The sequence below is a fragment of the Bradyrhizobium sp. 1 genome, from assembly GCF_023073315.1.
Taxonomy (GTDB): domain Bacteria; phylum Pseudomonadota; class Alphaproteobacteria; order Rhizobiales; family Xanthobacteraceae; genus Bradyrhizobium.
The window spans coordinates 194,132-305,549 of sequence record NZ_JADPJH010000033.1; the positions used below are offsets into that span (position 1 = coordinate 194,132).

Consider the following 111,418-nt stretch of genomic DNA (forward strand, 5'->3'; position numbering starts at 1 on the left):
ATCCGCACGCGAAGCGCGGAGACAAGGGGATGAGGGCGCAGCAATGCGCAGCGTCGCCTCAGTTCAGCACCTCTACCGTCGCCGATCGCCCCGCGACCAGCGACACTGCGTCGGGCACCGGATCCAGCGCGATACGCACCGGCACGCGCTGCGCCAGCCGCACCCAACTAAAAGTCGGGTTGACGTTGGCAAGCATGCTGGCGCCTTCGGCGCGGTCGCGGTCCTCGATGCCGGCGGCGATGCTTTCGACGCGGCCTGGCAGCGTGACCGTCTCGCCCATCAGACGGACCTGCACCTTGTCGCCGACGCGGATGCGCGCGAGTTTTGTTTCCTCGAAATAGCCTTCGACATGCAGCGTGTCGGTGTCGACCAGGGCCATCACGCCCTTCCCCGCCGAGACGTAAGCGCCGGGGCGCAGATCCATGTTGGTGATCACGCCATTCACGGAGGCATGGACCTCGCTGCGGTCGAGGTTGAGCTGCGCGACTGCACGGTCGGCAACCGCTGCATCGAAGGACGCCTTGGCCTGCAGCTGCGTGGCCAGCACCTGCTCCTGCTTCTGCTGCGACACCGCGTCGGTCGTCAGCGCGCTGTAGCGCTTCAGATCGGCATTGGCCTGATCGAGCGTGGCCTGATGGCCGGCGACTGACGCATCGGCCTGCCGCAGCGCCAGCGCAAAGCGCTCGCGATCAATCCGGAACAGCACGTCGCCACGATGGACCTTCTGGTTGTCCTTGACCAGCACCTCGGTGACGAACCCCGAGACGTCAGGCGCAACCTGCACCACGTCGGCGCGGACGCGGCCGTCGCGGGTCCAGGGCTGCTCCATATAGTAGACCCAGAGCGCGCGGCCGACGGCAAGCGCCGCGATGACAGCGAGCGCGGTCAGCGCAAAACGGCCAAGCCAGGCGAAATTCCCCTTCATGACAAAAACTCCGAGAGATAGACGACGGCGCCGAGAAGGCAGACGAACATCGAAAAGTCGAACAGCGCGCGGTGCCAGACCAGCCGGTAGAGGTCGAAGCGCTGCATCAGCCGGCGCAGAAGCGCGCTCAGGATATAGGCGACGATGATCCACAGCAGCAGCGCCGGCACGAGCACGCCGTAGATGTCAATCACATATTTCATGCCGCAACACTCTCGCCTGCACGCGACCGGTAGGCCGGCGCGTCCGGGAAAAGGCCGCGGCGGATGCCGACGAGGCCGATCAAGGCGTCTTCGCGCGCGTTGTCATTGGGATCTTTCACCGCCTGGGCCAACGCCCGGTCGACGCTTGTCAGCAACGCTTCCGGCATTCCCTCGCCCGCATAGCCGCGGCAGGCGATGGCGAGCCGATCGAGCATGTCGTCGATGACGGCAATGGTCGACGCCGCGAGCCCATAACGTGCGCGGCGCAGGTCGATGATGTTGATGCCGATACGGAGCTGGACCAGGCTGTCGGTGTCGCGGCGGTCGCTCTCCGAGAGATAGGCGATGCGTTGCACCAGAAGCCCGAGACGGTGCAGCATCAGGCCTGCGAACTCCGCGCGGTCGCGCTTGCCGCGGCGTTCGGCGGCGACCGCGATCGTGATCCAGCTCGACAGCACCAGGCGATGGGCGATCCACTCGGCGCCGACGCCGCGCGCGATCCGCGTCACGAGCTCGGCGATGACGACGCCGACGAAGAAGGCGACAGCCGAATTGGCGTAGGACGCGAAGTCCGCGCTGTAGGTCGACTGGATCGCGAGCAACGTCGCAGTGTTGGCCGCGAGCGCCATGCCGGTGCCCGCCGTGGCGGGACGACCGATCAGGAAGCCATAGAGCAGGAAGGTCGGCGCCAGCGCGACGATCAGGACCTCGAGATGGGAAATCGCAGGCACCACCGCAAACAGATAGATCGCGACGACGACGATGGCGACCAGCGACCACAGGCCAAAGCTGCGGATGAAGCGCGCGGGCTCGTCCTGCGCGGCGAAGAAGGAGCAGGCAACCGCCGCCATCATCGGCGCCGATGCGCCGTCCGGCCAGCCAGTGCCGATCCAGAATGCGCAGCAGATCAAGATGGCCGTCGCAGCACCTGCCGCCGACCACAGCGCAAGGCCGCGGTCGCGATGGCGCACCGGCGCAGCGCCGGCTTCGGAATGAAAGGCGAGATCGAGCGTTGAAACATCGCGGCCGTCGGCAATCGCTTCCGTCAGCGCGCGGCAATCGCGCGAGAGGTCAACCAGCTCCCGCAGCCGCGACAACAGGCTGGTGGTGATGATGCGCTCCCAATCCGCGCTGTCGTCGAGCCCCGCCTGCTGCTCCGCGATCATGGCGCGGATGCGCTCGGCCGGCTGCCTTGCGCTGACATCGCTCGTGATCCATTGCGCGAGATCTTCAAGAAGATTTTTCAGCTCGGGTTGCCGCCGCAGCGCCTCCTCCCCTAACGCCGCCAGCCGATCCTCCAGCGAGGCGATCACCGGCAGCAGCATTAGCATGCGCAGCCGGATTTCACCGAGGCCGGTCACCGCATTGCGGTCGGTCAGGCGGTCATAGGCGAGATGGGTGGAGAGCGTGTCGATCTCGACAATGTCGGTCGCGAGCTTGAGACGCCGGGGGCGGCGGGATTCGCTGGTGCCCTCGCGCAACAGCACGGCCTGGCTGAGGCGGCGCGCATCGGCCAGCCAAAGATCGACGCGGTTCGCGACCGCGGGCGCGACGCTGCGGGGAAAGACGATGGTCGAGACGAGACTGGCGCAGATGATACCGAGGCAAATCTCCTCGACCCGCGATACCGCGGTATCGAAGATGGCGCCAGGCGCGGACACCGCGGGAAAGCCGATCAGCGCCACCGTATATCCGGCCAGCATGAACACGTAGCTGCGCGGCGTGCCGTCGAGCAGCGACAGATAGAGGCAGAGCCCGACCCAGAGCGCGATCGCAAGGCACAGAAGCTCAGGCGCATTGATCAGGTTCGGCACCAGCGCCACCGTCATGCTCGCGCCGGCCAGCGTGCCCATCACGCGGAAGAAGGCCTTCGAGCTGGTTGCCCCCGCCAGCGGCTGCGAAGTGATGTAGACGGTCGCCATCGCCCAATAGGGCCGCGGCAGATCCATGGCCAGTGCAATGACGAGCGCCAGCATCGACGCGGCAAACGTCTTCAACGCAAAAATGAGGTCCGCGTGGCGGACCAGGAACGGCTCATCTGCGCGCATGACTATTTCGCCTCGGGAACCGCTCTGGCTTCGTGCAGGCGACTGGCCCGCTGTTCGATGCGCTGAAGAGTCTCGAAGGTTATCGCAAGTTCCTCGGGCCCGATATCTCTCAGGAGGCTGGTCCGGACACGCCGCAAGATCCGGTTGGTTTCCTCGATCTTGGCCAGCCCCGCCCTTGTGAGGTGGAGCGTTTTGGCACGCCGGTCGGTCGGGTCTTCCCGGCGCTCGACGAGGCCTTCTTCCTGGAGCAGGTCAATCAGCCGCACCAGCGACGGCCCCTCGATGCCGAGTTCGTCGGCGAGCACGCCCTGACGCACGTTCTCGCCCTGGCGCGACAGCACCAGCAGGGGAATCGCGGTCGCATAGGACAGGCCGTGATCGGACAGCGCCTGATCCGACTCGCGTCGCCAGATTCGGGCCAGGCGCGCGATGAGCCGGCCGAGTTCGGCGTGGATGAAGCCTTGCGAGGGTGCCATGCAAATTAGATAGGACGCGAACTATTAGTCTGCAACTATATAATCCAGCGTTTCGCGATGATCACGCAAAAGCGAACGAGGACAATTCAGATGGGACCGGGTTCCACGGCCGGGGCACGAGAGGTGATAGCGGGCGAAAACGCGCTGACGCTGATCCCGACCTTTGTCGTCGTGGCCGTCGATGCGACCGGCATGGGGATCATCCTGCCGCTCCTCCCCTTCTATTCGCAGCGTCTCGGCGCCACGCCCTTCCTGCTCGGCGCTTTGATCTCGGCCTATGCGGTCTGTCAGCTCATTGCCGGCCCCGTGGTCGGCATGCTCTCGGACCGCTACGGGCGGCGGAAGGTTTTGGTCGTCAGCCAGATCGGAACGCTGATCGGGTTCGTGCTGCTCGCACTTGCAGGGAACCTCACGCTGGTGTTCCTGGCGCGCATCATCGACGGCCTGACATCAGGCAACATCTCGGTGGCGCACGCCTACGCCGCCGAGCACAGTGCGCCCGCGACTCGCAAGCAGGCGCTCGGCATGACCAGCGGCGCGATCGGGACCGGGCTGCTGCTCGGCCCTGCGCTCTCGAGCTTCCTCGTGCATTATGGGCAGACCGCGCCGGTATGGGCCGCGGCCGCGCTCTCGCTGATCAGCATCTTTGCGACGATTGCCCTGCTCCCGCCGGATCACCCCGCGTCCGAGCCGCTCTACCAGCACCGCGTGCCGGAGCCGACGCTGATGCGCAGCCTCTTCGGCATGCGCTACGCCTGGCGCCTGCTCGGCCTGCTGATCGTGTTCTTCTTCGTCAATTCGATGTTCCTGTCGCAGATCGGTCTGTTCCTGTCGGCGCGGTTTTCATGGGAAGGGCACCCCTTCGGCGCGCGCGAACTCGGCTGGATGTTCGCCTATGCCGGCTTCATCAACATGATCGTCCAGGGACTGCTCATCACCCGCGCGAACCTGACCGCGTCAGACCGCGGCATCGTCGTAGTAGCATTCGCCTGCATGGGTCTCGGGTTTGCCGGGCTTGCGGCCGGCAACACGATCAGCCTGCTCGCGGTCAATTTGACGCTGATCATCGTCGGCACCATATTCGCGCGGAGCACGCTGACGGCGGAGCTGTCGCGAAGCACCGCGATCAACCGCCAGGGCATGATCATGGGTCTCAACCAGTCGCTGATGTCGGGTGCGAATATCAGCGCGCCCTTGATAAGCGGCGCGCTGATCGGTCATCGCCTGTTCGTGCCGTGGGCGCTGGCGATGGCCGTGATCGCGGCGGTCGGCGCGGCGCTCGCTGACCAACTGCTCGATACGCCGCGGGCGCGGTAAGAAGCTTGCCCGTGGCGCATCCTTCGAGACGCCCGCTCGGACCTCTCCTCAGTTCACCACGTACACGTCGGGATCGGCGCTCGAGCTCGGCTTCTTGAAGGCGTTGCGCAAGGCCGGCGAGATCGGGACGTTGTAGTTGAGGCCGTTCGGCGGCGTCGGCGATTCCAGCCACCTCTTGTAGAACACCTCGATCTCCGGGCTCGCGTAGAGCTCCGCCGTGGCGCGATCGGCCAGCGCCTTGAACGGCGCGTCCTCCCGGCGCAGCATGATGCCGAAGGGCTCGGCTTTCGAGAACGTCTCCTCGCTGATCATGAACAACGCGGGCTCCTTCGAGCGCGCGATCGCGACCGCAAGCTGGACGTCGTCGAGCGCGTAAGCCTGGGCGCGGTCGGTCTCCAGCAGCAGGAAGGCCTCGGCCTGGTCCACGGCCGGCATGATCTTGATGCCGAGATTGCGCTCGGTGTTGACCTTGGCGAGCTGGGTCAGATTGACCGATCCCGCCACCGCGGTGACTGCCTTGCCTTTGAGATCGTCGATGGTGTTGATCTTCGCCGCCTTCTTGGCTGCGAACCGGGTTGCGCTGAGGAAATGCGTGTTGGTGAAGGCGACCTGCTTCTGGCGATCGGCATTGTTGGTGGTCGCCGAGCAATGCAGGTCGAGCGTGCCGTTGACCATCAGCGGAATGCGGTTCGACGACGTCACCGCGAGATAGTCGACGGCGATGTCGGGCATGCCGAGCTGCTTCTTCACGGCGTCCACGATCTTGAGGCAGATATCCATGGCAAAGCCGACCGGCTTCTGGTTGCCGTCGAGATAGCTGAAAGGAACGGAGGCTTCCTGATAGCCGAGCGTGATCTTCTTCGTCTCCTTCACCTTCTGGAGCGTGCCCGTGAGATCTTCGGCAGACGCTGCGCCGGCAAGACATGTGACGGCCAGGAGAATAGTGGGAAGACGCATCGAGGGCTCCTCAGAGGATCAAGGGCTTGCGCCGGCGCGCAGCCGGGCACGGTGTAACCCAGACCCGAACCGATCGCCAGATGAGGTTCCGCCTATCAGCTATCGCGGTTTTATATCGGCCGGGACAATTGGGGACGCCGTGTCCCGAACTATTCGCAGGTGAGCTGCTGCTCGAACCAGCCGCCCAGCCGCTCCGATAGCTGTGGCCATATCCGCCGGAAGCTTTCGAATTTGCCGACATTGGCGCGGTACATCGCCCGCAATTCCTGTTCGATGGCCGGCAGGTCAACGCCTGCGGGGACGCCGTCCCTGACGATCGTCTTGCCGGCGACGACGACCTCCTTCACCAGCGACGCGTTGCCACGCGCAAACAGCAGCGCCATGGGATCCACCGGCATGATCCGGTCGCGGTCGAGCTTGTCGAGATCGATCACGACGTAGTCCGCGGGATTGCCGACAGCCAACTCCCCGCTCCCGGGCGCGCCAGTGGCGCGGCGTCCGTTGCGAATGGCGAGCGCGAACATTTCCGCCGGTGTCCACGTCGGCTTGAAGCCGAGGCCGCCATGGACCATCTGCACCAGCCGCATCTCGCGCATAATGTCGTCGTCCTCATCGAGCGCCAGCCCGTCGACGCCGACCGCGATGGCGCAACCGCATTTATGCGCGGTGGCGATCGGGGCGAGCCCCGAGCGCAGATGCATGTTCGAGCTGAAATTGGTGACGATGCCCGCGCCGGAGGCGGCGATCATCTCGAGCTCATCCGGGCGGGCGTGGGTGCAATGTGCCAGCGTCAGCCGCTCCGAGAGGAAGCCGATGTCGCGCAGCCAGCGTACCATGTCCGGAAAGTTCTGGTCGGCCCAGGCACGCTGATACACGGTCTCCAGCAGGTGCATGTGGATGCGCCGGCCGGTCCGCGCCGAGTTTTCCGCCACGGCTTCCAGCAGGGGCTTCGAGCACCATTGCACGCCCGCCGGCCCAAGCTGCACGTCAACCATCGGACCGGCGATAGCGGCCGCAATGGCGTCCGTCAATTCGATATACGCCTTAGGCGACATCGGCGCGCGAACGAAGAGGTCTTCGACGGTCCTGCGGTCGTCGCTGGGGAGGCCACCGAGCATGGGTTCGGCATCGCCATAGACGATCGGATTCTGGTCGCGGACCGCGAGTGCAAAGGCGATCCGGATACCGACGTCGGATACTGCCCTCGCAATCGCTTTGGCTTCATCGAGCAAGGGCATCGTCCCGCTCGGGCGGGTGTAGTGCACCATCATGGCAGCGCAGCCAGCCTTGGCGGATCTGGCCAACGCCGATGCTGCGGTCAGATATGGATCGACCGGCGTGCCGAGCGCCGTGCGCAGGATCCAGCTCTCCAGGGGCACGCCCATCGCGCCGAAGGACGATGCGGTCGCGCGGGCATGGTCGTGGGCGTTAACGAAGGCTGGAATGACGAAGGAGCGTGATCCGAGCCCCGCTCCTTCCGAAATATCGGTGATGACACCATCGTCGTGCCGCAGCACGACGCTATCACTGATGCCGCGATCACGGCCACGGAACAGGCAGGTCGCTGACATCTCCGTGGCCATCAGCGTCTCCCCGAACTCAGTTGGCGGTATACACCAACTCCCGCTCCGGTCGCGGTGGCAGGAACTCGCGCGAGAACACCTCTGCCGGCGTCGGCGCGCGGGTGAGCTGGTAGCCTTCGACGATAATCCCGATCGCCCGCATCATGCGGTCGTCCTTGATGTCGCCGATGCCGATCTCCTTCATCTCGGGCGAGACGATCAGCTTGTCGAAGGAATATTGCAGCCGGCGCTTCTCGACCGCGACGTCGATCAGATTGTCGTAGTTCAGCGCGGCCTTCATCCCCGCGTTCTGGTCCTTGGCGACCGCAATCGCCCCCTTATTGATGGCGCGCACAAGGCCGGCGATCGCCTTCGGGTTGGATGCGATCAGCTTTTTCGAGACCATCACGCCGTTGGAATAAAGATCGAGACCGTACTCACCGAATGAGAACCATTTGAAGTCCTTGTCGGGGTCCTGGCGGTTGAGCACGAGGTTGAAATAGCTGGTGATGTTGAAGACGAGGGCAGCGTCGATGTCGCCCTTGATCAGCATCGGCTCCTGGAGGTTCGGGGCCATGTTGGAGATCTTGATCTTCTCGCCGTCGAGCCCGTTCTTGCGGGTGAACACCGGCAGGAGGCGCGTCGTCGGGGTGCCCTGCGCGCCGCCGAGGGTGTGACCCTCAAAGTCCTTGATGGTGTTGATGCCGCTGGTCTTTTTGGCGACGATCGCGAAGGGCGGCTGGTTCCACATCATGTAGACCATGACCGGCGCCTCCTGCGGCTTGGTCGAGGCGTTCTGGATGATGGCGTTGACGTCGCCGAAGCCGGCGTCATAGGCGCCTGACATCACGCGCGTGACTGTGGCACCAGAACCCTCGCCCTGGTCGATGACGACGTTAAGGCCTTCCTCTTTGAAATAGCCGTTGTCCTTGGCGTAGAAGAACGCGGCGTCGCTGCCTTGCGTCTTCCAGCCCAGCGTGAACTTGATCGTGGTTTCTTCGGCGGTAGCGACACCCGCGGACAGGGCCAATCCCAGCAGTGCGGCAGTTACTTTTCTCAACATCGAGACCTCCTCAAGCTTCGTTGCGTGACGGTTTGAAAAATCAGGTGGCGATCACGTCGTTCTTGCGCGTGGCCCAGCCGGTAACGCGCCCTTCGATCAGCGAGAAAACAACGTAGAGCGCGACGCCGAGACCAGCGAGCACGAACAGGCTGGCGAACACCAGCGGCACGTTGAAATTCGAGGAGGCAGACATCATGACGTTGCCGAGGCCGCGGTTGGAGGCGACCGTTTCCGACAGCACCGCGCCGACGAAAGCGTAGGAGATCGCAACCTTCAGCGAGGCGAAGAAGAACGGCATGGTCCTGGGCAGGCCGACATTCCAGAGGATGTCGAGCTTGCTGGCGCCGAGCGCCTTCAGCACGTCCTCGAGCTCGGGCTCGGTGGTCGCAAGGCCCGTGGCGATATTCACGACGATCGGGAAGAAGCAGATCGACAGCGCAGTCAGCACCGCCGGCACCGTGCCGGAGCCGAACCACAGCACGAAGATCGGGACGACCGCGACCTTGGGAATCGAGGAGAAGCCGATCAGCAGCGGATAACAGGTGTCATATGCGGTCTTGGAAACGCCGATGATGGCGCCGAGAGCGACACCGAGCGCAACGCCAAGGACGAAGCCGAGCATCGTGGTGGCCAGCGTCTGCACAATGTGCGGCCACAGCACCGGGAAGCGCTGCCACAGCGTCACAAACACTTGCGAGGGCCGCGGCAGCACGAGATCGGACATGCCCGTCATCAGGCAGAACAATTCCCAGGCAACGAAGAACAGCACGATCAGCCCCGCCGACCACGCCTTCTGCCTGACATTGATCCCGAACATCATCAGCCTGTCCCCTCTTGGGCCGTGCTGCGTGCATCCTCGATGAAAGCGCGCAGCTTCTGGTTCAGGGTGACGAAATCCGGCTCGAAGGTCATGGCGACGGTGCGCGGCCGCGCGAAGTCAACGCGACTATCGTCGAGGATGCGGCCGGGACGCGCGCTCATCACGCAGATACGGCTGGCGAGGAATCCGGCCTCGCGCAAATCGTGCGTGACCAGCAGCACCGTCGGCTTGTGCGTCATCCAGAGATTTTGCAGGATCGCCCACAGCTCCTCGCGCGTGAACTGGTCGAGCGCGCCGAAGGGTTCATCGAGCAGCAGCATGCGCGGTTCGTGGATCAGCGCGCGGCAGAGATTGGCGCGCTGGAGCATGCCGCCGGAGAGCTGCCAGGGATAATTACCGCCGAATCCTTTGAGGCCAACCTGCTCCAGCAGCGTGTTGGCCTTGTCGCGAAACTCGGTCTTGCGCAGCTTGCGGAAATTCGAGCGGAACGGCTCGACGATCTTCAGCGGCAGCATGATGTTCCGCTCGATCGTCATCCACGGCAGCATCGTCGGATTCTGGAACGCCATGCCGACCCGCAGCGCGCGCGCCGCGACTTCGCGGCCGCCGACGATGACGACGCCGCTGGTCGGTTGCACCAGGCCGCTAACGAGACGTAAAATGGTCGATTTGCCGCATCCTGATGGCCCGACCAAGGCGACAAACTCGCCGTCGGCGATCCGTAGGCTCGTCTTCGACAAAGCAGGCACGGCGCGGTCACCGCGCCCGAAGGTCACGAAGGTCTCGGACAGCTCGATGGCAACAGGGCCGGAGCTTTCGGGAACGGGCTGGCCGTCAAATTGGGCGTTGGGCTGCATGCGCATCACAGCCAAAGTGCATGCAAGCTGGATGCCAGCCATCGTCGCCCGCGGAATTAACCGGTTCGCCGAACCGCGCGCCAAACCGCCGGATTGATTTTGGGCAATCCGGCCATCAAACTGCATGCAATTGCGGCGCCGGGTCGCCGCAGGGCTGTGTTATGGAGAGGCTTCGTCCCTACCCGCGAGGATTCGCCGATGCCGGCGCGCGCCACCAGCAAGACTTCTGAATCATCAGACAAGGTCAGCGTGATCTGCCGCGCGTTGCGGCGCGCGATCATCGAGCAGGCGCTGGAGCCCGGCGCCAAGCTGCCCGAGGATTCGCTCGGCGAACGTTTCGGCGTCAGCCGCACCATCGCCCGCCACGCACTGGGACAACTCGCCGCCGAGGGCCTGGTCGAACTCCGCCGCAACCGGATCGCGGTTGTGGCGACACCAAGCTGGAAGGAGGCGCGCGATGCCTTCGATATCCGCATCCAGCTCGAGGGCCTCGTCGTCCGCCAGCTCGCGGGCAAGCTGACCGGGAGCCAGATCTCCGAGCTGAACGACCATGTCGACGCCGAGGACCGCGCGCGCGGCGGCACGGATGCGGTCTCGATCCGCCTCGCCACCGAATTCCACATCCTGCTCGCGCAGATGACGAGCAGCCCGATCCTGGTGCGCTATGTCAGCGAGGTCGCCTATCGCTGCTGCCTGACGCTGTCGCTCTATAGCCGGCCACATTCGACCGAATGCGCCATCAACGAGCACCGGGCCATCATCGCAGCGCTGGCCAAGGGCGACGAGGCCAAGGTGATGGAATTGATGCACCATCATCTGGATTCCGTGGCCAATCGCGCGCTGGTCGCCCCCACCCCGCAGCGCGGTCGCGACCTGCTCGATATTCTCGCGCCCTATGCCGACGAGGTGACCAGCGATCGCGTCGTCAAGCTGCCGAAAGTCGCACGCAGAGGTTAGGCGTCGATGCCACGCTGGACCAGAATGCGCTCCGCGCTGTCGTTCCAGACGTCCATCTTCACGATCTGCCCGCCGCGGACGACGAAGCGGTCGACATAGCGATTGCCTTCGAACGGCGTGCCGTCGATCCACTCGCCATAGAGCGTGCCGACGCTATAGACGACGGTCTCGTCCGCGCCGGGGCAGACGTCGAACCGGTCCATCTTCTTCTTGACCCAGCTATAGCGTTTGGCGTTGAAGCCGGTCGGCCCGCGCGGATGATCGAACTCGCGCCCGCCGGTGAACGTGATCACCGTGCCCGGCTTCATATAGGCCGCGGCGGCATCGGGATCGGGTATCATCGAGGCCGTGAGATAGGCCTCCACGATCTCGGCGTGGGTCATCGGGCGTTCGGCTTTGGCGGGGGCGGACATGGCGGGTTCTCCGGGTGTCGGCATTCTACAATCCTCGCCCCAAACTGCATGCATATTTTTTGAACAATTTGGTGGCAGAACTGCACACAATCTGGAGCTGCCCGCCGCCAGACCTTCCGCTAGGCTACCACAGTTGAATCCGACACCATGACCAGCCAGACAGCCTTCGACCTGATCTTCCGCAACGCGTTGTTGCGCTCATCCGCCGCACCCGTCGATATCGGCGTGAAGGGCGGACGGGTCGTCGCGATCGAGCCCAGCAGCGAAAAGCTCGCCTGCGAGGCCGTCGAAGTCGACCTCGGCAGGCACCTCGCCCTGCCCGGCTTCGTCGACACCCACATCCATCTCGACAAAGCCTGCCTGCTCGGCCGCTGCGGGCATAATCATGGCAGCGTCTCGGAAGCGATCCGCGCCGTCGCCGGGATGAAGAAGGATTTTACCGTCGAGGACGTCTATGGCCGCGGCGCGCGGGTGCTCGAACGCGCCATCGTGCACGGCACGACGCGGATGCGCACGCATGTCGAGATCGACCCGCGCATTGGCTTACGCGGCTTCGAGGCAGTTAAGGCACTCAAGCGCGACTATGCCTGGGCGATCGACCTCTCGCTCTGCGTCTTCCCACAGGAAGGCCTGACCAACGATCCCGGAGCTGAGGAGTTGCTGGTCCAAGCGCTGCGCGACGGCGGCGAGGCGATCGGCGGCTGTCCCTACATGGACACCGACCCGAACGCCCATCTCGAACGCATCTTCGATCTCGCCCAGCAATTCAACATCGATGTCGATCTCCATCTCGATTTCGATCTCGATCCCTCCTGGTGGCATCTCGACGAAGTCTGCCGGCAGACCGAGCGTCGCAACTACGGGGGGCGCGTGGCGATCGGCCACGCCACAAAACTCTCGGCATTGCCGCCGGAGCGGATGAAGGCCGCCACCGCGCAACTGGCGCGAGCCGGCGTCGCTGTCACTGTGCTGCCGGCGACCGATCTCTATCTGATGGGCCGCGAAGCTACCCACAACGCCCCGCGCGGATTGACGCTCGCCCACAAGCTTGCCGGCGACGGCGTGCTGTGCTCGGTCGCCACCAACAACGTGCTCAATCCCTTCACACCCTTCGGCGATGCCTCGCTGCTGCGGATGGCGAACTTTTACGCCAACGTCGCGCACGCCTCCGTCAGCGATTTCGACACCTGCCTCGATCTCGTGACCGAGCTGCCGGCGCGGCTTATGAACCTTGGCGATTACGGCATCAAAATCGGCAACCCCGCCGATCTCATCGTGCTCGACACCGGGGACAGCCGTTTTGCGATCGCGGAACTGCCGGATATCCTGATGGGATTCAAGGCTGGCCGGAAAACGTTTGAGCGGCAGCGGCCCACGCTATTCCGCCCGTGGAGCTAGCCAGCAACGGAGGAACCAAAATGGCCTTCGATACAATCTTCCTCAACGCGCGTTTCGATGGCGGGTCTCGCCATCACATCGCGGTCAAAGACGGCCGCATTGCCGCGATCACACCCGTCGATGAGCGTCCCGCTGCGAACGAGACCATCGACCTCGACAGCGCCCTCGTCGTTCCCGGCTTCGTCGAAGGCCACATCCATCTCGACACCAGTTTTTACGGCGATGCTTGGCGTCCGCACAAACCATGCCCCAACGGGTTCAACGTGCATGAGCGCGTCGCTTTCCAGGCAGAGAACATGGCCGTGTCAGCGTCGATGGATGTGCGGGCGCGCAACCAGCTTGATCTCTGCATTGCCCACGGCACCTCGCAGATGCGCAGCCATGTCATGGTCGACGGCTCGGTCGGCCTCAAATCGCTCGAGACGATTTTGCGCGTGCGCGAAGAATACAAGGGCTTGATCGACATCCAGCTCGTCGCCTTCCCCCAAAGCGGAATCCTCGCGAGCCCGGGCACACCGCAACTGCTCGACGAGGCCATCGGGCTCGGCGCCGATCTCGTCGGCGGGCTCGATCCCGCCAGCTTCGACCGCGACATCGAAAAGCATCTCGAAATCGTGTTTGGCGTCGCCAGCAAGCACGGCGTCGATGTCGACATCCATCTGCACGACATGGGTACGCTCGGCGCCTTCGAGATCGAGCAGATCGCAGCGCGCACGCGCGCGCTTGGCATGGAGGGCCGCGTCGCCATCAGCGATGCCTACGGGCTCGGCGACATCCCGACTGACTACCTCAAGAAGATCGCCGAAGTGCTGGCCCGTTCGGGCGTCGCGATCATGACCAATGCACCGGGCGCGCGGCCCTTCCCGCCGATCCTCGCTTTGCGCGCTGCCGGTGTCACCGTCTTCAGCGGCAACGACAACATCCGCGATTCCTGGTGGCCCTATGGCGACGGCGACATGCTGCGCCGGGCCACCACGCTCGGCTATCGCTCCGGCTTCAACATCGACGCGGAACTGCGCACCGCCTTCGATGTCGTCACGGCATCAGGCGCAAAAGCGCTGCGGCTCGAGGGCTACGGCCTGCGGGTGGGGGCGAAGGCTGATTTCGTGACGCTGAATGCGGAACACGTTCCCGAGGCCGTCGTCGCGGTTCCGCAAGGGCGCGCTGTCTACAAGGGAGCCAGGCTGGTCGCCTCCAACGGTAAGATTGTGGGGAAGCGCAACTGAAGCTTCCGTCCGATTTTACCGCTGATCTCGGCCCCACCCGAGTCCGGTAGAATCCCGGTCCGTAGCTCAACGCGTTGCGAGTCGGTCCCCGCTGGCCATAATCAGGACCTGCACTGATCATCAGCGTTCAATGCGGAGTATGGGTATGTTCAGCGCATTCAGCAGCATCGATTATCATTCCATGCGGGCCAGCACACCCGCCGACGCCGCCGCCAATCGGCTCGACGGCATCGGCCAGGTTCTGTCGGATCTGGATCTGTCGGCGATCCAGACGCAGGGCGACATGACCCGCGCGCTCTGGACCCTCGACGCCGCGGCCAAATGCATCCGGGCGGTGCTCGCCGAATTTCGCGTGCAACCGGCTACGGACCACCTCGTCCGCAAATCCAGGTCCCTGATCGAGCTGATCGAGGAGGCCCGTGGTGAAGTCTTGAACTATCGCGGCACGGTCCTGACCTGAAGCCGTGCGCTACCTCTCACGATTGATCTTCGCGAGAATCCGATCTGCCTCGGTGCGCCAATCGGCGCTGCGGGCGAACTCCTTCGTACCCTTCGTTCCGAACAGGCCTTCGTCGGCGAGATCAGCAACCCAGGCCTGACGCTCGGCCGTGCCCTGCGCGGACCACGGCGTCAGCCCCGCCTCGCGCACGGTCTCTGCGACCTCGCGGACTTCCTCGGCACGGCGGCGGCCGTGCTCGATCACGCGCTGGAAGAAATAGGCGCCCTGCTTTTCCCAATTTATCGTGGGAAACGTCTCCGTCAGCGAAGCCAGCACCGCGTCCTCGACGCCATAGGCGCGCGCGGTGGTGAAGCTTTCGATGACCATGGCCTCCAGGCCCTTGATCATGATGCTGCGGCACATTTTTACGGCCGAGGACACACCGAGCTTGTCGCTCGCAACCTTCGCCGCAAAGCCGATCGCGTTGAGCAGCGGCTCCAACTCCCTGGCGCCGGGGCCGCCGAGCAGCAGCGGCACCTTGATGCGATAAGGCGGCACCGAGGTCATCACCGCGCCCTCGACATAGCGGCCGGCAGCGCCATCGATCAACTTGGCGGCGCGCTGCTTGGCACCGGGAGAGGCCGAGTTGAAATCGAGGAACCAGGTGCCCTGGTTGATCGCGCCCGCGCAGGCCTTTGCGACAGAAACGGCTTGGCTCGCTGTGACGGCGGAGACGATCAAGTCGGATTTCGCGGTCAGCTCGGCGTGAGACGCCGCAAGCGGCACGCCAAACTTCGCCGCATGCTCCTTCAGCGCGGCGCCCTGCTCGCCTCCGAGCTTGATGTCGAAGGCCGAGACCTTGATGTCCAGCTGGCGCAAATCCTCGGCCAGGATCCGGCCGACCTCACCATAGCCAACCAGCCCGATCTGCCATCGCTTCGGATCCGCCATCAATTCAATCCTCGTGTCGTCTCGTCGAAGAGATCCTCGACGGCATAGCGGCGCGGGATCAGCGCCTGCTGGAATGCGTAGTCGACGATCAGCTCCAATGGCTTTCTGTTCGCCTCGATCCCGAACGGAACGAGGTCGAGCGTCGCAGCAGCGCCCATCTGTTCCTTGTTCCGCTTGAGCAGATCATAAACGCCCGCGACCACGTCAGGGCGCGATTTCGCGAGCTGCCCGGTCACGACCACGAGATGATTGACCGGCACGACGCCGCGCAACGAATACCATTTGGCGGCTTCTGCGGCGGGATCAGGGAAGAGCGACTTCAGCTGGGGATCGTTAGACGTCTCGCCGAGCACGGCGTCGAGCTCGCCATCGATCAGCATCTGCAACACCTTCTTGTCCTTCGGCGCGCGCTCGGTGGTGTCGACATATTCGGCGACGTGCGGATCCTCGAACGTCACCCATTTGATCTTGTCGAGATTGACGCCGTAATCGTTGGCGAGGATGCCCCTGATCCAGGCGCCTGTGGTCGTCGTGAAGGAGCGGATGCCGACGCGCTTGCCTTCGAGATCGCTGGGCCCGAGCGCTCCATGCGCCGGATTATACAGCGCGTAGGAATGCTGGAAGCGGCCCATCATCGTCGCCGGCAGCAGCACCAGCGGCTTGCCATGCGCCTTCGCCATCAGATAGGTGACGATCGCCATCTCGCAGACGTCAAACGCCTGTTCGCGCACCATCGGCTTGAACGCCGTGTTGGTCGGCGTGTACTCGATGAAGTCGAGATCGAAAAGGTCGGAGCCGAGCGCGCCGCCCTTCACCGCCTGGACATGCGGGTGATTGCCGAGGACGGCCTTCAGCTTGAGACGATCCATCCGCCCGCTCCGCTTCTCACGAGCATGATCCGGAAAAGTGCGTAGCGGTTTTCCAAAGAGATCATGCTCAAACAAGATTGCAACTTAGACGTCCTCGGGATTGTCGACATAGACGAGCCCCGCCTTCGCCAGCGCCTCGCGCATGCTGTATATGTCGAGGCCGAGCTCGCCCGAGGAGAGACGCGTCCGCTTGCCGCCCTCGTCGGAATTGCGCTTCTTCGCCTTCTCGGCGACTTCGGCGGCATAACGATTCGGCACCACCACGATTCCGTCGTCATCGGCGACGACGATGTCACCGGGATCGACGTTGACGCCGGCGCAGACCACGGGAATGTTGACCGAGCCGAGCGTCGCCTTGACAGTCCCCTTGGCCGAGATCGCGCGCGACCACACCGGAAACTTCATCTCATGCAGCGCTTTGACGTCGCGGCAGCCGGCATCGATGATCAGCCCCTGCACGCCGCGCGCCTGCAGTGAGGTCGCGAGCAGTTCGCCGAACATGCCATCGGTATTGTCGGTGGTGCAGCCGACGACGAGGATGTCGCCCTTTTTGCACTGCTCGACCGCGACATGGATCATCCAGTTGTCGCCGGGCTGCGCCAGCACGGTCACCGCGGGGCCCGCGATCGACGCACCCGCCCAGACCGGCCGCAAATAAGGCTTCATCAAGCCGATGCGGCCATAGGCCTCGTGCACGGTCGAGACGCCGTACTCCGCCATTCCGGCGGGATCGGCACGCCAGATGTTGCGAACGACGACCGGCTTCATGCCAGTTCCTCCGCAACGGTCGGGAACAGGCGCTGATAGGCCTCGCCATAGGTCATGGGCACGCCGGTGTTGCGGCTGCCCTGGATGCCGCGGTTGAGCGCGACACGCTCGTAATAGCCCCAGAGATGCTTTTGCGCGGCGAGGATTTGGAACGCCTCGTACTTCTCCTTCCAGACCTCGTCGATCTTGAGGAGCAGGTCCGGCTTGTAATTGCACTGCTCGGGCTGGTGCGGCTCGAACAAAAACACCGGCGGCGCCGAATATTGGTACTGCGCGCCGGGCTTGTGGCCCATGGCCTGCGCAACGACGCGCGTCTCCTGCGCGAAATGCGCCGCATTGGGGTGGTCGAAATTGTAGGGATCTTCCAGCGCGTGCGTCAGCACGAAACTCGGATTGAGCTCGCGGTAGATGTCGACCATGCGGTCGAAATGCGCCTCTGTCAGCTTGAGCGGATAGTCGCCGCAGTCGAAGAATTCGATCTCGGCGCCCAACAGCTTTGCCGCCCGCTCCGCCTCGTCCTTGCGGCCGGCCTTCACCGATTCCAGCGTCGCGCCCTTTTCCTTCCAGGCAAACTGGCTTTCGCCGCGCTCGCCGAAGGACATGCAGACGATCTTCATGCGATAGCCCTTTTTCGCATGCAGCGCGATGGCGCCGCCGGCGCGCCAGACGAAATCGCCTGGATGTGCCGTGACCACGAGACCTGTTTTCATGGGACTACTCCCCTCTTTCGTTCGTCAACATCATAGACCGCCCGCGTCATGCCGGCAGCCAATTCATCAGGCGGCAGTAGCCGCGGGTTCCTCGCCGTCGAGCACGCGCTTCAAGCGTTCGCTGTCGAGCGCACCTTCCCATTTGGCGATCGCAATGGTCGCGACCGCGTTCCCGATCAGATTGGTTGGCGTCAGCCCCTGCGACATCAGGCGGTGAATGCCGAGCACCAGCGCGACGCTGATCACGGGAATGGTACCGGTCGCAGACAATGTCGCCGCCAGCACGACAAAGGCGGCGCCCGCGATTCCCGCCGCGCCCTTGGAGGTCACGAGCAGGATCAGCAGCAATTCTATTTGCTCGGCGAGCCCGAACGGCGTGTTGGTCGCCTGCGCCAGGAACACCGAGGCAGCGGCAAGATAGAGACAGGTGCCGTCGAGATTGAAGGAGTAGCCAGTCGGGATCACCAGCCCGACCACGCTCTTCTCGCAGCCGGCCTTCTCCAGCTTGGTCAGCATCCGCGGCAGCACCGTCTCGGACGATGTGGTGGCGATGCAGATCAGCAACTCTTCCCAGATGTAGCGGATCAGCTTGAGCAGCGAGAAGCCGCAGAACCGCGCGACCGGGCCGAGCGCCACGACGATGAAGATCACGCAAGTGAGATAAAACCCGCCCAGCAGCTTGCCGAGCGAGGCCAGCGAGCCGACGCCGAACTTGCCGACAGTAAAGGCAATCGCGCCGAACGCGCCGATCGGCGCCGCCCACATCACGAAGCCGACGACGGCGAACACCATCTTGGCGGCGATGTCGACCAGATGGACCAGCGGCGCACCGCGCTCGCCGAGCTGGACCAGCGCGAAGCCGCACATGACCGAGATGAACAGGACCTGGAGGATGTTGCCCTCGGCAAAGGCGCCGATGAATGTCGCCGGCACGATGTTGAGGAGAAACGGCACGAAGCCGATCACAGCGGTCTGCTTGACATAAGGCTCGACCGCGCTGGCATTGATGCTGGCGGGATCGATGTTCATGCCGGCGCCTGGCTTGAGCACATTCACCGCAACGAGACCGATGATCAGCGCGATCGTCGTCATGATCTCGAAATAGACGATCGCTTTCACCGCGACGCGTCCCACTCGCGCCATGTCGGCCATGTGCGCGATGCCATGGACGACAGTGCAGAAGATGATCGGCGCGATCAGCATCCGGATCGCTTTGATGAAGGCGTCCCCAAGCGGCTGCATCTTGGCGCCCGCCTCGGGGTTGACGATCCCAAGCGCGATGCCGGCCGCCATGGCGATCAGCACCTGGATCCAGAGCTCCTTCCACCAGGCGCGCCCGCGCGGCTTGTCGATCGCGAGCGACGTCATTGGTCGAACTCGAACAGGCGTGCGGGATTGTCGACGAGTATCTTTTGCTGAAACTCCGGCTCCGGCGCGAACAGCGGAATCAGATCGACGAGGTCGCCGTCATTCGGCATCACCTTGACATTGGGATGCGGCCAGTCGGTGCCCCAGATAATACGGTCGGGCGCGGTCTCGACGATCTTTCGCGCGAACGGCACGGCGTCGGCAAAGGGCGGACCAGCCGAGGAGACACGTTCGGAGCCGCAGATCTTGACCCAGCATTTCTCGTCGCGCTGCATCAGCTCGATCAGAATCCTGAACGGAAGCTGGTCGAGCCCCTCCGACGCCTTCACCCGTCCCATGTGGTCGATGGTGTAGCTCAGCGGCAGCTTTGTCAGCATGTCGGCATATTCAGGCAGGTCGATCGCATCGAAATGCAGATCGATGTGCCAGCCGAGCGGCGCGACCATCGCGACGATGCGGTCGAACGCGCGCTTGTCGGGGACGCCGCCGAGATGGCGGACGAAATTGAACCGGCAGCCGCGGAAGCCACCCTCGTGCAGCACACGAAGCTCGCGCTCGGTGATGCTGTCGTCGAAATTGGCGACCGCGCGGTAAGCCCCATGACTCTCAGCGATGGCATGAAGCGCCACGGTGTTATCGGTGCCGTGCACGCTCGCATTGACAATGACGGCGCGCTCCACCCCGAGCTTGGCATGCAGGATGCGAAAGTCCTCCAGCGGCGCATCAGGCGGCGTGTATGAGCGATCCGGCGCGTAAGGGTATTTGGCGCCAGGACCGAAGATGTGGCAATGCGCGTCGCAGGACAGTTTTGGCAGCCTGAACTTCGGCGTACGCGTGTTCGGATCGGGCGGCGGAATGGTCGGCGTGTACATCATGCTCATCATGTGAACTTGAACAGGCGCGCGGGATTATCGACCAGCAGTTTTTGCCGGACCTTCTCATCTGGCGCGTACAGGGGAATGAGATCGACGAGATCGCCGTCATTCGGCATGATCTTGACGTTGGGATGCGGCCAGTCGGTACCCCAGATGACGCGGCCGGGCGCGTTGTCGATCAGCGCCTTCGCGAACGGCACGGCATCGTGGAACGGCTTGCCGGCGGCGGAGGCACGTTCGAGACCGGTGATCTTGACCCAGCACTTCTCGTCCTTCTTCTGAAGGTCGAGCAGCGCGGTGAAGCCGGGATCGTCGAGGCCTTTCGCGGCCTGCACCGTACCCATGTGATCGATCACGTAAGGCGCGGGCAGCGCGGTCAGGATGGGTGCGAATTCGGCGATCGTGCCGGGCTCGAAATAGACGTCGATGTGCCAGCCGAGCTCGGCGACGCGATGCACGATGCGCTGGAATTTTGTCATGTCGCCGACGCCGCCGAGGCGCTTGAGGAAGGCGAAGCGGCAGCCGCAGATGCCGCCTTTGTCTAGCGCCGCGAGCTCCTTCTCGCTCATCTCGTCATTGACGTTGGCGATGCCCTTGTAGGCGCCCTCGCTTTGGGCAATGGCATCGGTGACGACACGGTTGTCGGTGCCGTGCACCGTGGCATTCACGATCACGCAGCGCTCGACGCCGATCTTTTCGTGGACGCTGCGGAACGCCTCCAGGGGCGCATCGGCCGTGTTGTAGGGGCGCTTTTCCGAGAAGGGGTAACGGGACGCCGGCCCGAAGATGTGGGTGTGGCTGTCGCAGGATTTCGGCGGCAGCTTGAACGACGGCACTTTCGGATTCGGATCCGGCGGCGCGATCGTCGGGATCGCCGTCGGATCGACGCCTTGCGTGCGCGCTTCGCTCGCAAGCGTCGCGCCAGCCAAGCCGGTCAAGCCGGTCAAGAGATGCAAGCATTCCCGCCTGTTCATTTCCCAAAGCACCCTGTCACATGGTCCGCTTGCGAGCGGAAGCGCTGTTACGCGCCTCCGCTCGGGCGGTTTCTTTCAAGTCTTGCTGCTGACGACCGGCCGCCGCCGCGCCGGCGCAGCCTGATCGAGCGCCGGCGCCTGGAACGCGGCAACACTGGCCTGCACCAATTGCTCGATGGCGCTGGCGGCATCGCTGCCGTCGGCCTCGCCGCGCGACAGGCGCGAGACGCGATCCGGCGTCACCAGCGAATAATAGAGTGCGCCGAGCAGGAAATGGCTGCGCCAGACGATGTCGGTGCGGGGAACATGCGGCAGGCTGTCGTGGATCGCGTCGATGAAGGCGTGGCTGGTGTCGTCAAAGGTCTGCGCGATGATTTTTCGCGCGACCTCGTTGCCTTCGGCGGACATCACCGCGCGAAGCCGCGTGAAGCGTGCCCCGCCGCCGGCGAGATCGCTGCCCGAGGTGAAAGCCGGTGCCACATAGGCCCGCACCACGGCTTCGAGCCGGTCCTGGAGATCGCGCACGCGCTTGGCGGCGGCGAGCAGCTCGGAACGGCGCAAATTCATCGGCCCGCAATGCCGCCGGTAGATTTCCAGCAGCAGGCCGTCCTTGGTCTTGAAATGATAGGTCACGCTGCCGGGATTGGCTCCGGCCGCCTGTGCGATGTCGCGCACCGAGACGGCGTTGAAGCCGTTGGTGGCGAACAGCTCCTCGGCCGCGGCGAGAATCGCCTCGCGCATATTCGGCTTGCGTGCCGTTTCCTTGCTGGTGGGCTTGCGTACCATGTGATTTGTACTATCGTACAAAAGATCAGGTCTCGTCAACAAAAACCACGGGCAATGTCCGGGAGCGGCTCGGAAGACCACCGCGCGGACGCGAATGCCCCAAGGAGTGCTGAATAATGCTGGGTTTGAACAAGACGATCGGCGCTTGCATGCTGGGCGCCGGTCTGCTGCTGGCGGGCGCCGCCGCGCAGGCTGCCGACAATTATCCGAGCAAGCCGGTCCACATCCTCGTGCCCTACGCGGCCGGCGGCGCGGTCGACGTGCTCGCGCGCACGCTCGCCCAGGCGCTGGCGAAGAATTGGGGCCAGCAGCCGGTGATCGACAACCGTCCCGGCGCCGGCGGCATCGTTGCCTCGCAGGCGCTGACGCAGGCCGCGCCCGACGGCTACACGCTGATCCTGGTCGCGAGCGGCCACCCCCTCAACCAGTTCATCTATCCGAGCGTGCCCTACGATACGTTCAAGGATTTTACCGCGATCAGTGAAGTTGCCTCCTCGCCGCTCGCGATCGTGGTGGCCAAGGACAGCCCGTACAAGACGCTCGGTGATCTCCTCACTGCTGCCAAGAAGGAGCCGGACAAGCTCTCCTACGGCATGTCCGGCAACGGCACCTCGGCGCATCTCGCCGGCGAGCTCTTGAAATACATGTCCGGCACCAAGATCGTCGCGATCCCCTACAAGGGCGGCGCACCGGCGCTGACCGCCGTGATCGCCGGCGACATCCCGCTCAGCATCAACCCGCTCGCGGAAGCGATCAGCCAGCTCGAAGGCGGCCCGGTGCGCGCACTCGCAGTGACCTCGGCCGAACGCTCCAAGGCGCTGCCTGATGTTCCGACCATCGCGGAGGCAGGCGTCGCAGGCTACGACGTCTCGGTCTGGTGGGGCGTCCTCGGTCCGGCAAAGATGCCGCCAGAGATCGTGGCGAAGATCGAGACAGATCTGAAGGCCGCGCTACAGGATCCGAACGTGCTGTCGACGCTCGGCAAGATCGGCGCGGCCCCGGTCGGCTCCTCCGCCAAGGACTTTGACGCCTACATGCATGCCGAGGCGACCAAATGGGAGCCGGTGCTGAAGGCCGCCGACATCCGCGCGCAGTGAGGGCTCTTCACATGAGGATTTCTTCTGAGCGTCTCGCGCGCACCGCCCTTCTCGCCGTCGCTCTCACCAGCCTGCTCGGCGCGCCCGTGCGCGCCGATGGGGAAGCAAAGCTGCTGGCGCCGAGCGGCACTCTTTGCGTCGGCATCTATCCGGGTAGCCCGACCTCGATGGTGTCAGATGCGGCCGGCAAGCCGCACGGCCTCGCCTACGATCTCGGCGGCGAGCTGGCAAAGCGGCTCGGCGTCGGCATCGACTATGTCAGGTTTCAGCGCGTCGCCGACATCGTCACCGCGATCCACGACGGCCAGATCGACTTCACCGTGACCAATGCCACGCCGGCCCGCGCCAATGAAGTCAGCTTCAGCCAGCCCGTGCTAGCCATCGAGCTCGGCTATCTCGTCCCGGTGAATTCCCCGATCGGCAAGATCGAGGACATCGACAAGCCCGGCGTGAAGATTGGCGTCACCAAAGGATCGACCTCCGAACGCACACTGCCGGCGAAATTCAAGAACGCGTCCATCGTTCCCGCCGAAAGCGTCAAGATCGCCATCGCCATGTTCGGGAGCGGTGAGATCGATCTCTACGCGACCAACAAGCCGACCCTGTTCGAGATGTCCGACCAGATGACGGGCGCAAAGATCCTCGACGGCAATTGGGGCGCCGAGCATATGGCGATCGCGATCCCCAAGGGGCGCGAGGACGCGCTCCCCCTGCTCAACCGTTTCGTGGCGGACGAGCAGTCCTCCGGCGCGCTGGACACGATCCAGCAGCAGGCAGGCCTCCGCGGCACGACCAAGGAATAGCACTGCTCAATTGCGCGCGCTCGCCCGCATCTTGTCCGGTGCGGCGGATCGCTGCAGAAATTCGGTATCGTCGCTTCCACCCTGCGGGATCAGGATCGCCCGCTCGCGCGGCAGCGCTTCCGGCATCTCGTCGCGGATGAAGGCGATCAGCTTCTCCCGCATCTCGCAGCGTAAATCCCAGGATTGCGGCGCATTGCGCGCGCTGACCAGCGCGCGCAGCTCGACGGTGCGCGCATCCGCGTCGATCACCTGGAGATTGACCACCGCGCCGTCCCAAAGCTCCGACTCCTTCACCGCCTCCGCCAGCCAGCGCCGGATGCGGGGCACGTCGGCGCGGTAGTCGACATGGAACGCGATCACGCCGATCAGGGACGCCGTGTCGCGTGTCCAGTTCTGGAACGGCTTTTCGATGAAATAGGACAGCGGCACCACCATGCGGCGCCAGTCCCACAGCCGGATCACCACATAGGTCGCGGCGATGTCCTCGACCCAGCCCCACTCGTTCTCGATGATGACGGCATCCTCGATGCGGATCGGCTGGGTGATCGCGATCTGCAAACCCGCGATCAGGTTGCTGAGCAGCGGCCGCGCGGCAAGACCGACGATGATACCGGCCGCACCGGCGGAGGCGAACAGGCTGACGCCATATTGCCTGACCGAATCGAACGTCATCAGCGCGGTCGAGACCGTGATGATGACGATGATCGTGTCGGTCACGCGCTTGAACACGCGCACTTGCGTGACGTGCTTGCGCGCCACGAAATTCTCGGCGACATCACGAAAGTTCTGCAAGTAGCGCGCCGCGCTCATGTCGACGATCCGGATCGAGATCCAGCCGATCAGGGCGATGACGGCGACGACAAACAGACGCATCAGCGGCGTGCGGAATGCGTCGTCCAGTGGCGCGAGCGGGAGGACCAGCGCGACCGCGGCCAGACACAGCGCCAGCTGGGCCGGGCCGGAGGTGCGCTCGACGAACACGCCCAGAAGCGGAAGACGAGTTCCGAAGGTGCGATTCAGTAGCCAAACGGCGAACCGATAGAGGGACAGCGCAAGTATCATCGCCCCGGTGACCAGGACGAGACCGAGAAACCACGACGGTATCCATCCGAACATCTTGTCGATGTCGGCCATAAGGGCCTGCCAATTCATTTAAGTCCCCCGGAATTGCATTCGCTGCTGCGCCAACGCGTTCCGGCGGGCTTCGCTCCCCCGCTCAATGCAACGCAGCATCCCTCTGGTGCAATCGTCGCTGAATTGCGCTATTTCTGTGCAATCATGACTCGACGGACCGGCAGCGCCGATCTTCCTCTCCACAACGGGCGGGTTCCGCCGTGGCTTGCGAGCCGTATGGCGTCGCTCGGCGCGATCGTCACGCAGGCGATCGTGCACCATTACGGCCGCGATGCGTTTCTCCAGCGTCTCTCGCATCCATTCTGGTTCCAGTCGTTCGGCGCCGTGATGGGGATGGACTGGCACTCCTCCGGCATCACCACCTCCGTGATCGGCGCGCTGAAGCGAGGGCTCGGCCCGCTCCAGGATGAGCTCGGCATCTATGTCTGCGGCGGCCGCGGCCAGCACTCGCGCAAGACGCCGGACGAATTGATGCAGCTCGGTGACCGCGTCGGCTTCGACGGTGTAGCGCTCACGCGCGCCAGCCGCCTGGTCGCAAAGGTTGACAGCGCGGCCGTGCAGGACGGCTTTGATCTCTACCTGCACGGCTTCTTCGTCACCGCCGATGCCAAATGGACTGTGGTGCAGCAGGGCATGAACGGCGATAAGCGGCAGGCCCGCCGCTATCACTGGCATTCCGAATCGCTCAGGAGTTTTGTCGATACGCCGCACAGCGCGATCGACGGCCCGCAGCAGGGCGAGATCGTCAATCTCACCGACCACCGCGCCGATGTCTCGCGCTCCGCGCAGCTCGAGCTGTTGAGCGATCTCGGCCCCGATCGCATCCTCACCGAATTCGAGCGGCTCACCGGGACTGCGCCCGAGCCGGCACAGGGGATGCTGCCGCACCTGATCATGCCCGCGCATCACGATGTCCGGCCCAAGGATGTGTTCGCGCGGCGCCTGCACGGCACGCTGGCCGCGGCCGCCGAGCGCGGGCCCGTCGACTTCCCAGAGTTGCTGCTGACGCCCGGCGTCGGCGCGCGCACCGTGCGCTCGCTGGCCATGGTCGCCGAGGTCGTGCACGGCGCGCCCTATCGCTTCAACGACCCCGCACGCTTCTCGCTCGCCCATGGCGGCAAGGACCGGCATCCCTACCCCGTCCCGATCAAGGTCTATGACGAGACCATCCGCGTGCTGAAGGGCGCGATTCAGAACGCCAAGCTCGGCCGCGACGAAGAGATGCAGGCGATCAGGCGCCTCGACGACCAGGCGCGGCGGCTGGAGCGCACCGCAGATGGGCCGTCTGTCGAGACCTACATCGCTGGCGAGCGCGCCGCCTCACCCGGTCTCGATGGTCGCTCCGTGTTCGGTTGGGAGCGCGATCTTGTGCCGGCAAAAAAGCGGACCGGCTGAACACCGGTCCGCAAGTTGGCGGGAGGAACGTCCCCTCAGGTCTCGTCAGTCCCTAGCTCGTCGTCGAGCCGGTTGGCTGAATGATCCTGATACTGGTCGGTCTGGATGGATTTGCCATCCATACCGCGAATCTCCGAATGCTGTTTCTTGTCGCGGTTGGACAGAACCATGTTGTCGCCGATCATCTCCTTCGGCACGTCGGTCAGTCCGCCGGTGCCGTCGCCCTTGCCGTGCATGCCCGACCTGAAATGCGTCTTGCTGCCATGACCACCTGGCATCCTGTTCTCCTCTTGCTTTGATTCCCGTGAAGCTCAGTGCTTCTGCTGTGCCGGCGTCGGCTTCGGCGGCTTGTGGCCGCTCTGGCCAGAATCGTTGTGCTTGTTATGGTCGCTTTCCTGGTTCAGGCCGCCACGGCTCACCGGGAATTCACTTTGTCGCGCCTCAGGTCGCGCTCCATGGACGGCTGTGTCCTCCGGATTGTGGCCGAGGGCCCGGTCAAGCTCTCGCGCGTCCGGAACATCCGGCTTGCGCTCGAGGATGCGAACCTGTTGCTCGTGAGTCTTCTTGCCTTGCATTTACGGTCTCCGGCCTCGTCGGGGGGCTCCGCTGTGAGCGACGTCCTTGTCGATGCCGCCGGCGGCGTTCACGTCGTTCTCGACGTCGCCTTCGATCGTGTTCTCGCCCAAGGTATCCTCAAGGTCCTCAGGCGAGATGCCGGCCATCGTTGCCCCTTTCGATCCGCCGATCACTGGGTTTTCGCGTAGATCCTTTTCCGTCGGTGCGTACAGCTTCGGTTGCTTGTTGGTCATGTCTCACCTGCCTCCGCCTTTACCGGCTTCGTGATGCCTGTGATGTGAATCGTGCTCGCCGCCCCCGCCGGAGACGCGGCTGTGGTTGCGCTGCGGGTCGTCCGCCGGTGGCTTCTTCACTTCGAGCGGTGCCTTCGCATTCTCATGAGAGGCGCCCGGTCCGCCCTGGCGAATACTGTTCGGCGTCTTGGTGGAAGTCGACATGAAGATGCCCTCCTCGGCGATCTTGTCAGCGATCTTGCTGATAGCCTTGGTTGGTGGTGTTCTGCTTGATGTTGCCCTGCTCCCCCTGCTGGTCCGGATTCTGCGCGCGCTGCTGGCCATGCACGGTCTGGTCTGCGCGCGCCTGCTTGCTGTCGCCGGTTCCCTTCGGGCTTTGGTTCTCGGCGGGAACAGGTGGCATCTTGCCGGTCATGATGCTGTCTCCTGTTGTTGATCTGCGACATGGAGCGCAGGAACTGATCGCGGCTTCCGATGTCGCGATGACAACAAGAGCAACGACACGCCGTTCCTAACGCTCGGGCGCCGTGAAAATTTTTAGAAGTGTAAGTCTCAGCGGGCTGCTGTCCGGGAACGTACAATCATCGATCCAGCTGACGCTGTCGCCCGTGTTCCGTGGGTCGTCCGGCACGACAGGGAGTTTCGCAATCGCACGCCTTCGAGCTCGGCATCACGGCGCACATAACGTGGCTTCGAGAACTGCACTGGCGAGACGAAACGCAAAATTCCTCGACGGCAAGCGCGCCACGGCACGCAGGGGCCGGAACCGGCACGATCAGATGAGTGCCTATCCGCGCCCCGGCGAGCGATGGCCGGGCTTGCGCTGCTGCTGTGTGTAGGCATCCCAATGGCTCCAGCTGCCATTGCTGAGACTTTGCAAGTCGGTGCCGAGCGGACGGCGTGTGCGCTTGTCGTAATCGGCAATCACACGCTCGGACTGCGAGATCTTGCGCTTGAGGTCCCCGATCGTCTTCTGGGTCTGGCCGTCGCGCTTCGAGGACGCGATCTCGCCCATCGTGAAGCGCGCGGTCTCCAGCGCCTTCAACTCGGCGCGGTTCTTCTTCAACTGGACCCGGTGCCAGGCGATGTTGCTGTCGCTGTCCGCAACCATGTGGGAACTCCGCTGATTCGCTCCCACAGTGTATCAAGCGCCGAATCGACGCCGCAACGCCCGCGCGGCGGCGAAAATACGGTCTTGTTGGGCAGGAATGCGCGGTTAGCGCTCGGCAAAAGCCTTTTCGACCACGAACTGGGCCGGCTCGCCGTGATTGCCCTCGACAAAGCCGCGCTCGCCCAAGAGCGAGCGGGTGTCCGCAACCAGCGCCGGGCTGCCGCAGATCATGACGCGGTCGTGCGCCGCTTCCAGCCCCGGCAGGCCGATATCGGAGAACAGCTTGCCCGAGGTGATGAGGTCGGTGATGCGCCCGCGGTTGCGGAAGGGGTCGCGGGTCACGGTCGGGTAGTAGATCAGCTGGTTGCTGATGTACTCGCCGAGCAACTCGTCCTTGGGCAAATGCTCGGTGATCATCTCGCCATAGGCGAGCTCCTTCACATGACGGCAGCCGTGCAGCAGCACGATTTTCTCGAACCGCTCATAGGTCTCGGGGTCCTTGATCACGCTCAGGAACGGCGCGAGGCCGGTGCCGGTGCCGATGAGGTAGAGGTTGCGCCCCTCCTCCAGATTGTCGATCACCAGCGTGCCGGTGGCCTTGCGGCTGACGATGATCTCGTCGCCTTGCTTCAAATGCTGGAGGCGTGAGGTCAGCGGGCCATCGGGCACCTTGATCGAGAAGAATTCGAGGGTGTCCTCGTAATTGGCGCTGGCGACGCTGTAGGCCCGCAGCAGCGGCTTCTCGCCGACCTTGAGCCCGATCATGGTGAACTCGCCGTTGCGGAAACGGAAGGTCGGGCTGCGGGTGGTCTTGAAGGAGAACAGCGTGTCGGTCCAGTGGTGGACGCTCAAAACGCTTTCCTGATTGAAATTGCTCATGTCACCTTCCCTGTCGCGTCAATTGCGGTTCGAGGCGGGCAGCTATGCGTCGTTTGTATACGATCATTCGTATACTAATGAATAATCCCGCTTGCTCCCGCGGTCAAGGCTGCCCAAGATCGCGAGCGTTGCAGTTCAGGATAAGGACCCCTTCCATGGCGCATGACGCACCCCAGGCCACCGGACCCTCGAAGCTCGTGATCCGGAATATCGGCCTGATCCTGTCCGGCGCGCTGGAAAAGCCGATCCTGGACGGCGACACCATCGTCGCCGAGAACGGCAAGATCACCGCGATCGGCCGCTTCAAAGACCTCGACACCGAAGGCGCGACCACCATCGTCGAAGCCAACGGCACCACCGTCGCGCCGGGCCTGATCGACAGCCACGTCCACCCCGTTGCCGGCGACTGGACGCCCCGCCAGAACCAGATCGGCTGGATCGACAGCAACCTTCATGGCGGCGTCACCACCATGATCTCCGCCGGCGAGGTCCACATGCCCGGCCGTCCCCGCGACGTCGTCGGTCTCAAGGCGATGGCGATCTTCGCGCAGCGCGCATTCTGGAATCTGCGGCCCGGCGGCGTAAAAGTTCACGCCGGCGCGCCGGTGATCGAATGCGAGATGGTCGAGGAGGATTTCAAGGAATTGGCCGCAGCCGGCGTCAAGCTGCTCGGCGAAGTGGGCTTGGGCGGCGTCAAGGACGGCCCGACCGCGCGCAAGATGGTGGGCTGGGCGCGCAAATACGGCATCCAGAGCACGATCCACACCGGTGGCCCCTCGATCCCCGGCTCGGGCCTGATCGACAAGGACGTGGTGCTGGAGGCCGACACCGACGTGATCGGCCACATCAACGGCGGCCACACCGCGCTTCCCGACGACCAGATCCGCTGCATCTGCGAGGGCTGCAAGCGCGGCCTCGAGCTCGTGCACAACGGCAATGAACGCTCCGCCCTGTTCACGCTACGCATCGCGCGCGAGATGGGCGATCTGCACCGGGTGATACTGGGCACCGACGCACCCGCCGGCTCCGGCGTGCAGCCGCTCGGCATTCTGCGCATGGTCTCGATGCTGTCCGCACTCGGCGATCTGCCAGCGGAGCTCGCGTTTTGCCTTGCCACCGGCAACACCGCGCGGATGCGCGAGCTCGATTGCGGCCTCATTGAAATGGGCCGCTCCGCCGATTTCGTCATCATGGACAAGGCGCAGCACTCGGCCGGCAAAAACATTCTGGAGAGCGTCCAACTCGGCGACCTCCCCGGCATCGGCATGACCATCATCGACGGCATCGTGCGCACCCAGCGCAGCCGCAATACGCCGCCGGCCGGCAAGGTGCCGGAGGTGGTGGCAAAGTGACGCAGCCGGAGCGGCTGCCCGCTCCGAATGTCTCCCTAGACGCATTGAACAAGTCTGCTGCCTGCTGCGTCTAACGCAGGCAGCCCTCGGCGGCGGCAGTTCATTGCTGGACCATCGAGGAAGACATGAAGAATTCGTCGCGGATTGCCGCCGGCGTCGCTGGCGCGGTGGCGGGCTATATCGCGACCTTTGTGCTGTTCTCCCTGTTCGATTTCGGCAACCGCGCCGACCCGATCACGTCGGGTCTGTTGGCACTGTTCGTCTACTCGCCCATCGGCGCGATCGCCGGCGTGGTCTTTGCCAGCTGGCTGGTGACGCGTTCAGGCAAGGATGCAAGCAATAGCGGCGTCACACGCAACAGCCTGAAGTCACTCGGCATCGTCGCGCTGCTCTGCGTTGCCGCCGCCGCCACTTACATCGGCGTCGCGTACATGACGGCCACGCCTTGGCTCAACCGGAACGGCGCCACTCCCCTGCTCGTATTCGAGGTTCGCTTTCCGGCCGGCGTAGCCGTGCCGACATCAGCGCAAGGCATCACCATCGAATTGCAGACCGACCTCAACACCATGCCGGGCGAAGTGACCCCGGCCGCCTTCTATCGGGATGGCGACCAGCCCGTCATTGCCGGCGAGGTCGAGCTGGCGTTTCGTACCTCGCACCGGCAGCTCGCCGTCACCATTCAGGGCCAGCCGAGCCGGATCTATTCGATCGGACTATCGGCCTGGGCTCCGCACACACCGGAGTTCGGAACGTGGCGGCGACTCAGCGACGGCAGCGAAATCCGCTATCGCGCCAAATGGCTGGGAAAGACGTGAGGAATCAACGCGACTTGGGTATCTCACAGCGCACATAGGCCTGGCGCTTGGCCTGACCGACCGGACCGTTGTCCATCACCAGCCTGCCGTCCGCCGCGATGGACACCCGGGGATTGGAGCGAAACTTCTCGCCCTCGCCTTCGCAGGCAAGCTTCATTTTCCAACCGAGCTTCCCGTCCGCGGTGATCTCGCTGGCCCGGCACCGGGTCTCGTACCAATAGAGACGATTGCCGCCTTCGATGCTCATGCGGTTGGCGCTGTCCTGGTCGCGGCAATCCTTCTTGGTCGACGCCCAGAAGCCCTCATAGCGCTGCGCGGCCCAAGCGGGAACGCCCTCGCCCGCCAGCACCGCACCAAGACCCAAAACAATCGGAAATCGCGTTACCGCTCTCATGCCGGAAACCTCGACAAAACCTTCATCGAGGTTAGTCGCCGGTCACCGCAGCTTGTTCAACAGCGCCATCAGCATCTCGCGCTCCTTGGCGTCGAGCGGCGACAGCGTCTCGCGGGTGATCGCGAGCGCGCTCGGCGCGACCTTCTCCGCAAGCTGCTGGCCGGCGCGCGTCAGGCTGACCAGCAGCCGCCGCCCGTCATCGGGGTCCTGACTGGTCTCGGTCAGGCCTCGCGCCGTCAGCCGGTCGATCACGCCCTTGATGGTCGCGACATCCATCGCCGTGAGGCGTCCGAGCTGGTTCTGCGAACACGCGCCGGTTTCAGCGAGCTTGGACAAGGCCGCCCACTGCGTCGGCGTGATGTTGGTGCCGATGTCGCGGGAGAAGATCGAGCTGTGGCGCTGCCAGACCTGGCGCAGGATGAAGCCGACCTGCTCGTCGAGCACGTAAAGCGGTTTTCCCGGTTTAACGCTCTTCTTCGCCGCAACGCTTCTCGCCATCCGCTCGCTGCCCTTCCCTTTGCCTTCACAACGACAGATGCGCATCGCGGATGTCCGGGCGCGCATCGAGTTCGGCCATGGTGCCGCCGAAGCAGATGCGGCCGCGCTCGATGATATAGGCGCGATCGGAGATCAACCGCGCAAAGTGCAGATTCTGTTCGGAGACGACGATGCTGACGCCCTCCTTCTTCATGGTCAGGATGGCATCGACCATCTGCTCCACGATTTTTGGCGACAGGCCTTCCGAAGGCTCGTCGAGCAGCACCAGCGACGGATTGCCCATCAGCGTGCGCGCGATGGTGAGCATCTGTTGCTCGCCGCCGCTCATGCGGCCGCCCGGGCGGTTCTTCATCTCGCCGAGATTTGGAAACAGCGCGAACAGCTTTTCGCGGGTCCAGTGCGGCGCGTTCGGACGCTTCGGCTGGCGGCCGACTTCGAGATTTTCTTCCACCGTCAAATCAGTGAAGATGCGCCGTTCCTCCGGCACATAGCCGAGCCCATCGCGCACGATCTCGTGCGTCGGACTGGCCGAGACGTCCTTGCCCTCGAACATGATGCGGCCGGAGCGTTGAGCAACAAGACCGACGACCGAGCGGAACGTCGTCGACTTGCCGGCGCCGTTACGGCCCAGAAGCGCCACCACCTCGCCCTCACCGACCTCGAAGCCGATGTCGAACAGGATATGGGCCGGGCCGTAATGACTGTTGAGGTCCTGCACCGTGAGCTTCATGTCGAGGCCCCCTCGCGATGTTCGGCATCGTAAAGCAGGCCCTCGCCGAGATAGACCGCCTGCACTTGCGGATTGCTGCGCACTTCGGCCGGCGAGCCCTCGGCGATCAGCGTTCCCCGATTCAGCACGATGATGCGGTCGGCGTGTTCGAACACGACGTCCATGTCGTGCTCGGTGAAGAGCACGCCGATCGACTTTTCGCGCGCGATGCCCGCGGTCAGCCGCATCAGGTCGACGCGCTCGCGCGGCGCCATGCCAGCGGTCGGCTCGTCCATCAGCAAGAGCTTCGGCTGGTTGGCGAGCGCCACAGCAAGCTCGAGCCGCTTGAGGTCGCCATAGGCGAGCTCGCCGCAGGGGCGGTCCGCATAGCCGCTCATGCCGACCAGCTCGAGCAGACGCCCGGCTTCGCCGCGATTGAAATTCGGTGCCGAGCCGAAGAGATTGAACAGCTGCTTGCCGTGCGAGATCAATGCGACCTGCACATTCTCGCGCACCGTCATGGTGGCGAAGGTCGCCGTGATCTGAAACGTGCGCCCCACTCCCATGCGCCAAATGTCGCGCGGCTTCTTGCCCGTGGTCTCCTCGCCGAGGAGGCGGACATGGCCGGTATCAGGCTTGTTCTGGCCGTTGAGCATGTCGAAGCAGGTGCTCTTGCCCGCGCCGTTCGGACCAATCAGCGCAAGAATCTCGCCGGCGCGCAGCGAGAACGAGACGCCGCGCACGGCATGAATGCCGCCGTAGGATTTGGTCAGGCCTTCAACCGCGAGAAGTGGGGGTGCGACGCTCATTCGGCGGACTCAATCGGCTTGGCAATAAGAGGCGATCCTGGCGGCGATGCCTTCCTGCGCCGCTGCGCCAGCATCTCCAGCATGCCGACGATGCCCTTGGGGAAGACGACGACGATCAACACGATGAAACCGCCGAGCACGAGCTTCGACAAATCGGTCTGGCTGACCAGCCAGATGTTGAGAGCCTTGTAGACGATGGCGCCGATCACTCCGCCCGACACCGTCTCGACACCGCCGAGCAGCACCATGACCAGCGCATCGACCGACAGCGAGATGCCGAGATTGTCGGGGAAGACGCTGCCCTTGAGATAAGCGAACAGCGCGCCGCCGATGCCGGCGGTTGTGCCCGCGATCACGAAGGCCGTCCACTGGATGCGCTTGGCATTGATGCCGACCGCTTCAGTGCGCAGGAGCGAGTCGCGCGTCGCCCGAAGTGCGTAGCCGAACGGCGAGAACACCATGACCCGCAGCGCAATGGTGACCAGCGCTGCGACGCCGAGCGCCAGCCAGTAGAAATGCGACGGGCTCGCCGCCCATTTCTCCGGCCAGACACCGAGTATGCCGTTGTCGCCACCTGTCACGCTCACCCACTGGAACGCGATCGACCAGACGATCTGCGCGAAAGCAAGCGTCAGCATGGCAAAATAGACGCCGGAGAGCTGCACGGCAAAGAAGCCGAACACCGCAGCGCCCATGCAGCCGAGCAGCGGCCCGAGCAGGAGACAGACGATCATCGGCAGCCCCGCCATCTTGGCGAGGAAGGCGACGCCATAGGCGCCGAGCCCGAAATAGGCGGCGTGGCCGAAGGACGCGAGCCCGCCCACCGACATCAGGAAATGCAGGCTGACGGCGAAGATGACGAAGATCGCGATCTCCGAGCCGACGGTCAGCGCGTAATTGCCGGCGAACAGCGGCAGCGTCGCTGCGACGACCAACGCTGCCAGCGCGGCCAGCCGCTCATTCGACGTCAGCGGCCGCCAGGGATTGACGGTGAGACCCGGCGTCTTGCGCGCGGCCGCCTCCGGTTTGCCGAACAGGCCCCAGGGCCGCACGATCAGCACGGCCGCCATCACCAGGAAGACGAGGATGATGGAGATTTTCGGAAAGATGAGAATGCCGAACGCGTTCAGCTCCGAGACCAGCACGGCCGCGACGAAGGCGCCGACGATGCTGCCGAGGCCGCCGATCACGACGACGACGAAGACCTCGACGATGATGCGCAAATCCATGGCGTGATGCACGGCATCGCGCGGGATCTGGAGCGCGCCGCCGAGGGCTGCGAGGAAGACGCCGACCGCGAACACGCTCGTGAACAGCCATTTCTGATTGACGCCGAGCGCTGCGACCATGTCGCGGTCCTGCGTCGCCGCGCGCACCAGCACGCCCCAGCGCGTGCGCTGGAACAGCAGCCAGAGAATGCCGAGCACGACGGGGCTGAGCACGATCAGGAACAGATCATAGCTCGGGATGTTCTGGCCGAAGAAATCGACCGCACCCTTGAAGCCCGGCGCGCGGCGGCCGACGAGATCGTCAGGGCCCCAGATCAGCACCACGAGATCCTCGACCATCAAGGTCAGGCCAAAGGTGCCGAGCAGCTGAAACAATTCGGGGGCGTGATAGATGCGCCGGAGCAGCACCATCTCGACGAGCACGCCAATCAGCGCCACGGCAAGGGCTGCGACAACGACGCCGCCCCAGAAGCCGAACGCGCCGGAGAAACGCTCCGTCAGCGTGAAAGCGATGTAGGCGCCGATCATGTAGAAGGCGCCATGCGCGAAATTCACGATCCGCGTCACGCCGAAGATGATCGACAGGCCCGAGGCCACCAGGAACAGCGACGCTGCGCTGGCGAGACCGGTCAGAAACTGTACGACATAAAAGGCCATCGGCGGTCCGGGTTGGTGTTTGAGTCACCTCGCCCCGCTTGCGGGGAGAGGTCGAATTGCGAAGCAATTCGGGTGAGGGGGAGCCTCCGCGAGTCGTCTCTCACCTCCCTCGGGGAGGCTCCCCCTCACCCCAACCCTCTCCCCGCAAGCGGGGAGAGGGAGAAGCAAGAGGTCAATCCTTCGGACGCAGCTTCTCGACTTCGGCGTCGCTGGGCAGATAGTCCGAGCCCTTCTTGTAAACTGCATCCACCATCACGCCTTTGCCGTCTTTCTGCGCGGTCTTGCCGACATAGGCGCCGAGCGTCGACTGGTGGTCGATCTTGCGGAAGGTAATCTCGCCGAACGGCGACGGCATGGAGATGCCTTCGGCCGCCGCGATCATCTTGTCGGTATCGGTCGAGCCGGCCTTGGCGATGATCGCCGCCGCCGACTTGATGGTCTGGTAGCCGACGATCGAGCCGAGGCGCGGATAGTCGTTGTACTTGGCCTGATAGGCCTTCAGGAACGCATCATGCTCGGGCGTTTTGATCGAGTACCAGGGATAACCGGTGACGATCCAGCCCTCGGGCGTCTCGTCCTTGAGCGGATCGAGATATTCGGGCTCGCCGGTCAGGAAGGACACGACCTCGCGCCCCTTGAACACGCCGCGGGTGTTGCCTTCGCGTACGAGCTTGACGAGGTCAGGACCGAACGTGACGTTGAGGATCGCTTCGGGATTGGCGGCGGCAACCGCCTGCACCACCGGGCCCGCATCGATCTTGCCCTGCGGCGGCCACTGCTCGTCGACCCACTGGATGTCGGGGCGCTTCTCCGACATCAGTTTCTTGAACACGGCAACTGCCGACTGGCCGTATTCATAGTTCGGCGCGATCGTCGCCCAGCGCTTGGCCGGCAGCTTGCTGGCGGCTTCCACCAACATCGCGGCCTGCATGTAGTTGGAGGGGCGCAGGCGGAACGTATACTTGTTGCCCTTCGACCAGGTCACGGCGTCCGTCAGCGGCTCGGCCGCGAGGAAAAACACCTTCTTCTGGTTGGCGAAGTCGCTGACGGCGAGACCGATGTTCGACAGGAACGTGCCGGTCAGCATCGCAACGCCTTCGCTGGAGACCAGCTCATTGGCCGCGGTCTGCGCATCCGCCGGCTTGCCGCCGTCGTCCTTGGAGACGACCACGAGCTTCTTGCCGTTGATGCCGCCGGCCGCGTTGATCTCTTCGACCGCGAGCTGCCAGCCCTTTCGATAAGGCTCGGTGAACGCCGGCAGCAGCGAATAGCTGTTGATCTCGCCGATCTTGATCTCCTGCGCCACGGCCGAATGAGCCATGCCGCCCGCCAGAAGCGCAAAGGCCGCGCCGATGAAATAATTTCTTGCTCGCATCCCAACCTCCAGTTTTGAACTCGCCAAGTCTTCTATTCTCGCCAAGTCTTCTATTCTCTCCAAGTCTTCTATTTCAAACCGTCTTCGCCCTTGATCTCGGCAACCGTGAGCCCCCCGACGCGCGGCAGCGGACGGCCGCTGTCGGTGACGGCGACCGCGACCATGATCTCGTTGGCGCGCGGCGCATCGTTGATCTGCACTTCCATGCCGTCGAAATGGCTACGCACGAAGGCGGCGTCCTTGTGCCCGAGCGGAATATCGAGCGACGTGCCGGGGCCGCTGCGCTTCTTCGACGACGGGATCAGCGCCGCGCCCTTGCCCAGAACCTTGCGCACCGGCGCACCCATCTTGGGATGAAGGATCGCGGCCGCGTGCTCCAGCTCGCCGTTCTCGCCGACGGCCGCCGCCTTGCCATAGCTCTGCGCCTTCGCGCCATCGATGCCGAGCGCCGCCACTGCGCGCTTCGACAGCAGCTCGCCAAGCTCCTCGCCGATCGCGATCAGCGGCGAGAGATCCTCGACATATTTTCCGGCAAAGGGATTTTCGATGACGGCGATCGCAGCCGCGCGCCGGGTCGGCGGCGAAACCTGGCGCCCCATCTCCATCTGCGTCTCTTCGACGACGGTGACGATCTTGCGAATGATCGCGCTCATATTTCGCTTCCCTGCTCAGACATGAACCGCATTCTCCAGCACAGCCGGGCGCGGTCGTTGCCGTTCGATATCTTTCGGTCCAACGACGAGCATATCACCACAAAGCTGCAACACGGCACCCTCGATCAATCCACGATCGAACAATTGCAGTGCACATTCCGCGCCAGATTCCAGCGCGGCGGCGATCTCGTTCTGCGACAATTCACCGACATCACGCGTAACAAGGCGCGCGCCGAGATCGCTGTCGGGTTGAAGCTCGTTTGCGGGTTGGCGGATGATGGCGGGGTGTCCGGGCAGATCGACGGCGTTGGCGATCACAGTCGCCGCCGCATCGGCCTGCGAGGCCGTTGCCGCGAGCACCGTCACGGCGTCCGCAATCCCGAGCGAAAAGCTGCGGCCATGGCGGCCGCTGGTCGCGATGCCGCGCGTGGGATCGTTGGCATCAACCTTCATCGTCCGCATCACACCGTCACGATCGGGCCGATCCATCAGACCGACCGAAAAATGCTGGCCCTTACCGAGATGAAGCGCAATATCGCCGCCATTGTTCACATAGACGCGGTCGAGCGACGCGGCGTCGAGCATCGCGCCAAGAACTTCCTCGGCCACACTGCCGGCGACCGCGGCCATCGGCGTAATGAAGCCATCGGTGGCATAGGGCGCGACGGCGGCGTGCATCCGACGCGCAACCACACCCTTCAACGACGACCGCTCCTTGGCGGCGGTCCGCAGTTGCGGCAGCTCCGCGCAGAGTTCGTCGAGCAGTCCGGTGAAACGGCGGGCCGCTGCTGCATAGGCTGCTCGCACTTCGTGTGCACGCCCCCTCGCCTCGACAATCAGATCGATCGGTCCATCCTGCAAATGCAGCCGCCGGCCATCAGACAGCAACGCGATCTGCGGGAGCCTCGTCATGCCCGAGGTCCGGGAATCGGGTTCTGCCAGGGCAATTGGCGGACGTCGTCGCCGTTCTGCACTTCGGACAGCGGCTTCACGTAATCCATATGACCGCCGAGCGCCGCATAATCCGACAGCTTCATCGTAAACTCGATCGGCGCGACCAGCGCCGGTGTCGGCACATAGCCGAACGCGCCTGATGGCATCTGCGTCACGTCGACCATGTAGGTGATGCCGCCGCCCGGCCAGACATAGACCGGCGCACCGCCGCTGGTGACGCGCGTGAGTGCGTCCTTCACCGAACGCGTCAATCGCACCGGATTGTCAGTGACACCCGCGCGCAGCGAGCCGCCGGCGCCAGCCATGAACAGCACCGTGCACAGCGCCGGCTCGCAATTCTCCTGGATACGCTCGACCGAAAACCTCAGGTCGGCGGGCATCTCGGTCTCGACCGGCTTCAAGGCCTCGTCGAGCACGTAATACGACGAATGCTCGCCGGTCGTGGAGACCATCAGCATCGAGAGGCCGACCCTGGCCTCCTTCGCGTCGAACGGTCCAAGGATCGCGAGCGGATCGGAGATGTTGGTGCCGCCCCAGCCCGTGCCGGGATCGGCAACCTGGAAATAGCGGCCGGGCGTCGAACGCCGGCCCTTCATCTTGATGCCGGTGTCGGCGATGTCGAGCAGTTTTCCGGCCTGGTGCTCGCTGAGCACGCCGGTGATGTGGTCATCGACCACCACGACCTCATCGACCTTGCCATGCCACTGCTTGGCGAACATGCCGATCGTCGCCGAGCCGCAGCCGACGCGCATGCGCTCTTCTTTCACGCCGTTGACGACCGGCGGCTGGCCGGCCTGCACCATCACGCTCGCGCCGCCGTCGATGGTCAGCTCCACCGCCTTGCAATTGGCGAGGTCCATCAGCGTGTCGCAGGTGACGCGGCCCTCCTTCTTGGAGCCGCCGGTCAGATGGTGCACGCCGCCAAGCGACAGCATCTGCGAGCCGTATTCGCTGGTGGTGACGTGACCCACCGCCTCGCCCTGCGCGCGCACGGTCGCGGTTTCCGGGCCGAGATAGCGGTCGGTGTCGATCTTCACCTTGATTCCGCAATAGGAGAAGATGCCCTCGGTGACGACGGTCACCATGTCGACACCGTCGATCTCGGACGACACGATGAAGGGCGCCGGCTTGTAATCGGGATAAGTCGTGCCCGCACCGATCGCGGTGACGAAAGTCGAGGGCTCGTGGACGATCTTGCCGTCCCAGTCTTCCGTGCGGCTGAATGGCACCAGCTTGCCGCCATGCGACACCGTGCGCTCCAGGATTACATGCGGATCGACGCGGACCAGCTTGCCGTCGTGATTGGCATAGCGGTCGCAGGCACCCGCCGCGCCCGGCTTGATGTAGCACATCACCGGACAGGCATCGCAACGGATCTTGTCGATGGCAGAGCTCGTTGTTTCCATCACCATGCCAGAGCCAGCGGACACCGCGGTTATCGTTCGTATACGAACAATGTTGCGCGCGGTCCCGGAGACTGTCAAGCGGCGGTGCGGCGCAAAAGATGCGGCTGCCGCATAAAGCCTCATTTGCCTATCCGCTTTGTCCACAAAGCGGGCAGTCGCGTTGCAGTGCGGCATGCACGGCTTGCACGTTTGTGTACAAACGGTATCGTCGCGACGTAGATTTTGAGATGAGTTGATCGAGCGCTTGGGAAAGAGGATGATTCAGACACCGATCCGCCTCACCGTAAACGGCAGGATCCACGAGGTCATGGCGGCGCGCGAGACGCCGCTGCTCTACGTGCTGCGCAACGACCTCGCGCTCAACGGCCCGAAATACGGATGCGGCCTGGGTGAATGCGGCACCTGCACTGTCCTGATTGACGGCATGGCGGCGCGCGCCTGCGTCGTTCCGATCAGCGGCTGCGCCGGGCGCGACATCGTGACGCTCGAAGGGCTCGGCACCCGCGACAAGCCTGATGTGGTGCAGCAGGCCTTCATCGCGGAGCAGGCCGCGCAATGCGGCTATTGCCTCAACGGCATGATCATGACCACCAAGGCGCTGCTCGCGATCAACCCGCAGCCTTCAGAGCAGGAGGCGCTCGCTGCGCTGCGCTACAATCTCTGCCGCTGCGGCACGCATGTCGAAATCCTTCGCGCGGTGATGCGCGCATCGGGTCAACTCGCCGGGGCCAGTGATTGATGGCCTCCCCTGTTTCGAACGGAGCTGAGCGGGGCTCGCTCGTCGTCGTCCGCACCGTGGACGAGGTCACATCTGAAACATTCGTCCGCATTACCGCGGACGGCACGGTGAACGCCTATAACGGTCATGTCGATCTCGGCACCGGCATCCGCACGGCACTCGGCCAGATCGTCGCCGAAGAGCTCGACGTGTCCTTTGCGCGCGTCGTTGTCGTACTCGGCGACACCTCCGTGGTGCCGAACCAGGGCGCGACCATCGCGAGCGAAACCATCCAGATCACCGCCGTTCCCCTGCGCAAGGCCGCAGCCCAGGCGCGGCACTTCCTGATCGCGCGTGCGGCCGAGCGGCTTGAGCTGCCGGCCGACGAGCTCACAATCGAAGACGGGCTTGTCCGGAGCCATAATCGCAGCGTCAGCTATGGCGAGCTGATCGGCGGCGAGACCATCCGCCTCGAGCTTGCTGACGACGTGCAGGTCAAGGCCGTCGGCGATTACGCCATCGTCGGCCAATCGATGCCGCGCGTTGACCTGCCCGCCAAGGCCACGGGCGAATTGACCTTCGTGCACGACGTCCGGCTATCAGGCATGCTGCACGGCCGCGTGGTGCGTCCGCCCTATGCCGGCGTCGATGCCGGCCCATTCGTCGGCACCAGCCTGATCGCGGTCGACGAATCCTCGGTGCGCGACATTCCCGGCATGGTTGCCGTCGTGCGGATCGGCGATTTCGTCGGCGTGGTCGCCGAGCGCGAAGAGAATGCAATCCGGGCGGCGGAGCAGCTCGCAGTGAGCTGGAAACCGACGCCCACGCTCGCCGATCTCGCCGATGTCGAGAAAGCACTGCGCGCCCATCCGTCGACGCCGCGCACGCTGATCGACAAGGGCGATGTCGATGCCGCGATATCAGGTGCGGCCCAGCCGATGCAGCGCACGTATGTCTGGCCTTACCAGATGCACGCCTCGATCGGCCCGTCCTGCGCCGTCGCCGATTTCCAGGACGGCAACGTCCGCGTCTGGTCGGGCACGCAGAACCCGCATGTGCTGCGCAGCGATCTCGCGCTGCTGATCGAGCGTCCCGAGAGCGAAGTCGAGGTCATCAGGCTGGAGGCCGCCGGCTGCTACGGCCGCAACTGCGCCGACGACGTCAGCGCGGATGCGCTGCTGCTGTCCCGCGCGGTCGGCCGGCCCGTGCGGGTGCAGCTGACGCGCGAGCAGGAGCACGCCTGGGAGCCCAAGGGCGCGGCGCAGCTCATCGACGTCAATGGCGGCCTTGATGCCGATGGCGGCATTGCCGGTTACGATCTCGCCACGCGCTATCCGTCGAATGCCGCACCGACGCTCGCGCTGTTGCTCACCGGGCGCATTTCGTCCGAGCCCGACGTGCTCCAGATGGGCGACCGCACCGCGATCCCGCCCTACGATTACGACCACATGCGCGTCGTCGCCCATGACATGGCGCCGATCGTGCGCGCGTCATGGTTTCGCGGCGTCTCGGCGCTGCCGAACACCTTTGCGCATGAATCCTATATCGACGAGGCCGCGACCGAGGCCGGCGTCGATCCCATCGCATATCGCCTGCGTTACCTGAAGGACCAGCGCGCAATCGACCTCGTCAACGCAGTCGCCGAACGCGCCGGCTGGACCCCGCGGCCGGTGCGCGAGGAGAAGGACGACGACATCGTGCACGGGCGCGGCTTTGCCTATGCGCTCTACGTACACAGCAAATTCCCGGGCTACGGCGCAGCATGGTCAGCCTGGGTCGCCGATGTCGCGGTGAACAAGACCACCGGCGATGTCAGCGTAACGCGTGTCGTCGCGGGGCAGGATTCCGGATTGATGATCAATCCTGACGGCGTGCGCCATCAGATCCAGGGCAACGTCATCCAGTCCACCAGCCGCGCGCTGATGGAGGAGGTCTCGTTCGAGCGCGGCGCGGTGGCCGCGCGCGAATGGGGCGCCTATCCCATCATCCCCTTCGCCGATGTGCCCAAGATCGACGTCTTGCTGCTGCCGCGGCCGGACCAGCCGCCGCTCGGCGTCGGCGAGTCCGCCTCGGTGCCGAGCGCAGCCGCAATTGCCAATGCGATCTTCGATGCCACCGGTGTGCGCTTCCGCGAGCCGCCGTTCACGCCCGAGCGCATCCTCAAGGGCTTGCACGGCGAAGCGTCGCCCGTGCCGCAGGCCCTGCCCGCACCCGCGAAGCGGCCTGCGGTCCGCATCTGGGAGAATCCCTTCGCCAAACGCGCCGGCATTGTCGCGACAATCGCGGCCATCTGCACCGCAGCGGTCGGGATCGGCGCAGCGCTCATGCCCGGGCGCGCCATCGCGCCGATCGCGCGGCCCGATGCATCGGTCTATTCCGCGGCGACAATCGCGCGCGGAGAGCTGCTCGCGGCGCTCGGCAATTGCGCGGAGTGCCACACCAGCCTCAGGGGCGTGCTCAACGCCGGCGGCCGGGCGCTCGAAACACCGTTCGGCACGATCTATTCGACCAACATCACGCCTGACGTCGAGACCGGCATCGGCGCCTGGTCCTATCCCGCCTTCGAGCGCGCGATGCGCGACGGACTGCATCGCGACGGACGGCAGCTCTATCCCGCCTTCCCCTACACGCATTTTGCGAAGACTGACGATGCGGACATGCAGGCGCTGTACGCCTACCTGATGGCGCAGCCCGCGGTGCGCGCAACGACGCCCGCGAACACGCTCGCCTTCCCGTTCAACATCCGCCCGCTGCTCGCCGGCTGGAATGCGCTGTTCCACCAGACGAGAGAGTTCAAGCCAGATCCGGCAAAGTCGGAGCTTTGGAACCGCGGCGCCTATCTGGTCGAAGGGCTCGGCCATTGCAGCGGCTGCCATTCGCCGCGCAATGCGCTCGGCGCCGAGCAGCGCCAGGCCTATCTGGCCGGCGGCTTTGCCGAAGGCTGGGAGGCGCCGCCGCTGACCTCGCGCTCGCATGCGCCGGTCCCTTGGAGCGAGGACGAACTGTTTGCTTATTTGCGCACCGGCCATTCGCGCTATCACGGCGTCGCCGCCGGCCCGATGGCGCCTGTTGTCAGGGATCTCGCGGCGCTCCCCGATCACGACATCCGCGCGATGGCCGTCTATCTCAACTCGTTCAACGACGATGCGGCCGATGCGCCCTCGCTGGCCGCGAAGCTCGAAGCTGCGACCCAAGTCACCGTCGCCTCGTCGACCGGCGCGCGGCTCTATCAGGGCGCCTGCGCCGTCTGCCACGAGGTTGGCGGTCTGCCGCTGTTCGGCAGCCGCCCCTCCCTCGCGCTCAACAGCAATCTGCATAGCGCGACGTCGGACAATCTCGTGCAGGTGATCCTGCACGGCATCACTGATCCCGTGTCGAGCGACCTCGGCTACATGCCCGCATTCAGGAACAGCATGAGCGACACGCAGGTCGAGGAACTCGTCGGCTTCCTGCGCAAGCAGTTCGCACCGGACAAGCCGGCATGGACCGGCGTGCGCGAGACAGTCGCGCGCGCACGCCACTCAACCCGCTGATTTTTGGAGCATGACCTAATCGGAAAACCGCTTCACACTTTTCCCGGTCATGCTCTAGCCGTGCGTCTTCGCCTCCACCGGAGGCGTGCCGTGGGTGTGGAAGGACTCGATCGTCTTCAACCCCCAGGCCTGGCCCCTCTTGCGTTCCTCCTCGGTCCACACGATCGGCTTCCAGTCGGGTGCAAGGATGAGGCGCGCGCCGGCATTGGCGACCTCGACGCGGTTGCCGCCGGGCTCGTAGACATAGAGGAAGAAGGTCTGCTGGATTGCGTGCTTGTGCGGCCCGGTCTCGATGTGGATGCCGTTCTCCAGGAAGATGTCGGCGGCGCGCAAGATCTCCTCGCGGCTGTCGAGCGCGTAGGTGACGTGGTGGAAGCGGCCGGGCGTGCCGGAATGGTCGAGCGAATAGGCGAAGTCGTAGCTCTTGTTCGACATCGTCAGCCACATCGCGGCCTCGCGGCCGTCATTGAGCACGATCTGCTCGGTGAGGCGGCATCCCAGATAATTCTCGAAGAACTCGCGGTTGGCCTTGATATCGACGGCGAGGCAGTTGAGGTGATCGAGCCGGCGGACATTGACGCCGCGCGCGGGAAAGCGCTGCGCCTGGTTCTTCAACGCGGGCTTCAGCTCCGGCGGGGCCTGATACCATTCGGTCTCGTAATAGAGCTCGACGATGTGGCCATCGGGATCCCTGCAGCGGAAGGTCGGCCCCTGCCCCATGTCGCCGTCGATCCAGCCGATGTCGAAGCCCGAGCCTTTCAGCGCGGCGACGCGGCGCTCCAGCGCCTGCTGGCTGCGCGCGCGCAGCGCCATGTGCTCCATGCCTGAGGTCTTCGACGCCGTGAGCTTGAGCGAATAGCGTTCGTAATCGTCCCAGCCGCGCAAATAGACCGACTCGCCCTTCTGCCCGCTGACGGTCATGCCCATGACGTCGACGAAGAATTTCAGGCTCTCGTCCGGCTTCGGCGTCAGCAGTTCCATGTGGCCGAGATGGGCGAGATCGAAGATCGGTTCGGGCTGCATGGTTCCCTCCTGGGCATGGCAGGCGCAGGGCCCGCCTAATCATTTGTACTAATGTACAAATGATTAGGTCCCGTCAACAAAATGGCCCCCTCAGTCGGGAGAAGCATGCCGGCGACGATCCTCCGAACGGACGGGACCGGATGCTCGAATGGTAAAATCTTCCTTAAGCGCTTTCCGGCCCATTGGCCTAGAAAAGCAGCATTTTCCGGCTGATTTCGCCGACAAGTATGCATTGCGAACAACTCTATTAGCCGAATTGTCGCGGATTTAACAAAGCTCCCGCCCCTGCCGCTTAACAGTTTGTGCAGCCCGGGCTCGCATAGTCAGGGTTAAACTCCTCGCTCTTGCCAGGTTCATTCATTGTGACATCCTTTGGACGCGTGATTTCGGTTCGCGGATCGCTCGCCCGGGTCGGGCTTCTGGCGGAAAGCCAGATGCCGGTCTCGGAAGTCCGGGCCACCGTCGGCCGGTTCGTCAGCATCCGCTGCGCCAGCTCGATCATCGTCGCCATGATCACCGAGGTGTCCTGCGAAAACCTCTCGCGCAGCGACAATTTGATCGCGATCGCCTCGGTCGATCTGCTCGGCGAAATCCTCAATGCCGCCGGCAAGGCCAAATTCCAGCGCGGCGTTACCAACTATCCGACCATCGGCGATTCCGTCGACCTGATCACCAGCCAGGAGCTGCGCACGATCTACGCGCCGACGGGATCCGACCAGATCAATGTCGGCTTCCTGCAGCAGGACAGCTCCGTCGTCGCTTATGTCGATATCGAGGAAATGCTGTCCAAGCATTTTGCGGTGCTGGGATCGACCGGCGTCGGCAAATCGACCGGCGTGTCGCTGCTGCTCAACGAGATCCTGAAAGCGCGCCCGAACCTGCGCATTTTCCTGCTCGACGTGCACAACGAATATGGCCGCTGCTTCGGCGACCGCGCGCTGGTGCTCAACCCTCGGAACCTGAAGCTGCCGTTCTGGCTGTTCAATTTCGAGGAAATCGTCGACGTGCTGTTCGGCGGCCGCGCCGGCGTGCCCGAGGAGCTCGATGTGCTCGCCGAGGTGATCCCGATCGCCAAGGGCATCTACACGCAGTACCAGAACGCCGATCGCCTCGGCCTCAAGCGCATCGATCCCAAGCAGATCGGCTTCACCGTCGATACGCCGGTGCCGTACCGCCTGGTTGATTTGATCTCGCTGATCGACGAGCGCATGGGCAAGCTGGAAAACCGCTCCTCGCGCATCATCTATCACAAGCTGATCTCGCGCATCGAAGCGGTCCGCAACGACCCGCGCTACGCCTTCATGTTCGACAACGCCAATGTCGGCGGCGACACCATGGCCGAGGTGATCAGCCATCTGTTCCGCCTGCCCGCCAACGGCAAGCCGATGACGGTGATGCAGCTCGCGGGCTTCCCGGCCGAGGTCATCGATTCCGTCGTCTCGGTGCTGTGCCGCATGGCCTTCGACTTCGGCCTGTGGAGCGACGGCGTCTCGCCGATGCTGTTCGTTTGCGAAGAAGCCCACCGTTACGCCTCCGCCGACCGCAATGTCGGCTTCGGACCGACCCGCAAGGCGGTGTCGCGGATCGCCAAGGAAGGCCGCAAATACGGCGTCTATCTCGGCCTCATCACCCAACGCCCGGCCGAGCTCGACGCCACCATCATCTCCCAGTGCAACACGCTGTTCACGATGCGTCTTGCCAACGAACGCGACCAGGCGCTGCTGCGCGCCGCGGTCTCGGATGCTGCCGCGAATTTGCTGTCCTTCGTGCCCTCGCTCGGCACCCGCGAGGTGCTGGCGTTCGGCGAAGGCGTCGCGCTGCCGACCCGTCTGCGATTCAAGGAGGTGCCGCCGCATCAATTGCCGCGCGGCGAGGCCACCATCTCGAGCGTGCCGTCGGTTACGTCAGGCCACGACATGCATTTCGTCGGCGCGGTGCTCGAACGCTGGCGCGGTGCCACCTCGCAGCGCGACACGCCGAACGACCCGGTGTTCTCCGCGCCGCCGGCCAAGACGCTCGCCCCCGCCGAGACGCCGATGCTGCAGCCCTCGATGGGGCTCGACCCCGATCGCTTCTCGCTGTTGAAGAAGCCGCTGCGGTAAAATGCTCTCGTGTCCCGGACGCGCTGCAGTGTGCAACGCTGCTGCGCAAAGCCGGGACCCACGCTACGCGCACCACACTGTCGGAAACATGGGCCCCGGCTCTGCAGCGCACCGCCGAAGAGGCGCTGCGCCGCGGCCGGGCACGAGAGCGGCAGATTGAGCCCGCCGCTCGCATCGACTATGGTTCCCGCCCCCAAGCCGGAATCCATGCCCATGACAAAACCCGCCGCGCAACGCTTCGCCGCTCCCGCCCTCGATACGCTGCCCGACGACATCCGCACCCGCCTCCTGGCCGTGCAGGAAAAAAGCGGCTTCGTGCCGAACGTGTTCCTGACGCTGGCCTACCGCCCAGACGAGTTCCGCGCGTTCTTCGCCTATCACGACGCGCTGATGGAGAAGGACGGCGGCCTCAGCAAGGCCGAGCGCGAGATGATCGTGGTGGCGACCTCGGCGGCCAACCAGTGCCAGTATTGCGTGATCGCGCATGGCGCGATCCTGCGCATCCGCGCCAAGAACCCGCTGATTGCCGACCAGATCGCGGTGAACTATCGCAAGGCCGACATCACGCCGCGGCAAAAGGCGATGCTCGATTTCGCGATGAAGGTCTCGGCCGATGCGCAGCGCGTCTCGGAGGAGGATTTCACGGCGCTTGCGCCGCACGGCTTCAGCGACGACGACATCTGGGACATCGCCGCGATCTCCGCCTTCTTCGCGCTGTCGAACCGCCTCGCCAATTTCACGGGCATGCGGCCGAACGAGGAGTTCTATTTGATGGGACGCCTGCCCAAGAAGTGATCGGCGCCACCAGCGGGGGTCGGGCTCGTCCGCGCTCGAAGATTGGCCGTGACCGGCTGCTTACGTCTTTCGCCGCTGGCTCCAGAAACTTCCCACGCCAACGATGGCGGTGACGAGCAGAACGGCGACGAACGTCTGGATGATGGTGAAGTTCAGGGCATCACGCGCAACGAACAGCGCGGTGATGGCGCCCGCAGCGAGAAAGAGAATACGAAAGATCGCGCTCACGGTGAGGTCTCCGGGTGAGCATGACCCGAAGAGCCTGACGACTGACACACGCCGGTTCGGCAATCATGCCGGCGGACCTTAGCAGTCCGCATCCAAGCGGGTTTGCGGCAGATCAAGCCTCTCCGCGCCGGCGAAGTGACTTGACGCTGCCCGCGGCCGCGAAGCGCTCTGCAGCTACTGCTTACCCATCAACTCGAGCGCCGGGGCAAAACGCTCCGAGAATGTCAGCGTCTTGGCGTGATGAACCGCGGCGAACGATGCCGAGATTCCCACTGAAGCGACCGCGAGCAAGGCAATCACGAAAACCAGACGGCGCATGTCCGCCTCCTGTGTAAGCTCCACCACCCAATACAGATGGGACGGCTTTGTTTCAGGACAGTGTCGTCGGTGCGCAAAATGATTTCGCTCAAGCGCCTGTGATGAGATCCGGCTTATCAGGCCGCGCGCCGTAACCAACTAATACTGGTGTCGCCGTTGTTTTGCAGCGGGCGCGAGCCGCACCGGGAATCCAAGGCGCGCCATCACGATCGTAAATCGCAAGACGACCGCGACAAACGGCATCTGCTGAAGTGCGGAGTGATCAAGGACAGCTCAAATGAAAATCATCATCCGGAAGCTCAATGGTCTGTGGCACCTGATCGTCGGGGCAAGCCAGATCCGAACGCCGTTCCTGGAAACCCAGGACCGCGCGCTGGTCGTGACTTACGCCCGTCGCGCTTATCCCGGCGCCAAAATCTTCCAGCGCGACTGATGCGAGCGTTGCGCGCCTAATCGTCCTCCGCCGGGCCGCACCAGCCGGGCAGATAGATCGCATCCTTGCTCTTGGCCGCGGCCAAAGCCTTTTCGAGCGCCTTGTCGAAATTGGCATCCACTGCCTTGCGCGTCAGTTTTCGGCGCAGAAAGTCGGCCCACAGGAATTCGGAGAACGGCGTGGTGTCCTTGGCGAAGCCGCCCATGCGGCGAAGCTCGCCGGCGAGGCTCCGGAACGGATCGTCCTTGAGATCGACGACCGACTTCGGCAGATCGCGGAACGGACGCCGCTCGCCCTTGGCGTCGTAGGGATAGACCCAGCGCTTGTTGTCCATCACGCCCCAGAACGCCTCGCGCTCGACCATCCTGAGATCGCCGACGACGCTCACCAGCACCTGCTTGATGCCCTCGTCATGCAGCGCGCGACCGAGATGATGATGGTCGATTACGTAATAGCGCCCGTCAGGTCCGTAGACGACGGGGATCATGTGAGTGCCGAGCAGGTCGGATTGCTTCTTTTTGTCGTGCTCGCGCCAGCGCTTGCGCTTCTCCTTGACCTCGCGCATGCCGACCGTCATCTGCGTCGGCCGAAGCGACAGGATCGGAACCGGGTGCACTCTCGGTTCGCGCGCGTTGGTGGTGGTCATGGTCGAAGATCCCTCGCATCGTTGCACCGGCGGACCCGGTTCCCCAGACTAAGCCACGAGCACCGCGGCGGCAAAACGCGTTCGGTCGGGCGCGGATCACAAGCCGCTGTTCAGGGGTTCAGGGCGATGTCGATTGCTGCAACGCAACCCGCGAATTCCTGACGCCGGGGTGACGGCCGCGCACCGCGACCGTCAGCCCCCGTGAAAGATAGTGCCAAGGCGCAATGCACGTGCGCGTTGAGAAGATTTCCTGCAACGCTTTCACCACATATGCTATCTAAAAATCGCTGCTTCGGAGTGATCCTCACGCCATGAAAATCCAGCGGCCCATAAGCTCGGACGACGAGCATCGGGTGCTCCAGTTCAGGCCGCGCACCTCGCCTTCCCCGGCGGTCCACCGGGGCAGCGGCACTGTGCAGCCGTTGCGCATCGCACCCGAGCCCGAGCCGCTCGATCTGTCGCGCTACGAGCAGCCTCGCACCGAGCCGGACGAATTCCGCCACCGCATGCTCGCCAACATTGCTGCGCTCGCCTTCACCGTGGCGCTGACTGCGGTTGGAATCTGGCTCGCGGTCAGCATCGCCGACCTCAGGCGGACCCAGGATTGCGTGCTGATGGGCCGGCGCGACTGCGTGAAGATCGTGACGCCCCAGATCTAGGCCCGCCCTGCCCCGGTCCCCGTTCGAAGGCCCTGCCGGTGGCATCCCCAGCCCTGTCCTCCAGCCCGTCCGGCTCCATTGAACTCAGGGCGGCGCTCCGTTATACGGGCTCTCGACCCGGCCAGAGGGGGGTTTGAGGGCGTCATCCGGGCGCGATGCCCACCCACCGTTCTACTCTGGAAAATCTGACAAATACCCGCAATCTATCAAAGGCTTAGTGATGTCCACCACATTCGATCAGGTCGCTACGATCATCGCTGAAACCTGCGACATCCCGCGCGACACGATCACGCCGGATAGCCACGCCATCGATGACCTCGGCATCGACAGCCTCGATTTCCTCGATATCGCCTTTGCCATCGACAAGCAGTTCGGCATCAAGCTGCCGCTGGAAAAGTGGACCCAGGAGGTCAACGACGGCAAGGCGACCACGGAACAGTATTTCGTGCTGAAGAACCTGTGCGCGCGCATCGACGAACTGGTTGCCGCCAAGGGCGCGAGCGCCTGATCGGGCGATCATGCAACTCGAATACTTCCACATGATCGATCGCATCGTCGACCTCAAGGTCGACGAGAAGACGATCGTCGTCGAGGCCCTGGTCCCCAAGGAGAGCACCGTCTTCGAGGGGCACTTCCCGGGCTATCCGCTCATGCCTGGCGTGCTCCTGATCGAATCGATGGCGCAGGCCTCGGGCTTCCTCCTGCTTGGCGTCCTGAAGTTCGAGCGCATGCCGATTCTCGCCGCCGTGAAGGAAGCCAAGGTGCGCGGCTCGGTGTTTCCGGGCGACCTGATGACCCTTGAGGCCAGCGTGGCCCATGAGGGCTCGGGCTACGCCATGACAGAGGCCAAGATCCGGGTCGGCGGCAAGCTGCGCGCCAATTCGGCGCTCACCTTCACGCTGATTCCCTTCCCCAATGCGGATATGCGCGGATACATGACGAAAGTCGCCGAGCGCGTCGGCTTTCCGCTACAGGCCGTATCGCCATGACCGACACCCCTGCGAAGCCCGGCCAGACGGAAGTCTGGATCACCGGCATTGGTCTCGCCACATCGCTTGGCGAAGGCCTCGACGCCAACTGGGCGGCGCTTCAGGAGAAGCGCATCAATGTCGATGAGAAGGGCTTTGCGCCCTTCGTCGTGCATCCCCTGATGCCTGTGACCTTCGACAGCCAGATCCCGAAGAAGGGCGACCAGCGCCAGATGGAAGCCTGGCAGCGCATCGGCGTCTATGCCGCGGGCCTCGCGCTCGACTCGGCCGGCATCAAGGGCAACAAGGACATCCTGTCGAAGATCGACATGGTGGTGGCCGCCGGCGGCGGCGAGCGCGATCTCAACGTCGATACCGGCGTGCTCACCGCCGAGGCCAAGGGCGCCAATGCGCCGGGCTTCCTCAACGAGCGGCTGATGAGCGATCTCAGGCCGACGCTGTTCCTGGCCCAGCTCTCCAATCTGCTCGCCGGCAACATCGCCATCGTCAACGGCCTGGGCGGCACCTCGCGCACCTTCATGGGCGAAGAGGTTGCCGGTGCCGATGCCGCGCGCATCGCGCTGTCGCGCATCGCCTCGGGCGAGAGCGACATCGCGCTGGTCGGCGGCTCGCATAATGGCGAGCGCAAGGACCTCATGGTCCTCTACGAATTCGGCGACTTCAACCTCAAGGACAAGTTTGCACCCGTCTGGGCGCGCAAGGACCACGCCGGCTTCGCGCTCGGTTCGGCCGGCGCCTTCCTGGTGCTGGAATCAAAGGCCCACGCAGAAGCGCGCGGCGCCAAGCCTTACGCAAAGCTGTCGAGCGTGGTGACTGATCTCGCCCGACGCAAGCAGTCCGGCGACATGGAAGCGACGCTGGAGAAGCTTTGGGCGAAACTGCCCAAGCGCGAGGGCAAGGGCGCAATCATCTCGGGCGCGACTGGCGCCGAGCCCGCGACCTCGGAAGAGCACGGCTTCCTGAAGGGCCATGCCGACTTTCCGGTGCGCGCGACCGGCACGATGTTCGGCCACACCATGGAAACGCAATTTCCGCTCGGCCTTGCGCTGGCCGCGCTGTCGATCTCGCGCGGCGCGCTGTTCCCGCCGAACGATTCGACCGGGACCGAGATTGAAATGCAGGGAGCGCCCACCCAGATTGTGGTGGTGGGGGCCGGACACTGGCGCGGCGAAGGCATGGCGCTGGTCGAGGCTGTGAAGTAGTTCAAGCGGGGGATCGACATGACTGCACCACGCGACAAACTCGGGCGTCCCGTCGTCGTCGTCACCGGCATGGGCATCATGACCTCGCTCGGCAACGGCAAGGCCGACAATTGGGCGAAGCTCGTCGCCGGCGAATCCGGTATCCGCACCATCACGCGCTTTCCGGTCGATGGCCTGAGGACGACGATGGCCGGCACCGTTGATTTCGTCAGCGTCGATCCGTTCTCCTCCACCGGCCTGTCCGAGCGGATGGCCGAGCTGGTCACGGAGGAAGCGCTCGCGCAGGCCGGTATCGGCGCCAAGGCCGATTTCCCGGGCCCGCTCTTCCTGGCGGTCGCGCCGGTGGAAGTCGAATGGCCGCAGCGCCGCGAGCTCGGCCGCGCCGTCGGCGCGCAGGATTTCACCTATGACGATTTGCTGCGCATCTCCGGCGGCGGCAAATACAGCGCCTATCACCACCGCTTCATGTTCGGCTCGGTGGCAGCCCATCTCGCCGAGACCTTCGGCACCAAGGGCTCGCCGATCTCGCTGTCGACGGCCTGCGCCTCGGGCGCGACCTCGATCCAGCTCGGAGTCGAGGCGATCCGCCGCGGCGAGACTGACGCTGCGCTGTGCGTCGCGACCGACGGCACCGTGAATCCGGAAGCGCTGGTGCGCTTCTCGCTGCTCTCGGCGTTGTCGACCCAGAACGATCCGCCGCAGGCGGCCTCCCGCCCCTTCTCCAAGAACCGCGACGGCTTTGTCATGGCCGAAGGTGCCGGCGCGCTGGTGCTGGAAAGCTATGAAGCGGCAACCGCGCGCGGCGCAAAGATCCTCGGCGTCATCGCCGGCTGCGGCGAGCTCACCGATTCCTTCCATCGCACCCGCTCCTCGCCCGACGGCAAGCCGATCATCGGCTGCATGAACAAGACGCTGGCCGATGCCGGCATGACGCCGGACCAGATCGACCATATCAACGCGCACGGTACCGCCACGCCCGAGAACGACAAGATGGAGTACAACACGACATCGGCGGTGTTCGGCGATCTCGTCACGAAGATTCCGGTCACCTCCAACAAGTCGATGGTCGGCCACACCATCTCGGCCGCAGGCGCAGTCGAGGCGATCTTCTCGCTGCTCACGCTGGAGCATCAACGCATCCCGCCGACCATCAACTACGACAATCCGGATCCCACGATCCTGTTCGACGTCGTCGGCAACAAGGCGCGCGACGCCCGCGTCACCGCCGTGATGTCGAACTCGTTCGGCTTCGGCGGCCAGAACGCCTCGCTGATCCTGACCCGCGAACCGGCCTGACCGGACGCATGGCGCTGCTTCCTGCGAGCACGAAGGCCCGCGCGCGGGAGGCCGCCAAATCGATCGGGGGCGGCCTGATCGGTGCCGCCACCGTTGGCATGCTGCGCACCACGCGCTATTTCGATCCCGCCAAGACCGCCGATTTCTTCGCGCGCGTCACCAGGACGATCGGCCCGCGCCTGCGCGAGCACCGCATCGGCCGCGCCAATCTCACCGCGGCATTTCCCGAGAAGTCGCCGGAAGAGATCGAAGCCATCCTGATGGGCGTGTGGGACAATCTCGGCCGCGTCGGCGCCGAATTCGCCCATATGGACCACGTCTGGGATTACGACCGCGCGCATCCGGAGAACAGCCGGATCGAACTCCCGGCGCGCAGCATCGAGCTGTTCGACCACATCCGCGACGACGGCAAGCCGGCGCTGATCTTCGCCTCGCATCTCGCCAATTGGGAATTACCGGCGCTGGCTGCCGTCGCGCACGGGCTGGATGCCGCGATCCTCTACCGCCGGCCGAACATTGCGTCTGCCGACCGCATCATCCAGGAGATGCGCCAGGTCAACATGGGCACGCTGATCCCGGCGGGCCGCGATGCGCCGCTGCGGCTCGCGCAGGCGCTGAAGGACGGCAAGCACGTCGCCATGCTGGTCGACCAATATCTGACCGGCGGTGTCGAGGTCACCTTCTTCGGCCGCAAGACCCGCGCCAATCCGATGCTGGCGCGCCTCTTGCGCCAGGTCGATTGCCCCATCCACGGCGTCCGCATCATCCGCAAGCCCGGCGGCCGCTTCGCCGCGGAGCTGACCGAAGAGGTCCCGCCGGTGCGCGATGCCGACGGCAAGATCGACATCCAGGGCACGACGCAAGCGATCACCAACGTGGTGGAAGGCTGGGTACGCGAGCATCCCGAGCAGTGGCTCTGGCTGCACCGCAGGTGGCGGTAGCTCCCGCCGTCATTGCGAGCGCAGCGAAGCAATCCAGAATGCTTCCGCGGAAGCAGCCTGGATTGCTTCGTCGCTTCGCCCCTCGCAATGACGAGCGTCGGAAGCGGTTGTCACCGCCCCGTCTTCACCTTGGTCCAAAGCCGATTGATGACGCGCTGCGTCGCCGGCTCGCGGGCCGTGATGACGAACAGCTTTGCGAGCGTCGCCTCGTCCGGATAGATGTTCTTGTCGTTCAGGATCTTCGGATCGACCAGCTTCTGGCTGGCGAGGTTGCCGTTGGCATAGGACAGGAAGTCCGAGTTCTTGGCGGCAACATCAGGGCGGTAGAGATAGTTGATCAGCTCGTAGGCCTCTTTGACATTCTTCGCATCGGCGGGGATCGCAAGATTGTCGAAGAACATCTGCGCGCCCTCCTTCGGAATAGTGTAGCCGATCTCGATGCCGCTCTTGGCTTCGGCCGCACGGGCGCGGGCCTGCATGATGTCGCCGGACCAGCCGACCACGAAGCAGATCTCGCCGGTCGCGAGCGCGCTGAGATATTCGGACGAGTGAAATTTTCGCACGGACGGGCGGACCTTGGCGACGATGTCGGCGGCCTTCTCGAGGTCGGCCTGCTTGGTCGAGTTCGGATCGAGCCCGAGCCAGCTCAGCGCCGCCGGGAAGATGTCGTCGGCGGAATCAAGCATGTGCACGCCGCAATCCCTGAACTTGGCGAGGTTCTCCGGCTTGAAGACGATGTCCCAGCTGTCGATCTTGGCGTCCGGCCCGAGGATCTGCTTCACCTTGGCGACGTTGTAGCCGATGCCCGTCGTGCCCCACATGTAGTTCGCGGCGTAGACGTTGCCGGGATCGTAGGTCGCGAGGCGCTGCGTCACCACGGGCCACGCATTGCCAAGGTTCGGCAGCTTCGCCTTGTCGAGCTTCTGGAAGATGTTGGCTTTGATCTGGCGCTGGAGGAAATAGGCGGTGGGCACGACGACGTCGTAGCCGGACTTGCCGGCCATCAGACGCGTCTCCAGCGTCTCGTTGGCGTCAAAGGTGTCGTAGACCACCTTGATGCCGGTCTCCTTGGTGAAGGCCTCAAGGACGTCCGGCGCCATATAGTTGGACCAGTTGTAGAAGTTGACGACCCGCTCCTCGGCCCCTGCGGAGGCAGAGAGCAACGTCAGCGCCGCGGCAATTGCAGGACCGAGGCAAGACCTCGCGCGGCTGACGTTCGTCATCTCTGTCTACCTCTTGCGCCCGCGTACCGCGTCCGACAGCCGCTCCAGCGCGGTGTCGAGCGTCTCGTCCTTCTTGTTGAAGCAGAAGCGCACCACCGAGGTCACGGGGTCCTGCTCGTAGAAGGCCGAGACCGGGATCGCCGCGACCTTGTAGTCCTTCACGATCCGCCAGCAGAACTCGGTGTCGCTCTCGTTGAGCCCGAGCGGCGACAGGTCGACGGTGAGGAAGTAGGTGCCCTGCGACTTCAGCACGGGGAAGCCGAGGCTTTCGAGGCCCTTGGTCAGGCGGTCCCTGCTCCGCACCAGATCCTTGCGCATCGACAGGAAGTACTCGTCGGGCTTGCCGAGGCCGTAGGCGACGGCGGCCTGGAGGTTTGGCGCGGTGGTGAAGGTCAGGAACTGGTGCACCTTGGCGGCGACCCGCAGCAGCGACGGCGCGGCGCAGACGAAGCCGATCTTCCAGCCGGTCAGCGAGAAAATCTTGCCGGCCGAGCCGACTTTGATGGTGCGGTCACGCATGCCGGGAATGGTAATCAGCGGAATGTGCTTGTGCTCGTCGAACGTGACGTGCTCCCACACTTCGTCTGTGATCGCGATGACGTCGAACTCCTGGCAGTAGCGCGCCAGGAGCTCGAGATCCTCGCGCGGATAGACCACCGCGGAGGGATTCAGGGGATTGTTAAAGAGCACCGCCTTGGTCTTTGAATTGAAGACGCTTTTCAGCATGTCCTCATTCAGCCGCCAGTGCGGCGGCTCGAGCCGGACGAGACGCGGAATGCCGCCGGCCTGGCGGATGATCGGCAGATAGGAATCATAGACCGGCTGAAAACACACCACTTCGTCGCCGGGCTGGACCACCGCGAGGATCGCCGAGGTCAGCGCCTCGGTGCCGCCGGAGGTCACCATCACCTCGCTCATCGGATCGAGCTTGAGCCCGTGCCAGTGGCCGTAATGGGTCGCGATTGCCTGACGCAGTTCCGGGATGCCCATCATCGACGGATACTGGTTGTAGCCGTTCAGCGAGGCGTCAGCCGCAGCGCGGCGGATGTCCTCCGGGCCGGGATCGTCGGGAAAACCCTGCCCTAGATTGATGGCGTTGTTGTCGCGCGCGGCCTGCGACATCGCCTCGAAGATGGTGACGGGAAGGTCGGCGAAGACCTGGTTCAGGGACGAGCTTTTGGACATCGGGTGGATCAGCCGACCTTGCTGGGAAGACCCGCCGCCTTCCAGCCGAGCATGCCGCCGGCCAGATGCTTGTCGTACGGAAGCCCCGCCGCCTGCGCCGCGAGCGAGGCGGTCACCGAGCGTTTTCCGGAGCGGCAGGCGAAGACGACCTCTTTGCCCTGGGGATCGGGGATCGCCTTGGGATCGAAGGTCGAGAGCGGCACGACGACACCGTAGGGATAGGCCTCGGCCTCGACCTCGTTCGGCTCGCGCACGTCGACGAGCAGATAGCGACCTTCCGCGACGCCCTTGGAGACCTCGTCCGGGGTCAGATCCTGTACTCGATTTGCCACATCATCCTCCAACGTCGCGGGCCGCATGCCGGTACGATCCCGGCGGGCGGCAACCTCGCCTCTCAGCCAACGAAAATCAAGCGCTACAAAGGCTTGAGCTGGCTTGCGCAAGTTAAAGCTAAATCGCAGCGACTTGAAGTGGGGCTTTGGTTTCCCGGCCTAGATCGTGACCTGGGTGCCGACCTCGACCACGCGTCCACTGGGGATCTGGAAATAGTCGGTGGCGTCGTTGGCGGAGCGGCTGAGCGAGATGAACAGGCGGTCCTGCCAGCGCGGCATGCCGGAATGGGCGGCGGGTTTCAGCGCCCTTCGTGACAGGAAGAACGAGGTCGACATGATGTCGAACTGCCAGCCGAGCTTGCGGGCGATGGCGAGAGCCTTCGGCACGTTGGGCGATTCCATGAAGCCGAACTTCAGAGTCACCTTGGAGAAGGTCGGCGAGATCTGCTCCAGCTTCACCCGCTCGGCCGGATCGATGCGCGGGGTCTGCGCGGTCTCGATGGTGAGAATGACGTTCTTCTCGTGGAGCACTTTGTAGTGCTTCAGACTATGCATCAGCGCGGTCGGGGCGCTGAGCGGGTCCGAGGTCAGGAACACGGCGGTGCCGGGCACGCGCTGCGGCGGTCGCTTCTCCAGCATGGCCACGAGGTCGGCGAGCGGGAACTCGAGCTTGCGCGACTTCTCGAACAGCAGCCGGCTGCCGCGCCGCCACGTGTACATCAGCATGATCATGAGCGCGCCGAGCGCCAGCGGCACCCAGCCGCCCTCGAACACCTTGAGCAGATTGGCGGCGAGGAACGTCAGGTCGAGGCACAGGAACGGAATGATCAGGGCAGCCGCGGCGAACGGCGACCACCGCCACACCTTCCAGATCACGACAAAGCCCATCATCGCCGTGACCACCATGGTGCCGGTGACCGAGATGCCGTAGGCCGACGCGAGCGCGCTGGAGGAGCGGAACAGCAGCACCAACAGCACCACCGCGACCAGCAGCAGCTGGTTGATACGCGGGATGAAGATCTGGCCGGAATGGGCTTCGGAGGTATGACGAATTTCGAAGCGCGGCAGCAGCCCGAGCTGGATCGCCTGGCGCGTCAGCGAATAGGCGCCGGTGATGACGGCCTGGCTCGCGATCACGGTTGCGGCGGTCGCCAGCACGACCATGCAGCCGCGGAAAAAGCCTTGCGGGAAGAGCTGGAAGAACGGGCTGACGATCGCGCCGGGATCGCCGAGCACCAGCGCCCCCTGCCCCAGATAGTTCAGCGCCAGCGACGGCAGCACGATGAACAGCCAGGCGGTCTGGATCGGCCGCTTGCCGAAATGGCCGAGGTCGGCATAGAGCGCCTCGGCGCCGGTGACCGCCAGGAACACGGCGCCCAGCGTCACGAAGCCGATGATACCGTGATGGAACATGAAGGAGACGGCGTAGAGCGGGTTCAGCGCGTACAGCACCTGCGGCTGCTCGATGATCGGGTGGATCGCAGCGATCGCGATCACCGCGAACCAGACGCACATCACGGGACCGAAGAAGGCGGCGACGCGGGCGGTGCCGCGCGACTGCACCGCGAACAGGAAGACCAGGATGATCACGGTCAGCGGTACGACGTAGGGCTCGAAGTGCAGCGTGACGTCCTTCATGCCTTCGATCGCCGACAGCACCGAGAGCGCCGGGGTGATCACGGCATCGCCGTAGAACAAGGCGCCGGAGATGATGCCGAGCAGGACGATGGTCGCCCCGCCGGTGCCGACCGCGCGCTGCGCCAGCGCCATCAGCGCCAGCGTGCCGCCCTCGCCATTGTTGTCGGCGCGGAGCAGGATCACGACGTATTTGAGCGTCACCACGACGATGAGCGCCCACAGGATCAGCGAGACCACGCCGAGCACGGCCGCCGGCGTCGGCACCCCCTCCGCGCCCGAGGCGGCCATCACCGCCTCGCGGAACGCGTAGAGCGGGCTGGTACCGATATCGCCGTAGACGACGCCGATGCTGCCGAGCGTCAGCGCACCGAAACCGGCGGTGGTATGGGCATCGCCATGGCCATTGGCCGCCACCGTTTCCGGGACGGGAACTGCTATGTCACTTGTCATGGGAGAGCCTGATGGCCTCTAAAAATGCTTCACTGCACAACGGCGGAAGCGCGCGCGGCTTATAGGCCTGCGTTGCTGGCATAGCCTAGCCCGATTCTGGGCCATCGCTATGCAAAATTCGCATGGGTCCGCTGATTGCGTTCAAATGGTGACTTGGGTGCCGACTTCAACCACCCGGCCGGTCGGAATCTGGAAATAGTCGGTGGCATCATTGGCGGACCGGCTCAGCGCGATGAACAGATGGTCCTGCCACAGCGGCATGCCCGACTGCGCCGAGGCCTTCAGCGACCTTCGTGACACGAAGAACGACGTCGACATGATGTCGAACTGCCAGCCCTGCTTGCGCGCGATCGCGAGCGCCTTGGGCACATTCGGCTGCTCCATGTAGCCGAAGCGCAGCCGGACTTTTGAGAACTTTTCGCTGATCTTCTCCATGCGGAACCGCTCGGAGAGATCGACCCGCGGCGTATGCGCGGTCTCGATGGTCAGGACCACGTTGTGCTCGTGCAGTACCTTGTTGTGCTTGAGATTATGCAGCAGCGCGGTCGGCACGAAGGCGGGATCGCTGGTCAGGAACACCGCGGTGCCCTTGACGATGTGCGGCGGGCGCTTCTCGAGACTGCGGATCAGGTCGTCGAGCGGCACCTCGATCCGGCGCGTCTTCTGGAGCAGGATGCCGGTCCCCTTGCGCCAGGTCCAGATCGTCCCGGCCATGCCCGCGCCGAACAGCAGCGGCACCCAGGCGCCCTCGAGCAGCTTCAGGAGATTGGCGCTGAAGAAGCTCAGGTCGACGACGACGAAAGGCACGATCACGGCCGCGGCCGTCGCGGCGCGCCAATTCCACAACTTCCAGATCACGATGAAGCCCATGATGCCGTCGGCGACCATGGTGGTGGAAACCGCGATGCCGTAGGCCGACGCCAGGTTGCTGGGGGTGTGGAACAGCAGCACCAGCAGCATCACGCCGATCAGAAGCAACCGGTTGACGCGCGGCAGATAGATCTGGCCGGCATGAGTTTCAGAGGTGAAGCGCACCTCGAAGCGCGGCAACAGGCCGAGCTGCACCGCCTGATAGACCAGCGAATAGGCGCCGGTGATCACCGCCTGGCTCGCGATCACGGTCGCCGCGGTCGCAAGTCCGACCAGCGGCAGCACCAGATATTCGGGCACCATCCGGTAGAACGAATGCTCGATCGCGCTGGGATCGGACAGCACCAGCGCCCCTTGCCCGAAATAGTTGATCAGAAGCGAGGGCAGCACGAAGAACATCCAGGCGGACTGGATCGGTTTGCGGCCGAAATGACCGAGATCGGCATAGAGCGCCTCGCCGCCGGTCACCGCCAGGAACACGGCGCCCAGCGTCACCAGGCCGATGGTGCCGTGCGACAGCAGGAATTGCACCGCGTAATAGGGATTGATCGCAGCCAGCACCGACGGATCGTCGGCGATGTGAACGATGCCCGTCACCGCAAGAACGGTGAACCAGACCACCATCACCGGCCCGAAGGCCGTGGCCACCAGCGCCGTGCCCTTGCTCTGGACTGCGAACAGCAGCGCCAGGATGATGACGGTGAGCGGTACGACGTAGTGCTCGAAGGCGGGCGTCGCGAGCTTGAGGCCCTCGACCGCCGACAGCACCGAAATCGCCGGCGTGATCATGGAATCGCCGATGAACATGGAGGCGCCGACGACACCGAGCGCGAGCAGGAACCAGCTTCGCCGCCCGAGCGCGCGCTGGCCGAGCGCCATCAGCGAGAGCGTGCCGCCCTCCCCGTTATTGTCGGCGCGCAGCAGCAGCAGGACGTATTTGGCGGTGACGACGATAAGGAGCGCCCACAGGATCAGCGAGAGCACGCCGAGCACCATGACCCGCGAGACCGGCTGGCCATGGGCCGCGCCCCTGACAGCCTCGTGGAATGCGTAGAGCGGTGAGGTACCGATGTCGCCAAAGACGACGCCGATGCTCCCGAGCGTCAGGCCCCAGAAACCCGAGGTGGCCGGACCTTGCCCATCCTGAGCGTCGGTCGATGTGATGCTCGCCGTCATGTGAGATGAGAAACGCTTCTTCCCGAGAATTGATCCGGCGCCTTTTGACGGTTCCGGCGCGCCTGTCAATCGGCACGCCACCATAGCAGGCGGCGAGCCAGATGCTGTGACGGCGCAGCAACGGTCGTCGCCTGCGCGACGACATGCCTCAGGTAAGATGGTAGCGCAAGTGGCCTATTGCCTACGGCTTCAAATTCGGCGGCAGCGGCGGGTCTTCGCGCATCAGGGTGATGGTCACGCGCCGGTTGGCGGCAAGCGAGGGATCGTCCGGAAACAGCGGCTGGGTGTCCGACTTGCCGGAGACGGCGAAGATGTGGGAGGCCGGCAGGCCCTCCCGCTCGAGGATCTGGCGCACGGCGTTGGCCCGGTCGGCCGACAGATCGAAGGCGCCGTAGTCGCTGCGGGTCGGAACAAAGCCGGCCGCGGTATGGCCGGCGATGGAGACGCGCAGCGGCGTTGCCTTGAGCGGGATAGCGAGCTTCTCGATCAGGCGGCGGGTGCGATCGAACGGCACCTTGGAGCCGTCGGCGAACATCGAGCGGCCGTCCTGGTCGACGATCTCCAGGTTGAGGCCCTGCTTGGTCTCCTCGAACATGATGTGCTTGGACATCTCGGTCAGTTCGGGCATGTCCTGCAAGGCTTGGCGCAGCGAGGCGGCGGCGAGCGCAAAATTACGGTCGACCTTGATCCTGGCACCGGACGTCTTGTCGTGATCCTCCTGATCCGGCGTCGGCGTGTTGGAGGCATCCTCAGGCTGGATGTGATCGACGTTCTTCAGCCGCGCGCGCGTCGGCAGGCCGTCCGACTCGACGATGCCGGCATAGCGCGCTTCGCTCTGGACGCCGAAGGCGTCGCGCATCGAGCCTGCGACGATCTTCAACTTGTTGGCGTCCTGGGTAGAGAACGCGACCAGCATCACGAAAAACGCCAGCAGCAACGCCATCAGATCGGCAAACGTCACGAACCAGCCATGGCCGCCATGTGCTTCTTCGCGTTTCTTCTTTGCCATCGGTCAGATCCCGGCGTCCGGCGTTACGCCGGAACCGGCTCGCCTTCGGCGTGGCGGTGCTTCTCGGGCAGATAGGCCAGCAGCATTTCGCGCACCAAAGTCGGGCTCTTGGAGTCGCGGATCATCAGGATGCCGTCGATGATCAGCGTGCGGTTGGTTTCCTCGTCGATCAGCTTGCCGTGCAGCTTGTCGGCGATCGGCAGGCAGAGCAGGTTCGCGACCAGCGCACCGTAGAGAGTTGCCAGTAGCGCGGTCGCCATGAACGGGCCGAGCTTCGAGGGATCCGACATGTTCGAAAACATCTGCACCATGCCGATCAGGGTTCCGATCATGCCGAACGCAGGCGCGCAGTCGCCGACGGCGCGGTAGATCTTGCTGCCTTCGTTGAGGTGCATCAGGAAATTGTCGCGGTCGCGTTCCAGATTGTCCCTGATAAAATCGAGGTCGTAGCCGTCGGCGACGTAGCGAATGCCCTTGGCGAGGAACGGCTCGTCGGTCTCGACCTTTTCGAGGCCGACCGGGCCCTGCTTGCGGGCGATCTCGGCGATGCGGGCGAGTTCGTCGACGAGATCGTGTGCCGACAGCCGGCTCATCGTGAAGGCGAACTTCATGCCCAGCGGCACGCCGTGCGCAAGCACGGAGAGCGGAAAGCGGATCATGGTCGCTGCAGCCGAGCCGCCGAAGATGATGATCATCGCATGCTCGCTGATGAACATGTGCAGATCGCCGCCCAGCAGCACCATAGTCGTAACAACGGCCAAGCCGGCCAGAAGCCCGACGGTCGTCATGATGTCCATGGGAGACTCCAACGCGTAAGCAACAACGGCCGTCCTGGCCGATGGTGCGGCCCAACCCCGAACCGCATCGAAAACCCTAGAGCGCCGCCCTTAAAGCCGCGTAAAGGTTAAGTTGAGCCGGCGCGCCAGACCGACGCAGCGCGCGGAAAGAACGCCGGCTTTGCCGGCTGCCGACAGGAATCTCAACACTTCGCTAACCATGATTGCGGCGCGCTGAAGTCTCAGCGCAATATCCAGAGGAGCCATTGAAGATGCGACGGTCGTTTACCCAAGACTCCCTTCGCGGCTTGTTGGGCAGCATTGGCTTGGTGGCACCCACTCATCATCGGCGGGTTCGTAACGCATGATTCCGGCTCCCGGTTCGAGAATTTGAATCACGGGCATCCGACAAAATTGCATGCTCCCGGCCTTGGTGCCAAGCGGACATCGAACAGCTCACACCGCCGGAGCATCTGTCGAAAATGAACCATTGCCGCCTTCAACGGAAATCGCCATGCTCCGAGCCGATCACCGCAATGCAAGGTCATCAACTCCGTGAACGATTCTATCCCCGCGATTCTTCCACGCGGCAAAGGGCACCAGTTTGTCTTGTATGGCGACTCCTGTTCCGGCGTGCCGGGCGCATTGCACGAAAAGACCTTTGCCTCGGTCAACGCAGTCGTTCAACGCCTGAAACCACAGCCTGAATTTATTCTCTTTCCGGGCGATGAAATCATTGGCCTAACTCCGGATGCCGACGCTCTGCGCGCGCAGTGGCGATATTGGTTCGACACGGAAATGGCGTGGCTTGATCGTACCGCCATCCCCGTCTGGCACACGACCGGCAATCATACGACCTACGATCTGATGAGCGAGGCGGTATTCCGCACCCTGCTCGACTTGCCGAAGAACGGACCGCCAGGGCAAGCCGGTCTCTCCTACTTTGTGCGGCGCGAAGACCTTTTGATGGTATTCGTCAACACGCTCTGGAGCGGCCTCGGAGGTGAGGGCCATGTCGAGATCGACTGGCTAGAGGCAACGCTCAGGGCTCATGGCGACGCCCGACACAAGCTCGTCCTTGGCCATCATCCGGTGTTTCCCGTCAATGGCTTTACCGGCACTTATCAGCGCGAGATCGGCCACGAATACGCGCGTCCGTTCTGGGACGTTCTTGTGAACGAAAATGTCCTTGCTTACCTCTGCAGCCACATCCTTGCTTTCGATGTGCAGGCGCACAGCGGTGTCCTGCAGATCTGTACAGCAGGCGCTGGAACGGCTCACAGAATGCCGGAAGGCGTCGAATATCTGCATTGCGTGCAGGCCGCGCTTGACGAGCAAGGCCTGCGTTGTCAGGTGCTCGACATCGACGGCGCCGTAAGGGAGAGCCTGGAATGATCCCGATCCCACCCGGTGGATGCAACTGCCATGCGGAGCAGCGGAAGCGACGTTCCGTGGCCAAGTGCGGAGCGGATGTAGGATTGAGCTGCGACTGACGGGACAGAGCGCCACGACCGACGTCGCATCGGCGCAGACGATTTTTACGGCTTTCGCGCCCGGCTCGATCGCACCGTTCTGGCTGGGACTTCGGGGGCCGAAGCAGACTCTGACAATTATCGTCGGTCGTGATCCCGGGCGCAGCCCCTCTTATTGGTTTGGACCTGACCTTCCGGAAGGTGAGAGTTTCGACATCCACATCCTTATATATCCGGACCTTGGTCCTGGCGGTCTACTGTATCGCCACTACAACACTCCGCGTTGGTCGTCCTTCGACTCTGCGACTGCGCGAGGATTAGACCAGCTCTCCTGGCCCCGGCATTGGGCTATCGGTCATGGACAGGACGGCGGTGAAGACCGTCCGTTCAGAGGTGCAGCGCTGAATTTCCAGATCGCGCAAACAGAGGCTTGATGATCCCGAGTTCCGGCACGAGAGCGAACAGGACCGCCGCGTCTAGTTCAGGCCGACCTTGGGAATGGTCGCCTGCTTGAGCGGCTGCATGCCGGGAAGACTGAACAGCTGCGAGAAGGTCTGCTTGTCCTTCAGATAAAGCACCAGCGCCTTGTCCTCAGCGACCTGCTGGACGGAATAGACCTGCTCGATACGCTCGATCAGCTTCCTGTAGCCGGCCCCGTCGGCTGCGCTCGCCGCAAGAACGACAGCGTCGCGTTCGCTCAGCCGCTGGTCGCCATTCGTATCCTTGTCGACGATGACATAGAACGTGCCCACGGGCGTGCGCGCATCATCCGGCGAGGTCTTCATTCTGTTGAACATCGAATGGCTCTCGATGATCAACTGCCCCGCACCTTCAAACAGCCATCGGGACTCGCTTGTAGAGATGTTCAGAAACAGGAGGTTGACGACGTTGCGGTCCGAACGCTTCAGATACAGCGACCCCGATCCATAGGATTGCCCACGCATCAACGACACCTGGACGTAGGGCGTGCCGGAAATCACGCCAGGTGTTCCCAGCGAAACTCGTTCGAGACGGCTTCCTGTGCACCGACGTTGACCACGTTGGTGACTTGGCGCGGCCGCGCCTGATCGTAGATGAACGACGCGGCCACAAAGAGAATCAGCCCGATGAAGAAAACGGTTGCGCCCGCGATTGCGAACGCATTGAACCGCCACAGCCTCCTGAAGAAGCGATCACTGCTTCTCATGATTGCTTCTTCATTCGCCGATGCGCGCTCCTTTGACGTTTCGCCTAGTGAATCTCCGCCGAACGCTTCAGCGCGGCCTTGAGCTTCTCCAGGGAGAAGTCGGGGCTGCGGGCGATCTCCAAAATTGGCGTCTCGCGGCGGCCGCAGAGCTCGGCAGCCTCGGGCAGCTTTGCCGCGATGTCGAGCGGGATCACGATGGCGCCGTGCTGGTCGGCGTGGATCAGATCATCGGACTTCACGGTCATGCCGGCGACGCGCACCTCGCCGCCAAAGCTCTCCGCATGCACCCAGGCATGCGAGGGGCCGACCGAGCCGGCCAGCGCCTGGAAGCCAGGCGCCCATTGCGGGATGTCGCGGATCGAGCCGTCGGTGATGACGCCGAGGCAGCCGAGCGCCTTGTGCACATTGCTCTGCACCTCGCCCCAGAACGCGCCGTAGCCGACGTCAGGGCCATCGATGTCCTGGATCACCGAGATGCGCGGACCGTGACCGGTGCCGACATATTCGTAATATTCGATGCGGCGCTTGGACTGCTCTTCCGCCGGCAACGAGTTTTTCAGCACCGAGCGGATCGCCACCGTGCGGGCATAGCCGACGATCGGCGGCAAATCGGGGAACGGGCAGACCAGCTGCTTGGTGGTGTAGCCGATCAGGCGGCGCTCGGGCGCCACGATCTCCATGGCGTTGCAGATCGTCGGCGTATCATAGCGGCCCAGCGCTTCGAGGACGGAAGCGGGCAGCGGCCCGGTCGCGGAATTGGTCAAGGCGTTCTCTCCCAGATTGGCGGCCGCTGTTGGCGCGGTGCCGCCGGCACAGGGCGATATAGCCGAGATCGGGCCTCAACCCAACTCAGCGCGCCTCATGGCAGATATCCGCGAAAATCTCTCAATGCAGCCGTCCGGGCCGGTCGTCGTCTTGCGGCGGCTCCGACAAATTGGCCATCGTCGGCGCCGAAGGTGGCGACGGGACTTCGCCTCCCGACGGCGCGGCGGCGCCTCCCATCGCGCGCGCCTGGTCGCGGTAGGATTTGTAGCCGAGCGGCAAAGCGAGGAGATACAGCACCGTGCCGATCGACAGCACGTACCAGGGATAGCTGATCAGAAGTGCGATGAAGAAGACCACCGCGACGAACGCCGGCAGCACCAGCTCCGGCGGCACCCGCATGCGCATGCTCTTGCCGGAGAACACAGGCAGGCGCGACACCATCAGGAAAGCAATCAGCAGCGTGTAGCCGGCCGTCAGGGCCGCGGGCCAGCGCCCCAGATCCAGGAACGCCGCGTAGATCGGCAACATCACGGTGATGGCGCCGGCCGGCGCCGGAACGCCGGTGAAGAAATTGGCGGCGAAGGCCGGCTTGTTCGGATCGTCGAGCGTGGCGTTGAAGCGCGCGAGCCGGAGGCACATGGAGATCGCAAACACCATGGCCGCGATCCAGCCGGCATTGCCGAGCTCGTGCAGCTGCCAGAAATACAGCATCAAGCCGGGCGCCACGCCGAAATTGACGAAGTCGGCGAGGCTGTCGAGCTCGGCGCCGAACTTCGACTGCCCCTTGATCAGCCGCGCGACGCGGCCATCGATGCCGTCGAGCGCGGCTGCGAACACGATGGCATAGACCGCGAGCGTCATCCGTCCCTCGATCGACAGCCGGATCGCGGTCAGGCCGGCGCAGATCGCCAGCAGCGTGATGACGTTGGGCACCAGCATCCGCACCGGGATCGGGCGGAACCGCCGGCGGCGCACGTCGGGATCTCTCAAATCATAGGGCTGCATGGCTCGTCCTTATCTCAAGCGAGATATAGCAAGCCGCGTTCCCCTCCGCCATCGCGGCGGAAGGCCCCAGTGGACCCGACTAATGGTTAATTGGCGCGATAGGCGCGGCTTGGGTCGTCCCCGGCGAGGTCGGCCAAAATCGTCTCGCCGGCAATCGCGGTCTGCCCTTCCGACACCAGCGCCTTGGTGCCGACAGGCAAATAGACGTCGAGCCGGGAGCCGAAGCGGATCAGACCAAAACGCTCGCCGGCGCTGATCGCCTGTCCCTCCTTGACGAAGCAGACGATGCGCTTGGCGACGAGCCCTGCGATCTGGACCACGCCGATCCGCGCCGACGGCGTCGTGATCACCAGCGAGTTGCGCTCATTGTCCTCGCTCGCCTTGTCGAGCTCGGCATTGATGAACAGGCCGGGCCGATAGGCGATGCGGTCCACCCTGCCCGCGATCGGGCTGCGGTTCACGTGGCAGTTGAACACGCTCATGAACACCGAGATGCGCGGCAGCGGCCGGTCGCCGAGCCCGAGCTCCGCCGGCGGCAGCGCCATGGTGATCATCGAGACACGGCCGTCGGCCGGCGACACCACGAGCCCCTCGCGCACCGGCGTCACACGGACGGGGTCGCGGAAGAACAGCGCGCACCACACGGTCAGGATCGTGCCGATCCAGCCCAAAGGCGACCACAACCAGAACAGGATCAGGCTTGCCAGCGCAAAGCCACCGATGAAGGGATAGCCCTCCCTGTGGATCGGCGGGATCTGACGCTGGATCGAATCGAGAATGGACATCGCTATCTGCCGCCTGGAGTTGATGACACGCGGGGTGCCCCGCGCGGTTGTTTAGGCCAGAGTTGGGACCCGAGACAAGGTCACTCCGCCGCCGCAGGCGTCGCAAGGGCGTCCTGGACCGGCGGGGGGACCCGGTTGGGGGCCTCGCTGCTGTCGGCCATCTGGGCCAGTTTTTCGCGGGCCGCCTCGGCCTCGCGCTGCCTGTTCCACATGCTGGCATAGAGGCCGCCCTGCCCGAGCAGTTTGGCGTGGGTGCCGCGTTCGGCAATCCGGCCCTGGTCCAGCACGATGATCTCGTCGGCGCCGACGATGGTCGAGAGCCGGTGCGCGATCACCAGCGAGGTGCGGTTCTTGGCGACGCGCTCGAGCGCGCCCTGGATCTCGTGCTCGGTGTGGGTGTCGAGCGCCGAAGTCGCCTCGTCCAGCACCAGGATCGGCGGCGCCTTGAGCACGGTGCGCGCGATCGCGACGCGCTGCTTCTCGCCACCCGACAATTTCAGGCCGCGCTCGCCGACCTGGGTCTCGTAGCCCATCGGCGACATGCGGATGAAATGGTCGATCTGCGCCAGCCGGGCCGCCTCCTCGACTTCGGCATCGCTGGCGTCCCAGCGGCCGTATCGGATGTTGTAGCGGATGGTGTCGTTGAACAGCACGGTGTCCTGCGGCACCATGCCAATGGACGCGCGCAAGCTGGCCTGCGTGACCCCGCGGATGTCCTGACCGTCGATCGAAATCTTGCCGCCGGAGATGTCATAAAGGCGGAACAGAAGCCGCGACATGGTCGACTTGCCCGCGCCGGAGGGGCCGACGATCGCCACCGTCTTGCCGGCCGGGACCTCGAAGCTGATGCCCTTGAGAATCGGCCTCGACGGCTCGTAGGCAAAACGCACGTCCTCGAAGCGCACCGTGCCGGCCGAGACCACCAGCGGTTTCGCGTCGGGCGCGTCCTTGATCTCGGCCTCGCGTCCGAGCACGCCAAACATCTTCTCGATGTCGATGATCGCCTGCTTGATCTCGCGATAGACCATGCCCATGAAATTCAGCGGCTGATAGAGCTGGATCATCATGGCGTTGACCAGCACGAAATCGCCGACCGTGTTGGTGCCGTTACGCACACCGATCGCGCACATCAGCATGGTCGCGGTCAGGCCCAGCGTGAAGATCACGGCTTGCCCGGTGTTGAGCACGGCGAGCGAGGTATAGGCGTGGACGCTCGACTCCTCGTAGCGCGCGACCGATTTGTCATAGCGCTGCGCTTCGCGGGTCTCGGCGCTGAAATACTTCACAGTCTCGTAGTTGAGCAGCGAGTCGATCGCCTTGGTGTTCGCCTCGGTGTCGGAATCGTTCATCTTGCGGCGGATGCCGATCCGCCACTCCGTCGCGATGTAGGTGTAGTACATGTAGACCGTGACCGTGATCAGCGTCGCCAGCACGTAGCGCCAGTCGAACTGCCAGAGCAGCACGGCCATCAGCAGCGAGACCTCGACGATGGTCGGGATCAGCTGCAGGATCACCATGCGCACGATGACCTCGATGCCCTCGCGGCCGCGCTCGAGCACGCGAGTCAGGCCGCCGGTCTTGCGCTCCAGGTGAAAGCGCAGCGACAACTCGTGCATGTGGATGAAGGTGATGGTGGCGAGCTTGCGCACCGCATGCATGGCGACGCGGGCAAAAATGCCGTCGCGCCATTGCGTCAGCACCGCCATCACGATGCGCATCACGCCGTAGCTCGCGGTGAGCAGCAACGGCGAGGCGATCACCCAGAGATGCCAATTGTCGGCCGCGACCGGTGCGGTGTTGGCACCGGTCAGCGCATCGGTCGCCCATTTGAAGCTGAACGGCACCGTGAGCGTGATCAGCTTGGCCGCCAGCAGCAGCGCCATCGACCAGACCACCCGCATCTTCAGGTCGGCGCGGTCGCCGGGCCAGATATAGGGCCACAGATGCGCCAGCGTGCCCATCAACGTGGCCCGCTCCAGCGGTCCCCCGGCGGGAGGATCGGGAACGTCGGCGCCGTCGAACGATTGAGGTTGGTCCATCAAGAAGCCTGAAAGCCCGCCGGATGCGGGCGCGCTGCGATTAACTGTTTTCGCCCGTCATATAGAGCCTTCCCGATGCCAGCGCACCCCGCCAGATGGCGAATCTTTGATTGTTTGCCGCCATTTACCGGTAGATTTCCGGGTAGTCCGAATCACCTGAGGGGCTTGACGCCCCTTCGCTGCAATGCATCATGACACCAATGAGCACCATCAAAACCGTCTGTGTCTATTGCGGCTCCGGCCCCGGAACCAATCCCCGCTTCACCGAAGGCGCAAAAGCGTTCGGTAAGGCCCTCGCCGAGAACAACATCCGCCTCGTCTATGGCGGCGGCTCGCTCGGCCTGATGGGCTCGGTCGCGACCTCCGTGCTCGATCACGGCGGCAGCGTCACCGGCATCATTCCCGAATTCCTCCGCAAGCGCGAGAACGCGCTGACGCGCGTGCAGGAGATGATCGTCACCCCCGACATGCACGAGCGCAAGCGGCTGATGTTCGAGCGCTCCGATGCCTTCGTGGCGTTGCCGGGCGGCGTCGGCACGCTGGAGGAGCTGGTGGAGCAGCTGACCTGGAAGCAGCTCGGCCGTCACGCCAAGCCGGTGCTGCTCGCCAATATCGACAATTTCTGGGAGCCGCTGTTCTCGCTGCTGTCGCATATGCGCCAGACCGAGTTCATCCGCGCCGGCCTTTCGGTCGACATCCTCAAGGCCGATCGCATCGAGGACATCCTGCCGAAGCTGAAGTCGGCCGTGGCGCAGCTCGCTGACGCGGAAAAGCAGCTCGCGCCGGAAGTGGCACGCAAGCTGTAGCGGCCTACTCGTTCGGAAACGTCACCGCCTCGATCCGGTTGCCGTCGGGATCGATGACAAAGGCCGCGTAGTAGCGCACGCGGTCGTGGGGACGCAGGCCCGGCGCGCCGTCGGAGGCGCCGCCGGCGGACAACGCTGCGGCATGAAACGCATCGATCTCGTCTGTCGTCTTGGCCCGCAAGCAGATGTGCACGCCGCTCTCCGGCGCGACACGCGGCATGCCCTCACGCAGATTGATCCAGAACTCGGGATAGGACTTTCCAAAACCGACCGTTCGTGGCCGCGTCACGACGCGCGTGAGGCCGAGGGCGGCGAGTGTCGCCTCGTAGAACCTTGCGGAGCGATCGAGATCGCTGACGCCGACGGAGATGTGGTCGATCATGCCCCTGCCCTCTCCTCCTCGTCATTGCGAGGAGCGAAGCGACGAAGCAATCCAGACTGTTGCTGCAGAAAGATTCTGGATTGCTTCGCTTCGCTCGCAATGACGGCGTTTGTGGCGCCGACGTCTCTTACGCCACCAGCTACGCCGGTGCGCCGGACTTCACGAGCTTGTAGATCACCGAATCCATCAGCGCCTGGAACGAGGCGTCGATGATGTTCGGGGACACGCCGACTGTGGTCCAGCGATCGCCATTCTCGTCCTCGCTCTCGATCAGCACGCGCGTCACCGCGCCGGTGCCGCCATTGAGGATACGCACGCGGTAATCGATCAGCGTCAGTCCCTCGATGTATTTCTGGTATTTGCCGAGATCCTTGCGCAAGGCAACATCGAGCGCGTTGACGGGGCCGTTGCCTTCGGCGGCCGAGATCAGATGCTCGCCGGCGACGTCGACCTTGACCACCGCGAGCGCCACGGTGACGCGCTCGCCGTGCGAATTGTAGCGCTGCTCGACATTGACGTCGAACTGCTCGACCTCGAAATAATGCGGCACCTTGCCGAGGGTGCGGCGTGCCAGCAGGTCGAACGAGGCGTCGGCGGATTCATAGGCGTAGCCGGCCGCCTCGCGCTCCTTCAATTCCTCGACCAGGCGCGTCAGCTTCGCATCGCTCTTCTCATAGGCGATACCGGCGCGGTCGAGCTCGGCAATGACGTTGGAGCGGCCGGCCTGGTCGGACACCAGCACCTTGCGGTGATTGCCGACCAGCTCAGGCAGCACGTGTTCATAGGTCTGCGGATCCTTCAGCACGGCGGAGGCGTGAATTCCGGTCTTGGTGACGAAGGCGCTCTCGCCGACATAGGCCGCATGCCGGTTCGGCACGCGGTTGAGCATGTCGTCGAGCGTGCGCGAGACTTTGACGAGGGTCGCCAACTTCTCCGGCGTGACACCGATCTCGAAGGCGTCCGAAAACTCCTTCTTCAGCTTTAGCGTCGGGATCAGTGAGCAGAGATTGGCGTTGCCGCAGCGCTCGCCAAGGCCGTTCAATGTGCCTTGGATCTGCCGCACGCCAGCTCGTACCGCGGCAAGCGAATTGGCCACCGCCTGCTCGGTGTCGTTATGGGCGTGGATGCCGAGATGATCGCCGGGGATATGCTTTGTCACCTCGGTGACGATGGCCTCGATTTCGTTGGGCATGGTGCCGCCATTGGTGTCGCACAGCACCACCCAGCGCGCTCCGGAATCATAGGCGGCTTTTGCGCAGGCTAACGCAAAACTGGAATCTTCCTTGTAGCCGTCGAAAAAATGCTCGCAGTCGAGCATGACCTCGCGGCCCGCTGCCTTCGCGGCCGCCACGCTGTCGCGGATCGAGGCGAGATTTTCCTCCTTGGTCGTCTCCAGCGCGACGCGTACTTGATAGGCCGACGACTTTGCCACGAAGCAGATCGCATCGGCTTTCGCTTCAAGCAGCCCGGCAACGCCGGGATCGTTGGAAACCGACCGCCCGGCCCGGCGCGTCATGCCGAAGGCGGTGAAGCGTGCGTGCTTGAGTTTCGGCTTGGTGCCGAAGAACTCGGTGTCGGTCGGATTGGCGCCGGGATAGCCGCCCTCGACATAGTCGATGCCGAGGTCATCGAGCATCGCCGCGATGACCTGTTTGTCGGTCAGCGTAAAGTCGACGCCGTTGGTCTGCGCGCCGTCGCGCAGCGTGGTGTCGAACAGATAGAGACGCTCCTTGCTCATTGCAGCGCTCCCGACGCCGGTGCGGTGCCGAGCGTCTTCTGCATGGTCGTGTTGGCGAGCCACTCGTCGTTGACGGTGATGCTGTTGCGCTGCATGGCCACATAGCCGCGCTTGGCGAAAAAGCCCTGCGCGGTATCGCTGGCGTCGACCGAAAGGCTTTTCGCGCCGCGGCCGCCGGCGAGCTTTTCGAGCGCGTCGACCAGCATGGTTGCGATGCCCTGCCCGGCCACCGCCGGGTGGACGTAGAGCATGCGGATGTGATCGGCGCCGCGCAGCGAGGCGAAGCCGACGGGTGAGCCCTCCAGCGTCGCGATCAGCGTCAAATCGGCCGCCAGCCGCTCGCCGAACTCTTCGCTTTCGGCCGCCTCCATCCAGGCGTGCTGCTGCGCCTCGCTGTAGTCGTCTCCGGTCAGCTCCTCGATGCTGGCAGCAAAGATCGCAGCGAGCACCGGCACGTCATCAGGCAGGAACGGCCGCAAGCCGGGCTTTGGGTGAGCTTGTGCCATCACGCGAGTTCCCAAGTCGTCACGGGTTTTCCGTCGGCATCCTTGCCGTCCTTGAGCACGACACCCTTGGCGACGAGCTCGTCGCGAATGCGATCGGACTCCCTGAAGTCTTTTCGCGCACGCGCAGCCGCGCGCTCCGCGATCAAGCGGTCGATTTCGCCGGCATCGACGCCCGTTGCCTGCTGCTTGCGGCCTTCCCACTGCGCAGCGCTCTCGGAGAAGAAGCCGAGCAGCCGCAATGAGCCCGCCAGGGCGCTCACATCGCTGTTGCGCAGGCCATGCAGCGCCGCAATCGCCAGCGACGTGTTGAGGTCGTCGAGCAGCGGCTCGACCACCGACGCGGCAGGCTTGCCGGGCGCGACGTCGGCAGCGACACGATACCAGTCGTCGAGCGTCCTGGCGCTCTCCTCCAGCGACTTCATGGTCCAGTCGATCGGCGAGCGATAATGCGTCTTGAGCATATTCAGACGCAGCACCTCACCCGGCCAGTCCTTGAGCAGCTCGTTGATGGTGGTGAAGTTGCCGAGCGACTTCGACATCTTCTCGCTCTCGACCTGCAGGAAGCCGTTGTGCATCCAGTAGTTCGCCATGCGCTCGCGGTGGAAGGCGCAGCAGGTCTGCGCGACCTCGTTCTCGTGATGCGGAAACACGAGATCGATGCCTCCGCCGTGGATGTCAAAATATTCGCCGAGATGCTTCCAGGCCATCGCCGAGCACTCGACATGCCAGCCCGGGCGCCCTTCGGCCGTGATGCCGGCCGGCGACGGCCATGACGGCTCGCCCGGCTTGGACGGTTTCCACAGCACGAAATCGGTGTTGCCCTTCTTGTACGGCGCGACATCGACGCGGGCGCCGGCGACCATCTCGTCCAGCGAACGATTGGACAACGCACCGTAACGCGGCAACCCGGCATTGGCCGCGTTCATCGCCTGCGGCGAGAACAGCACGTGGTCCTCGGCGACATAGGCAAAGCCGCCCTTGACGAGCCGCTCGATGATCTCGCGCATCTCGGCGATATGCTCGGTGGCACGCGGCTCGACGCTCGGCCGCAGCGCGCCAAGCGCATCGACGTCGGCGTGAAACTGTTGTCCGGTCTGCTCGGTGACCTTGCGGATCGCCTCGTTCAGCGGCAGCCCGGGAAAATCACGCGCGGCACGGTCGTTGATCTTGTCGTCGACGTCGGTGATGTTGCGGACATATTTCACGTGCGCCTCGCCGTAGATGTGGCGCAGCAGCCGAAACAGCACGTCGAACACGATCACCGGTCGCGCATTGCCGATATGGGCGAAGTCATAGACGGTCGGTCCGCAGACATACATGCGGACGTCGTTCGCATCGAGCGGCACGAACGGCCGCTTCTCCTTCGTCAGCGTATCGTAGAGGCGCAATTCCATGACAACCCATCCCTCTCGGCCGGGCGTCCAGTGCTCTCAATGTTTTTGAGAAAAGACGGCTCCAGCCAGCGAATCGCTAGCTCGTAATCTCGCAAATGGTGCAGATGGCGAGGAGACCGTTCATGCGGAACATATGGGCCACGAGGGGCCCTTGCGTCAAGGGAGCCGGGAAAATGCCGTCTTCTGACCGCAATGCGCAGCCGCTCGCCATGATGGTTCCATTATCCTTAACCTTTTGAGGCCATTCTGGAACTGGCAGTTCCTTCATTTTGCCCCCCCGGTGTTTTCATGCGATTCTTGCTCGCGCTCATTTCCTGCGCGTCCTTCCTTGCGGCATCCAGCGCGTTCGCCGAGACCCGCGTCTTCATCATCGCCAACCAGGCGGACGGCTACGGCGTCGACCAGTGCCTGGCCAAGGGCGACAAATGCGGCGCACAGGTCGCGCGCACCTATTGCCAGTCACGGGATTTTGCCCTGGCCTCGGCCTATCGCCGGGTCGATCCCGACGAAATTACCGGCTCTGTCCCCAAAACCGGCGCAAACTGCTCCCATGGCCATTGCGACGAATATGTCGCAATCACCTGCCAGCGCTGAATTCTCTCGGAGCTGGCGGACCTTAGGACCAGTCTTCGGCCCCTGAAACGACGTGACGATGCCGCAGGAAGCGGCTATTGGAGGGCGCGCGTCGGCCCCCCAAATCGCGTAAAAAGTCACTTGGGGCCGTGACCTCGCTAGAATGGCGGATATGCCTGAATTTTTGTCGCTCTCCCGTGCCCGCTCGATCCTAGCCTGCACCGTGCTTCTGAGCACCATCGTGCTCGCCAACGGCGCTTTCGCGCAAGCCGGCCCGCCCGGCCCGCCGCCCCAGCCCGGCCAGAACGGGCTCGGACCGAATCCGATGTGCTCGCGGCTGGAAGGCCAGCTCGCCGGGCTCGATCGCGGCGGCGGCGGTGGCGACCCCGCGCGCGAGGACCAGATCCGCCGCTATCAGGAATCCCAGACCAAGCAGCAGTCCGAGCTCGACCGCGTCACCATGCAGGCCAAGCGCATGGGCTGCGATTCCTCCGGCTTCTTCTCGCTGTTCAACGGGCAGTCGGCGCAATGCGGGCCGGTCAACACCCAGATCCAGCAGATGCGCGCCAATCTGGACCAGATCACCGGCAACCTCGAACGCCTGCGCGGCAGCGGCGCCGGCGGCTTCAGCCCGGAGCGCGACAACCAGCGCCGCTCGGTGCTGGCGGCGCTGGCGCAGAACAATTGCGGCCCGCAATATGCCAATGCCGCGCAATCGCAGGGCGGCGGCAACTTCCTCAGCAATCTGTTCGGCGGCAACAACCCGAACAATCCGCAGGGCGGTCCGCCCTCCGATCTCGGGCCGCAATCCGGCACCTATCGCACCGTGTGCGTGCGCACCTGCGACGGCGCCTATTTTCCGGTCTCGTTTGCGACCGTACCGGCGCGCTTCCCCGACGACGAGAAGACCTGCAAGGCGCTGTGCCCGGCCGCGGAAGCCGTGCTCTACACCCATCGCAATCCCGGCGAGGACATGAACTCGGCGGTCTCGATCGGAGGCCAGCCCTACACGGCGCTGCCGACCGCATTCAAATTCCGCAGCGAGTTCAACCCGTCCTGCTCCTGCAAGGCGGCGGGCCAGACCTGGGCGGATGCGCTGAAATCGGCCGACGACAAGGCCGCCGCCGAGCAGCAGGGTGACATCATCGTCACCGAGGAGAGCGCCAAGAAGATGCAGCAGCAGCGGCTCAACAAGGGCGCGCCCGCGACGACGGCCAAGAAGGGTGCAGCTCCCGCGCCGACGACGGCGAGCGCACCGGCCGCGACACCGCCGGCGGATACCGGCACGGCTGCGGGCTCCGAGAACAAGCCGATCCGTTCGGTCGGCCCGACGTTCCTGCCGCAGCAGCAGAAGTAGGTTTCTTCCTTCTCCCCTTGTCGGAGAAGGTGGCGCGAAGCGCCGGATGAGGGGTTCTGTCCGCGCTCACATGTCTGCACGAGTACGCGGATAGAACCCCTCACCCCATGAGTTCGTTTCGAGAGCGGTGCTGCCCTCTCCCGCAAGGGGCGAGGGCACAACAACGCCGATCTCGCTCGCGGGTACGGGACCGCAAGCGCCGGCCTCGCTCACCCCTCAAACGCGTCGATCGACGCCTTGCTCCCGCGCGAGACCAGCGTTTCGTCGTGCGCCGGCAGCGGCTCACCCTTATCGCGAAAGCGGTTGGTGATGGGATAGCGACGGTCGCGGCCGAAATTCCTGGGGGTCACCTTCACGCCGGGTGCGGCCTGGCGGCGCTTGTATTCGGCGACGTTGAGGAGATGGTCGATGCGGGTGACCGTCTCACGGTCGAAGCCGGCGGCGATGATTTGATCGAGCGGCTCTTCGCGTTCGATGAGGCGCACGAGGATGGCATCGAGCACGTCGTAAGGCGGCAGCGAATCCTGATCGGTCTGGTTCTCGCGCAATTCCGCGGTCGGCGGACGGGTAATGATGTCGGGCGGAATGACCTCGCCGGCCGGCCCGAGCGCGCCATCGGGCTTCCAGCCATTGCGCAGTGCCGCCAATCGAAACACTTGCGTCTTGTAGATGTCCTTGATCGGATTGAAGCCACCGTTCATGTCGCCATAGAGCGTGGCATAGCCGACCGACATCTCCGACTTGTTGCCTGTCGTCACCACCATCAGGCCGGTCTTGTTGGAGATCGCCATCAGCAGCGTGCCGCGGGTGCGGGCCTGAAGATTTTCCTCGGTGATGTCAGGCGGCAGATTCTTGAAGATGCCGGACAAGATGGTCTCGAAGCCGGTCACGGCTTCCGCGATCGGCAAAACCTCGTAGCGGATGCCGAGATGGCCCGCGAGCTCGCCGGCGTCCGCGATCGAGTGTGCTGCGGTATAACGAAAAGGCAGCATCACGCCATGCACCTGGTCGGCGCCGAGCGCATCGACCGCGATCGCCGCGCACAACGCGGAATCGATGCCGCCGGAAATGCCGAGCAGCACGCCGGGAAAGCTGTTCTTGGCGACGTAGTCGCGCAAGCCAAGCACGCAGGCCGCGTAGTCGGCCTTGTCGTCCTCGGGCAGCGTGGCGATCGGGCCCGTGCAGCGCCAGTCGTCGCCGTTCCTGGTGAAGCGCAGCGTGGTGATGCTCTCCTCGAACGCCGGCAATTGCGCCGCGAGCGAGAGATCGCCGTTCAAAGCGAAGGAGGCACCGTCGAACACCAACTCGTCCTGCCCGCAGACCTGATTGAGATAGACCAACGGCAGGCCGCTTTCCGTCACACGCGCGACCGCGACCGACAGGCGCAAATCGTTCTTGTCGCGGGCGTAAGGCGAGCCGTTCGGCACCAGGATGATCTCGGCGCCGGTCTCAGCCAGCGTCTCGACCACGTTCTCGTAGTCCTCGGATTCCTCCAGCCAGATGTCCTCGCAGATCGGCACGCCGATCCGCACGCCGCGCACGGTCACGGGGCCGGACGCAGGCCCACGCGAAAACAGCCGCTTCTCGTCGAACACGCCGTAATTCGGCAGATTGCATTTGAAGCGCAAAGCGGCGATGCGGCCACCGTCGAGCAGCGCGCAGGCATTATAGAGCCTACCGTCCTCGACCCAGGGCGTGCCGACCAGCATGGCCGGCCCGCCATCGGCGGTCTCGCGCGCGAGGCTTTCGATCGCGGCGCGGCAGGCGGCCTGGAAAGCCGGCTTTTGCACCAGATCTTCCGGCGGATAGCCGGTGATGAACAATTCCGGAAACAGCACGAGATCGGCGTCGTCGGCGGTCGCCCGCGCGCGCGCGGCCCGTGCCTTGGCGACATTGCCCTCAATGTCGCCCATGGTCGGATTGAGCTGGGCGAGCGTGACCGCGAATGCGTCGAGACGTTCGGTCATGGTCGCCCCACTCCGGTGATCTGGCTAGAGCATGATCCGGAAAAGTGTGAAGCGGTTTTCCGACAAGATCATGCTCAAACAAAAGTCTAAAGCGCGAGACGCGCTTTAGATAAAACCCAATCGCTCGACGATCGCCAAAATCCAGAATGCCCCGGCCATCAGCAGTGCAACGCCGACGGCGGCCGAGCCCATGTCCTTGACCCGCCCGATCTGCTTGTCGTGATCCAGGGTCAGGCGGTCAGCAAGCTTCTCGATCGCGGTGTTGAGCAACTCGACCACCAGCACGAAGGCGACCGCGCAAACCAGCTCGACCGCGCGCGTCGCGGTCGAGCCGACGAGCCAGGCGAGCGGCAGCGACAACAGCAGCGCGACAATTTCCTCGCGAACGGCCTGCTCCGAGCGAAACGCAAAGGCCAGTCCGTTGCGCGAATTGATCGTCGCCTTCCAGATCCGCAGCAAGGTCCTAGAGCCCCGCTGCGACCGGCATCGGCCTGGCCTTGCCGGCGCGCTCCTGCTTGAGGAGCTCGGCGACCAGGAAAGCCATGTCGATGGACTGCTCGGCATTGAGGCGGGGATCGCAGACCGTGTGATAGCGGTCGTTGAGATCCTCGTCGGTGATGGCGCGGGCGCCGCCGATGCACTCGGTGACGTCCTGACCGGTCATCTCCAAGTGTACGCCGCCGGCATGGGTGCCTTCCGCAGCGTGGATCGTGAAGAACGACTTCACCTCCGACAGGACGCGGTCGAACGGGCGCGTCTTGTAGCCCGACGTCGCGGTGATGGTGTTGCCGTGCATGGGATCGCACGACCAGACCACCACCCTGCCCTCGCGCTTCACGGCGCGGATCAGGCCCGGCAGATGATCGGCGACCTTGTCGGAGCCGAAACGATTGATCAGCGTCAGCCGGCCCGGCTCGTTGTCGGGATTGAGCACGTCGATCAGCTTCAACAGCTCGTCGGGCTTAAGCGACGGGCCGCACTTCAGGCCGATCGGGTTCTTGATGCCGCGGAAATATTCGATGTGGCCGTGATCGAGCTGGCGGGTGCGATCGCCGATCCAGATCATGTGGCCCGAGGTCGCGTACCAGTCGCCAGTGGTGGAATCGACGCGGGTCATGGCCTGCTCGTAGCCGAGCAGCAGCGCTTCGTGGCTGGTATAGAAATCGGTGGCGCGAAGCTCGGGATGAGCCTCGAGATCGAGGCCGCAGGCGCGCATGAAATTCAGCGCGTCCGAGATGCGGTCCGCCAGTTCCTTGTAGCGGCGGGACTGCGGACTATCCTTGAGGAAGCCGAGCATCCATTGATGCACGCTACCGAGATTGGCGTAGCCGCCGGTGGCGAACGCACGCAGCAGGTTCAGCGTCGCGGCCGACTGGCGATAGGCCATCAGCTGGCGCTGCGGATCAGGGACGCGCGCCTCCCTGGTGAAGGCGATGTCGTTGACGATGTCGCCGCGATAGCTCGGCAACTCGACGCCATCAATCTTTTCGGTCGGCGAGGACCGGGGCTTTGCGAACTGGCCGGCCACGCGGCCGACCTTCACCACGGGGACCGCGCCGGCATAGGTCAGCACCACCGCCATCTGCAGCAGCACGCGGAAGAAATCGCGGATGTTGTTGGCGCCGTGCTCGGCAAAGCTCTCGGCGCAGTCGCCGCCCTGGAGCAGGAAAGCCTCGCCGGCCGCAACCCGCGCCAGCGCCTTCTTCAGATTGCGCGCCTCGCCCGCGAACACCAGCGGCGGAAAGGTCGCAAGCTGCGCCTCGACGTCGGCCAGAGCCTTGGCGTCGGGATAATCGGGCACCTGGAGCACCGGCTTGCTGCGCCAGGACTCGGGCGTCCATCGCTCGGACATTGCACTCTCTCCGTGAAGCAAAAAGCACAACCTGATCTGTGGGTTGCGCGGGCCGCCTTATACACAGGCTAATCCCCGGCCGCCAGTTGTAAATCCGTTTCGCACTGCAAACCCTTGCAGCCAAAGCCGAATTCGCATTTGCTGGGGAATTGAGGAAACTCGGTCAGGACACCGGCGGCCCATGGACGGCGCAAGCGACGACGTTTTCATCGACGAGATCACCTTCGCGGCGACCGACGGGTATGTGCTGAGCGGCACCCTGTTCCTGCCGCGCGGCACCAAGCGCCACGCCGTGCTGATCAATTCGGCGACCGCCGTGCCGCGAAAAATCTATCGCGGCTTCGCCTCCTACCTCGCCCATCGCGGCTGCGCAGTCATGACCTACGACTATCGCGGCATCGGCGACTCCCGGCTGCCGGCGATGGTCGGCTACAACCAGCCGAAATCGCTGGTCGGCTTCAAAGCCTCGATGTCGGACTGGGCCGCGCAAGACGTCACAGCGGCAGTGCGCTGGATGCGCGAGCGCTACACCACCCTGCCCCTTGCCTATGTCGGCCACTCCTTCGGCGGCCAGGCGCTTGGGCTGATCGACAACAACACCGACATCGCGCGCGCCGCCTTCGTGGCCTCGCAGGCCGCGACCTGGCGGCTGATGACCTCGCCGGAGAAATACCGCGTCTTCGCCTTCATGAATTTCGTCGGCGTGCCGCTGGTCCACGCACTCGGCTATGCGCCGGGCTGGGCCGGCATCGGCGAGGATCTGCCCAAGGGCGTTTTCCTGCAATGGGCCGACTGGGTCTCCAACCCCCGCTATCTCTTCGATTCAAAGCTGCCGGCGCTGGAGAATTTTGCGAAGTTCAAGGGCGAGCTGCGCGCGCTCTGCTTCTCCGACGACCCCTGGGCAACGCGTCCGGCGGTCGAGCTGCTCACGGGCGGCTTCACGGCGATCAAGGCGGAGGTGCTGACGGTGAAGCCGTCCGACGTCGGCGCCAGGACAATCGGCCATTTCGGCTTCTTCCGCCCCGAGCACCGCGACACGCTGTGGCGCGGCGTCGCGGAATGGATTCAGGGGGAGTGAGGGTTACCGAATGATCGTCGTCAGCGACGAATAGCGCCTGTTCGGCCTGGCCTCGCCCGGCGCGAACTGCGCGAAAGCATCGCTCACACGTTTCGCCGGCGTGGTCCCGTCGGCAAACCGGAATTCCTCCGGCTTCGGCGCGTAGAAACTCGCGTGATAATAGGAATCGTCGAAGCGCGCCTCGCCGACGCCGAACAATGCGTCGCAGACGAACAGGAGCGCGTAGACTCCCGCAACCGCCGCGACGATCTCCTTGAGAACTGACATGCTGATGCCCACCCTTTGCAGGGAGAATGCAGGTCGGTTCCAAATCCCAGGTTTAAGGCTGCGCGGTTCTTGTCCGCAGGGTTTGCCGCCCGTGAGCGGATTGCAGACAATTTTATCGATCTCGAAAAAGAGAGCCCGCCTGACCGGGCGGATCAGGCGGGCTCCAGGATTGGCCGCTGGGAGGTATCAGACGGCCAAATTCATCCAGACAGCCTTGGGTTCGGTGAAATTGTCGATCGCGGCGGTGCCGTGCTCACGGCCGAGACCGGAGTCGCGCTCGCCGCCCCAGGGCAGGCGCACGTCGGTGTAGCCATAGGTGTTCATCCAGACCGTGCCAGCGCGCGCCCGCTTTGCAAAACGCTGCAGCTTGCCGATGTCGCGGCTCCAGACGCCGGCAGCGAGGCTGTAGGCGGTGCCATTGGCGATGCGCAGGGCGTCGGCCTCGTCCTTGAACTTGATGACGCTGACGACGGGGCCGAAGATCTCCTCCTGCGAGATCCGCATCTCGTGCTCGACATCGGCGAACACGGTCGGGCTGATGAAATAGCCGCGCTCGCCGACACGCGTTCCGCCTGTGACGAGTGTCGCGCCTTCCCTCTGGCCGATGTCGACATAGTCGAGGATCGACTTCATCTGCTTCTCGGAGATGACGGGACCGAGCGCGGTCTTGCGATCGAGAGGATCGCCGATCCTAAGCGACTTCGCACGCGCCGCGATCCGCTCGACGACCTCGTCGTAGACGCTCTCCTGCACCAGCACGCGCGAGCCGGCCGAGCAGACCTGGCCGGCATTGAAGAAGATGCCGGAGCCGGCCGCCTTGGATGCGGCTTCAAGATCGGCGTCGTCGAAAATCACGTTGGCCGACTTGCCGCCGAGCTCGAGCGAGACGCGCTTGAAGTTGCTGGCCGCCCCCTTCATGATTCCGCGCCCGACGCCGGGCGAGCCGGTGAAGGTGACCTTGTCGACATCGGGGTGATTGACCAGCGCGTCACCGACGACGCGACCCGGCCCCGTCACGACGTTGAAGACGCCCGCCGGCAGGCCCGCTTCGAGCGCGAGCTCTGCGATGCGCAGCGCCGAGAGCGAAGTCAGCTCGGCCGGCTTCATCACGATGGTGCAGCCGCAAGCCAGCGCGGGCGCGAGCTTCCACATCCCGATCATCAGGGGGAAATTCCACGGCACGATCGCGGCGACCACGCCGACGGGCTCGCGCACGGTGTAGGTCAGGGCGTCGTCACGCACGGGAACGACGTCGCCGCTGATCTTGTCGGCCCAGCCGGCGTAATAGATCAGCGTGTCGACGGCGGCAGGAAAGTCCTGGCGCGCCGTCGCGGAGATCGGCTTGCCGGCATCGATCGACTCGAGCTCGATGATTTCTTCCGAGTTCTGCTTGAGCAGGTCCGCCCAGCGAAGCAAAATCAGGCCGCGCTCGGAGGCGCGCATCGTGCGCCAGGGGCCTTCGAAGGCGCGACGTGCGGCCGCCACGGCGTGCTCGACATCGGCCTCGTTGCCCTCGGCGATGGTGGCGATGACCTGTCCGGTCGCGGGGTTGACGGATTTGAAGGTGCGGCCGGAGCTCGCGGGGACGCGTCGGCCGTCGATGAGCAGATGCTGCGGCCGGGACATGAACTCGGTCGCCGGTGAGTGCGCAAAGTCATATGCAACAGACATCATATCTTCTCCTGATCTGGTATACCAGACTAGGCCTCTATATCCCCGAGTAAATATGATATGGAGTGCAAATGGACCCCGCCTATATGAAGCGAAGTTCATAAGGAGGGCGAATGCTTCAGATCGAGATCGAGGCTGTCTGGCGGTTTCGCCACGAGGGAAGCCCGCGCACCGCCATCATCATGATCGGCGTCCTCAACGAAATCCGGAAGACCGGAAAGATCACCAGCGCGGCGAACGACGCGCATCTCTCCTATCGCCATGTCTGGAATCTGATCGAGCAATGGACGGAATTCTTTGGCACGCCACTGGTCGAGACCCAGCGCGGCAAGGGCTCAAAACTCACGCCGTTCGGCGAGCGGCTGGTATGGGCCGGCGAGCGCATGCAGGCGCGGCTCGGCCCGCAGCTCGAAAACCTCGCGCAGGAGCTCGCGAGCGAGATCAAGCCGTTCCTCGAGCAGCGCCCCTCGGTGATCCGGGTGCATGCGAGCCACGGCTTTGCGGTCGCAAAGCTGCGCGAATTCCTCGACCGTGAGCCCGGCATCGGCGTCGATTTGCGCTATGTCAGCAACCAGAATTCGCTGGTGTCGCTGGCGCAAGGTGCCTGCGATCTCTCCGGCCTGCACCTGCCGCACGGCGCGCTGCGGGCGCAAGGTATCAAGGCAGCGCGCGAATGGCTCGATCCGCGCGAGGATCGCATCATCAGTTTTGTCACCCGCGAGATGGGTCTGATGGTCGCGCGCGGCAATCCGCTGCGCATCGCGTCGCTCAGCGACCTCACCGGGCCAAAAGTCCGTTTCGTCAACCGCGACCATGATTCAGGCACGCGGCTTCTGTTCGACCAGCTGCTCGCGGCCGACGGCATCGACGAGAGCAGGATCAACGGAGCGCAGCAGATCGAGTTCACCCACGCCGCGGTCGCCGCCTATGTCGCGAGCGGCATGGCGGATGCGAGCTTCGGCGTCGAGGCGGCCGCGCGCCATTTCGGCCTCGATTTCATCCGCATCCTCACCGAGGATTACTTCTTCGTCTGCAAGCGCGCCTTTCTCGATACCGGGCCGATGCAGCGCATCCTGGAAATCATCCGCAGCGCCGATTTCCGCGCCGCCATCGCGACGCTACCCGGCTACGTGCCGTCGGATACCGGCAGCGTGACCGGCGTAAAGGCGTTTCTGGAGATGCACGCCGTACGATGATGCATGGCGTCCTCACCTTGTCCGCCGTGGGCAAGAATGGCAAGCTCGCGGGCAGTGAACCAAGAGACCTCATCATGTCGCGCGCGAGCGCCAAATCACTTCCCCAGCTGAGTCTTCGTATCGATCTCGACGGCGAGGATCGGATCGGGCCCGGCAAGATCGAGCTATTGGAGCAAATCCGCGAGCAAGGCTCGATCTCGGGGGCCGGCCGGGCCATGGACATGTCCTACAAGCGCGCCTGGGACCTCGTGGACGAGATCAACCGCATCTGCGGGCACGCTGCGGTCGAGCCCCAGGCCGGCGGCAAGAACGGCGGCGGTGCGATGCTCACGCCGTTTGGCGAGGGCTTGGTCGCGCGCTATCGCAAGATCGAGCGCGACGCCGCGCGCGCAGTGCGCAAGGAACTGGAAGCGCTCAAGAGCGACATCGGCCGATCCCGCAAATCGTGAACAGACAGGCGCGCGTGGACAAGCTTTTGGTCATTCGGCCCGCCCTGCCCTCCGACCTGCCACAGCTTCTCTTACTCTACCGGCATCTCGATCCCTTGGATGAAAGCCCGTCGCTCGACTTCGCCGCGCAGCGTCTCGCGGAATTGCAGGCTCTTCGTGGAAGCGCGGTGCTGATTGGACTCACCGAAAATTCTGTCGTCGTATCCTGCACGCTGGTCGCGATCCCCAATCTGACGCGCGCCGGCCGCCCCTACGGCTTGGTCGAGAACGTCGTCACGGATGCCGCGTTCAGGGGCCGCGGCTACGGCAAGCTCATCCTGCAAGCGGCCGTCGCCGCCGCTTGGCAGGCCGATTGCTACAGGATCATGCTGATGACCGGCTCGAAGAAGCCGTCGACCCTGGCCTTCTACGCCTCAGCCGGCTTCGAGCAGAGCAAGACCGGGTTCCAGATCCGTCGGCTGCCGCCGCGGGCGGAGACGGCCGACTAATCTCGCCTCGGCTTGCTATTCCATCCAATGCGGTATGGGCAGGTTTTTCCTACGCAGGAAATCCGGGTTGAACAGCTTGGATTGATAGCGCTGTCCGCCATCAGCGAGAATGGTCACGATGGTTTTGCCTGGGCCGAGGTCGCGCGCAAGCCGCATGGCCCCGACGATATTGATCGCGCTCGAGCCGCCGAGCACCAGTCCTTCATCCGCGATCAGGTCGAACAGAACAGGCAACGCTTCCTCGTCCGTGATCTGATAAGCCGTGTCGATCGGCGTGCCTTCCAAATTCCCGGTCACACGGACTTGCCCGATCCCTTCGGTGATGGAGTCTCCTTCTGTCGTCAGCTCGCCTTTGGTGAACCAATTGTAGAGAGCGGCCCCGATGGGATCGCTGAGCGCGATTTGAATCTGCGGATTTCGCTCTTTGAGCGCTCGCGCGACCCCACCCAAAGTACCGCCGCTGCCGACGGCACAGGTAAAGCCGTCAATACGTCCGCCCGTTTGCTGCCAGATCTCGGGACCGGTCGTGCGGTAGTGGCCCTCCCGATTGGCCACGTTGTCGAACTGATTGGCCCAGAACGCACCGAGCTCCTCGGCGAGCTGACCGGAATAGCGCGCGTAATGACCGGGATTGGAGTACGGCACGGCGGGCACTAGGCGCAAATCGGCACCGCACAGCCGCAACATGTCCTTTTTCTCCTGACTTTGCGTGTCAGGCATCACGATCACGCTGCGATAGCCGCGTGCATTCGCCACAAGTGCGATGCCGATGCCAACATTGCCGGCCGTGCCTTCGACGATGACACCGCCCGGCTTCAGCTTGCCGCGCCGCTCGGCATCGTTGATCATCGCAAGCGCCGCGCGATCCTTGATCGAACCACCAGGATTGAGAAATTCGGCCTTGCCGTAGATCTCGCAACCCGTGGCCTCCGACGGCCCTCGCAGCCTGATCAATGGCGTGTTGCCGATAGAGTCCAGGAAACCTGTTCGAACGCCGTTCATCGCCTGCCCACCTCTGCACGCCCACAACTTTAGGCTGGCGAGCAGACAGTTCGATTCTCTAGTTCAGGCGGATTGGGCAATGTTTTGGGCGTCCGTCCCAATCAATCGGCAACTCTATTCTCAAACCGCGTTTCATTTGCGCGTTTGGGAGAGGCGAACCCGGTCAGATCACCGGCTCGTCCTTGAGCGCCGACACCACCTGCTCGCCGCGGTCGGTCAGGCGATAGGTCACCAGCGGACGGCTCGAGGGCCGCTTGCGGTCGGTCTCGACGATGTAGCCGCGCACCATCAGTGCTTCGAAGCTGCCATAGTAGCCGAACATGCTGATCTCGTTCTGCCTGAGCAGCTTGAACTCACGCAAGAGACGGATCTCGTTGCCGGAGAGCAGCGACCTGCGGACGCGCTGAACGAACCGCGTGCGCTGCTCGAACCAGGCATGGTCGGGCAATTCGTGTAACACCGGCGCAGGGTCGCGTTCGCAAGGGCGCGCATCGGCGACGACATCGGCGATAACCGGCGGCAGGCACGGCATGCTGCTGACCACCGCATCCTTGGCCACATCGAGCAACGCAAGCGGCCAGCGCCGCTTGTTGTCCACCATGATCGGCGGCGGCACGACATTGTCGCGCACCAATTGCTCGAAGCGGCCGGCGGTCACACCGACATAGGCAGCCGCGCGGCGGCGATCGACCAGGCGGGTGTCCCGCACCACTTCAGGCTCGCAAGCGATAATCTGGTCCACCCCAAAATCCCCTGGCGCGTCGTTGCGCAGGCCCGGCGGCGAGGCCTGCCGAGCCGGCGGCGAACCTAGGGGGAACAGGTGCTCTCGAAAAGCAGAGAGATTCGCACAGGTTGATGCCGTTTCGGCAACAGCTATAATCAGGCTGGGGGTCCCATGCGCTTTCACTCACCGGCCATCCAGTACTTTCACGCCGTCCGCCGCACCGGCTCGATCCGGGCCGCGGCGCGCGTCCTGAACGTTGCCTCCTCCGCTGTCAGCCGTCAGATCCTCAAGCTAGAGCAAGAGGTTGGATCGCCTTTGTTCGAACGCAATGCACGCGGCCTGACGCTGACGACGGTCGGTGAGATGCTGGCCCGGCACGTCATGAACGTGCTTCAGGACCTCGACCGCTTCCGCTCGGACGTGGCGTCCCTCTCCGGCGCCTGGCACGGCACCGTCAGCATCGCCTGTATCGAGTCGCTCACGGAATCGGTGCTGCCGGACCTGATCGCCTCGCACCGCGGCCGGGCCCGGCGCGTCAACTTCGCCACCGAGGTGAAGGGATCGTCGGACGTGCTGGAGGCGCTCAGCCGCGGCGAAGCCGACATCGGCATCGCTATCGCGCTCCGGCATCCGCCGGATTTGCGTCAGGTCGCGCTGAAGCGCTTTCGCCTCGGAGCGCTGGTCGCGCGCGAGCATCCGCTGGCGCGCCGCAAGACGGTCACGCTGGCGCAGTGCCTCGCCTTCCCCGTCATCCAGGCACTGCCGGAGCTGTCGATCTATCATCTGCTCCAGCCGCTGATCGCCCAGCTCTCGGAGACGCCGGAGCCTGCGATCCAGGCCAACTCGATCGACCTGATGCGTGAGCTTGCCGCGCGCGGCGTCGGCGTCGCCTTCCAGACCCAGCTCGGCATCAACAGGCTGTCGCGCGACAGCCAGCTCGTCTTCCTGCCGCTCGACAACGCCGGCAGCCCGGTCTGGTCGGATCTCGGCATCTATGTCCGCGCCGAACGCACCCTGCCCGCCTTCATCGAGTCCTTTCTTCAAGAGCTGGTGCGTGAGCTCGGCGAGCGCGAGCGGCGGGAGAACGCGGCCTATCCGCAAGTTGCGTGACGAGACAGAACCAACTCTCGATGCGCTTCGATGTAACTGCTTTGGCAGTAGTTTACCGGAATATGGCCGACGGCCAGCCATCTGATACCTTTCGGGAACTCAGCTCGCTCACCCCCTTGAAGTCCCAAGGATTCCGAAATGCCGCTAGCTCGGCTCAAACCGTCGCGAGTCCTCGGCATCGAGCGCTTCTCGGACTTCGGCGAATTTCGCGCCAACGAAGTGCTCGGGCTCGGCACCAGCACGCCGCTTCGTCCGCGGGAATTCTCGCTGTCGCGCGCCATCCTGCCGCTCCGGGACGGGCTGTTCGTGCTCCAGCGCGCGTTCGCACGCCGGCTCGACGTCGATGTCGGCACCGATCGCGGCGTCGGCCTCGTGGTGCCGTTCTCGTTTCACTCCGTCAGCAATGGCCGCGAGATCGACAATTCCGTGGTGAGCGTCGTCCGCGGCAGGGTCCCGATCAAATCCGTCGAGCGCCAGCCCAACACTTATCTGATGATGCGCTTCAACTCGGACATGCGTCATCGCGGCTGGGCCGACTACGACAGCGGGCTCGGATTCTTCCGCACACAGCACGATCCGATGGCACGGCTCCGCGCCACGATCCTGAGCATGTTTTCCCTGGCCTCCGATCACGGTGATCCCAGACAGTTCGAAGCACTCAACCGCCCGATCCAGGAGACGCTGCTCGCCTGCCTCGACACCATCCTGGTTCCGGCTGGCGCGCTGACCGCCCGTCGCGGATCGTTCGACAAGTACTGCAAGCTGGTCGCGCGCCTCGATGAGGTGGCCGCGCTGTTCGGCAGCAAGCCGCTCTACAGCGACGACCTCGCCACGACGCTCGGCGTGTCCGTGCGCACGCTCCAGACCGCGACCCACGCGGTGCATGGCCTCAGCCTGCATCATTATCTGCGCCTGAAGCGGCTGTGGACCACTCGCGTGCAGCTCATGACCGGAAGTGCCGGCATGAGCGTCAAGGCCGCGGCGCTTGGCAACGGCTTCTGGCACCTCGGCGACTTCTCACGGGGCTACAAGCTCACATTCGGCGAAACGCCCTCCGAGACGCTGGCGCGGAGCCGGCGCCTCTGAGCGGCGTCTTCAACCGTGATGGGCTTCCTTGCGGTGGCCGCTCTCGCTGATACGGTCGACCCAGGCGATGCCGATCGCGGAGATGATGAAGGTCAGGTGGATCAAGACCTGCCACATCACGCCGCTCTCGGTGAAATTGCTGCGCGTGGTGCCGAGATTGCCGGCCTCGATGAAGGTCCGCAGCAGCGAGATCGAGGAGATGCCGATGATCGCCATCGCCAGCTTGATCTTGAGCACGCTGGCGTTGACGTGACTGAGCCATTCCGGCTCGTCGGGATGGCCGTCCAGGTTGAGCCGCGAGACGAAGGTCTCGTAGCCGCCGACGATCACCATCACCAGCAGGTTCGAGATCATGACGACGTCGATCAGCCCGAGCACGACCAGCATGATCTGCTGCTCGCTGGCGTCGAAGGAGTGCAGGACCAGGTGCCAGAGCTCCTTGAGGAACAGGAACACATAGACGGCCTGTGCGACGATGAGGCCGACATAGAGCGGCACTTGCAGCCAGCGTGAGCCAAAGATGAGTTGGGCAAACATGCCAATTTGCGGCTGCGGCGAAGCCGCGGCCAAACGTGCTTTGGGTTCAGAGCTCATGGATCACTCCGGAGTGCGGGCAGGAAACGTCACCTCAGAGACTCGCGATGACAGGCGCAAGCTCCAGCGAGCCGCGATAGATCATCTCGAAGGCTACGTAAACGATGATGGCAAGCCCGACATAGGCGATCCAGCGCTGTTTCTGGAGCACCCGACCGAGCAGGTCCGCTGCAATGCCCATCAGCGCGACTGACAGCACGAGACCGAAGACGAGGATGTAGGGATGCTCGCGCGCGGCGCCCGCAACCGCAAGCACGTTGTCGAGCGACATCGAGACGTCGGCCGCGACGATCTGCAATGCCGCCTGCCCGAACGTCTTGCGCGGTGCAGGAGCAGCGCTCCCGCTGCCGCCGCCATGGCTGAACGCAAGCTGGTTCGCATGCGCCGCCTGCTCGCGCAGCTCGCGCCACATCTTCCAGCACACCCAGAGCAGCAGCACGCCGCCGGCGAGCAAGAGGCCGATCACTTGCAAAAGCTGGGTCGCGATGCCGGCAAAGACGATGCGCAAGCCGGTGGCCGCGATAATGCCGACGACGATGGCGCGGCGGCGCTGCTCGGCCGGAAGACCCGCGGCGGCGAGCCCAATGACGACGGCGTTGTCGCCGGCCAGCACGAGGTCGATCAGGATGACCTGAAGCAGCGCGGACAGCGCCTCAGTGGTGATGAATTCAGTCATAATTGATCATTTTTTCGGTGCGGACGGATCGAGCCAATGCGGCTTCTTGCGTTCGATCCAGTCGAAGACTTTTGAACGGGAGGCGCGCAGCGCGGGCACGTCCTCGGCGAGCAGTGCGAGGCCGAGCGGCAGCATCCAGATGCCTAGCACCGGCAGGAAGGAGAACACGCCGCCGACGACGAGCAGCGCACCCGAGGGGATCCTCACCCAGCGGCTGGACGGCTTGAGCAGATAGGAGACGGTGTCGCCCACCCGCGGCGGCAGGCGATGGACGAGCTTGTCGAGGCGCGGGTCGCCGCCGGCTATCTGGCCATTGGTGCCCTCGGTACTCGTCGTCCGCTCGTCCGATGCCGTGCTCATGCTCACTCCTTGGGGGCGGTGCTCACCGCACCCGGCCCGACCTGCTTTGCGCGCGGCAACACCTGCGTCAGCAGGCGCAACAGCTTGATCGCCTGCACTTCATGGGGATGCACGTCCTCGTCGGCGGCCGCGACACGCTCCGACAGCTCGATCAGATGGGATGAAAGCGGCATGTTCGAAACCGGACGCAGCGTGTCGATCACCACATTGGCAAAGTCCGGCTCCTCCAATCGTTCCGCCAGCTCGTCGAACATCGCAAACAGCCGCTCGTCGGTGATGTCAGGCGCCAATCCACGATCCCTGATGAAGCGGATCACCTCGTCGCGCTCGACCGGCGAGACACGGCGGTCGGCGACCGCGACGAGCGCACCGGCGATGACCAGCGCCACCGCGGCCTGCTCGTTCAGGCGGGACGGCTCGGTGATCTCGATCTCGATCGGATTTGAATATTTGGCGTCAGACATCTTAGCTCCTCAACGTTGCGAATGACCGCGCGGAGCTGCGATGGGGACGATTGGTCGGAGGGAACTCAAGAAGGCCCGACGATCGGCCGATCCATCGCATTCGCGCGGGACAGGTCATCCGACATCGCGAGGTTTTGCCGACATAGTCAGCATCCTCGCCAGAGGGGCCCGGATTCTTGTTCTCCCAGACATAAAGATACGTGAGCTGGAATCAAGGCAACGAGGCTGCGACCAGCCGCCGCATCGGTTCCATGTTGCGCTTCGTGTCCCGGACGCTCTGCAGCGTGCAACGCTGCTGCGCAGAGCCGGGACCCAGCCGCAACTGTCTCAACATCGGAGTCCGGGCGACAGCGTCGCTCCTTCAATTCACCCGCTCGACCAGATGCGCCCGCGACGGCGACGGATCGAACCGGTCGCCGAAATATTGCGTTTCGTGCGCCACCGATCCGTCGCGGAATTCCATGATGCTGACGACGTAGGACGGCACGCCGTCATAGCTCAGCACGAACTCGCTCACCCAGAGATCGCCGCCGCCGACGATCCGCCGCACCGTAAAACGCTTCTTGTTCGGCTGCACGAAGCGGCTCTCCTGGATATTCTTGCGACCCCGAATGCGCTCACCGGACTGCGGATAGTCGAGCACGGCATCCTCGCGATAGATGTCATGCTCGGCCTCGAAATCGTTCGCGTCGGAGGCATCCCAATGGCGCCGGAGCGCCGCCAGCCTGGTTTGATCATCCATCGCAAACTCCCGCTTTGCAGTTCCTGCTCCTTAAATCGGCCCGCAAACAGCCGGCGGCAAGGCCCTCTCGCAACGTCTAACAAAGCCTAACGCGCCAAAGCCACGATCCCGATGCAGATTGACGGTGCACCGGTCCGGAATTCGCGGGATCGTGGAGCCACACTGGTCGCACCGGGAAAAAGGCATGACACGTTTGCTGTCCGTCAATATCGGCTTGCCGCGCGACGTCGTCTGGCAAGGCCGGACCGTCCATACCGGCATCTGGAAGGCGCCTGTCACAGGCCCGCGCAGGGTGCGCCGGCTCAACATCGACGGCGACGGCCAGGGCGATACCGCGGGTCACGGCGGCGAACAGCGCGCCGTGTACGTCTATCAGGACGAGTCCTATCGCTACTGGCAGCAACATCTGGGCCGGTCGAACCTCGTCCATGGTCAATTCGGCGAGAATTTCACCGTCGAGGGCCTCGCCGACGCCGAAGTCTGCATCGGCGATCGTTACAAGATCGGCTCGGCCCTGTTCGAGGTCACGCAGCCGCGCGTCACATGTTACCGGCTCGGCATTCGCATGAAGGAGCCGGACATGGCCGCGCTGCTGGTCAAGCACGGCCGGCCCGGCTTCTATCTTCGTGTGATCGAGGAAGGCGATGTGGAAGCCGGCGACGAGATCACGCAGGTCGCGAGTGGCCCTGAAAGCATGAGCGTGTTCGAGATCAACGCGCTGCTCTATTTGCCCCCTCACCCGCGCGACCTGCTGGAGCGCGCGCTCAAAATTCCGGCGCTGAGCCACGGTTGGCATCGTTCCTTCGCGGCGCTGCTCGCGCAGAAAGACAAGCCGGCCACAGGAAACGCCGGGCTCGGGCCGGCTGCAAGCCCGCCTCCGACCTGGCGGGGCTTCCGTCCATTCCGCGTCTCGCGAAAGATCGCCGAAAGCAGCAATGTGACGTCACTGATCCTCGAGCCCGCGGACGGGCAGCCCGTCGCCACGGCGCTGCCAGGTCAATTCGTCATCGTGCGGCTAGGGCCTTCCGCGATGACGCGCAGCTATTCGCTGTCCCGTCGCACTGATGCCGCGTCTTATCGCATCAGCGTCAAGCGGGAAGCGCACGGCGCGGCCAGCTTCTATGTCGCCGACGAATTGCGAACCGGCGACATCGTGCAACTCGGTGCGCCGCGCGGCAGTTTTGCGCTCCGGCAGGATACGCGCCCCGTCGTCCTGCTCAGTGCCGGCATCGGCGTGACGCCGGTGCTCGCCATGCTGCACGCGCTCGCCGCGGAAGCATCGACGCAAGACGTCTGGTGGCTGCACGGCACCCGCAACGGCCGCGAACATCCGTTCGCTACTGAAGTGCGCGGGCTGTTGGCCGGGCTGGCTCACCATCACAGCCATGTCTGCTTCAGCGCACCCGATCGGACCGATCGCCTGGGGACGGATTACGACAGCGCCGGACACCTGGACCAGCGCCTGCTCCAGACGCTCAATTTGCCACGCGACGGCGACTTCTATCTGTGCGGACCGGCCGCTTTCATGAACGATCTCTCGGCCGGCCTTGCCGCGCTCGGCGTTGCGCCCGATCGCATTCACACCGAACTGTTCGGCAGCAGACCGTCGCTGACACCCGGCATCGCCGCTGTGCCGAAGGTCGCAGCACACAGGCCGGTCGGCGCACCGGGGCCAGGGCCGATGGTGTCGTTCGCTCGCAGCGGCCTCAATGTCCAGTGGGCACCATCCTATGCCAGCCTGCTTGAGCTGGCTGAGGCGTGCGATGTCCCCGTGCGCTGGTCGTGCCGGACAGGTGTCTGCCACAATTGCGAGAGCGGGCTTGTGGCCGGAGACGTCAGCTACGCGCCGGATCCGCTCGACCCTCCCGCAGACGGCAATGTCCTGATCTGCTGCGCGCGGCCGCAGGGTGATATCGTGATCGATCTCTAAGACATCGATCTCTAAGACTTGGGAGAGCCTCATGCGAACTGACATGGTGCCGGGAGCAACCTTCCCGGATTACGAACTCAGCGACCACACCGGGAAACATCGAAAACTCTCCGAGCTGCAAGGCGGCGATCCCATGATCATCGTGCTCGGCCGCGGCGGTTTCTGTCCGAAGGATCGCCGCCAAGCCGAAGGGCTGGTTCAACTGCATCGGGAGATGGAGGTCGGCTATTGCCGGCTGGTGACTGTGACCACCGACAACATCACCCAGACCAACGAATATCGCAGCGGCGTCGGCGCGCACTGGCCGTTCCTGTCGGATTCACGGCGGATCGTCCAGAAGGATCTCGACATCGCCGAATACACCGATCCCGTGCACAATCCGATGATCCCGCATGTCATCGTGGTGGAGCCCCGCCTTCGCATCCACAAGATCTACAATGGCTACTGGTTCTTCGGACGCCCGACCATCGAAGAGCTTCGCCAGGATCTCCGCGCCGTCAGCATGGTTTGCCGTCCCGACTGGGACATCACGGCGCCCGGCCTGAAGGCGCTCTGGGACCAGGGCCGCAAGGAGCATTTTTATCCCTACGGCAAGGCCTACGTCGAAACTCTCGGCGAACAGGATTAGAAACACATTCTGATATCGTCTATTCGGGCGAATGCGCCCTGGAATGTGGATGATCCAGATGAAGACCAATCTCCGCGCCCGCATGGGCGCGCGCGAGATCTACGAAGCCCTGCGCGACCAGATCTTGACCCGTGTCTACGGCACTGACGGCCTGCTGCCGTCGTCGCGTGCGCTCGCCGGTGAGATGGGCGTGGCGCGCTCGACAGTCACTGTCGCCTATGAGCAGCTCGCCGCCGAAGGTTTTATCGAGACCCGCCATGGTGCCCGGCCTCGTGTAGCCCGTGCCGTTGTCGAGCGCGGACGCGTGCGCGTCTCATCCCGGCCGTCGGCGGGGAAAGTTCGGCTATCGGCCTTCGGCGAGCGGCTGCGGTCGGATCCGCCGCGCTGGACCGAACCGCCGCGCGGGCTGATTGCGAACTTCCGCTATGGCGAGCTCGCGCCATCGGACTTCCCGGTGCTGGCGTGGAAGAAAGCCGTGACGGCTGCGATGGCGCGCAAGCCCGAACGTCTCGCCTATGACGACCCCTGCGGGGCGCTCCGGCTCCGAACCGCGCTTCAGGGTTATCTGTGGCGATCGCGCAGCGTGCGCTGCGAGGTCGATCAGATCGTCGTCGTGAACGGTTCGCAGCAGGGCCTCGACATCTGCGCGCGCCTGCTGCTCGATTCCAGCGACCGCTTCGTCATGGAAGACCCCGGCTACCAGATGGCGCGGCACACCTTTGCGGCGACGGGGGCCGAGATGGTGCCTGTCCCGATCGACGCGGGCGGACTGGAGACAGCGCGGCTCGCCGGCATTGATGCGCGCCTCGCCTATGTAACACCGTCGCATCAATATCCGCTCGGCGGCGTCATGCCGATCGGACGCCGTCACCAATTGCTGGCCTGGGCGCGGAAGACCGACGCCCATGTGATCGAGGATGATTACGACAGCGAGTACCGTTACGACACCAAGCCGATTCCGCCGCTGCATGCGCTGGAAGGCGGCGACAACGTGATCTATCTCGGCACCGTCTCCAAGACGCTCTCTCCGACTCTGCGGATCGGCTATCTCGTCGTGCCGACCGGGCTGCGATCCCTGTTCGCCGCCGCCAAGCAGATCATGGACCGGCACACGCCGCTCATCGAACAACACGCCCTCGCCGTGATGCTGGAGAGCGGCGCCTATGAAAGCCATATCAGGCGCGCGCGCAGGCGCAACGCCGAGCGTCAGCAGGCGCTGCTGGATGCACTTCGCCGCCGGTTCGGCGATCGTATCAGGATCGAGGGCACGGCCGCGGGCCTGCACGTCGTGGTGTGGTTCGACGATCTGCCAATGAAGCGGGAAGACGCATTGGTCAAGGCGGCCCGCGCGAACGGCGTTGGCATCTATCCCGTTTCCGCGCTGTTCGCCGCGTCCCGCCGAAAGACGGTCGGCCTCGTCATGGGCTATTCGGCGCTGGAGATCGCGCAGATCGAGCGGGGCTGCAAGCTGCTGGCGCAGGCGATGGACAAACTGGACTGATTAAATCGTAGAGAACTGGCTGTTCCGTGCAGACCAGATTCGCGCTACCTCCGAAACCGAGAACGGAGACACGCCATGTACATCCCCCCGGCCTTCAAGGACGACGACATCGAGAGCATCCGGGCGACCATTCGCGCCGCCCGCCTCGCCAGCCTGGTGACGGCCACCGCCGAAGGCCCGGTCGCAACGCCCCTGCCGCTGTTCCTCGACGAGAGCGAAGGCGAGCACGGCGTGCTGTACGGGCATGTAGCGAAAGCCAACCCGCAATGGAAGCTGCCGCCGATCGGCGATGCGCTGGCGATCTTCAGCGGTCCCGACGCCTATGTGACGCCGTCCTGGTACGCGACCAAACAGGAAACCGAGAAGGTCGTGCCGACCTGGAATTATGTCGCCGTGCACGCCTATGGTCCGGTCGAATTCTTCCAGCAGCCCGAGCGCCTGCTCGAAGCCGTAACGCGGCTGACGAACCGGCATGAAGGCGCCCGCGCAAAACCATGGGCCGTCACCGATGCCCCCTCCGATTTCGTCGCCGCGCAACTGCGCGGGATCGTCGGCGTGCGCATTCCCGTGGTGCGGTTCGAGGGCAAGCGCAAGATGAGCCAGAACCGCCCCGAGGCCGACCGTGTCGGCGTCGCGCAGGGGCTTGCTGCGAGCGACAACGCGCTTGACCGTGAAGCCGCCGCACTGATCCCGCTTCCGGTCTAGTCTCCGCTCTCCCTGCGCTGGCGCTGGGCGTATTCCGCGCCCCAGCCGAGGCCGAGCGTCACGGCGATGAGCGAGCCGAACAGCACGCCGAGCTTCGCGGCATCCAGCAGCTTGTCGTCCGTGAACGCGAGCATGGCGATGAAGATCGACATGGTGAAGCCGATGCCGGCCAGAAGACCGATGAGACAGACGCCGCCCCATGAGACATCAGGCGCCAGACGGCACCAGCCCGTGCGCACCGCAAGCCAGGTTGCGCCGATCACGCCGATCGGCTTTCCCGCGCAAAGCGCAAGGGCAACGCCGAGCGTCACGAACTGTGCGCCACCCGCGAGCTCCACGCCTGCGAAACTGACGCCCGCATTCGCCAATGCGAAGATCGGCATGATCCCGTAGGCGACCCATGGATGCAGCGCCGTCTCGACGCGGATGACCGGCGGCACGATCTCGGGGCGGTTCGATCGCACCGGCGTGATCAATCCGAGCACGACGCCTGCGAGCGTCGGATGGACCCCGGCCATGAGGAAGCCGGCCCAGACAATGAAGGCCGGAACGATGTAGGCATACGCGGAGCCAAGTCCGATCCGTTGAAGGCCGAGTGCCATGAGCACGCCGAGCGCTGCGACGATGAAACCGTTGAAATCGAGGCCGCTGGTGTAGAACAGCGCGATGATGAGCACCGCGATGACGTCGTCGATGATCGCAAGCGCCAGAAGAAAGACCCGGACGTTGCCGGGAATGGATTTTCCGAGCAGCGCCAGCACGCCGACGGCAAACGCGATGTCGGTTGCGGTCGGTATCGCCCAGCCATTGCTGCGCCCGGTGACGCTATTAAAGCCCAGATAGATCAACGCGGGGACGATGACCCCGCCGAAAGCCGCCAGCACCGGTAGAATGGCCTGATCCAGTTTGCTGAGCGCGCCCTCGTGAGTTTCGCGGCGGATCTCCATGCCGACGACGAGGAAGAACACCGTCATCAGCGCGTCGTTGATCCAGAAATGCAGTGGCCGGACGAAACCGAGCTCGCCGAGGCGAAGCGGAATCGGCAGGTTCCAGATATCATGATAGGAATGGGCAAAGGGTGAGTTCGCCCACAGCAATGCGACCGCCGCGGCCGCAAGCAGCACGATGCCGCTGATGGCCTCGACATGCAGAAAATGCTGGAGTGTCGTGAGCGCCTGCTCGACGAGACGTTGGGGTTTGGAAAGCTCTTTACCGGGCAGCTGATCGTTCATGGGCGTACGCTCTCAGCGTGGCGGCCCGACCATCGCTTGACCTGTCGCTGCCACATGCAGCGAGCACCCAGGCTTGTTTTACAGGGCCCGGGATTTAACGCAAGTCACTGCGGCCTGCGTCGGGAACCATCGTCCCGTCAGGTGTGTTGATGCATCTCAGCAAGCATCCTTAGCCTGACAGGAACCCGCATGTGCCGCTGGATCGCATACCGGGGCGAGACCACCTCGTTCGAACCCTACGTCACCGAACCCGAGCATTCGCTGATCGCGCAGAGCATCCGCTCGCTGCAATCGACCGCGGGCTCGAATGGCGATGGGTTTGGTCTTGGCTGGTATGGCGAACACCCCGAGCCCGGGCTTTATCGCGAGACGCGTCCGGCCTGGTCGGACGAAAACCTGCGCTACCTCTGCCGCCATCTGCGCTCGCATCTGTTCTTCGCCCATGTGCGCGCCGCCACCGGCACCGCCGTGACGCGGCAGAACTGTCATCCCTTTGCCTGCGGCCAATGGATGTTCATGCACAACGGTTTCGTCGGAAGCTGGAATCGCCTGCGCCGTAAGGTCGAGGCGCTGATTCCCGATGCTTACTACCCTTCGCGGCTGGGGACGACTGACTCGGAAGCCGTGTTCCTCGCCATGATGGGCGCCGGGCTCGACAGTGATCCACTGGGCGCCACGCGGCGCGTGCTGCAATCGCTTGTGGGTCTGGTCAATGAAGGCCAGCTTCGTGAGCGCCTGCGCTTCACCAGCGCTATTGCCAACGGCCGCGACCTCTACGCGTTTCGCGCCGCGGTCAACGATGCCGCCAATACACTTTACTATCGCGAGGCCGGCAGCCAGGTCGTCGTCGTGTCCGAGCCGTTCGACAAGGAAACGGACTGGACGGAAGTGCCGCCGAACCACGCCCTGATCGCCCGCGCGTCCGAAAGCGTCAAAATTGTTCCGTTCGAGCTTGCAATTTCCAGTGAGTCCGAGGCGGAACCGGTTCCTGCCAGACGGATTATTGCCCGCAGGTAACCACTGCCGGGTGGCTCATGACATTTGCTTCAGACGTTTTGAAATTGCTGCGCCTTGATTCTTCCGACGACAAGCAGCACCTCGTCATTCGCTCCGCCGGCGGACGCGGCAAGGCGGCGGAATATTCATTCGGCATCGAGGAGGAATATTTCCTCGCCGACCGCCGGACTTTCGAGGTCGCGATCGAAACACCCAACGCGCTGTTCGAATCGGCGAACTGGTCCACCGGCGGCCAGGCCATGCGCGAGATGCTGCAATCCCAGCTCGAGGTTGCGACGAATGTTCACGTCGATGTCAATGACGCGCGGGAAGAACTGCGCTTCCTGCGCCGCGAGGTTGCCAACGTCGCCGCGCAATATGGCTTCGTCATCATGGCCTGCGGCACGCATCCGACGGCGGTGTGGCGCATGTCGCAGCCGAGCCCGAAGCCGCGCTATGAGGAGATGATCGAGGATCTGCGCAGCATCGGCCACCGCAACATGATGTGCGGCATGCATGTGCACGTGCAATTGCCCGATCCCGAGAAGCGCATGGCGGTGATGCGCGCGATGCTGCCGCATCTGCCGCTGTTCATCGCGCTGGCGGCCTCCTCCCCGTTCTGGAATGGCCACAAGACAGGGCTGAAAGGCTACCGGCTGGCGGCCTATTCCGAACTGCCGCGCACCGGAATGCCCGAGCTGTTCGAGAACCGGCAGGATTACGACGAATATATCGGCGCGCTGCAGCGCTCCGGCGTCATCCCCGATGAAAGCCATATCTGGTGGGCGATGCGCCCCTCCATGAAGCACCCGACGCTGGAACTGCGCGCGCCCGACACCTGCACCCTGGTCGACGACGCCGTTGCCATCGCCTCGCTCTATCGCTGCCTGACGCGGCATCTCTATCTGCGGCCTCATTTGTCGAAGGAGGTCACGGTCGTCGAGCGCGCGATCGCCGTGGAGAACAAATGGCGCGCGCAGCGCTACGGCACCGATTGCATCTTTGCTTCCAGGGATGGGCCGGTCACGATCTCCGAGCTGCTCTCCCGCGTGATCGACGACATCATTGGCGACGCGGCCGCGCTGAATTGCACCGCCGAGGTCGAGTACTGCCGCACTATCGTGGAACGCGGCAGTTCCGCCGAATTCCAGCTTCGCGCCTACCGTGAAAACGGCGACGACATCGCATCCGTGTCACGATGGATCGCTACATCTACGATCTCCGGAACGAGCGCTCCGGTCGGACGCAGTGCTCAGGCGTCGTCATAGCGCCCGCGCAAGCTTCGGCGGCCAAGGTGCCGCCCTCGAACTCGATGATCGTGGAGCAACACATGAACCGCACTACGTCCTGCACCGGCTGCGGTCATGCACTTGTCCCGATGCTGACGGCCAAAGGCCGCGCGGAACCGAGCTGCCTCTGGTGCGAAGGCATCGACGCGCGCACGTTGGAGATGGCGAAGTGGGCCGACAGCCCGTCCGGCAAACCCGAGCGGATCGCCCGTCAATCGTTCGAATGAGCGGTTTCGGACTCCCGGCCGGCGCACATTCAATGATCCTTTAGTGATCCTTGCCGCCTTTACGGCTGCATGCCCTTTGCAGGACATGCCGCCAAATTAGACAAGACACGTCTCTCCCCTGGACCTGCGGGCTTTGCGACCAAGACCCACGCCGGCCAGCGAAACGGTCATCTAACCTCAGGCACAACCTCGATTTTTCTCTTCCCGCGTGGAGCCGAGGGGGCCCACGCGCCGCGCCGCACACCAACTGGCCCAGAATTCGCAAGACATCATCAGGCCTGATTCCCTGCCCTCCCACGACAAGGAGCAGCAAGACGCGTGCGCCAGCTCCGGGATGAACGGCCCAGGATCGGAGAATGCCATGAACGTGCATGCCGCGGGCGATCTTAAATTCACCGGCCTCACCCGCCCGGATGGTTCCCCCCTTCGCCTCAATGAGCAGGACTTCGTCGCGATCGACCGCGACAAGAATGCCAAGTTCGAGGCGACCTACCGGCCGCAAGCGCTCTACAACCGCGCCAACGAGGGCTTCCACGCCAACAACGAAACCTTCCTGCTGCACGAAGTCGCGACCAATCTTCCGATCTACCTGCCCGACACCGGTCCCACGGATTTCCATCTTCATCTGCCGCCGGGCGGCTTCCAGCTCGTGCTGGTCACCTCGGGCGCATTCACCTTCGATTACGACGGGCGCTTCTACAATGTCGGCCCCGGCGCGGTGATGCTGCAAAGCGCGATCGTGCACCGCCAGCTGTTCTACACGTGGTCCGGATTGTCGACCGAGGAGAACCTGAAGACGCCGCAGACAGTGGCGCCGGATCCGATTTCCATGGGCTATTCCGGCAAATTTCTCGAAGCCTTCATCACCGATCCGACGACCTTTCCGAACCCGACCATCGTCGGTCCGGAGCAGATCAACGAAGACGAGACGCCACGGGTGGCATGGAGCCACCCTCTGCATGATCGCCCCGCGGACGCAGGCTTTTGGCTCCAGGACCCCTTGGCGCTGGATGCGCTGTTCAAGCCGCTCACCGATAGTCCGGTCAAATCATCCATGCCGGTCCATGTACGCGACATCGGCATCGAAGTGCCGAGCGGTCATCTCGTCACCGGCCACATCATCGCAACCGACCCACGCGGCCAGTCGCTGTTGCCAAAGAGCCCGTCGATCGCTGCGGACTCGACCTGCTTTGCCAAGGGCGAGGTCGTCATCTATCGCGTCATCCGCGGCACGGCCGAGTTCAAGAAGAAGACCGGCGAGAGCTTCGAACTCGCGGCTGGCGATGTCGTCACGGCGGGCAAGAACGCGATCAGCCTGATCGGCGTCGGTGAAAACACCCAGGTGCTGCGGCTCGGCCTTCTCAAGGGCATGAACGAGCTTTGCAGCTGGTCGCCGACACAGCGCGACCAGATCGACGGCCTCGCCGGCCAGATCATCACGCACAAGGACGTCCGCCCCCTGCGCACTGAAGGCCACCCGGTCGGATATCTGTACGGCTAGGCGCTATTCCGCCGCCTGCCGCACGTGGCGGGCGGTCGGCGTGCGCATCGTGACCAGCTCTTCGGCCGCGGTCGGATGCAGCGCGATCGTCGCGTCGAAATCGGCCTTGGTCGCCTTCATCTTGATCGCGATCGCGACCACCTGGGTGACCTCGGCCGCGGCATCGCCGACGATGTGGCAGCCAAGCACGCGGTCGGTCGAGCCGTCGACGACGAGCTTCATCAGCACGCGGGTGTCGCGGCCGGACATCGTCGCCTTGATCGGGCGGAAATTCGTCTTGTAGATGTCGACGTGGCTGAATTGCGCGCGCGCCTCGGTTTCCGTCAGACCGACCGTGCCGACCTCCGGCTGCGAAAACACCGCGGTCGGGATGGTGGAATGATCGACCTGCACCTCGCGCTTGCCGAACACGGTGTCGGCGAAGGCATGGCCCTCGCGGATCGCGACCGGCGTCAGGTTGAAGCGATGGGTGACGTCGCCGATCGCGTAGATGCTGTCGACCGAGCTCTTCGAAAAATGGTCGACCGCGATGCCGCCATTCCTGGGGTTGATGGCGACGCCGGCCTTCTCCAGGCCGAGATTGGCCACCGCCGGATGGCGCCCGATCGCGAACATTACCTGGTCGGAGGCAATGCTCGAACCGTTCGACAGATGGGTGGTGAACTCCTCGCCGTGACGATCGACCTTCGCCACCGTGCAACCAGTGAGGATGGTGATGCCCTGCTTCTCCATCTCGGTGCGAACATGAGCGCGAACGTCTTCATCGAAGCCGCGCAGAATGTTGTCGCCGCGATAGATCACAGTGACGTCGGAGCCGAAGCCGGCAAAGATGCCGGCGAATTCCAGCGCGATGTAGCCGCCGCCCTGGATCACGATCCGCTTCGGCAGCCTCGCAAGGTGAAAGACCTCGTTGGATGAGATCACGTGCTCGATGCCGGGGATCGAGGCGCCATGGTTGGGCGCGCCGCCGGTGGCGATCAGGATGTATTTGGCGGTGATCTTCCTGTCGTTCTCGAGCAGGCGGACGGTGTGCTTGTCCTCGATCACCGCGCGGCTCTTGACGATCTGCGCGCCGGACTTCTCGACATTCGTCGTGTAGGCCGCCTCCAGCCGCGCGATCTCCTTGTCCTTGTTGGCGATCAGCGTCGGCCAGTCGAAGGTGGCGGGCGGAACGGTCCAGCCGAAGCCGGCGGCATCTTCCAGCTCGTGACGGAAATGCGATCCGATCACGAACAGCTTCTTCGGGACGCAACCGCGGATCACGCAGGTCCCGCCCATGCGGTACTCTTCCGCGATCATGACGCGGGCGCCGTAGCCCGCCGCGATGCGGGCGGCACGCACGCCGCCCGAACCGCCACCGATGACAAAGAGGTCGACGTCGAATTCAGCCATTGTCCACTCCGACCTCTTTCAGGGACTCCCTAGATAGGTATCCTCAGATTTCCTTGCCACGCTTGCGCATCTCGGCGCGGAAGGCACCCATCACGGTCTCGGAGAAGTTCTGGGCCCAGGAGTTCATGAAGGCCATGCTGAGCCCGATCGCGCGCGGCTCGGCGTCGATCAGCTTCTTGCCCAGCGGCGACCTGTAGAAAGTGACGAGATCCTTCAGCTCCTGCTCGGTGAACTCGCTCGCATAGATCTGCGCCATGCCATCGCCGATCTCGTTCTGGCGGCCCTGGAGCTGCTGAGCGACGATCGGGGCGACCTCGTTGAGATCCTTCTGATAGTTGAGGTTCTGCTGGGTCAGCGCGATCTTGGTCTTCTCGACGAGACCGGGCACGGCGCCCTGATACATCGCCGTCGCGTTCTTGATCTGCAGAATCTCCTTGGCCGCCGCAACCGCTGCCGGCGAAGCTTTCGGCTGGGCCGACGCCGCGGCTGCCTTGGGGGCCGGCGCAGGCTGCTGCGCGACGGCCGGGACAGCCGAGAGGGCCAGTCCCACGGTCAAGGTCACGGCCGGCAACAATTTCAACACGCTCTTCATTCCTGGTCTCCTTTCGGCTTGCGCCGTTCAATCACGCGAATTCCCTCGCCGCCCGCCAGAACGGCCGAGCTGGCCAAGCCGATGAACAACCCATGCTCGACCACGCCCGGGATGGCGCTCAACGCCGTGGCGAGGCCGGGCGGATCCACAATACGTCCGAGCTGGGCATCGACGATCCAGTGGCCGCCATCAGTGACGAAAACGTGGCCATCTTTGGCCTTGCGGACCGCCATTTGCCCGGAAACGCCGCACGCGGCAAATGCCTTCTCGATCGCACGGCGCGTCGCGCCAAGCCCGAACGGGATGACCTCGATCGGCAGCGGAAACTTGCCGAGCGTCGGCACCCATTTGGTGTCGTCGGCAATCACGATCATGCGATCCGAAGCGGCCGCCACGATCTTCTCGCGCAACAGCGCGCCGCCGCCGCCCTTGATCAGGTTGAAGTCGGGATCAATCTCGTCGGCGCCGTCGACCGTCATGTCGAGATGGTCGATCTCGTCCAGCGTGGTCAGCGGCACGCCGCAGCGCACGGCATCGAGGCGCGTCGTCTCCGAGGTCGGCACGCCGACCACCTTGAGTCCGGCGGCGACGCGTTCGCCGAGCAGCTCGACGAAATGCTTTGCGGTCGAACCGGTGCCGAGCCCGAGCTGCATGCCGTCACGCACCTCATCGAGGGCGCGCGCCGCAGCCTGCCGCTTCAACTGATCCATGTTCACGTCTGCGTCCGCCTCTGAATTGAGAGTGCCGCCGATTTAGCCGCTTGCGGCGGCCTATGTAGCCTCGTTTTACGCGCGGGAACAGGCCTCTGGCCCGATCTTATAAGGTGAACTTATGGCCCCGGCCCTTGCGCCGATCCGGCCGGCCCGATAGCGCTGGGACCATGACCTCTCCCTATACCCTCGTCTTCGATCTCGACGGCACGCTTGTGGATACGGCGCCCGACCTGATCACCGCGTTGAATTACGTGCTCGACCGCGAAGGGCTGCCGCCCGTGCCGATGGCCTCGGCCCGCAACATGATCGGCGCCGGCGCCCGCAAGCTGATCGAACGGGGCCTGGAGGCCGAGGACCGCACCGTCACGCCTGCGGACATGGACCGGATGACGGCGGATTTCATCGCCTATTACGCCGACCACATTGCGGTCGAATCCCGCCCCTTCGAGGGACTCGAGGCCGCGCTCGACCTGTTTGCCGCCCAAGGCCATCGGCTGGCGGTCTGCACCAACAAGCTGGAATGGCTGTCCAAGCGCCTGCTGGACCAGCTCGACCTGAGCAAGCGGTTCGCGGCGATCTGCGGCGCTGACACTTTTGGGGTCCAGAAGCCTGATCCGACCATTTTCCGCGAGACCGTGGCGCGCGCCGGCGGCAACGTGAAGGCCAGCATCATGGTCGGGGATGCCGGAACCGATGTCGGCGTGGCCCGCCGCGCCGGTGTTTCCGTCATCGGCGTCAGCTTCGGCTACACCGACGTGCCGATCGCCGATCTGAAACCGGACCGGCTGATCCATCACATGCGCGACTTGCCGGCGGCAGCTCATAGCCTGATGACGTCCTAGCGCCCACAAGGCACTGACTTCGCTAGTCTATTCCACGGAACCCTGCGTTAACCATCTATTATCTATGCGCCGAGCGCCGGTTGCCTGCCCCAAACGACACTCCTATGGTCCGGCCGGGGATGTGGCGGTTCGTCGCAGTAGAAGTGGATGGTCATGCGTCGTGTCATCGCGATTGCGTTAGTGGGGGCAAGCCTCCTGGGAGCAACAAGCCTTGGTGGCTGCTCCTCGATGTCTTCAATGTCTTGGGACATGTTCAAATCGGCGCCGCCGACCGTTCAGGTCCGGCTGGAATCCAGTCCGCCGGGCGCTGACGCCACGACCTCGCTCGGCCAGGGCTGCAAGACCCCCTGCTCGGTCTCGGTTCCCGCTCCCGACGCCCCGTTCACCGTTGCTTTCGCGCTGCCAAAACACCAGCCGGCGAGCGTGCCGGTGAACGTGATCAAGACTCCCGGCGATCTCACCACATCCGCCTCTGTCACCACCGACCCGAATCCGGTGTTCGCGGAGCTCCAGCCGGCGGTGCCGCCCAAGCCGGTGAAGAAACCGCACCGGCCGAAGAAGCCGAAGCCGGCCGCAGCCGCGCCTGCCGCGGCCCCCGCAGATGCTGCACCTGCTGCCGTCTCGGCGTTCCCCGATCCGAACGCGGGCAAGCGCTGATCCAGGGGCTGACTTACGTATACCACCCGATTGTCCTAACCGCGTCCGATGCTTAGATTGCTTCCAGAGCGCCGCTGAAGCAAAGGTGCGCCCGTCGCCGTAAGTGACAAGGCATTTGGTATGAACGGATCTACTGCGAGCCCGAGCGCCGCGCTGTCGAGCGCGATGACCGATCCGTTCGGGCGGACCATCTCGTATTTGCGCGTCTCGGTCACCGACCGCTGCGACCTGCGCTGCTTCTACTGCATGTCGGAAGACATGACGTTCCTGCCCAAGGCCGACCTGCTGACGCTGGAAGAACTCGACCGGCTCTGCACGGCCTTCATCGCCAAGGGCGTGAAGAAGCTGCGGCTCACCGGCGGCGAGCCGCTGGTCCGGCGCAACGTGATGACGCTGGTGCGCTCGCTGTCGCGCCATCTGTCGAGCGGCGCCCTCGACGAGCTGACGCTGACCACCAACGGCACCCAGCTGGCAAAGCATGCGAAAGAGCTCGCCGATTGCGGCGTGCGCCGCATCAACGTTTCGCTCGACACGCTCGATCCGCAGAAATTTCGCGAGATCACCCGCTGGGGCGAGATCGACAAGGTGCTGGAAGGCATCGAGGCCGCGCGCGCCGCGGGGCTTGGCGTGAAGATCAACGCGGTGGCGCTGAAGAACCTCAACGAGGACGAGCTGCCTTCGCTGATGCGCTGGGCTCACGGCAAGGGCATGGGCCTGACGCTGATCGAGGTCATGCCGATGGGCGAGATCGGCTCGGGCCGCATCGACCAGTATCTGCCGCTGTCGCTGGTGCGTGCGCGGCTCGCCCAGCAATTCACGCTGACGGACCTCGCCGAATCCACCGGCGGGCCGGCACGCTATGTCAGCGTCGCCGAGACCGGCGGCAAGCTCGGCTTCATCACGCCGATGACCCATAATTTCTGTGAATCCTGCAACCGCGTGCGCATCACCTGCACCGGCACGCTGCACACCTGCCTCGGCCACGAGGATGCCTCGGACCTGCGCAAGCCGCTGCGCGCATCCGACGACGACATGCTGCTTGCGGACGCCATCGACCGCGCCATCGGGCTGAAGCCCAAGGGCCACGATTTCATCATCGACCGCCGCCACGACCGGCCCAGCGTCTCCAGGCACATGAGCGTCACGGGCGGCTGACGTAAACCGGCCGCCTGCGGCGCTATTCCCCTTAATTTTCAACAAACTTCCGATTGACTGGCGGCACAGCCGCTGGTTTTGTGCGGCTGCCTTAAGCCTTCTCGGCGGGACAAGCCGACGCGCCGGGTCGGCGCAGACCCAAAACGGCCAAGGCAAAATCGGGGGAGGACCTATCGTTGCAAGCGCTCCTAAACTTGAGCCGACGGATCGACGCGTTCACACGCTGGACCGGCAAGCGTCTAGCTTGGCTGATCCTGGTCGCCGTGATCATCTCGGCGGTCAACGCGATCATCCGCAAGACATTCGATTCCTCGTCAAATTCCTGGCTTGAGCTCCAGTGGGTGCTTTTCAGCATCGTCTTCCTGCTCTGCGCACCATGGACCTTGCTCGACAACGAGCACATCCGGATCGACATCTTCAATTCCATGATGCCGAAGAAGGCGCGCAACATCGTCGACCTCGTTGGCCACGCGTTTTTCTTGCTGCCGCTGACGGTCGTGATGATCGTTACCGGCATACCGTTCTTCGAGCGCTCGTATCACGTCAACGAACAATCCGGCAATGCCGGCGGCCTGCCGCAATGGCCGGCGAAGTCGCTGATCATGATCGCCTTCGCCTTCCTGCTGGTTCAAGGCGTTTCCGAACTGATCAAGCGGATCGCGGTGATGCGCGGGATGATTCCCGATCCTCACGAATCGCAGGTGAAGGCAATCGAAGCAGAGGTCGAGCACCTCATCGAAGCGATCGAAAAGAAGTGAGCGCCGGCGGCGTTTTTCGGGGGACTTTATGACCGCGTTTATTATCGCCAATATGGCGCCGATCATGTTTGCGTCGCTGGTCGTGGTGCTGCTGCTCGGCTATCCCGCAGCGTTCTCGCTGGGCGCCGTCGGCCTCATCTTCGCAGTGATCGGAATCCAGCTCGGCGAATTCCGTCCGGACTTCCTGCGAGCTTTGCCCGAGCGCGTCTACGGCGTGATGAACAACGACACGCTGCTCGCGATTCCGTTCTTCACCTTCATGGGCCTGGTCCTTGAACGATCCGGCATGGCTGAAGATCTGCTCGACACCATCGGTCAGTTGTTCGGCACCATCCGCGGCGGTCTCGCCTACGCGGTGGTGTTCGTCGGCGCGCTGCTTGCGGCGACGACCGGTGTGGTCGCGGCCTCCGTGATCTCGATGGGCCTGATCTCGCTGCCGATCATGCTGCGCTACGGCTACGACCGGCGCATGGCCACTGGCATCATCGCGGCCTCCGGCACGCTGGCCCAGATCATCCCGCCCTCGCTCGTTCTGATCGTGATGGCCGACCAGCTCGGCAAGTCGGTCGGCGACATGTACGAAGGCGCGTTCATTCCGGGCCTGGTCCTCGCGGGACTCTATGCGAGCTACGCGTTTCTCGTCACCCTGATTTTCCCGAAGGCCGCCCCCGGCCTTCCGAAGGACGCGATCGGCTTCCGCGAGGACAGTGGCGACCGCGGCCTGCGGTCTTTAGGCATGTTGTTCCTGGCGAGCTGCGTGTTCGGCTGGCTCATGATGCGGGGCTCGGAGACGCACGGCGCCGACTACGTCGTGCTCAGCATGTTCTACGGCATCGTCTTCGCCTTCTTCGTCGCCGTGGTAAACTGGATCACCGCCCGGTTCCTCGGCTTTCGCTTCCTCTCCAAGATGGCGCAACAGACCACCTTCGTGATGGTGCCGCCGCTATTCCTCATCTTCCTGGTGCTTGGCACCATCTTCATCGGCATCGCGACGCCGACCGAGGGCGGCGCGATGGGGGCTGCCGGCGCCCTCATCCTCGGTGGCATCAAGCGGCGACTGAGCTGGGACCTGATCCGGCAGGCGACCGAATCGACGGCCAAACTGTCGGCTTTCGTCGTTTTCATCCTGGTCGGCGCCCGCGTGTTCTCGCTCACCTTCTACGGCGTCAACGGGCACGTCTGGGTCGAGCACCTGCTCACCTCACTGCCCGGCGGCCAGGTCGGCTTCCTGATCGTCGTCAACGCGATCGTTTTCGTGTTGGCCTTCTTCCTCGACTTCTTCGAGCTGGCCTTCATCGTGATTCCGCTGCTCGGACCTGCCGCCGAGCATCTCGGCATCGACCTGATCTGGTTCGGCGTCATCCTCGGCGTCAACATGCAGACCTCGTTCATGCATCCACCGTTCGGCTTTGCGCTGTTCTATCTGCGATCGGTCGCGCCGAAGGAGCCCTACACCGATCGTGTGACCGGCAAGAAGATGGACCCCGTCACCACCGGCCAGATCTATTGGGGTGCGGTGCCGTTCGTCGTCATCCAGCTGATCATGGTAGGTTTGGTCATCACGTTCCCCTCGATGGTCATGCACTACAAGGGCGTCCAATCGGATATCGATCCCAAGACGATCCAGATCGAGGTCCCGCAGATCGACCTGCCGCCGCTCGATTTCGGTCCGCCGCAGAAGTAGCGACCATAAACCATCGGCGTCATGTTCCGCCTTGGCGGGACATCAGCCGCGCGTGACAAGCGCCGCAAACATGTGCATACCGGGCGATCCTCCAACTGATGGACCGCCGCGCATGCCCCGATCGCACTTTGCTCCGTCGCTGCTCGCCTCCCTCTGGCTGGCATGCACTGCAACGATGGCGCATGCGGAACCGGTGGCTGATGTCCACGCGCTGGCGCAGAAGGAGCAGCAGCCGCTGCTCGACACGCTGCGCGATCTCGTCAGCATCGAATCCGGCAGCAAGGATGTCGAGGGCCTGA

117 protein-coding genes (1 of these 117 only partly in view) are annotated in these 111,418 nt (G+C 64.2%); 45 read left to right on the forward strand and 72 right to left on the reverse strand.

The annotated features are described in order from the left end of the window. Window positions 1-58: 58 nt before the first annotated feature. Genes IVB29_RS25925 through IVB29_RS25940 form a run of 4 tightly spaced genes read right to left on the reverse strand, consistent with a single transcriptional unit; the run spans window position 59 to window position 3,652 of the window. Window positions 59-925 carry an HlyD family secretion protein gene (locus IVB29_RS25925; protein ID WP_247506238.1) on the reverse strand — a complete coding sequence of 289 codons (867 nt, stop codon included), beginning with the start codon at window positions 923-925 and terminating at the stop codon, window positions 59-61. Further along, on the reverse strand, window positions 922-1,128 hold the full coding sequence (locus IVB29_RS25930; RefSeq protein ID WP_247506239.1) for a DUF1656 domain-containing protein: 207 nt from the start codon (window positions 1,126-1,128) through the stop codon (window positions 922-924). The genes IVB29_RS25925 and IVB29_RS25930 overlap by 4 nt, the downstream gene beginning before the upstream one ends. Further along, window positions 1,125-3,176, reverse strand: a complete 2,052-nt coding sequence (locus tag IVB29_RS25935; RefSeq protein ID WP_247506240.1) for an FUSC family protein — start codon at window positions 3,174-3,176, stop codon at window positions 1,125-1,127. The genes IVB29_RS25930 and IVB29_RS25935 overlap by 4 nt, the downstream gene beginning before the upstream one ends. 2 nt (window positions 3,177-3,178) lie before the next feature. Further along, window positions 3,179-3,652 (reverse strand): MarR family transcriptional regulator, encoded by a 474-nt coding sequence (locus IVB29_RS25940; protein WP_247506241.1) that lies wholly within the window; start codon window positions 3,650-3,652, stop codon window positions 3,179-3,181. A 90-nt stretch (window positions 3,653-3,742) separates the two neighbouring features. Between IVB29_RS25940 and IVB29_RS25945 the strand changes: the two genes are divergently transcribed. Further along, window positions 3,743-4,969, forward strand: a complete 1,227-nt coding sequence (locus IVB29_RS25945) for an MFS transporter (protein ID WP_247506242.1) — start codon at window positions 3,743-3,745, stop codon at window positions 4,967-4,969. 48 nt (window positions 4,970-5,017) lie between these two features. On the opposite strand, the gene IVB29_RS25950 is transcribed toward IVB29_RS25945, so the two are convergent. The 5 genes from IVB29_RS25950 to IVB29_RS25970 form a co-directional block, all read right to left on the reverse strand. Beyond that, window positions 5,018-5,926 (reverse strand): amino acid ABC transporter substrate-binding protein, encoded by a 909-nt coding sequence (locus IVB29_RS25950; RefSeq protein WP_247506243.1) that lies wholly within the window; start codon window positions 5,924-5,926, stop codon window positions 5,018-5,020. Window positions 5,927-6,075: 149 nt separating this feature from the next. Further along, window positions 6,076-7,509, reverse strand: coding sequence for an amidohydrolase family protein (locus tag IVB29_RS25955; protein WP_247506244.1), 1,434 nt, complete (start codon window positions 7,507-7,509; stop codon window positions 6,076-6,078). A gap of 16 nt (window positions 7,510-7,525) precedes the next feature. Continuing rightward, window positions 7,526-8,551 carry an ABC transporter substrate-binding protein gene (locus IVB29_RS25960; RefSeq protein ID WP_247506245.1) on the reverse strand — a complete coding sequence of 342 codons (1,026 nt, stop codon included), beginning with the start codon at window positions 8,549-8,551 and terminating at the stop codon, window positions 7,526-7,528. Between the two features lie 40 nt (window positions 8,552-8,591). Next, window positions 8,592-9,368 carry an ABC transporter permease gene (locus tag IVB29_RS25965; protein WP_247506981.1) on the reverse strand — a complete coding sequence of 259 codons (777 nt, stop codon included), beginning with the start codon at window positions 9,366-9,368 and terminating at the stop codon, window positions 8,592-8,594. Window positions 9,369-9,370: 2 nt separating this feature from the next. After that, window positions 9,371-10,228: an ABC transporter ATP-binding protein gene (locus IVB29_RS25970; RefSeq protein WP_247506246.1), complete on the reverse strand. Its 858-nt coding sequence runs from the start codon at window positions 10,226-10,228 to the stop codon at window positions 9,371-9,373. Between the two features lie 198 nt (window positions 10,229-10,426). Between IVB29_RS25970 and IVB29_RS25975 the strand changes: the two genes are divergently transcribed. Further along, a complete protein-coding gene (locus IVB29_RS25975; protein WP_247506247.1) occupies window positions 10,427-11,185 on the forward strand; it encodes a GntR family transcriptional regulator in 759 nt (252 codons plus the stop codon). Here the strand turns inward: IVB29_RS25975 and IVB29_RS25980 are convergent. Continuing rightward, on the reverse strand, window positions 11,182-11,598 hold the full coding sequence (locus IVB29_RS25980; RefSeq protein WP_247506248.1) for a nuclear transport factor 2 family protein: 417 nt from the start codon (window positions 11,596-11,598) through the stop codon (window positions 11,182-11,184). The two genes, IVB29_RS25975 and IVB29_RS25980, sit on opposite strands and share 4 nt — an antisense overlap. 147 nt (window positions 11,599-11,745) lie before the next feature. Here IVB29_RS25980 and IVB29_RS25985 point away from each other — a divergent pair, with 147 nt between their 5' ends. From IVB29_RS25985 to IVB29_RS25995, 3 genes are all read left to right on the forward strand, one after another. Further along, window positions 11,746-12,996: an amidohydrolase family protein gene (locus IVB29_RS25985; protein WP_247506249.1), complete on the forward strand. Its 1,251-nt coding sequence runs from the start codon at window positions 11,746-11,748 to the stop codon at window positions 12,994-12,996. Between the two features lie 20 nt (window positions 12,997-13,016). Beyond that, a complete protein-coding gene (locus IVB29_RS25990) occupies window positions 13,017-14,222 on the forward strand; it encodes an amidohydrolase family protein (protein WP_247506250.1) in 1,206 nt (401 codons plus the stop codon). Between the two features lie 145 nt (window positions 14,223-14,367). Beyond that, on the forward strand, window positions 14,368-14,682 hold the full coding sequence (locus tag IVB29_RS25995; RefSeq protein ID WP_247506251.1) for a hypothetical protein: 315 nt from the start codon (window positions 14,368-14,370) through the stop codon (window positions 14,680-14,682). A 9-nt stretch (window positions 14,683-14,691) separates the two neighbouring features. Here IVB29_RS25995 and IVB29_RS26000 read toward each other — a convergent pair whose 3' ends face one another. The 8 genes from IVB29_RS26000 to IVB29_RS26035 all read right to left on the reverse strand — a co-directional run bounded on the left by IVB29_RS26000 (window position 14,692) and on the right by IVB29_RS26035 (window position 21,962). Further along, window positions 14,692-15,615 carry a DUF1932 domain-containing protein gene (locus tag IVB29_RS26000; RefSeq protein WP_247506252.1) on the reverse strand — a complete coding sequence of 308 codons (924 nt, stop codon included), beginning with the start codon at window positions 15,613-15,615 and terminating at the stop codon, window positions 14,692-14,694. Beyond that, entirely contained in the window at window positions 15,612-16,481 is an 870-nt protein-coding gene (locus IVB29_RS26005; protein ID WP_247506253.1) for a hypothetical protein, read from the reverse strand. The genes IVB29_RS26000 and IVB29_RS26005 overlap by 4 nt, the downstream gene beginning before the upstream one ends. A gap of 84 nt (window positions 16,482-16,565) precedes the next feature. Beyond that, window positions 16,566-17,249, reverse strand: coding sequence for a 4-carboxy-4-hydroxy-2-oxoadipate aldolase/oxaloacetate decarboxylase (locus tag IVB29_RS26010; protein ID WP_247506254.1), 684 nt, complete (start codon window positions 17,247-17,249; stop codon window positions 16,566-16,568). Continuing rightward, entirely contained in the window at window positions 17,246-17,959 is a 714-nt protein-coding gene (locus IVB29_RS26015; protein ID WP_247506255.1) for a PIG-L deacetylase family protein, read from the reverse strand. Before IVB29_RS26015 ends, IVB29_RS26010 begins: the two co-directional genes overlap by 4 nt. 66 nt (window positions 17,960-18,025) lie before the next feature. Then, window positions 18,026-19,327, reverse strand: a complete 1,302-nt coding sequence (gene dctA / locus IVB29_RS26020) for a C4-dicarboxylate transporter DctA (protein ID WP_247506256.1) — start codon at window positions 19,325-19,327, stop codon at window positions 18,026-18,028. Next, entirely contained in the window at window positions 19,324-20,208 is an 885-nt protein-coding gene (locus IVB29_RS26025) for an amidohydrolase family protein (protein WP_247506982.1), read from the reverse strand. The genes dctA and IVB29_RS26025 overlap by 4 nt, the downstream gene beginning before the upstream one ends. Beyond that, the gene (locus IVB29_RS26030; protein WP_247506257.1) at window positions 20,208-21,176 is read right to left on the reverse strand and encodes an amidohydrolase family protein; all 969 of its coding nucleotides are present in this window, start codon (window positions 21,174-21,176) and stop codon (window positions 20,208-20,210) included. Before IVB29_RS26030 ends, IVB29_RS26025 begins: the two co-directional genes overlap by 1 nt. Before the next feature lie 75 nt (window positions 21,177-21,251). Continuing rightward, window positions 21,252-21,962: a TetR family transcriptional regulator gene (locus tag IVB29_RS26035; protein ID WP_247506258.1), complete on the reverse strand. Its 711-nt coding sequence runs from the start codon at window positions 21,960-21,962 to the stop codon at window positions 21,252-21,254. A gap of 116 nt (window positions 21,963-22,078) precedes the next feature. On the opposite strand from IVB29_RS26035, the gene IVB29_RS26040 reads away from it, so the two are divergent. Together IVB29_RS26040 and IVB29_RS26045 are read left to right on the forward strand one after the other, a co-directional pair. After that, window positions 22,079-23,059 carry a tripartite tricarboxylate transporter substrate binding protein gene (locus tag IVB29_RS26040; protein ID WP_247506259.1) on the forward strand — a complete coding sequence of 327 codons (981 nt, stop codon included), beginning with the start codon at window positions 22,079-22,081 and terminating at the stop codon, window positions 23,057-23,059. Between the two features lie 11 nt (window positions 23,060-23,070). Next, window positions 23,071-23,862, forward strand: coding sequence for an ABC transporter substrate-binding protein (locus IVB29_RS26045; RefSeq protein ID WP_247506260.1), 792 nt, complete (start codon window positions 23,071-23,073; stop codon window positions 23,860-23,862). 6 nt (window positions 23,863-23,868) lie between these two features. Here IVB29_RS26045 and IVB29_RS26050 read toward each other — a convergent pair whose 3' ends face one another. Then, on the reverse strand, window positions 23,869-25,014 hold the full coding sequence (locus IVB29_RS26050; protein ID WP_247506261.1) for a mechanosensitive ion channel domain-containing protein: 1,146 nt from the start codon (window positions 25,012-25,014) through the stop codon (window positions 23,869-23,871). 126 nt (window positions 25,015-25,140) lie between these two features. Here IVB29_RS26050 and IVB29_RS26055 point away from each other — a divergent pair, with 126 nt between their 5' ends. Next, window positions 25,141-26,391 (forward strand): DUF763 domain-containing protein, encoded by a 1,251-nt coding sequence (locus IVB29_RS26055; RefSeq protein WP_247506262.1) that lies wholly within the window; start codon window positions 25,141-25,143, stop codon window positions 26,389-26,391. 35 nt (window positions 26,392-26,426) lie between these two features. Here the strand turns inward: IVB29_RS26055 and IVB29_RS26060 are convergent, their stop codons facing one another. The 7 genes from IVB29_RS26060 to IVB29_RS26090 all read right to left on the reverse strand — a co-directional run bounded on the left by IVB29_RS26060 (window position 26,427) and on the right by IVB29_RS26090 (window position 29,190). Next, window positions 26,427-26,669 carry a hypothetical protein gene (locus IVB29_RS26060; RefSeq protein WP_247506263.1) on the reverse strand — a complete coding sequence of 81 codons (243 nt, stop codon included), beginning with the start codon at window positions 26,667-26,669 and terminating at the stop codon, window positions 26,427-26,429. Window positions 26,670-26,702: 33 nt separating this feature from the next. Further along, on the reverse strand, window positions 26,703-26,966 hold the full coding sequence (locus IVB29_RS26065; RefSeq protein WP_247506264.1) for a hypothetical protein: 264 nt from the start codon (window positions 26,964-26,966) through the stop codon (window positions 26,703-26,705). Continuing rightward, a complete protein-coding gene (locus tag IVB29_RS26070; protein WP_247506265.1) occupies window positions 26,967-27,200 on the reverse strand; it encodes a hypothetical protein in 234 nt (77 codons plus the stop codon). A 3-nt stretch (window positions 27,201-27,203) separates the two neighbouring features. Beyond that, a complete protein-coding gene (locus IVB29_RS26075; protein ID WP_247506266.1) occupies window positions 27,204-27,404 on the reverse strand; it encodes a hypothetical protein in 201 nt (66 codons plus the stop codon). Between the two features lie 25 nt (window positions 27,405-27,429). Then, the gene (locus tag IVB29_RS26080; RefSeq protein ID WP_247506267.1) at window positions 27,430-27,615 is read right to left on the reverse strand and encodes a hypothetical protein; all 186 of its coding nucleotides are present in this window, start codon (window positions 27,613-27,615) and stop codon (window positions 27,430-27,432) included. 372 nt (window positions 27,616-27,987) lie between these two features. After that, a complete protein-coding gene (locus IVB29_RS26085; protein WP_247506268.1) occupies window positions 27,988-28,311 on the reverse strand; it encodes a hypothetical protein in 324 nt (107 codons plus the stop codon). Between the two features lie 105 nt (window positions 28,312-28,416). After that, the gene (locus IVB29_RS26090) at window positions 28,417-29,190 is read right to left on the reverse strand and encodes a ferredoxin--NADP reductase (RefSeq protein ID WP_247506269.1); all 774 of its coding nucleotides are present in this window, start codon (window positions 29,188-29,190) and stop codon (window positions 28,417-28,419) included. A gap of 155 nt (window positions 29,191-29,345) precedes the next feature. Between IVB29_RS26090 and IVB29_RS26095 the strand changes: the two genes are divergently transcribed. Then, a complete protein-coding gene (locus tag IVB29_RS26095) occupies window positions 29,346-30,542 on the forward strand; it encodes an amidohydrolase family protein (protein WP_247506270.1) in 1,197 nt (398 codons plus the stop codon). Window positions 30,543-30,667: 125 nt separating this feature from the next. Then, window positions 30,668-31,357: a hypothetical protein gene (locus IVB29_RS26100; protein WP_247506271.1), complete on the forward strand. Its 690-nt coding sequence runs from the start codon at window positions 30,668-30,670 to the stop codon at window positions 31,355-31,357. 4 nt (window positions 31,358-31,361) lie between these two features. Here IVB29_RS26100 and IVB29_RS26105 read toward each other — a convergent pair whose 3' ends face one another. The 9 genes from IVB29_RS26105 to IVB29_RS26145 all read right to left on the reverse strand — a co-directional run bounded on the left by IVB29_RS26105 (window position 31,362) and on the right by IVB29_RS26145 (window position 40,047). Continuing rightward, window positions 31,362-31,751: a hypothetical protein gene (locus IVB29_RS26105; protein WP_247506272.1), complete on the reverse strand. Its 390-nt coding sequence runs from the start codon at window positions 31,749-31,751 to the stop codon at window positions 31,362-31,364. A 42-nt stretch (window positions 31,752-31,793) separates the two neighbouring features. Continuing rightward, window positions 31,794-32,249, reverse strand: coding sequence for a MarR family winged helix-turn-helix transcriptional regulator (locus tag IVB29_RS26110; protein ID WP_247506273.1), 456 nt, complete (start codon window positions 32,247-32,249; stop codon window positions 31,794-31,796). Between the two features lie 25 nt (window positions 32,250-32,274). Further along, window positions 32,275-32,979: an ABC transporter ATP-binding protein gene (locus IVB29_RS26115; protein ID WP_247506274.1), complete on the reverse strand. Its 705-nt coding sequence runs from the start codon at window positions 32,977-32,979 to the stop codon at window positions 32,275-32,277. After that, a complete protein-coding gene (locus IVB29_RS26120) occupies window positions 32,976-33,767 on the reverse strand; it encodes an ABC transporter ATP-binding protein (RefSeq protein WP_247506275.1) in 792 nt (263 codons plus the stop codon). Before IVB29_RS26120 ends, IVB29_RS26115 begins: the two co-directional genes overlap by 4 nt. Further along, the gene (locus IVB29_RS26125; RefSeq protein ID WP_247506276.1) at window positions 33,764-35,653 is read right to left on the reverse strand and encodes an ABC transporter permease; all 1,890 of its coding nucleotides are present in this window, start codon (window positions 35,651-35,653) and stop codon (window positions 33,764-33,766) included. Before IVB29_RS26125 ends, IVB29_RS26120 begins: the two co-directional genes overlap by 4 nt. 172 nt (window positions 35,654-35,825) lie before the next feature. Further along, window positions 35,826-37,028, reverse strand: a complete 1,203-nt coding sequence (locus IVB29_RS26130; RefSeq protein WP_247506277.1) for an ABC transporter substrate-binding protein — start codon at window positions 37,026-37,028, stop codon at window positions 35,826-35,828. 68 nt (window positions 37,029-37,096) lie between these two features. Next, a complete protein-coding gene (locus tag IVB29_RS26135) occupies window positions 37,097-37,681 on the reverse strand; it encodes an amino acid synthesis family protein (protein WP_247506278.1) in 585 nt (194 codons plus the stop codon). A gap of 15 nt (window positions 37,682-37,696) precedes the next feature. After that, window positions 37,697-38,593 carry a UPF0280 family protein gene (locus IVB29_RS26140; RefSeq protein ID WP_247506279.1) on the reverse strand — a complete coding sequence of 299 codons (897 nt, stop codon included), beginning with the start codon at window positions 38,591-38,593 and terminating at the stop codon, window positions 37,697-37,699. Continuing rightward, window positions 38,590-40,047, reverse strand: a complete 1,458-nt coding sequence (locus IVB29_RS26145) for a 6-hydroxynicotinate reductase (protein ID WP_247506983.1) — start codon at window positions 40,045-40,047, stop codon at window positions 38,590-38,592. The genes IVB29_RS26140 and IVB29_RS26145 overlap by 4 nt, the downstream gene beginning before the upstream one ends. Before the next feature lie 250 nt (window positions 40,048-40,297). On the opposite strand from IVB29_RS26145, the gene IVB29_RS26150 reads away from it, so the two are divergent. Further along, complete coding sequence (locus tag IVB29_RS26150; protein ID WP_247506280.1) at window positions 40,298-40,780, forward strand: (2Fe-2S)-binding protein; 483 nt, start codon at window positions 40,298-40,300, stop codon at window positions 40,778-40,780. Then, entirely contained in the window at window positions 40,780-44,292 is a 3,513-nt protein-coding gene (locus IVB29_RS26155) for a molybdopterin cofactor-binding domain-containing protein (protein WP_247506281.1), read from the forward strand. Before IVB29_RS26150 ends, IVB29_RS26155 begins: the two co-directional genes overlap by 1 nt. A 54-nt stretch (window positions 44,293-44,346) precedes the next feature. Here the strand turns inward: IVB29_RS26155 and IVB29_RS26160 are convergent, their stop codons facing one another. Further along, entirely contained in the window at window positions 44,347-45,315 is a 969-nt protein-coding gene (locus tag IVB29_RS26160) for a catechol 2,3-dioxygenase (protein ID WP_247506282.1), read from the reverse strand. Between the two features lie 362 nt (window positions 45,316-45,677). On the opposite strand from IVB29_RS26160, the gene IVB29_RS26165 reads away from it, so the two are divergent. Both IVB29_RS26165 and IVB29_RS26170 read left to right on the forward strand, forming a co-directional pair. Beyond that, window positions 45,678-47,417: a DUF87 domain-containing protein gene (locus IVB29_RS26165; protein ID WP_247506283.1), complete on the forward strand. Its 1,740-nt coding sequence runs from the start codon at window positions 45,678-45,680 to the stop codon at window positions 47,415-47,417. Between the two features lie 213 nt (window positions 47,418-47,630). Then, window positions 47,631-48,212 (forward strand): peroxidase-related enzyme, encoded by a 582-nt coding sequence (locus IVB29_RS26170; RefSeq protein WP_247506284.1) that lies wholly within the window; start codon window positions 47,631-47,633, stop codon window positions 48,210-48,212. 60 nt (window positions 48,213-48,272) lie between these two features. On the opposite strand, the gene IVB29_RS26175 is transcribed toward IVB29_RS26170, so the two are convergent. Next, complete coding sequence (locus IVB29_RS26175) at window positions 48,273-48,440, reverse strand: hypothetical protein (RefSeq protein ID WP_247506285.1); 168 nt, start codon at window positions 48,438-48,440, stop codon at window positions 48,273-48,275. Window positions 48,441-48,614: 174 nt separating this feature from the next. Further along, entirely contained in the window at window positions 48,615-48,758 is a 144-nt protein-coding gene (locus IVB29_RS26180) for a hypothetical protein (RefSeq protein WP_247506286.1), read from the reverse strand. Between the two features lie 277 nt (window positions 48,759-49,035). Between IVB29_RS26180 and IVB29_RS26185 the strand changes: the two genes are divergently transcribed. Continuing rightward, window positions 49,036-49,191: a hypothetical protein gene (locus tag IVB29_RS26185; RefSeq protein WP_247506287.1), complete on the forward strand. Its 156-nt coding sequence runs from the start codon at window positions 49,036-49,038 to the stop codon at window positions 49,189-49,191. 16 nt (window positions 49,192-49,207) lie between these two features. Here IVB29_RS26185 and IVB29_RS26190 read toward each other — a convergent pair whose 3' ends face one another. Continuing rightward, window positions 49,208-49,837, reverse strand: a complete 630-nt coding sequence (locus tag IVB29_RS26190) for a ParB-like protein (protein WP_247506288.1) — start codon at window positions 49,835-49,837, stop codon at window positions 49,208-49,210. A gap of 311 nt (window positions 49,838-50,148) precedes the next feature. On the opposite strand from IVB29_RS26190, the gene IVB29_RS26195 reads away from it, so the two are divergent. The 6 genes from IVB29_RS26195 (at window position 50,149) to IVB29_RS26220 (ending at window position 54,924) form a co-directional block, all read left to right on the forward strand. Beyond that, entirely contained in the window at window positions 50,149-50,496 is a 348-nt protein-coding gene (locus IVB29_RS26195) for a hypothetical protein (RefSeq protein ID WP_247506289.1), read from the forward strand. A gap of 220 nt (window positions 50,497-50,716) precedes the next feature. After that, a complete protein-coding gene (locus IVB29_RS26200; RefSeq protein ID WP_092025034.1) occupies window positions 50,717-51,004 on the forward strand; it encodes an acyl carrier protein in 288 nt (95 codons plus the stop codon). A gap of 10 nt (window positions 51,005-51,014) precedes the next feature. Beyond that, window positions 51,015-51,485, forward strand: a complete 471-nt coding sequence (locus tag IVB29_RS26205; RefSeq protein ID WP_247506290.1) for a 3-hydroxyacyl-ACP dehydratase FabZ family protein — start codon at window positions 51,015-51,017, stop codon at window positions 51,483-51,485. Next, the gene (locus IVB29_RS26210) at window positions 51,482-52,687 is read left to right on the forward strand and encodes a beta-ketoacyl-ACP synthase (protein WP_247506291.1); all 1,206 of its coding nucleotides are present in this window, start codon (window positions 51,482-51,484) and stop codon (window positions 52,685-52,687) included. The genes IVB29_RS26205 and IVB29_RS26210 overlap by 4 nt, the downstream gene beginning before the upstream one ends. Window positions 52,688-52,705: 18 nt before the next feature. Beyond that, window positions 52,706-53,983: a beta-ketoacyl-ACP synthase gene (locus IVB29_RS26215; protein ID WP_247506292.1), complete on the forward strand. Its 1,278-nt coding sequence runs from the start codon at window positions 52,706-52,708 to the stop codon at window positions 53,981-53,983. An 8-nt stretch (window positions 53,984-53,991) separates the two neighbouring features. Then, window positions 53,992-54,924, forward strand: coding sequence for a lipid A biosynthesis lauroyl acyltransferase (locus tag IVB29_RS26220; RefSeq protein ID WP_247506294.1), 933 nt, complete (start codon window positions 53,992-53,994; stop codon window positions 54,922-54,924). Window positions 54,925-55,034: 110 nt separating this feature from the next. Here the strand turns inward: IVB29_RS26220 and IVB29_RS26225 are convergent, their stop codons facing one another. The 7 genes from IVB29_RS26225 to IVB29_RS26255 form a co-directional block, all read right to left on the reverse strand. Further along, window positions 55,035-56,147: a polyamine ABC transporter substrate-binding protein gene (locus IVB29_RS26225; protein ID WP_247506296.1), complete on the reverse strand. Its 1,113-nt coding sequence runs from the start codon at window positions 56,145-56,147 to the stop codon at window positions 55,035-55,037. A 6-nt stretch (window positions 56,148-56,153) separates the two neighbouring features. Continuing rightward, a complete protein-coding gene (locus IVB29_RS26230) occupies window positions 56,154-57,332 on the reverse strand; it encodes an aminotransferase (protein WP_247506297.1) in 1,179 nt (392 codons plus the stop codon). Between the two features lie 8 nt (window positions 57,333-57,340). After that, on the reverse strand, window positions 57,341-57,664 hold the full coding sequence (locus IVB29_RS26235) for a rhodanese-like domain-containing protein (protein WP_247506299.1): 324 nt from the start codon (window positions 57,662-57,664) through the stop codon (window positions 57,341-57,343). Between the two features lie 159 nt (window positions 57,665-57,823). Then, the gene (locus tag IVB29_RS26240) at window positions 57,824-59,752 is read right to left on the reverse strand and encodes a potassium transporter Kup (protein WP_247506301.1); all 1,929 of its coding nucleotides are present in this window, start codon (window positions 59,750-59,752) and stop codon (window positions 57,824-57,826) included. Window positions 59,753-59,893: 141 nt separating this feature from the next. Beyond that, window positions 59,894-61,798, reverse strand: coding sequence for a potassium transporter Kup (locus IVB29_RS26245; protein WP_247506302.1), 1,905 nt, complete (start codon window positions 61,796-61,798; stop codon window positions 59,894-59,896). A 181-nt stretch (window positions 61,799-61,979) separates the two neighbouring features. After that, window positions 61,980-62,807 (reverse strand): flagellar motor protein MotB, encoded by an 828-nt coding sequence (locus IVB29_RS26250; RefSeq protein WP_247506304.1) that lies wholly within the window; start codon window positions 62,805-62,807, stop codon window positions 61,980-61,982. A 23-nt stretch (window positions 62,808-62,830) separates the two neighbouring features. Next, entirely contained in the window at window positions 62,831-63,604 is a 774-nt protein-coding gene (locus IVB29_RS26255; protein ID WP_247506305.1) for a MotA/TolQ/ExbB proton channel family protein, read from the reverse strand. Window positions 63,605-64,138: 534 nt separating this feature from the next. Between IVB29_RS26255 and IVB29_RS26260 the strand changes: the two genes are divergently transcribed. Further along, window positions 64,139-64,978 carry a metallophosphoesterase gene (locus IVB29_RS26260; protein WP_247506306.1) on the forward strand — a complete coding sequence of 280 codons (840 nt, stop codon included), beginning with the start codon at window positions 64,139-64,141 and terminating at the stop codon, window positions 64,976-64,978. Window positions 64,979-65,531: 553 nt separating this feature from the next. Here IVB29_RS26260 and IVB29_RS26265 read toward each other — a convergent pair. From IVB29_RS26265 to IVB29_RS26290, 6 genes are all read right to left on the reverse strand, one after another. After that, complete coding sequence (locus IVB29_RS26265; RefSeq protein WP_247506307.1) at window positions 65,532-66,035, reverse strand: hypothetical protein; 504 nt, start codon at window positions 66,033-66,035, stop codon at window positions 65,532-65,534. Then, entirely contained in the window at window positions 66,032-66,241 is a 210-nt protein-coding gene (locus IVB29_RS26270; protein ID WP_247506308.1) for a hypothetical protein, read from the reverse strand. Before IVB29_RS26270 ends, IVB29_RS26265 begins: the two co-directional genes overlap by 4 nt. Before the next feature lie 44 nt (window positions 66,242-66,285). Further along, entirely contained in the window at window positions 66,286-67,005 is a 720-nt protein-coding gene (locus tag IVB29_RS26275; protein WP_247506309.1) for an RraA family protein, read from the reverse strand. A gap of 121 nt (window positions 67,006-67,126) precedes the next feature. Further along, window positions 67,127-68,011, reverse strand: a complete 885-nt coding sequence (locus IVB29_RS26280) for a phosphatidylcholine/phosphatidylserine synthase (protein ID WP_247506310.1) — start codon at window positions 68,009-68,011, stop codon at window positions 67,127-67,129. Between the two features lie 86 nt (window positions 68,012-68,097). Next, entirely contained in the window at window positions 68,098-68,802 is a 705-nt protein-coding gene (locus IVB29_RS26285) for a phosphatidylserine decarboxylase (RefSeq protein WP_346731312.1), read from the reverse strand. Window positions 68,803-68,876: 74 nt separating this feature from the next. Continuing rightward, on the reverse strand, window positions 68,877-70,835 hold the full coding sequence (locus tag IVB29_RS26290; protein WP_247506313.1) for an ABC transporter ATP-binding protein/permease: 1,959 nt from the start codon (window positions 70,833-70,835) through the stop codon (window positions 68,877-68,879). Window positions 70,836-71,035: 200 nt separating this feature from the next. Here IVB29_RS26290 and IVB29_RS26295 point away from each other — a divergent pair, with 200 nt between their 5' ends. Then, window positions 71,036-71,641 carry a TIGR00730 family Rossman fold protein gene (locus IVB29_RS26295; protein WP_247506314.1) on the forward strand — a complete coding sequence of 202 codons (606 nt, stop codon included), beginning with the start codon at window positions 71,036-71,038 and terminating at the stop codon, window positions 71,639-71,641. Between the two features lie 4 nt (window positions 71,642-71,645). Here IVB29_RS26295 and IVB29_RS26300 read toward each other — a convergent pair whose 3' ends face one another. The 4 genes from IVB29_RS26300 to cysS all read right to left on the reverse strand — a co-directional run bounded on the left by IVB29_RS26300 (window position 71,646) and on the right by cysS (window position 75,661). Next, a complete protein-coding gene (locus IVB29_RS26300; RefSeq protein ID WP_247506315.1) occupies window positions 71,646-72,023 on the reverse strand; it encodes a VOC family protein in 378 nt (125 codons plus the stop codon). Between the two features lie 139 nt (window positions 72,024-72,162). Continuing rightward, on the reverse strand, window positions 72,163-73,761 hold the full coding sequence (cimA, locus tag IVB29_RS26305; protein WP_247506316.1) for a citramalate synthase: 1,599 nt from the start codon (window positions 73,759-73,761) through the stop codon (window positions 72,163-72,165). Further along, a complete protein-coding gene (locus IVB29_RS26310; RefSeq protein ID WP_247506317.1) occupies window positions 73,758-74,267 on the reverse strand; it encodes a GNAT family N-acetyltransferase in 510 nt (169 codons plus the stop codon). Before IVB29_RS26310 ends, cimA begins: the two co-directional genes overlap by 4 nt. Then, window positions 74,267-75,661, reverse strand: a complete 1,395-nt coding sequence (cysS, locus tag IVB29_RS26315) for a cysteine--tRNA ligase (RefSeq protein WP_247506318.1) — start codon at window positions 75,659-75,661, stop codon at window positions 74,267-74,269. The genes IVB29_RS26310 and cysS overlap by 1 nt, the downstream gene beginning before the upstream one ends. 288 nt (window positions 75,662-75,949) lie before the next feature. Here cysS and IVB29_RS26320 point away from each other — a divergent pair, with 288 nt between their 5' ends. Then, a complete protein-coding gene (locus tag IVB29_RS26320) occupies window positions 75,950-76,255 on the forward strand; it encodes a hypothetical protein (RefSeq protein ID WP_247506319.1) in 306 nt (101 codons plus the stop codon). Window positions 76,256-76,397: 142 nt separating this feature from the next. Continuing rightward, complete coding sequence (locus tag IVB29_RS26325) at window positions 76,398-77,591, forward strand: DUF2865 domain-containing protein (RefSeq protein WP_247506320.1); 1,194 nt, start codon at window positions 76,398-76,400, stop codon at window positions 77,589-77,591. Window positions 77,592-77,800: 209 nt separating this feature from the next. Here IVB29_RS26325 and IVB29_RS26330 read toward each other — a convergent pair whose 3' ends face one another. From IVB29_RS26330 to IVB29_RS26340, 3 genes are all read right to left on the reverse strand, one after another. After that, on the reverse strand, window positions 77,801-79,558 hold the full coding sequence (locus IVB29_RS26330; RefSeq protein WP_247506321.1) for an NAD+ synthase: 1,758 nt from the start codon (window positions 79,556-79,558) through the stop codon (window positions 77,801-77,803). A 105-nt stretch (window positions 79,559-79,663) separates the two neighbouring features. Further along, window positions 79,664-80,017 carry a diacylglycerol kinase gene (locus IVB29_RS26335; protein ID WP_247506322.1) on the reverse strand — a complete coding sequence of 118 codons (354 nt, stop codon included), beginning with the start codon at window positions 80,015-80,017 and terminating at the stop codon, window positions 79,664-79,666. Window positions 80,018-80,021: 4 nt separating this feature from the next. Then, the gene (locus tag IVB29_RS26340; RefSeq protein ID WP_247506323.1) at window positions 80,022-81,410 is read right to left on the reverse strand and encodes a 3-deoxy-7-phosphoheptulonate synthase class II; all 1,389 of its coding nucleotides are present in this window, start codon (window positions 81,408-81,410) and stop codon (window positions 80,022-80,024) included. A 181-nt stretch (window positions 81,411-81,591) separates the two neighbouring features. Here IVB29_RS26340 and IVB29_RS26345 point away from each other — a divergent pair, with 181 nt between their 5' ends. After that, window positions 81,592-82,488, forward strand: coding sequence for an alpha/beta fold hydrolase (locus IVB29_RS26345; RefSeq protein WP_247506324.1), 897 nt, complete (start codon window positions 81,592-81,594; stop codon window positions 82,486-82,488). A gap of 3 nt (window positions 82,489-82,491) precedes the next feature. Here IVB29_RS26345 and IVB29_RS26350 read toward each other — a convergent pair whose 3' ends face one another. Both IVB29_RS26350 and IVB29_RS26355 read right to left on the reverse strand, forming a co-directional pair. Then, on the reverse strand, window positions 82,492-82,755 hold the full coding sequence (locus tag IVB29_RS26350; protein ID WP_247506325.1) for a hypothetical protein: 264 nt from the start codon (window positions 82,753-82,755) through the stop codon (window positions 82,492-82,494). A 186-nt stretch (window positions 82,756-82,941) separates the two neighbouring features. Continuing rightward, window positions 82,942-84,426: an aldehyde dehydrogenase family protein gene (locus tag IVB29_RS26355; RefSeq protein WP_247506984.1), complete on the reverse strand. Its 1,485-nt coding sequence runs from the start codon at window positions 84,424-84,426 to the stop codon at window positions 82,942-82,944. Between the two features lie 113 nt (window positions 84,427-84,539). Here IVB29_RS26355 and IVB29_RS26360 point away from each other — a divergent pair, with 113 nt between their 5' ends. The 3 genes from IVB29_RS26360 to IVB29_RS26370 all read left to right on the forward strand — a co-directional run bounded on the left by IVB29_RS26360 (window position 84,540) and on the right by IVB29_RS26370 (window position 86,559). Then, the gene (locus IVB29_RS26360; RefSeq protein WP_247506326.1) at window positions 84,540-85,622 is read left to right on the forward strand and encodes a substrate-binding domain-containing protein; all 1,083 of its coding nucleotides are present in this window, start codon (window positions 84,540-84,542) and stop codon (window positions 85,620-85,622) included. 74 nt (window positions 85,623-85,696) lie between these two features. Next, window positions 85,697-86,071 carry a winged helix-turn-helix domain-containing protein gene (locus tag IVB29_RS26365; RefSeq protein ID WP_247506327.1) on the forward strand — a complete coding sequence of 125 codons (375 nt, stop codon included), beginning with the start codon at window positions 85,697-85,699 and terminating at the stop codon, window positions 86,069-86,071. 14 nt (window positions 86,072-86,085) lie between these two features. Further along, entirely contained in the window at window positions 86,086-86,559 is a 474-nt protein-coding gene (locus tag IVB29_RS26370; protein WP_247506328.1) for a GNAT family N-acetyltransferase, read from the forward strand. 15 nt (window positions 86,560-86,574) lie between these two features. On the opposite strand, the gene IVB29_RS26375 is transcribed toward IVB29_RS26370, so the two are convergent. Then, complete coding sequence (locus tag IVB29_RS26375) at window positions 86,575-87,561, reverse strand: cysteine synthase A (protein ID WP_247506329.1); 987 nt, start codon at window positions 87,559-87,561, stop codon at window positions 86,575-86,577. 163 nt (window positions 87,562-87,724) lie between these two features. Further along, a complete protein-coding gene (locus tag IVB29_RS26380; protein WP_247506330.1) occupies window positions 87,725-88,303 on the reverse strand; it encodes a hypothetical protein in 579 nt (192 codons plus the stop codon). 153 nt (window positions 88,304-88,456) lie between these two features. Between IVB29_RS26380 and IVB29_RS26385 the strand changes: the two genes are divergently transcribed. After that, window positions 88,457-89,395, forward strand: coding sequence for a LysR family transcriptional regulator (locus IVB29_RS26385; RefSeq protein ID WP_247506331.1), 939 nt, complete (start codon window positions 88,457-88,459; stop codon window positions 89,393-89,395). Window positions 89,396-89,533: 138 nt separating this feature from the next. After that, on the forward strand, window positions 89,534-90,481 hold the full coding sequence (locus IVB29_RS26390; protein ID WP_247506332.1) for a helix-turn-helix domain-containing protein: 948 nt from the start codon (window positions 89,534-89,536) through the stop codon (window positions 90,479-90,481). 9 nt (window positions 90,482-90,490) lie between these two features. On the opposite strand, the gene IVB29_RS26395 is transcribed toward IVB29_RS26390, so the two are convergent. The 5 genes from IVB29_RS26395 to IVB29_RS26415 all read right to left on the reverse strand — a co-directional run bounded on the left by IVB29_RS26395 (window position 90,491) and on the right by IVB29_RS26415 (window position 93,317). Beyond that, window positions 90,491-91,075 (reverse strand): TIGR00645 family protein, encoded by a 585-nt coding sequence (locus tag IVB29_RS26395; RefSeq protein WP_247506333.1) that lies wholly within the window; start codon window positions 91,073-91,075, stop codon window positions 90,491-90,493. Window positions 91,076-91,109: 34 nt separating this feature from the next. Beyond that, the gene (locus IVB29_RS26400) at window positions 91,110-91,751 is read right to left on the reverse strand and encodes a TerC family protein (RefSeq protein ID WP_247506334.1); all 642 of its coding nucleotides are present in this window, start codon (window positions 91,749-91,751) and stop codon (window positions 91,110-91,112) included. A gap of 6 nt (window positions 91,752-91,757) precedes the next feature. Further along, window positions 91,758-92,111, reverse strand: a complete 354-nt coding sequence (locus tag IVB29_RS26405) for a hypothetical protein (protein ID WP_247506335.1) — start codon at window positions 92,109-92,111, stop codon at window positions 91,758-91,760. A gap of 2 nt (window positions 92,112-92,113) precedes the next feature. Beyond that, entirely contained in the window at window positions 92,114-92,575 is a 462-nt protein-coding gene (locus IVB29_RS26410) for a tellurite resistance TerB family protein (RefSeq protein ID WP_247506336.1), read from the reverse strand. 361 nt (window positions 92,576-92,936) lie between these two features. Continuing rightward, window positions 92,937-93,317, reverse strand: a complete 381-nt coding sequence (locus IVB29_RS26415) for a nuclear transport factor 2 family protein (RefSeq protein ID WP_247506337.1) — start codon at window positions 93,315-93,317, stop codon at window positions 92,937-92,939. Between the two features lie 184 nt (window positions 93,318-93,501). On the opposite strand from IVB29_RS26415, the gene IVB29_RS26420 reads away from it, so the two are divergent. From IVB29_RS26420 to IVB29_RS26435, 4 genes are all read left to right on the forward strand, one after another. Further along, entirely contained in the window at window positions 93,502-95,247 is a 1,746-nt protein-coding gene (locus tag IVB29_RS26420) for an MOSC and FAD-binding oxidoreductase domain-containing protein (protein ID WP_247506338.1), read from the forward strand. Window positions 95,248-95,278: 31 nt separating this feature from the next. Beyond that, on the forward strand, window positions 95,279-95,875 hold the full coding sequence (locus IVB29_RS26425) for a redoxin domain-containing protein (protein ID WP_247506339.1): 597 nt from the start codon (window positions 95,279-95,281) through the stop codon (window positions 95,873-95,875). A gap of 49 nt (window positions 95,876-95,924) precedes the next feature. Continuing rightward, entirely contained in the window at window positions 95,925-97,376 is a 1,452-nt protein-coding gene (locus IVB29_RS26430; RefSeq protein WP_247506340.1) for a PLP-dependent aminotransferase family protein, read from the forward strand. Window positions 97,377-97,451: 75 nt separating this feature from the next. Beyond that, window positions 97,452-98,081 carry an FMN-binding negative transcriptional regulator gene (locus tag IVB29_RS26435; RefSeq protein ID WP_247506341.1) on the forward strand — a complete coding sequence of 210 codons (630 nt, stop codon included), beginning with the start codon at window positions 97,452-97,454 and terminating at the stop codon, window positions 98,079-98,081. Here IVB29_RS26435 and nhaA read toward each other — a convergent pair. Further along, the gene (gene nhaA / locus IVB29_RS26440) at window positions 98,078-99,313 is read right to left on the reverse strand and encodes a Na+/H+ antiporter NhaA (protein ID WP_247506342.1); all 1,236 of its coding nucleotides are present in this window, start codon (window positions 99,311-99,313) and stop codon (window positions 98,078-98,080) included. The two genes, IVB29_RS26435 and nhaA, sit on opposite strands and share 4 nt — an antisense overlap. A 189-nt stretch (window positions 99,314-99,502) precedes the next feature. Here nhaA and IVB29_RS26445 point away from each other — a divergent pair, with 189 nt between their 5' ends. The 4 genes from IVB29_RS26445 (at window position 99,503) to IVB29_RS26460 (ending at window position 103,326) form a co-directional block, all read left to right on the forward strand. Continuing rightward, on the forward strand, window positions 99,503-100,330 hold the full coding sequence (locus IVB29_RS26445; RefSeq protein ID WP_247506343.1) for a class II glutamine amidotransferase: 828 nt from the start codon (window positions 99,503-99,505) through the stop codon (window positions 100,328-100,330). A gap of 17 nt (window positions 100,331-100,347) precedes the next feature. Continuing rightward, window positions 100,348-101,577, forward strand: a complete 1,230-nt coding sequence (locus IVB29_RS26450; RefSeq protein WP_247506344.1) for a carboxylate-amine ligase — start codon at window positions 100,348-100,350, stop codon at window positions 101,575-101,577. A 62-nt stretch (window positions 101,578-101,639) separates the two neighbouring features. Then, window positions 101,640-101,825: a hypothetical protein gene (locus IVB29_RS26455; RefSeq protein ID WP_247506345.1), complete on the forward strand. Its 186-nt coding sequence runs from the start codon at window positions 101,640-101,642 to the stop codon at window positions 101,823-101,825. Window positions 101,826-102,186: 361 nt separating this feature from the next. Next, window positions 102,187-103,326 (forward strand): glucuronate isomerase, encoded by a 1,140-nt coding sequence (locus IVB29_RS26460; RefSeq protein WP_247506346.1) that lies wholly within the window; start codon window positions 102,187-102,189, stop codon window positions 103,324-103,326. 3 nt (window positions 103,327-103,329) lie between these two features. On the opposite strand, the gene gor is transcribed toward IVB29_RS26460, so the two are convergent. Genes gor through rpiA form a run of 3 tightly spaced genes read right to left on the reverse strand, consistent with a single transcriptional unit; the run spans window position 103,330 to window position 106,026 of the window. Next, a complete protein-coding gene (gene gor / locus IVB29_RS26465) occupies window positions 103,330-104,718 on the reverse strand; it encodes a glutathione-disulfide reductase (protein ID WP_247506347.1) in 1,389 nt (462 codons plus the stop codon). Between the two features lie 43 nt (window positions 104,719-104,761). Then, window positions 104,762-105,310, reverse strand: coding sequence for a DUF2059 domain-containing protein (locus IVB29_RS26470; RefSeq protein ID WP_247506348.1), 549 nt, complete (start codon window positions 105,308-105,310; stop codon window positions 104,762-104,764). Continuing rightward, entirely contained in the window at window positions 105,307-106,026 is a 720-nt protein-coding gene (gene rpiA, locus IVB29_RS26475) for a ribose-5-phosphate isomerase RpiA (RefSeq protein WP_247506349.1), read from the reverse strand. The genes IVB29_RS26470 and rpiA overlap by 4 nt, the downstream gene beginning before the upstream one ends. A gap of 164 nt (window positions 106,027-106,190) precedes the next feature. Between rpiA and IVB29_RS26480 the strand changes: the two genes are divergently transcribed. The 6 genes from IVB29_RS26480 to IVB29_RS26505 form a co-directional block, all read left to right on the forward strand. After that, entirely contained in the window at window positions 106,191-106,865 is a 675-nt protein-coding gene (locus IVB29_RS26480; RefSeq protein WP_247506350.1) for an HAD-IA family hydrolase, read from the forward strand. Window positions 106,866-107,018: 153 nt separating this feature from the next. Beyond that, window positions 107,019-107,522: a hypothetical protein gene (locus IVB29_RS26485; RefSeq protein WP_247506985.1), complete on the forward strand. Its 504-nt coding sequence runs from the start codon at window positions 107,019-107,021 to the stop codon at window positions 107,520-107,522. A 120-nt stretch (window positions 107,523-107,642) separates the two neighbouring features. Continuing rightward, the gene (gene moaA / locus IVB29_RS26490; protein WP_247506351.1) at window positions 107,643-108,677 is read left to right on the forward strand and encodes a GTP 3',8-cyclase MoaA; all 1,035 of its coding nucleotides are present in this window, start codon (window positions 107,643-107,645) and stop codon (window positions 108,675-108,677) included. A 176-nt stretch (window positions 108,678-108,853) separates the two neighbouring features. Further along, window positions 108,854-109,435 (forward strand): TRAP transporter small permease subunit, encoded by a 582-nt coding sequence (locus IVB29_RS26495; protein WP_247506352.1) that lies wholly within the window; start codon window positions 108,854-108,856, stop codon window positions 109,433-109,435. A 28-nt stretch (window positions 109,436-109,463) separates the two neighbouring features. Continuing rightward, complete coding sequence (locus IVB29_RS26500; protein WP_247506353.1) at window positions 109,464-111,119, forward strand: TRAP transporter large permease subunit; 1,656 nt, start codon at window positions 109,464-109,466, stop codon at window positions 111,117-111,119. A gap of 112 nt (window positions 111,120-111,231) precedes the next feature. Further along, window positions 111,232-111,418, forward strand: the 5' portion of a protein-coding gene (locus tag IVB29_RS26505; protein ID WP_247506354.1) for a M20/M25/M40 family metallo-hydrolase. It continues 1,091 nt past the right edge of the window; 187 of the gene's 1,278 nt are visible here — the first part of the coding sequence; it begins with the start codon at window positions 111,232-111,234; its stop codon lies off the right edge, out of view.

Coding starts and splice junctions, on each gene's coding strand:
- IVB29_RS25925 (WP_247506238.1), bottom strand. CDS start 925: ATGAAGGGGAATTTCGCCTGGCTTGGCCGTTTTGCGCTGACCGCGCTC.
- IVB29_RS25930 (WP_247506239.1), bottom strand. CDS start 1,128: ATGAAATATGTGATTGACATCTACGGCGTGCTCGTGCCGGCGCTGCTG.
- IVB29_RS25935 (WP_247506240.1), bottom strand. CDS start 3,176: ATGCGCGCAGATGAGCCGTTCCTGGTCCGCCACGCGGACCTCATTTTT.
- IVB29_RS25940 (WP_247506241.1), bottom strand. CDS start 3,652: ATGGCACCCTCGCAAGGCTTCATCCACGCCGAACTCGGCCGGCTCATC.
- IVB29_RS25945 (WP_247506242.1), top strand. CDS start 3,743: ATGGGACCGGGTTCCACGGCCGGGGCACGAGAGGTGATAGCGGGCGAA.
- IVB29_RS25950 (WP_247506243.1), bottom strand. CDS start 5,926: ATGCGTCTTCCCACTATTCTCCTGGCCGTCACATGTCTTGCCGGCGCA.
- IVB29_RS25955 (WP_247506244.1), bottom strand. CDS start 7,509: ATGGCCACGGAGATGTCAGCGACCTGCCTGTTCCGTGGCCGTGATCGC.
- IVB29_RS25960 (WP_247506245.1), bottom strand. CDS start 8,551: ATGTTGAGAAAAGTAACTGCCGCACTGCTGGGATTGGCCCTGTCCGCG.
- IVB29_RS25965 (WP_247506981.1), bottom strand. CDS start 9,368: ATGTTCGGGATCAATGTCAGGCAGAAGGCGTGGTCGGCGGGGCTGATC.
- IVB29_RS25970 (WP_247506246.1), bottom strand. CDS start 10,228: ATGCAGCCCAACGCCCAATTTGACGGCCAGCCCGTTCCCGAAAGCTCC.
- IVB29_RS25975 (WP_247506247.1), top strand. CDS start 10,427: ATGCCGGCGCGCGCCACCAGCAAGACTTCTGAATCATCAGACAAGGTC.
- IVB29_RS25980 (WP_247506248.1), bottom strand. CDS start 11,598: ATGTCCGCCCCCGCCAAAGCCGAACGCCCGATGACCCACGCCGAGATC.
- IVB29_RS25985 (WP_247506249.1), top strand. CDS start 11,746: ATGACCAGCCAGACAGCCTTCGACCTGATCTTCCGCAACGCGTTGTTG.
- IVB29_RS25990 (WP_247506250.1), top strand. CDS start 13,017: ATGGCCTTCGATACAATCTTCCTCAACGCGCGTTTCGATGGCGGGTCT.
- IVB29_RS25995 (WP_247506251.1), top strand. CDS start 14,368: ATGTTCAGCGCATTCAGCAGCATCGATTATCATTCCATGCGGGCCAGC.
- IVB29_RS26005 (WP_247506253.1), bottom strand. CDS start 16,481: ATGGATCGTCTCAAGCTGAAGGCCGTCCTCGGCAATCACCCGCATGTC.
- IVB29_RS26010 (WP_247506254.1), bottom strand. CDS start 17,249: ATGAAGCCGGTCGTCGTTCGCAACATCTGGCGTGCCGATCCCGCCGGA.
- IVB29_RS26015 (WP_247506255.1), bottom strand. CDS start 17,959: ATGAAAACAGGTCTCGTGGTCACGGCACATCCAGGCGATTTCGTCTGG.
- dctA (WP_247506256.1), bottom strand. CDS start 19,327: ATGACGTCGCTCGCGATCGACAAGCCGCGCGGGCGCGCCTGGTGGAAG.
- IVB29_RS26025 (WP_247506982.1), bottom strand. CDS start 20,208: ATGAGCATGATGTACACGCCGACCATTCCGCCGCCCGATCCGAACACG.
- IVB29_RS26030 (WP_247506257.1), bottom strand. CDS start 21,176: ATGAACAGGCGGGAATGCTTGCATCTCTTGACCGGCTTGACCGGCTTG.
- IVB29_RS26035 (WP_247506258.1), bottom strand. CDS start 21,962: ATGGTACGCAAGCCCACCAGCAAGGAAACGGCACGCAAGCCGAATATG.
- IVB29_RS26040 (WP_247506259.1), top strand. CDS start 22,079: ATGCTGGGTTTGAACAAGACGATCGGCGCTTGCATGCTGGGCGCCGGT.
- IVB29_RS26045 (WP_247506260.1), top strand. CDS start 23,071: ATGAGGATTTCTTCTGAGCGTCTCGCGCGCACCGCCCTTCTCGCCGTC.
- IVB29_RS26050 (WP_247506261.1), bottom strand. CDS start 25,014: ATGAATTGGCAGGCCCTTATGGCCGACATCGACAAGATGTTCGGATGG.
- IVB29_RS26055 (WP_247506262.1), top strand. CDS start 25,141: ATGACTCGACGGACCGGCAGCGCCGATCTTCCTCTCCACAACGGGCGG.
- IVB29_RS26060 (WP_247506263.1), bottom strand. CDS start 26,669: ATGCCAGGTGGTCATGGCAGCAAGACGCATTTCAGGTCGGGCATGCAC.
- IVB29_RS26065 (WP_247506264.1), bottom strand. CDS start 26,966: ATGCAAGGCAAGAAGACTCACGAGCAACAGGTTCGCATCCTCGAGCGC.
- IVB29_RS26070 (WP_247506265.1), bottom strand. CDS start 27,200: ATGACCAACAAGCAACCGAAGCTGTACGCACCGACGGAAAAGGATCTA.
- IVB29_RS26075 (WP_247506266.1), bottom strand. CDS start 27,404: ATGTCGACTTCCACCAAGACGCCGAACAGTATTCGCCAGGGCGGACCG.
- IVB29_RS26080 (WP_247506267.1), bottom strand. CDS start 27,615: ATGACCGGCAAGATGCCACCTGTTCCCGCCGAGAACCAAAGCCCGAAG.
- IVB29_RS26085 (WP_247506268.1), bottom strand. CDS start 28,311: ATGGTTGCGGACAGCGACAGCAACATCGCCTGGCACCGGGTCCAGTTG.
- IVB29_RS26090 (WP_247506269.1), bottom strand. CDS start 29,190: ATGAGCAATTTCAATCAGGAAAGCGTTTTGAGCGTCCACCACTGGACC.
- IVB29_RS26095 (WP_247506270.1), top strand. CDS start 29,346: ATGGCGCATGACGCACCCCAGGCCACCGGACCCTCGAAGCTCGTGATC.
- IVB29_RS26100 (WP_247506271.1), top strand. CDS start 30,668: ATGAAGAATTCGTCGCGGATTGCCGCCGGCGTCGCTGGCGCGGTGGCG.
- IVB29_RS26105 (WP_247506272.1), bottom strand. CDS start 31,751: ATGAGAGCGGTAACGCGATTTCCGATTGTTTTGGGTCTTGGTGCGGTG.
- IVB29_RS26110 (WP_247506273.1), bottom strand. CDS start 32,249: ATGGCGAGAAGCGTTGCGGCGAAGAAGAGCGTTAAACCGGGAAAACCG.
- IVB29_RS26115 (WP_247506274.1), bottom strand. CDS start 32,979: ATGAAGCTCACGGTGCAGGACCTCAACAGTCATTACGGCCCGGCCCAT.
- IVB29_RS26120 (WP_247506275.1), bottom strand. CDS start 33,767: ATGAGCGTCGCACCCCCACTTCTCGCGGTTGAAGGCCTGACCAAATCC.
- IVB29_RS26125 (WP_247506276.1), bottom strand. CDS start 35,653: ATGGCCTTTTATGTCGTACAGTTTCTGACCGGTCTCGCCAGCGCAGCG.
- IVB29_RS26130 (WP_247506277.1), bottom strand. CDS start 37,028: ATGCGAGCAAGAAATTATTTCATCGGCGCGGCCTTTGCGCTTCTGGCG.
- IVB29_RS26135 (WP_247506278.1), bottom strand. CDS start 37,681: ATGAGCGCGATCATTCGCAAGATCGTCACCGTCGTCGAAGAGACGCAG.
- IVB29_RS26140 (WP_247506279.1), bottom strand. CDS start 38,593: ATGACGAGGCTCCCGCAGATCGCGTTGCTGTCTGATGGCCGGCGGCTG.
- IVB29_RS26145 (WP_247506983.1), bottom strand. CDS start 40,047: ATGGTGATGGAAACAACGAGCTCTGCCATCGACAAGATCCGTTGCGAT.
- IVB29_RS26150 (WP_247506280.1), top strand. CDS start 40,298: ATGATTCAGACACCGATCCGCCTCACCGTAAACGGCAGGATCCACGAG.
- IVB29_RS26155 (WP_247506281.1), top strand. CDS start 40,780: ATGGCCTCCCCTGTTTCGAACGGAGCTGAGCGGGGCTCGCTCGTCGTC.
- IVB29_RS26160 (WP_247506282.1), bottom strand. CDS start 45,315: ATGCAGCCCGAACCGATCTTCGATCTCGCCCATCTCGGCCACATGGAA.
- IVB29_RS26170 (WP_247506284.1), top strand. CDS start 47,631: ATGACAAAACCCGCCGCGCAACGCTTCGCCGCTCCCGCCCTCGATACG.
- IVB29_RS26180 (WP_247506286.1), bottom strand. CDS start 48,758: ATGCGCCGTCTGGTTTTCGTGATTGCCTTGCTCGCGGTCGCTTCAGTG.
- IVB29_RS26185 (WP_247506287.1), top strand. CDS start 49,036: ATGAAAATCATCATCCGGAAGCTCAATGGTCTGTGGCACCTGATCGTC.
- IVB29_RS26190 (WP_247506288.1), bottom strand. CDS start 49,837: ATGACCACCACCAACGCGCGCGAACCGAGAGTGCACCCGGTTCCGATC.
- IVB29_RS26195 (WP_247506289.1), top strand. CDS start 50,149: ATGAAAATCCAGCGGCCCATAAGCTCGGACGACGAGCATCGGGTGCTC.
- IVB29_RS26200 (WP_092025034.1), top strand. CDS start 50,717: ATGTCCACCACATTCGATCAGGTCGCTACGATCATCGCTGAAACCTGC.
- IVB29_RS26205 (WP_247506290.1), top strand. CDS start 51,015: ATGCAACTCGAATACTTCCACATGATCGATCGCATCGTCGACCTCAAG.
- IVB29_RS26210 (WP_247506291.1), top strand. CDS start 51,482: ATGACCGACACCCCTGCGAAGCCCGGCCAGACGGAAGTCTGGATCACC.
- IVB29_RS26215 (WP_247506292.1), top strand. CDS start 52,706: ATGACTGCACCACGCGACAAACTCGGGCGTCCCGTCGTCGTCGTCACC.
- IVB29_RS26220 (WP_247506294.1), top strand. CDS start 53,992: ATGGCGCTGCTTCCTGCGAGCACGAAGGCCCGCGCGCGGGAGGCCGCC.
- IVB29_RS26225 (WP_247506296.1), bottom strand. CDS start 56,147: ATGACGAACGTCAGCCGCGCGAGGTCTTGCCTCGGTCCTGCAATTGCC.
- IVB29_RS26230 (WP_247506297.1), bottom strand. CDS start 57,332: ATGTCCAAAAGCTCGTCCCTGAACCAGGTCTTCGCCGACCTTCCCGTC.
- IVB29_RS26240 (WP_247506301.1), bottom strand. CDS start 59,752: ATGACAAGTGACATAGCAGTTCCCGTCCCGGAAACGGTGGCGGCCAAT.
- IVB29_RS26245 (WP_247506302.1), bottom strand. CDS start 61,798: ATGACGGCGAGCATCACATCGACCGACGCTCAGGATGGGCAAGGTCCG.
- IVB29_RS26250 (WP_247506304.1), bottom strand. CDS start 62,807: ATGGCAAAGAAGAAACGCGAAGAAGCACATGGCGGCCATGGCTGGTTC.
- IVB29_RS26255 (WP_247506305.1), bottom strand. CDS start 63,604: ATGGACATCATGACGACCGTCGGGCTTCTGGCCGGCTTGGCCGTTGTT.
- IVB29_RS26270 (WP_247506308.1), bottom strand. CDS start 66,241: ATGAGAAGCAGTGATCGCTTCTTCAGGAGGCTGTGGCGGTTCAATGCG.
- IVB29_RS26280 (WP_247506310.1), bottom strand. CDS start 68,011: ATGCAGCCCTATGATTTGAGAGATCCCGACGTGCGCCGCCGGCGGTTC.
- IVB29_RS26290 (WP_247506313.1), bottom strand. CDS start 70,835: ATGGACCAACCTCAATCGTTCGACGGCGCCGACGTTCCCGATCCTCCC.
- IVB29_RS26295 (WP_247506314.1), top strand. CDS start 71,036: ATGAGCACCATCAAAACCGTCTGTGTCTATTGCGGCTCCGGCCCCGGA.
- IVB29_RS26300 (WP_247506315.1), bottom strand. CDS start 72,023: ATGATCGACCACATCTCCGTCGGCGTCAGCGATCTCGATCGCTCCGCA.
- cimA (WP_247506316.1), bottom strand. CDS start 73,761: ATGAGCAAGGAGCGTCTCTATCTGTTCGACACCACGCTGCGCGACGGC.
- IVB29_RS26310 (WP_247506317.1), bottom strand. CDS start 74,267: ATGGCACAAGCTCACCCAAAGCCCGGCTTGCGGCCGTTCCTGCCTGAT.
- cysS (WP_247506318.1), bottom strand. CDS start 75,661: ATGGAATTGCGCCTCTACGATACGCTGACGAAGGAGAAGCGGCCGTTC.
- IVB29_RS26320 (WP_247506319.1), top strand. CDS start 75,950: ATGCGATTCTTGCTCGCGCTCATTTCCTGCGCGTCCTTCCTTGCGGCA.
- IVB29_RS26325 (WP_247506320.1), top strand. CDS start 76,398: ATGGCGGATATGCCTGAATTTTTGTCGCTCTCCCGTGCCCGCTCGATC.
- IVB29_RS26330 (WP_247506321.1), bottom strand. CDS start 79,558: ATGACCGAACGTCTCGACGCATTCGCGGTCACGCTCGCCCAGCTCAAT.
- IVB29_RS26340 (WP_247506323.1), bottom strand. CDS start 81,410: ATGTCCGAGCGATGGACGCCCGAGTCCTGGCGCAGCAAGCCGGTGCTC.
- IVB29_RS26345 (WP_247506324.1), top strand. CDS start 81,592: ATGGACGGCGCAAGCGACGACGTTTTCATCGACGAGATCACCTTCGCG.
- IVB29_RS26350 (WP_247506325.1), bottom strand. CDS start 82,755: ATGTCAGTTCTCAAGGAGATCGTCGCGGCGGTTGCGGGAGTCTACGCG.
- IVB29_RS26355 (WP_247506984.1), bottom strand. CDS start 84,426: ATGTCTGTTGCATATGACTTTGCGCACTCACCGGCGACCGAGTTCATG.
- IVB29_RS26360 (WP_247506326.1), top strand. CDS start 84,540: ATGCTTCAGATCGAGATCGAGGCTGTCTGGCGGTTTCGCCACGAGGGA.
- IVB29_RS26365 (WP_247506327.1), top strand. CDS start 85,697: ATGTCGCGCGCGAGCGCCAAATCACTTCCCCAGCTGAGTCTTCGTATC.
- IVB29_RS26375 (WP_247506329.1), bottom strand. CDS start 87,561: ATGAACGGCGTTCGAACAGGTTTCCTGGACTCTATCGGCAACACGCCA.
- IVB29_RS26385 (WP_247506331.1), top strand. CDS start 88,457: ATGCGCTTTCACTCACCGGCCATCCAGTACTTTCACGCCGTCCGCCGC.
- IVB29_RS26390 (WP_247506332.1), top strand. CDS start 89,534: ATGCCGCTAGCTCGGCTCAAACCGTCGCGAGTCCTCGGCATCGAGCGC.
- IVB29_RS26395 (WP_247506333.1), bottom strand. CDS start 91,075: ATGAGCTCTGAACCCAAAGCACGTTTGGCCGCGGCTTCGCCGCAGCCG.
- IVB29_RS26400 (WP_247506334.1), bottom strand. CDS start 91,751: ATGACTGAATTCATCACCACTGAGGCGCTGTCCGCGCTGCTTCAGGTC.
- IVB29_RS26405 (WP_247506335.1), bottom strand. CDS start 92,111: ATGAGCACGGCATCGGACGAGCGGACGACGAGTACCGAGGGCACCAAT.
- IVB29_RS26410 (WP_247506336.1), bottom strand. CDS start 92,575: ATGTCTGACGCCAAATATTCAAATCCGATCGAGATCGAGATCACCGAG.
- IVB29_RS26415 (WP_247506337.1), bottom strand. CDS start 93,317: ATGGATGATCAAACCAGGCTGGCGGCGCTCCGGCGCCATTGGGATGCC.
- IVB29_RS26420 (WP_247506338.1), top strand. CDS start 93,502: ATGACACGTTTGCTGTCCGTCAATATCGGCTTGCCGCGCGACGTCGTC.
- IVB29_RS26425 (WP_247506339.1), top strand. CDS start 95,279: ATGCGAACTGACATGGTGCCGGGAGCAACCTTCCCGGATTACGAACTC.
- IVB29_RS26430 (WP_247506340.1), top strand. CDS start 95,925: ATGATCCAGATGAAGACCAATCTCCGCGCCCGCATGGGCGCGCGCGAG.
- IVB29_RS26435 (WP_247506341.1), top strand. CDS start 97,452: ATGTACATCCCCCCGGCCTTCAAGGACGACGACATCGAGAGCATCCGG.
- nhaA (WP_247506342.1), bottom strand. CDS start 99,313: ATGAACGATCAGCTGCCCGGTAAAGAGCTTTCCAAACCCCAACGTCTC.
- IVB29_RS26445 (WP_247506343.1), top strand. CDS start 99,503: ATGTGCCGCTGGATCGCATACCGGGGCGAGACCACCTCGTTCGAACCC.
- IVB29_RS26450 (WP_247506344.1), top strand. CDS start 100,348: ATGACATTTGCTTCAGACGTTTTGAAATTGCTGCGCCTTGATTCTTCC.
- IVB29_RS26455 (WP_247506345.1), top strand. CDS start 101,640: ATGAACCGCACTACGTCCTGCACCGGCTGCGGTCATGCACTTGTCCCG.
- IVB29_RS26460 (WP_247506346.1), top strand. CDS start 102,187: ATGAACGTGCATGCCGCGGGCGATCTTAAATTCACCGGCCTCACCCGC.
- gor (WP_247506347.1), bottom strand. CDS start 104,718: ATGGCTGAATTCGACGTCGACCTCTTTGTCATCGGTGGCGGTTCGGGC.
- IVB29_RS26470 (WP_247506348.1), bottom strand. CDS start 105,310: ATGAAGAGCGTGTTGAAATTGTTGCCGGCCGTGACCTTGACCGTGGGA.
- IVB29_RS26480 (WP_247506350.1), top strand. CDS start 106,191: ATGACCTCTCCCTATACCCTCGTCTTCGATCTCGACGGCACGCTTGTG.
- IVB29_RS26485 (WP_247506985.1), top strand. CDS start 107,019: ATGCGTCGTGTCATCGCGATTGCGTTAGTGGGGGCAAGCCTCCTGGGA.
- moaA (WP_247506351.1), top strand. CDS start 107,643: ATGAACGGATCTACTGCGAGCCCGAGCGCCGCGCTGTCGAGCGCGATG.
- IVB29_RS26500 (WP_247506353.1), top strand. CDS start 109,464: ATGACCGCGTTTATTATCGCCAATATGGCGCCGATCATGTTTGCGTCG.